Origin of the sequence: Streptomyces himalayensis subsp. himalayensis, assembly GCF_013778455.1 — a bacterium.
GTDB classification, from domain to species: domain Bacteria; phylum Actinomycetota; class Actinomycetes; order Streptomycetales; family Streptomycetaceae; genus Streptomyces; species Streptomyces himalayensis.
In genome coordinates this window covers 461,374-576,716 of record NZ_JACEHE010000001.1, presented here as the reverse complement: position 1 = coordinate 576,716, position 115,343 = coordinate 461,374, and the positions used below count along the sequence as shown (strand labels likewise).

General features: G+C 70.3%; 87 protein-coding genes and 2 riboswitches (2 of these 89 only partly in view). Of the genes, 37 read left to right on the top strand and 50 right to left on the bottom strand.

Translation table 11 applies throughout. The annotated features are described in order from the left end of the window. A protein-coding gene (locus tag H1D24_RS02500) for a purple acid phosphatase family protein (protein WP_181655647.1) crosses the window boundary here: on the top strand, positions 1–828 show its 3' portion. The gene continues 756 nt to the left of window position 1, outside the view; the window shows 828 of its 1,584 coding nt (coding positions 757–1,584); its start codon lies off the left edge, out of view; its stop codon occupies positions 826–828. A 62-nt stretch (positions 829–890) separates the two neighbouring features. Here H1D24_RS02500 and H1D24_RS42030 read toward each other — a convergent pair whose 3' ends face one another. Beyond that, positions 891–1,022, bottom strand: a complete 132-nt coding sequence (locus H1D24_RS42030; protein ID WP_258563752.1) for a hypothetical protein — start codon at positions 1,020–1,022, stop codon at positions 891–893. Positions 1,023–1,566: 544 nt separating this feature from the next. On the opposite strand from H1D24_RS42030, the gene H1D24_RS02495 reads away from it, so the two are divergent. Then, positions 1,567–3,471, top strand: coding sequence for a glycoside hydrolase family 97 catalytic domain-containing protein (locus tag H1D24_RS02495; protein WP_181655646.1), 1,905 nt, complete (start codon positions 1,567–1,569; stop codon positions 3,469–3,471). A 144-nt stretch (positions 3,472–3,615) separates the two neighbouring features. Here the strand turns inward: H1D24_RS02495 and pruA are convergent, their stop codons facing one another. Next, positions 3,616–5,247: an L-glutamate gamma-semialdehyde dehydrogenase gene (pruA, locus tag H1D24_RS02490; RefSeq protein ID WP_181655645.1), complete on the bottom strand. Its 1,632-nt coding sequence runs from the start codon at positions 5,245–5,247 to the stop codon at positions 3,616–3,618. Between the two features lie 45 nt (positions 5,248–5,292). Next, entirely contained in the window at positions 5,293–6,219 is a 927-nt protein-coding gene (locus H1D24_RS02485; protein ID WP_181655644.1) for a proline dehydrogenase family protein, read from the bottom strand. Positions 6,220–6,403: 184 nt separating this feature from the next. Here H1D24_RS02485 and H1D24_RS02480 point away from each other — a divergent pair, with 184 nt between their 5' ends. From H1D24_RS02480 to H1D24_RS02460, 5 genes are all read left to right on the top strand, one after another. After that, a complete protein-coding gene (locus H1D24_RS02480) occupies positions 6,404–7,612 on the top strand; it encodes a helix-turn-helix domain-containing protein (RefSeq protein WP_181655643.1) in 1,209 nt (402 codons plus the stop codon). Between the two features lie 122 nt (positions 7,613–7,734). Continuing rightward, positions 7,735–9,237, top strand: a complete 1,503-nt coding sequence (locus H1D24_RS02475) for an ABC transporter substrate-binding protein (RefSeq protein WP_181655642.1) — start codon at positions 7,735–7,737, stop codon at positions 9,235–9,237. A 131-nt stretch (positions 9,238–9,368) separates the two neighbouring features. Next, entirely contained in the window at positions 9,369–11,177 is a 1,809-nt protein-coding gene (locus H1D24_RS02470; RefSeq protein WP_181655900.1) for an ABC transporter permease subunit, read from the top strand. Next, on the top strand, positions 11,164–12,288 hold the full coding sequence (locus H1D24_RS02465) for an ABC transporter ATP-binding protein (RefSeq protein ID WP_181655920.1): 1,125 nt from the start codon (positions 11,164–11,166) through the stop codon (positions 12,286–12,288). Before H1D24_RS02470 ends, H1D24_RS02465 begins: the two co-directional genes overlap by 14 nt. Then, positions 12,285–12,974, top strand: a complete 690-nt coding sequence (locus H1D24_RS02460; RefSeq protein WP_181655641.1) for an ATP-binding cassette domain-containing protein — start codon at positions 12,285–12,287, stop codon at positions 12,972–12,974. The genes H1D24_RS02465 and H1D24_RS02460 overlap by 4 nt, the downstream gene beginning before the upstream one ends. 18 nt (positions 12,975–12,992) lie before the next feature. Here the strand turns inward: H1D24_RS02460 and H1D24_RS02455 are convergent, their stop codons facing one another. Further along, positions 12,993–13,607, bottom strand: coding sequence for a TetR/AcrR family transcriptional regulator (locus H1D24_RS02455; RefSeq protein ID WP_181655640.1), 615 nt, complete (start codon positions 13,605–13,607; stop codon positions 12,993–12,995). Positions 13,608–13,704: 97 nt separating this feature from the next. Here H1D24_RS02455 and H1D24_RS02450 point away from each other — a divergent pair, with 97 nt between their 5' ends. Further along, the gene (locus H1D24_RS02450; RefSeq protein ID WP_181655639.1) at positions 13,705–15,258 is read left to right on the top strand and encodes an MFS transporter; all 1,554 of its coding nucleotides are present in this window, start codon (positions 13,705–13,707) and stop codon (positions 15,256–15,258) included. 197 nt (positions 15,259–15,455) lie between these two features. Here the strand turns inward: H1D24_RS02450 and serA are convergent, their stop codons facing one another. The 6 genes from serA to H1D24_RS02420 form a co-directional block, all read right to left on the bottom strand. Then, on the bottom strand, positions 15,456–17,057 hold the full coding sequence (gene serA / locus H1D24_RS02445; RefSeq protein WP_181655638.1) for a phosphoglycerate dehydrogenase: 1,602 nt from the start codon (positions 17,055–17,057) through the stop codon (positions 15,456–15,458). Positions 17,058–17,377: 320 nt separating this feature from the next. Beyond that, on the bottom strand, positions 17,378–18,454 hold the full coding sequence (ilvC, locus tag H1D24_RS02440; RefSeq protein WP_508476752.1) for a ketol-acid reductoisomerase: 1,077 nt from the start codon (positions 18,452–18,454) through the stop codon (positions 17,378–17,380). A 49-nt stretch (positions 18,455–18,503) separates the two neighbouring features. Then, positions 18,504–19,028, bottom strand: a complete 525-nt coding sequence (gene ilvN, locus H1D24_RS02435; protein ID WP_181655636.1) for an acetolactate synthase small subunit — start codon at positions 19,026–19,028, stop codon at positions 18,504–18,506. A 26-nt stretch (positions 19,029–19,054) separates the two neighbouring features. Continuing rightward, complete coding sequence (locus H1D24_RS02430) at positions 19,055–20,908, bottom strand: acetolactate synthase large subunit (protein ID WP_181655635.1); 1,854 nt, start codon at positions 20,906–20,908, stop codon at positions 19,055–19,057. Positions 20,909–21,138: 230 nt separating this feature from the next. Further along, positions 21,139–24,048: a putative bifunctional diguanylate cyclase/phosphodiesterase gene (locus H1D24_RS02425; protein WP_181655634.1), complete on the bottom strand. Its 2,910-nt coding sequence runs from the start codon at positions 24,046–24,048 to the stop codon at positions 21,139–21,141. A gap of 373 nt (positions 24,049–24,421) precedes the next feature. After that, entirely contained in the window at positions 24,422–25,396 is a 975-nt protein-coding gene (locus H1D24_RS02420) for a 2-hydroxyacid dehydrogenase (RefSeq protein ID WP_181655633.1), read from the bottom strand. Between the two features lie 83 nt (positions 25,397–25,479). On the opposite strand from H1D24_RS02420, the gene H1D24_RS02415 reads away from it, so the two are divergent. Continuing rightward, a complete protein-coding gene (locus H1D24_RS02415) occupies positions 25,480–26,574 on the top strand; it encodes an aldo/keto reductase (RefSeq protein ID WP_181655632.1) in 1,095 nt (364 codons plus the stop codon). A 172-nt stretch (positions 26,575–26,746) separates the two neighbouring features. Beyond that, positions 26,747–27,913, top strand: coding sequence for a PQQ-dependent sugar dehydrogenase (locus H1D24_RS02410; protein WP_181655631.1), 1,167 nt, complete (start codon positions 26,747–26,749; stop codon positions 27,911–27,913). Positions 27,914–27,985: 72 nt separating this feature from the next. On the opposite strand, the gene H1D24_RS02405 is transcribed toward H1D24_RS02410, so the two are convergent. From H1D24_RS02405 to H1D24_RS02385, 5 genes are all read right to left on the bottom strand, one after another. Then, positions 27,986–28,270: a DUF6191 domain-containing protein gene (locus H1D24_RS02405; protein ID WP_374064086.1), complete on the bottom strand. Its 285-nt coding sequence runs from the start codon at positions 28,268–28,270 to the stop codon at positions 27,986–27,988. A 46-nt stretch (positions 28,271–28,316) separates the two neighbouring features. After that, positions 28,317–31,409, bottom strand: a complete 3,093-nt coding sequence (locus H1D24_RS02400) for a helix-turn-helix transcriptional regulator (protein ID WP_181655898.1) — start codon at positions 31,407–31,409, stop codon at positions 28,317–28,319. Between the two features lie 110 nt (positions 31,410–31,519). Continuing rightward, positions 31,520–31,753: a hypothetical protein gene (locus H1D24_RS02395; protein WP_181655630.1), complete on the bottom strand. Its 234-nt coding sequence runs from the start codon at positions 31,751–31,753 to the stop codon at positions 31,520–31,522. A gap of 270 nt (positions 31,754–32,023) precedes the next feature. Beyond that, a complete protein-coding gene (locus H1D24_RS02390; RefSeq protein ID WP_181655629.1) occupies positions 32,024–32,596 on the bottom strand; it encodes a hypothetical protein in 573 nt (190 codons plus the stop codon). 105 nt (positions 32,597–32,701) lie between these two features. Continuing rightward, positions 32,702–33,325 carry a TetR/AcrR family transcriptional regulator gene (locus tag H1D24_RS02385; RefSeq protein ID WP_181655628.1) on the bottom strand — a complete coding sequence of 208 codons (624 nt, stop codon included), beginning with the start codon at positions 33,323–33,325 and terminating at the stop codon, positions 32,702–32,704. Positions 33,326–33,422: 97 nt separating this feature from the next. Between H1D24_RS02385 and H1D24_RS02380 the strand changes: the two genes are divergently transcribed. The 3 genes from H1D24_RS02380 (at position 33,423) to H1D24_RS02370 (ending at position 37,888) form a co-directional block, all read left to right on the top strand. Then, positions 33,423–34,049: an NADPH-dependent FMN reductase gene (locus H1D24_RS02380; RefSeq protein WP_181655627.1), complete on the top strand. Its 627-nt coding sequence runs from the start codon at positions 33,423–33,425 to the stop codon at positions 34,047–34,049. Then, a complete protein-coding gene (locus H1D24_RS02375) occupies positions 34,046–35,437 on the top strand; it encodes a DHA2 family efflux MFS transporter permease subunit (RefSeq protein ID WP_309484178.1) in 1,392 nt (463 codons plus the stop codon). The genes H1D24_RS02380 and H1D24_RS02375 overlap by 4 nt, the downstream gene beginning before the upstream one ends. Before the next feature lie 231 nt (positions 35,438–35,668). Continuing rightward, entirely contained in the window at positions 35,669–37,888 is a 2,220-nt protein-coding gene (locus tag H1D24_RS02370) for an MMPL family transporter (protein WP_181655626.1), read from the top strand. Between the two features lie 137 nt (positions 37,889–38,025). On the opposite strand, the gene H1D24_RS42025 is transcribed toward H1D24_RS02370, so the two are convergent. The 10 genes from H1D24_RS42025 to H1D24_RS02315 all read right to left on the bottom strand — a co-directional run bounded on the left by H1D24_RS42025 (position 38,026) and on the right by H1D24_RS02315 (position 49,824). Next, positions 38,026–38,682: a hypothetical protein gene (locus tag H1D24_RS42025; RefSeq protein ID WP_258563751.1), complete on the bottom strand. Its 657-nt coding sequence runs from the start codon at positions 38,680–38,682 to the stop codon at positions 38,026–38,028. 135 nt (positions 38,683–38,817) lie between these two features. After that, positions 38,818–40,335 (bottom strand): Asp-tRNA(Asn)/Glu-tRNA(Gln) amidotransferase subunit GatB, encoded by a 1,518-nt coding sequence (gene gatB / locus H1D24_RS02355; protein WP_181655625.1) that lies wholly within the window; start codon positions 40,333–40,335, stop codon positions 38,818–38,820. Between the two features lie 15 nt (positions 40,336–40,350). After that, the gene (locus H1D24_RS02350) at positions 40,351–40,590 is read right to left on the bottom strand and encodes a hypothetical protein (protein ID WP_181655624.1); all 240 of its coding nucleotides are present in this window, start codon (positions 40,588–40,590) and stop codon (positions 40,351–40,353) included. Continuing rightward, on the bottom strand, positions 40,587–42,086 hold the full coding sequence (gene gatA, locus H1D24_RS02345; RefSeq protein WP_181655623.1) for an Asp-tRNA(Asn)/Glu-tRNA(Gln) amidotransferase subunit GatA: 1,500 nt from the start codon (positions 42,084–42,086) through the stop codon (positions 40,587–40,589). Before gatA ends, H1D24_RS02350 begins: the two co-directional genes overlap by 4 nt. 7 nt (positions 42,087–42,093) lie before the next feature. Then, the gene (gene gatC / locus H1D24_RS02340; protein WP_018531282.1) at positions 42,094–42,390 is read right to left on the bottom strand and encodes an Asp-tRNA(Asn)/Glu-tRNA(Gln) amidotransferase subunit GatC; all 297 of its coding nucleotides are present in this window, start codon (positions 42,388–42,390) and stop codon (positions 42,094–42,096) included. A gap of 188 nt (positions 42,391–42,578) precedes the next feature. After that, the gene (locus H1D24_RS02335; protein ID WP_181655622.1) at positions 42,579–44,864 is read right to left on the bottom strand and encodes a putative bifunctional diguanylate cyclase/phosphodiesterase; all 2,286 of its coding nucleotides are present in this window, start codon (positions 44,862–44,864) and stop codon (positions 42,579–42,581) included. Positions 44,865–45,166: 302 nt separating this feature from the next. Continuing rightward, a complete protein-coding gene (gene ligA / locus H1D24_RS02330; RefSeq protein ID WP_181655621.1) occupies positions 45,167–47,359 on the bottom strand; it encodes an NAD-dependent DNA ligase LigA in 2,193 nt (730 codons plus the stop codon). 112 nt (positions 47,360–47,471) lie between these two features. After that, positions 47,472–48,488 carry a methionine synthase gene (locus tag H1D24_RS02325; RefSeq protein ID WP_181655620.1) on the bottom strand — a complete coding sequence of 339 codons (1,017 nt, stop codon included), beginning with the start codon at positions 48,486–48,488 and terminating at the stop codon, positions 47,472–47,474. A 31-nt stretch (positions 48,489–48,519) separates the two neighbouring features. Then, the gene (locus H1D24_RS02320; protein ID WP_181655619.1) at positions 48,520–49,209 is read right to left on the bottom strand and encodes an SDR family oxidoreductase; all 690 of its coding nucleotides are present in this window, start codon (positions 49,207–49,209) and stop codon (positions 48,520–48,522) included. A 75-nt stretch (positions 49,210–49,284) separates the two neighbouring features. Then, positions 49,285–49,824: an LOG family protein gene (locus tag H1D24_RS02315; RefSeq protein WP_181655618.1), complete on the bottom strand. Its 540-nt coding sequence runs from the start codon at positions 49,822–49,824 to the stop codon at positions 49,285–49,287. A 51-nt stretch (positions 49,825–49,875) separates the two neighbouring features. Between H1D24_RS02315 and H1D24_RS02310 the strand changes: the two genes are divergently transcribed. Further along, the gene (locus tag H1D24_RS02310) at positions 49,876–50,202 is read left to right on the top strand and encodes a DUF427 domain-containing protein (protein WP_181655617.1); all 327 of its coding nucleotides are present in this window, start codon (positions 49,876–49,878) and stop codon (positions 50,200–50,202) included. A gap of 259 nt (positions 50,203–50,461) precedes the next feature. After that, the gene (locus tag H1D24_RS02305) at positions 50,462–50,755 is read left to right on the top strand and encodes a hypothetical protein (protein ID WP_181655616.1); all 294 of its coding nucleotides are present in this window, start codon (positions 50,462–50,464) and stop codon (positions 50,753–50,755) included. 136 nt (positions 50,756–50,891) lie between these two features. On the opposite strand, the gene mnmA is transcribed toward H1D24_RS02305, so the two are convergent. Further along, positions 50,892–52,013 carry a tRNA 2-thiouridine(34) synthase MnmA gene (mnmA, locus tag H1D24_RS02300; RefSeq protein ID WP_181655615.1) on the bottom strand — a complete coding sequence of 374 codons (1,122 nt, stop codon included), beginning with the start codon at positions 52,011–52,013 and terminating at the stop codon, positions 50,892–50,894. 60 nt (positions 52,014–52,073) lie between these two features. On the opposite strand from mnmA, the gene H1D24_RS02295 reads away from it, so the two are divergent. Continuing rightward, positions 52,074–52,757: an N-acetylmuramoyl-L-alanine amidase gene (locus H1D24_RS02295; protein WP_181655614.1), complete on the top strand. Its 684-nt coding sequence runs from the start codon at positions 52,074–52,076 to the stop codon at positions 52,755–52,757. 245 nt (positions 52,758–53,002) lie between these two features. On the opposite strand, the gene H1D24_RS02290 is transcribed toward H1D24_RS02295, so the two are convergent. From H1D24_RS02290 to H1D24_RS02280, 3 genes are all read right to left on the bottom strand, one after another. After that, complete coding sequence (locus tag H1D24_RS02290) at positions 53,003–54,166, bottom strand: cysteine desulfurase family protein (RefSeq protein WP_181655613.1); 1,164 nt, start codon at positions 54,164–54,166, stop codon at positions 53,003–53,005. Between the two features lie 138 nt (positions 54,167–54,304). Further along, a complete protein-coding gene (locus H1D24_RS43920; protein WP_374064080.1) occupies positions 54,305–54,643 on the bottom strand; it encodes a DUF4190 domain-containing protein in 339 nt (112 codons plus the stop codon). A 62-nt stretch (positions 54,644–54,705) separates the two neighbouring features. Next, entirely contained in the window at positions 54,706–54,867 is a 162-nt protein-coding gene (locus tag H1D24_RS02280) for a hypothetical protein (RefSeq protein ID WP_181655612.1), read from the bottom strand. 117 nt (positions 54,868–54,984) lie between these two features. On the opposite strand from H1D24_RS02280, the gene H1D24_RS02275 reads away from it, so the two are divergent. Continuing rightward, a complete protein-coding gene (locus H1D24_RS02275) occupies positions 54,985–55,605 on the top strand; it encodes a TetR family transcriptional regulator (protein WP_181655611.1) in 621 nt (206 codons plus the stop codon). A gap of 113 nt (positions 55,606–55,718) precedes the next feature. Beyond that, entirely contained in the window at positions 55,719–56,309 is a 591-nt protein-coding gene (locus H1D24_RS02270) for a TIGR03086 family metal-binding protein (RefSeq protein ID WP_181655610.1), read from the top strand. Between the two features lie 137 nt (positions 56,310–56,446). On the opposite strand, the gene H1D24_RS02265 is transcribed toward H1D24_RS02270, so the two are convergent. From H1D24_RS02265 to H1D24_RS02220, 10 genes are all read right to left on the bottom strand, one after another. Beyond that, positions 56,447–57,313 carry a thioesterase family protein gene (locus H1D24_RS02265; RefSeq protein WP_181655609.1) on the bottom strand — a complete coding sequence of 289 codons (867 nt, stop codon included), beginning with the start codon at positions 57,311–57,313 and terminating at the stop codon, positions 56,447–56,449. 22 nt (positions 57,314–57,335) lie between these two features. Continuing rightward, entirely contained in the window at positions 57,336–58,028 is a 693-nt protein-coding gene (locus H1D24_RS02260; protein ID WP_181655608.1) for a trimeric intracellular cation channel family protein, read from the bottom strand. 161 nt (positions 58,029–58,189) lie between these two features. Then, a complete protein-coding gene (locus tag H1D24_RS02255) occupies positions 58,190–59,557 on the bottom strand; it encodes an ABC transporter ATP-binding protein (protein ID WP_309484177.1) in 1,368 nt (455 codons plus the stop codon). Then, positions 59,554–60,654, bottom strand: a complete 1,101-nt coding sequence (locus tag H1D24_RS02250; protein WP_181655607.1) for an ABC transporter ATP-binding protein — start codon at positions 60,652–60,654, stop codon at positions 59,554–59,556. Before H1D24_RS02250 ends, H1D24_RS02255 begins: the two co-directional genes overlap by 4 nt. Continuing rightward, the gene (locus tag H1D24_RS02245) at positions 60,651–61,658 is read right to left on the bottom strand and encodes an ABC transporter permease (RefSeq protein WP_181655606.1); all 1,008 of its coding nucleotides are present in this window, start codon (positions 61,656–61,658) and stop codon (positions 60,651–60,653) included. The genes H1D24_RS02250 and H1D24_RS02245 overlap by 4 nt, the downstream gene beginning before the upstream one ends. Positions 61,659–61,743: 85 nt before the next feature. Further along, positions 61,744–63,501: an ABC transporter substrate-binding protein gene (locus tag H1D24_RS02240; RefSeq protein WP_181655605.1), complete on the bottom strand. Its 1,758-nt coding sequence runs from the start codon at positions 63,499–63,501 to the stop codon at positions 61,744–61,746. Between the two features lie 73 nt (positions 63,502–63,574). After that, complete coding sequence (locus H1D24_RS02235) at positions 63,575–64,573, bottom strand: ABC transporter permease (RefSeq protein ID WP_181655604.1); 999 nt, start codon at positions 64,571–64,573, stop codon at positions 63,575–63,577. A 455-nt stretch (positions 64,574–65,028) separates the two neighbouring features. Further along, positions 65,029–65,829, bottom strand: a complete 801-nt coding sequence (locus H1D24_RS02230) for an enhanced serine sensitivity protein SseB C-terminal domain-containing protein (protein ID WP_181655603.1) — start codon at positions 65,827–65,829, stop codon at positions 65,029–65,031. A 271-nt stretch (positions 65,830–66,100) separates the two neighbouring features. Beyond that, on the bottom strand, positions 66,101–66,868 hold the full coding sequence (locus H1D24_RS02225; RefSeq protein ID WP_181655602.1) for an enhanced serine sensitivity protein SseB: 768 nt from the start codon (positions 66,866–66,868) through the stop codon (positions 66,101–66,103). A gap of 192 nt (positions 66,869–67,060) precedes the next feature. Beyond that, positions 67,061–67,735 carry an AAA family ATPase gene (locus tag H1D24_RS02220; protein ID WP_181655893.1) on the bottom strand — a complete coding sequence of 225 codons (675 nt, stop codon included), beginning with the start codon at positions 67,733–67,735 and terminating at the stop codon, positions 67,061–67,063. Positions 67,736–67,903: 168 nt separating this feature from the next. Then, positions 67,904–68,018: riboswitch (glycine riboswitch) on the top strand. Further along, a riboswitch (glycine riboswitch) is annotated at positions 68,019–68,150 on the top strand. Positions 68,151–68,189: 39 nt separating this feature from the next. On the opposite strand from H1D24_RS02220, the gene gcvT reads away from it, so the two are divergent. From gcvT to H1D24_RS02200, 4 genes are all read left to right on the top strand, one after another. Next, positions 68,190–69,314 (top strand): glycine cleavage system aminomethyltransferase GcvT, encoded by a 1,125-nt coding sequence (gene gcvT / locus H1D24_RS02215; RefSeq protein ID WP_181655601.1) that lies wholly within the window; start codon positions 68,190–68,192, stop codon positions 69,312–69,314. A gap of 145 nt (positions 69,315–69,459) precedes the next feature. After that, positions 69,460–69,837 carry a glycine cleavage system protein GcvH gene (gene gcvH, locus H1D24_RS02210; RefSeq protein ID WP_181655600.1) on the top strand — a complete coding sequence of 126 codons (378 nt, stop codon included), beginning with the start codon at positions 69,460–69,462 and terminating at the stop codon, positions 69,835–69,837. A gap of 116 nt (positions 69,838–69,953) precedes the next feature. After that, complete coding sequence (gene glyA / locus H1D24_RS02205) at positions 69,954–71,216, top strand: serine hydroxymethyltransferase (RefSeq protein WP_181655599.1); 1,263 nt, start codon at positions 69,954–69,956, stop codon at positions 71,214–71,216. 128 nt (positions 71,217–71,344) lie between these two features. Then, the gene (locus H1D24_RS02200; RefSeq protein WP_181655598.1) at positions 71,345–72,712 is read left to right on the top strand and encodes an L-serine ammonia-lyase; all 1,368 of its coding nucleotides are present in this window, start codon (positions 71,345–71,347) and stop codon (positions 72,710–72,712) included. Between the two features lie 144 nt (positions 72,713–72,856). Here H1D24_RS02200 and H1D24_RS02195 read toward each other — a convergent pair whose 3' ends face one another. Both H1D24_RS02195 and H1D24_RS02190 read right to left on the bottom strand, forming a co-directional pair. Then, positions 72,857–73,075: an EF-hand domain-containing protein gene (locus tag H1D24_RS02195; protein ID WP_181655597.1), complete on the bottom strand. Its 219-nt coding sequence runs from the start codon at positions 73,073–73,075 to the stop codon at positions 72,857–72,859. A gap of 65 nt (positions 73,076–73,140) precedes the next feature. Further along, entirely contained in the window at positions 73,141–74,055 is a 915-nt protein-coding gene (locus H1D24_RS02190) for a helix-turn-helix domain-containing protein (RefSeq protein ID WP_181655596.1), read from the bottom strand. A 292-nt stretch (positions 74,056–74,347) separates the two neighbouring features. Between H1D24_RS02190 and H1D24_RS02185 the strand changes: the two genes are divergently transcribed. After that, the gene (locus tag H1D24_RS02185; RefSeq protein WP_181655595.1) at positions 74,348–74,989 is read left to right on the top strand and encodes a GNAT family N-acetyltransferase; all 642 of its coding nucleotides are present in this window, start codon (positions 74,348–74,350) and stop codon (positions 74,987–74,989) included. A 66-nt stretch (positions 74,990–75,055) separates the two neighbouring features. Here the strand turns inward: H1D24_RS02185 and H1D24_RS02180 are convergent, their stop codons facing one another. From H1D24_RS02180 to H1D24_RS02155, 6 genes are all read right to left on the bottom strand, one after another. Beyond that, entirely contained in the window at positions 75,056–76,282 is a 1,227-nt protein-coding gene (locus H1D24_RS02180; RefSeq protein WP_181655594.1) for a YncE family protein, read from the bottom strand. Continuing rightward, positions 76,282–77,079, bottom strand: a complete 798-nt coding sequence (locus H1D24_RS02175; RefSeq protein WP_181655593.1) for a polysaccharide deacetylase family protein — start codon at positions 77,077–77,079, stop codon at positions 76,282–76,284. The genes H1D24_RS02180 and H1D24_RS02175 overlap by 1 nt, the downstream gene beginning before the upstream one ends. A 432-nt stretch (positions 77,080–77,511) precedes the next feature. After that, positions 77,512–78,114 carry an ATP-binding protein gene (locus H1D24_RS02170; protein ID WP_181655892.1) on the bottom strand — a complete coding sequence of 201 codons (603 nt, stop codon included), beginning with the start codon at positions 78,112–78,114 and terminating at the stop codon, positions 77,512–77,514. A 224-nt stretch (positions 78,115–78,338) separates the two neighbouring features. Then, a complete protein-coding gene (locus tag H1D24_RS02165) occupies positions 78,339–79,106 on the bottom strand; it encodes an enoyl-CoA hydratase/isomerase family protein (RefSeq protein WP_181655592.1) in 768 nt (255 codons plus the stop codon). Positions 79,107–79,225: 119 nt separating this feature from the next. Then, positions 79,226–80,539: an Ig-like domain-containing protein gene (locus tag H1D24_RS02160; protein ID WP_374064077.1), complete on the bottom strand. Its 1,314-nt coding sequence runs from the start codon at positions 80,537–80,539 to the stop codon at positions 79,226–79,228. A gap of 181 nt (positions 80,540–80,720) precedes the next feature. Then, a complete protein-coding gene (locus tag H1D24_RS02155; RefSeq protein ID WP_374064075.1) occupies positions 80,721–81,914 on the bottom strand; it encodes a L,D-transpeptidase in 1,194 nt (397 codons plus the stop codon). A 337-nt stretch (positions 81,915–82,251) separates the two neighbouring features. Here H1D24_RS02155 and glgX point away from each other — a divergent pair, with 337 nt between their 5' ends. The 5 genes from glgX (at position 82,252) to H1D24_RS02130 (ending at position 92,635) form a co-directional block, all read left to right on the top strand. After that, entirely contained in the window at positions 82,252–84,594 is a 2,343-nt protein-coding gene (gene glgX, locus H1D24_RS02150) for a glycogen debranching protein GlgX (RefSeq protein ID WP_181655589.1), read from the top strand. 230 nt (positions 84,595–84,824) lie between these two features. Further along, positions 84,825–86,864: an ABC transporter ATP-binding protein gene (locus H1D24_RS02145; protein ID WP_181655588.1), complete on the top strand. Its 2,040-nt coding sequence runs from the start codon at positions 84,825–84,827 to the stop codon at positions 86,862–86,864. Beyond that, entirely contained in the window at positions 86,861–88,726 is a 1,866-nt protein-coding gene (locus H1D24_RS02140) for an ABC transporter ATP-binding protein (protein ID WP_181655587.1), read from the top strand. The genes H1D24_RS02145 and H1D24_RS02140 overlap by 4 nt, the downstream gene beginning before the upstream one ends. 82 nt (positions 88,727–88,808) lie before the next feature. Then, positions 88,809–90,629: an ABC transporter transmembrane domain-containing protein gene (locus H1D24_RS02135; protein ID WP_181655586.1), complete on the top strand. Its 1,821-nt coding sequence runs from the start codon at positions 88,809–88,811 to the stop codon at positions 90,627–90,629. Positions 90,630–90,655: 26 nt separating this feature from the next. Further along, the gene (locus H1D24_RS02130; RefSeq protein ID WP_181655891.1) at positions 90,656–92,635 is read left to right on the top strand and encodes an ABC transporter transmembrane domain-containing protein; all 1,980 of its coding nucleotides are present in this window, start codon (positions 90,656–90,658) and stop codon (positions 92,633–92,635) included. A 242-nt stretch (positions 92,636–92,877) separates the two neighbouring features. Here the strand turns inward: H1D24_RS02130 and H1D24_RS02125 are convergent, their stop codons facing one another. Both H1D24_RS02125 and H1D24_RS43460 read right to left on the bottom strand, forming a co-directional pair. Beyond that, positions 92,878–93,879 (bottom strand): GNAT family N-acetyltransferase, encoded by a 1,002-nt coding sequence (locus H1D24_RS02125; protein WP_181655585.1) that lies wholly within the window; start codon positions 93,877–93,879, stop codon positions 92,878–92,880. A gap of 190 nt (positions 93,880–94,069) precedes the next feature. Then, positions 94,070–98,623, bottom strand: a complete 4,554-nt coding sequence (locus H1D24_RS43460) for a glycoside hydrolase family 38 N-terminal domain-containing protein (RefSeq protein ID WP_309484174.1) — start codon at positions 98,621–98,623, stop codon at positions 94,070–94,072. A 603-nt stretch (positions 98,624–99,226) separates the two neighbouring features. Here H1D24_RS43460 and H1D24_RS02115 point away from each other — a divergent pair. The 6 genes from H1D24_RS02115 (at position 99,227) to H1D24_RS02090 (ending at position 107,831) form a co-directional block, all read left to right on the top strand. After that, the gene (locus H1D24_RS02115; protein WP_181655584.1) at positions 99,227–100,372 is read left to right on the top strand and encodes an ROK family transcriptional regulator; all 1,146 of its coding nucleotides are present in this window, start codon (positions 99,227–99,229) and stop codon (positions 100,370–100,372) included. A gap of 483 nt (positions 100,373–100,855) precedes the next feature. Continuing rightward, on the top strand, positions 100,856–102,178 hold the full coding sequence (locus H1D24_RS02110) for an extracellular solute-binding protein (protein WP_181655583.1): 1,323 nt from the start codon (positions 100,856–100,858) through the stop codon (positions 102,176–102,178). Positions 102,179–102,300: 122 nt separating this feature from the next. Continuing rightward, a complete protein-coding gene (locus tag H1D24_RS02105; RefSeq protein ID WP_181655582.1) occupies positions 102,301–103,212 on the top strand; it encodes a carbohydrate ABC transporter permease in 912 nt (303 codons plus the stop codon). After that, positions 103,209–104,111: a carbohydrate ABC transporter permease gene (locus H1D24_RS02100; RefSeq protein WP_181655581.1), complete on the top strand. Its 903-nt coding sequence runs from the start codon at positions 103,209–103,211 to the stop codon at positions 104,109–104,111. The genes H1D24_RS02105 and H1D24_RS02100 overlap by 4 nt, the downstream gene beginning before the upstream one ends. Before the next feature lie 2 nt (positions 104,112–104,113). Further along, entirely contained in the window at positions 104,114–105,832 is a 1,719-nt protein-coding gene (locus H1D24_RS02095) for a hypothetical protein (RefSeq protein WP_181655580.1), read from the top strand. Between the two features lie 49 nt (positions 105,833–105,881). Beyond that, complete coding sequence (locus H1D24_RS02090) at positions 105,882–107,831, top strand: hypothetical protein (RefSeq protein WP_181655579.1); 1,950 nt, start codon at positions 105,882–105,884, stop codon at positions 107,829–107,831. 78 nt (positions 107,832–107,909) lie between these two features. On the opposite strand, the gene glgP is transcribed toward H1D24_RS02090, so the two are convergent. Next, positions 107,910–110,543, bottom strand: a complete 2,634-nt coding sequence (gene glgP, locus H1D24_RS02085; RefSeq protein WP_181655578.1) for an alpha-glucan family phosphorylase — start codon at positions 110,541–110,543, stop codon at positions 107,910–107,912. 423 nt (positions 110,544–110,966) lie between these two features. Between glgP and H1D24_RS02080 the strand changes: the two genes are divergently transcribed. The 3 genes from H1D24_RS02080 to treS form a co-directional block, all read left to right on the top strand. Further along, the gene (locus H1D24_RS02080; protein ID WP_181655577.1) at positions 110,967–112,172 is read left to right on the top strand and encodes a S8 family peptidase; all 1,206 of its coding nucleotides are present in this window, start codon (positions 110,967–110,969) and stop codon (positions 112,170–112,172) included. A 423-nt stretch (positions 112,173–112,595) separates the two neighbouring features. Next, entirely contained in the window at positions 112,596–114,590 is a 1,995-nt protein-coding gene (locus H1D24_RS02075; RefSeq protein ID WP_181655576.1) for an alpha-1,4-glucan--maltose-1-phosphate maltosyltransferase, read from the top strand. After that, a protein-coding gene (treS, locus tag H1D24_RS02070; RefSeq protein WP_181655575.1) for a maltose alpha-D-glucosyltransferase crosses the window boundary here: on the top strand, positions 114,587–115,343 show its start. Its footprint extends 947 nt past the window's final position; the window shows 757 of its 1,704 coding nt (coding positions 1–757); the start codon lies at positions 114,587–114,589; its stop codon lies off the right edge, out of view. Before H1D24_RS02075 ends, treS begins: the two co-directional genes overlap by 4 nt.

Below are 115,343 nucleotides of genomic sequence, written 5' to 3'. Positions count from 1 at the left end.
CTCGCGCAGACGGAGTCGGTCGCGAAGTCGGTGCCCTGGATGGTGACCACCGGCAACCACGACATGGAGGCCTGGTACTCCCCCAACGGCTACGGCGGCCAGTCCGCCCGCTGGTCGCTCCCGGAGAACGGCTTCGACCCGAAGAGCGCCCCGGGCGTGTACTCCTTCGTCTACGGCAACGTCGGGGTCGTCGCGCTCGACGCGAACGACGTCTCGTACGAGATCCCCGCCAACAAGGGCTACACGGAGGGCAGGCAGACCGCCTGGCTGGACCGGCGCCTCGGGGAGCTGCGCGCGTCCCCGTCCGTGGACTTCATCGTGGTGTTCTTCCACCACTGCATGTACTCGACGTCCACGCACGCCTCGGACGGCGGGGTACGGGACGCGTGGCTGCCGCTGTTCACGAAGCACCAGGTCGATCTGGTGATCAACGGGCACAACCATGTGTACGAGCGGACCGACGCGATCAGGAACGGCGAGGTCGGGCGGCCCGTGCCGGTCGGTGCGTCGACCGATCCGACGCGCGACGGCATCGTGTACGTCACGGCGGGCGGCGCGGGCAAAGATCTGTACGGCTTCCCGGCTGGCGTCGAGGACAGCTACGAGGGGGCGGTGAAGGACCGCGACTCGGTCCTCACCTTCCACTGGACGAAGTCACGGCTGCCCGACCCGGACACCGTCGAGTGGTCCCGGGTGCGGTACACCGGCTTCTCGTTCCTCGCGGTGGAGGCGGTGGCCGGTGCGGACGCGCGGCTCAAGGTCTCCGCGCTCGCCGAGAGCGGCAAGCGCATCGACTACTTCGAGGTACTGCGCTCTCCCGGGGGCTAGCCCCCGGGCCCCCGTGCAGCACGGGCCAGTGACCAGGAAGGTCACTGATCAGCCGGCAGGGGTCAGTGACCTGTCTCGCCGCCGTTGTCCCTGCGGTCGAGGGCTCGCTGCAGGGCGGCGGCGGCGTTCTTGCGCTCGATTTCGCTCGTACGGGAGACGCGGCGGACTCGGCGGACAGGCGTCGCAGTGGCCATGGTGATCGACTCCTTGAGATCACACAGCTTCGGAGCAGCCCAACGGCTGCGCGGCTCGGAAGCGTGGGGGGATTGCGAAGCGCCGGAAAGGGCGGCGGGCCAAGAGCCGCAGGGGTTGCCTGCTCGGTGCTCGGGCTCGCGACCGCCATTCGCTGGATCGAGCGAGACGTTCGGCTCCTACAAAACTAAGGGAGGACCGCGCGCCTGTCTCCACAATTACTCGGACTTCCTACTATCTGAGACGGACCCCGCCCCTGAGGCATGCTCGTCGGCCACTGACCGGCGGTTTTCGGCCTCCGCACGGTCGCTCGCATGACGGCCGCGCGGCGGCCGTCAGTGGACCCTACGGCGTTCCGGCCCAGCTGCCACGAGGAGCCAACGTCGTCACAGGCACGCAGGCCCGCGTAGCTCCCTCACGAGATCAGCAGTCCGATGAATCAGTCCGACTCAGCGCTGCGCGATTCCTTGACAGCCCCTCAGGGCGCCTCCACTCTCACAGTCATCCGATGAATCCATTTGTGCGTGATGACAGGGAGGGTTACGCATGCCAGCCCAAGCACGCTTCCGCGCCATGATGTTGACGCTTTGCTCCGCGCTGCTCGCCACGGCCGCGACGGCTCTGCCGGCCAGCGCCGAGACCGCGTCATGGGAGGTCTCGGCGCACGACGGCCCAACGGCCGTGGTCGGACTGGACGCGGACGACGGGCGCCCCACCCTCGCGGTGAGACGCGACGGCCGGACCGTGATCGAGCCGTCGCCGGTCGGCCTGGTCACCGAAAACGTCGATCTCTCCGGCGGGTTGAGTCTCACCGGCCGCTCGGACCGCACGATCACCGAACGGTACGAGGCCGCGACGGGCAAGTCCCGCATACGCAACGTCAAGATGGCGGAGTCCCGCTTCAGCTTCCGCGGCACGGGCGGCGCTCGCCTCGACCTCGTCGTCCGCGCCGCCGCCGACGGCGTCGCCTACCGCTACGTCCTGCCGGACACCGGCACCACCGGCGATGTGCTGCGTGAGGCGTCAGCCTTCACGCTGCCCACCGGCTCGGATGCCGTGATCGGCCCCTACCGGCCGGACAACGAGCTGCGGTTCACCCGGTACGGGGCCGCCGCGGCGCCGACCGGCTCGTACATGATGCAGGCCCTGTTCAGGACGGCCGGCGGCTATGCGCTGGTCGCCGAGTCGGATCTCACCGGCAGCTACGCGGGCGCCCGCCTCACCCATGACGCCGGCTCCTCCACGTACCGCGTCGCCCTCTGGAACGACGAGCCCGTCGAGGTGTCGGGCGGCACACTCACCACCCCCTGGCGGGCGATCGTCACCGGCGATCTGGCGACGGTCACCGAGTCGACGTTCACCGACGATCTCGCGCCCGCGTCCCGGATCCGCGACACCTCGTGGGTCAGGCCGGGCCCCGCGCTGTGGACGTGGCTCGCGGGCGGCAAGGAAGCCGGGGTCAGCCTGGAGGCGCAGAGGAAGTACGTGGACTACGCGGCCGAACGCGGCTGGCCGTACGAGGTCGTGGACGCGGGCTGGTACTTCCTGCCCGACCAGTGGGACGTCATCGACCCGGACTGGCAGCGCACCAGCTGGATACCGGAGCTGGTCCGCTATGCCGCCGACCGCGGCGTCGGCATCCACGTCTGGCTGCACTACACCCTGCTCACCGACCCGGTCGAGCGCGAGAAGTGGCTGTCCACGCTGGAGAAGTGGGGAGTCGAGGGCGTCAAGATCGACTTCATGGACTCCGAGTCCCAGGACCGTATGCGCTGGTACGACGAGGTGCTCCAGTCCACCGCGGATCACCATCTGATGGTCAACTTCCATGGCTCGACGATCCCGAAGGGCATCCAGCGCACCTGGCCGCACGTCCTGACGTTCGAGGGCGTCGGCGGCGAGGAGAAGCGCACCAACACGGCCGAGCACCTGGCAGCCCTGCCCTTCACCCGCAACGTCATCGGCTCGATGGACTTCACGCCGGGCGCGTTCCACCGCCCCTACCGGCCGAACGTCGGCTCGGACGCCGGCGAGCTGGGCCTCTCGGTGCTCTACGAGTCCGGCATCCAGAACCTCGCCGGGACCCCGGAGTCGTACGACGCCCGTCCTGAGGCACGGCGCTATCTGGAGCAGATCCCCGCGGCCTGGGAGGAGACGCGGCTGCTCACCGGCGATCCCGGGGTCTCCGCGGTCCTGGCCAGGCGGGCGGCCGACGGCCGCTGGTTCATCGGCGGTACGTTCGCCGGCGCGGCCCACACCGTGGACGTGCCCATGCGCCTGGGCGCGGGCCGCTGGCTGGTGGAGACCGTGACGGACGGCCCGTCCGGCCTCGTCCGCGAACCCCATGTCGTCAGCGGCGGCGACACCCTCTCCGTGCCGGTCGTGACGGACGGCGGATTCGCGGCGATCGCCTGCCGGTGGTACGCGGGTCGTACGGCCTGCGACGACTGACGCGGGCCGGCACCGGAAAACGCCACCGCCCCCGCTGTCGAGCCGGAACTCGAGAGCGGGGGCGGTCGGCTGCCGGAGCGGTCGCCTGTGGTGTCGCACAGGCCCCCAGCCCAGGTCCCCAGTCCAGGTGCTCAGCCCAGGTGCTCAGCCCATGTGCGGGTACGGGTAGTCCGTCGGCGGGACCAGCGTCTCCTTGATGGCGCGGGTCAGCGTCCAGCGCATCAGGTTCTGCGGGGCGCCCGCCTTGTCGTTCGTGCCGGACGCGCGGCCGCCGCCGAAGGGCTGCTGGCCGACGACGGCGCCGGTCGACTTGTCGTTGATGTAGAAGTTCCCCGCGGCGTAGCGGAGCTTGTCCATCGTGTACGCGACGGCGGCGCGGTCCTTCGCGATGACCGAGCCCGTGAGCGCGTAGGCGGACACCGACTCCATCTGGGTCAGCATCTCCTCGTACTTGTCGTCCTCGTACACGTGGACGGCGAGGAACGGGCCGAAGTACTCGGTCGTGAAGACCTCGTTCTCCGGGTCGGTGCACTCCACGACGGTCGGGCGGACGAAGTAGCCGACCGAGTCGTCGTACGTGCCGCCGGCCACGATCGTGCAGGTGTCGTCGGCCTTGGCGCGGTCGATCGCCGCCTTGTTCTTGGCGAAGGCCCGCTCGTCGATGACGGCGCCGATGAAGTGCGACAGATCGGTGACGTCACCCATGGTGAGGCCGTCGACCTCGGCCGCGAACTCCTCCTTGAAACCGGAGTTCCAGATGGAGGCCGGGACGTACGCACGCGAGGTGGCGGAGCACTTCTGGCCCTGGTACTCGAAGGCGCCGCGGGTCAGCGCGGTCTTCAGGACAGCGCGGTCGGCGCTCGGGTGCGCGACCACGAAGTCCTTGCCGCCGGTCTCGCCGACGATGCGCGGGTACGAGCGGTACTTCTCGATGTTGTTGCCGACCGTCTTCCACAGGTACTGGAAGGTCTTGGTCGAGCCCGTGAAGTGGATGCCCGCGAGGTCGCGGTGCTCGAGCGCGACCTTGGAGACCTCGATGCCGTCGCCGGTGACGAGGTTGATGACGCCCTTGGGCAGCCCGGCCTCCTCCAGGAGCTGCATGAGCAGCACGGCGGCGTGGGTCTGGGTCGGGGAGGGCTTCCAGACGACGACATTGCCCATCAGCGCGGGGGCCGTCGGCAGGTTGCCCGCGATCGCCGAGAAGTTGAACGGCGTGATCGCGTAGACGAAGCCCTCCAGCGGCCGGTGGTCCAGGCGGTTCCACACACCCGGCGAGTTGGCCGGGGGCTGCTCGGCGAGCAGGTCACGGGCGTACTTGACGTTGAAGCGCCAGAAGTCGATCAGCTCGCACGGGGTGTCGATCTCGGCCTGCTGGGCGGTCTTCGACTGGCCGAGCATCGTGGAGGCGGCCAGCGTCTCGCGCCACGGGCCGGCCAGCAGGTCGGCGGCGCGCAGGATGATCGCGGCACGGTCGTCGAAGGACATGGCGCGCCAGGCCGGGGCGGCGGCCAGCGCGGCGTCGATCGCGTCCTGCGCGTCCGCTTGCGTGGCGTTGCGGTACGTGCCGAGGACGGCCTTGTGGTTGTGCGGCTGCACGACCTGGAAGGGCTCGCCGCCGCCCATACGCTTCTCGCCGCCGATGGTGCAGGGCAGGTCGATCGGGTTCTCGGCGAGCTCCTTGAGCTTCACCTCGAGCCGGGCGCGCTCGGGCGAACCGGGGGCGTAGCCGTGCACCGGCTCGTTGACGGGAGCGGGGACCTGGGTCACAGCGTCCATGAGTTCCGTTACTCCTTTTTGAGTGGTGGGTGGGATCTGCCCTGATCAGTTCTTGGTGATCATCGAGCGGACGAAGAAGAGCAGGTTGGCCGGCTTCTCCGCGAGGCGCCGCATGAAGTAGCCGTACCAGTCGGTGCCGTAGGCGGTGTAGACGCGCATCCGGTGGCCCTCGGCGGCGAGCCGCAGGTGCTCGTCGCTGCGGATCCCGTACAGCATCTGGAACTCGTACTCGTCCAGCTTGCGCCCTGCGCGGCGCGCGAGCTCCTGTGCGATGGAGATGATGCGCGGGTCGTGGGTCCCGATCATCGGGTAGCCCTCGCCCTCCATCAGGATCTTCAGGACCCGGACGTACGCCTTGTCGATCTCCGCCTTGTCCTGGAACGCGACGGAGGCGGGCTCCTTGTACGCGCCCTTCACCAGGCGGACGCGGCTGCCGGACGCCGCGAGGCGGCGGGCGTCGTCCTCGGTGCGGAACAGGTAGGACTGGATGACGCAGCCCGTGCCCGGGAAGTCCTTCCGCAGCTCCTCGTGGATGGCGAACATCGAGTCGAGGGTGGTGTGGTCCTCGGCGTCCAGAGTGACGGTGGTGCCGATCGCTGCGGCGGCCTCGACGACCGGGCGGACGTTGGCGAGCGCCAGCTCGTGGCCGCCTTCCAGCGCCTGGCCGAACATCGACAGCTTCACCGACATCTCGGCCCTGGTGCCGAGCCCGAGGTCCCTGAGGCGGTCGATCAGCTCCAGGTAAGCGTCGCGGGCGGCGGCGGCCTGCTCGCGCGTCGTGATGTCCTCGCCGACGACGTCGAGGGTGACCTCGAGGCCCTTGGCGGCGGCGTCCTGGACGACCGGGAGTACGTCGTCGACGGTCTCGCCGGCGATGAACCGGTCGACGACCTGTTTGGTGCCCGGGGCCGACGATACGAAGCGGCGCATCTTGTCGCTGCGCGAGGCGGCGAGGATCACGGGACCCAGCACGGGGCACCTCCACGGAAAGTTAAGAAAAGGCCGCATACCGGAAAGAGGGGCAATGAACCCCAACGTTCCAGGTACGGCACGGAGAACCACCGTGAAACCTAAGGATCCCTCCGATCGTCGGCCATCGACAGCTGTCACGCATCCGTGGCCGAGATCTCAGACAGATGTCTGAAACGTTCGCGAAATGCGCGAGAATGCCCGGATGAAGGGCGACTACCAGGAACTGGTCGATGAGATCTCGGCGCTGCTCGGCGCCCCCGCGACGCTCGAGAACCGGGACTTCGCCCTGATCGCCTTCGGCGCCCACGACAGCGACGACGACTCCGCGATGGACCCTGTCCGTACCCGCTCGATCCTCACGCGCCGCTCCACCCCGGCGGTCCGCTCCTGGTTCGAGGGGTTCGGCATCGCGCGGGCCACGGGTCCTGTGCGCATCCCGCCCGCCCCGGAGGCGGGCGTCCACCGCGGCCGCATCTGCCTTCCGGTGCGCCACCGGGGGGTCGTCCTGGGATACGTATGGCTGCTGGACGCCGAACCCGGCCCGGGCGTGGAGCAGTTGTCCGCCGCGATGGAGGTGGCGGCGCGCATCGGCGCGCTGCTCGCCGACGAGGTGCAGGCCGGTGCGGATCTGACCCGGGAGTTCCGTGCGGTGCTGACCGCCGAGCGCGGCTGGCAGCGCGACATGGCCGTGGCGGCACTGCGTACGGCGCTGGGGGAACGGGCCGAAGCCCTCCACGCGGTGGTGTGCGTGGCGCCCTGGCCCTCCGCCGACCCGGCCGAGGCCCCATCGGTCCGCTCGGTACCGGGTGCGACGGCCCTGTGCACGGTGCCGTGGGGAGCCAGGGGCACCTCCCCTGCACCGGGGGCAATGGCGGGCGGCCAGTGCATCGCTCTGCTGATGCGCCTTCGTTCGCCGGACATACTCGCCCCTGCCCTGACGGCCGCGTCCGGATTGCTCGGCAAGATTTCGAACGAAGGGGCAGGTGCCGCGGCCGGTGTTGCCGACGCCCGGCGCGGTCTCGGCGAGCTGGACGCCGCCTGGCGGGAGGCGTCGGCGGCGGCACGGGCGGCCCTGGCCGAGCCCCGGCTCGGGCCGGTCGCCACGTGGGCGTCCATCGGCCCGTACCGGCTGCTGACCGCGCTGCCGTCGGAGGCGGTGCACGATCCCGTCGTAGGTCCCCTGCTGGAGCCGTCCCACCGCGAACTGGCCCGCACCGCCGAGGTGTTCCTGGACTGCGCGGGCCAGGCCGGCCGCACGGCAGCCGAGCTGGGCATCCACCGGCAGACGCTCTACTACCGCCTGTCGCGGGTCGAGCAGCTCACGGGCCTCGACCTGGACGACGGCGAGGACCGGCTGCTGCTGCACATGGCGCTGAAGGCTTCGCGGCTCTAGCGCAAAAGGTGCCGCCCGCTCCCCACTTGAGCCACCCCCGTTAGTGAAAATGATTGTCATCGTGTTACGGTCTGCCCGTCTTGACCGCCCTTTTACCTCCTTACCGGGAAGGGTCCACCCAAGTGCGCCTGCCAGCCCGTCTCCTGCCCGCCGCCGCCCTCATCCCCACGGCCGCGCTGCTCACCGGATGCTTCGCCTCCCCCGGCTCCGGACAGGCGTCGGCGGACGGCGAGGACGGCGGCAAGCGCATACGCGTCGCGATGATGCTTCCGCCGCGCTCCGGCCTCTCCCCGCTCTCGGACGACGCGTTCAAGCTGTCCCGCTGGTCCACCGCGGAGACGCTGGTCACGCTCGACGAGGACGGGGACGCAGAGCCCGCCCTCGCCACCGAATGGAAGCAGTCGGGGAAGACGTGGACCTTCACCATCCGTGACGGCGTCACCTTCCACGACGGCACCAAGCTCACCGCGCAGTCCGTCGTGCGGTCGCTGACCGTGGCCGCCACCGCGTCGCCCAAGCCGCGCATCCTCGACGGCGTCGAGCTGACGGTGAAGGCCGAGGGCGACACTGTCGCCGTCACGACCGGCACCGAGGACCCGCTCGTACCGCAGCGGCTGAGCTCCCCTCAGCTGTCGATCCTGTCGGCGAAGGCGTACAAGGGGAAGACCGTCAACCCGGTCGGCGCCGGCACCGGGGCCTTCGAGCTCACGCAGGTCAACGGCACCGCGTCCGCGACTCTCGACCGGTACGACGGCTACTGGGGCGGCAAGGCCAAGGCGCCCGGCATCGACGTGAAGTTCGTGCCGGACGGCACCGCACGCGCCGCCGCCCTGCGCAGCGGCGAGGCCGACGTGGTCGAGGCCGTACCGGTCTCGCAGGCCGCGCTGATCGACCAGGATCTGATCACCGAGGTGCCGATGCCGCGCACCAACACCCTCTACCTCAACACGGAGAAGGGCGTCTTCGAGGACGCGGGGATGAGGGCGGCCGCGCGCGAGGCGATCGATGCGAAGACGATCGTCAAGGGCGTGTACGAGGGGCGGGCGGACGTCGCCGAGGGGCTGCTCGGACCCGCGCTGCCGTGGGCGGCCGACCTGCGCGACCAGAAGGTGCAGCGGGCCAAGGCGGATGACCCGGAGGGCGCCACGATCACCATCGGCACCTTCACCGACCGCGCCGAGCTGCCCGAGGTCGCCCAGACCCTGCAGCAGCAGCTCCAGAAGGCCGGGTTCAAGGTGAAGCTGGACGTCCGCGAGTACGCGAACATCGAATCCGACGCGCTGGCGGGCGAGTTCGACGCGTTCATCCTGTCGCGGGCGACCGTGCTCGACTCCGGTGACCCGGCCGCGTATTTCTACAGCGACTTCGCCACGGACGGTTCCTTCAACATCTCGCAGCTCGCCGATGCGGTCGTCGACAAGGCGCTGAAGAAGGCAGCGGACACGAAGGCGGGCGACGCACGCCGCCGGGCGATCATGGAGGCGGAGGCCTCGGTGCTGGCCACGGACGCCGCCGTACCGATGCTGCACGAGCGGGTGATCCAGGGTGATGCGGCGGGCGTCGTGGACGTAGCGCACGATCCGCGCGAGCGCGAGCTGATCACCGTCGACACGTACCGCAAGTGAAGGACGCACCGGACACGAGGGCCCGCGCGCGGAGCCGGGCCGGCGCACGTACCGCGTGGTCGGGTGTGCGGGCGCGGCTCGTCGCGTGGACCCGGCTGAGCGCGTGGGCCAGCGCAGGCGCGGGGCCGAAGGTGCGGGCCGGAATCACCCGTGTGGTCTGCCTCGGCCTCGTGATCGCCACGGTGGGGCTGCTGCCCTGGCTGTCCGGCAGGGACCCGGCGCTGACGGTGCTGCGGGCCCGGTCCGCCGAGCAGGAGGCCACGGCGGAGGCGCTGAACTCGATCCGCGCGGACCTCGGGCTGGACGCGGGCCCTCTTCGCCTGCTGGGTAGTTGGGCGGCCGGGTTGCTGCGCGGCGATCTCGGCACGTCATGGGTGTCGGGCACCGACGTGCTGCCGTCCGTGGTCGCCGGGCTGCAGGTCTCACTCGGCCTGATGGGCGCCTCGCTGGCGGTGGCGCTGCTGGTCGGGGCCGTGCTGGTGGCGCCCGTCCTGGTACGCGGCCGGGGCACGGCGGGCGCCTTCGCCGCGATGCTCGCCGCGATGCCCGAATTCCTGCTGGCGACCGTGGCGCTTGTCGTCTGCGGGGTCTGGCTCGGCTGGCTGCCGACGTCCGGCTGGCAGGGGCCTGCGTACATGGTGCTGCCCGCCGTCGCGCTCGGGGTGCCGGCCGGCGGGCTGCTCGGGCGGTTGGTCGCGGACGCGCTGCCCGCCGTGCTCGAGGAGCGCTGGGCGGAGCTGTGGCGCGGCTCGGGCGGGAGCCGCGCCCGGATTGCGGCGGCGGCGCTGCGGCGCGTACTGCCGCCGCTGGTCCCGCAGTTCGGGATGGTCGCCGTCGGTCTGACCGGTGGCGCGGTCGCCGTCGAGACCGTGTTCGCGGTGCCCGGCATCGGCCGTACGGCGCTCGGCGCGGCCAAGTCGCAGGATCTGCCACTCCTCCAGGGCGCGGTGCTGGCGCTGCTCGCGCTGGGCCTGGCGGCGGGGGCGGCGGCCACGCTGCTGCGGCGCCGGCTGCTCGGGCCCGCGCTGCGCGACGCGGGGCTCACGCTGCCCGCGGCACGGCCGGTGCGCGTGCACCCGGTGGTGCCGGTCGTCCTCGCGGCGGTCCTCGTGACGGCTGTCGGCTGGGGGCTGCTGCGCGACCCGTACACGGTGGACACGGCAGCCCGGCTGGCCTCGCCGTCCTGGGCGCATCCGCTGGGCACGGACGGTCTCGGGCGCGATGTGCTGGCGCGGCTGGGGCACGGTGCGGCCTCGACGGTCGGCACGGCGGCCGCCGTCTGCCTGGCCAGCTTTCTGCTGGCGCTGTGCCTCGGGTTTCTGCCGCTGTTCACCGCGGGTGCGTCGGACATCGCCAACGCCCTGCCGCCGGTGATCGTCGGCATCCTGGTCGCCGCGGTGCTCGGTCCCGGCACGGGCGGTGCCTCGCTGGCGGTCGCTCTCATCTCCTGGCCGCCGCTGGCCGCGCACGCGGCGGCGCTTGTCCAGGAGGTACGCGCCTCCGCGTTCCTCACCGCCCAGAAGGCGATCGGCGCGACCCCGGTGTGGATCCTCACCCGGCACGTCCTGCCCTCGGTGGCCGCTCCGGTGGCCCGCCACGCGGTCCTGCGCCTGCCCGGTATCGCGCTGGCCCTCGCCTCGCTCGGCTTCCTGGGACTCGGCGCGCAGCCGCCCGCCCCGGAGTGGGGCCTGCTGCTGGACGAGTCCCGCGCCTATGTGGAGCGCGCCCCGTGGGCGGCCCTGGCCCCGGCGGCCGCGCTGGCCGTGCTCGCGGGACTGGCGGTGTCGCTGGCGGCGTACGGGGGGTATGGGAGCGCCCGCCCGGGCCGGGCCCGCAACCCCCTGTTCCCGCGGTGGGCGGGAGTCCGCGGCTCCGGGGCCCACCGCGGCCTCACCACGCTTTCCCGAACGCGGAAGGAGACCTCCCTTGCACCCCGCTGATCCCCTGCTGTCGGTGCGCGACCTGCGGATCGCCATCGGGCCGGTTGATGCAGTACGTGGACTCTCCTTCGACGTGCGCGACGGCGAAGTCCTCGCGATCGTGGGCGAGTCGGGCGCTGGAAAGTCCCTGACCGCTCGCGCTCTGCTCGGCATGCTGCCGCGCGGGGCGACGGCGGCGGGAAGCGCCCGGCTGCGCGGCGAGACCGAGCTCGTCGGTGCGCGCCGCCAGGTGTACGCCGGGCTGTGGGGGCGTCGGATCGCGCTCGTCCCGCAGGACGCCCTGTCCGCGCTGTCGCCCGTCCACGCGGTCGGCGACCAACTCGCCGCCGCCGTGCGGTCCGTGCGCCGCGTCTCGCGCAAGGAGGCGCGGGCCAGGGCCGTCGCGGCGCTGGAGCAGGTCGGGATCGCGGACGCGGGGCGCAGGGCGCGTGCGTATCCTCACGAGTTCTCCGGGGGTATGCGCCAGCGTGCCGTCATCGCGATGGCCATGATCAACGAACCGGAGCTCGTGGTGGCCGACGAACCCACCACCGCCCTCGACCCCGGCACCCAGCGGCATGTACTCGAACTGCTGGCCCGGCGGCGCGAGGAGACGGGCGCGTCCCTCGTCCTGGTCACCCATGACCTCGCGGCCGTCGAGGAGCACGCCGACCGGATGCTGGTGATGTACGCGGGCAGGGCCGTCGAATCGGGTCCGGTGGACGAGGTGTTCGCCCGGCCCCGGGCCCCGTACACCGCCGGACTGCTCGCCTCCCTCCCCCCGGACCTCTCCCCGGCTCTGCCCTCGGCGGAACCGCTGCCGGGTCGTGCACGAGGCGGCCCGGTCGCCGGCCGCCGTCTCCCGTCGATCGCCGGAGCCCCGCCCACGCTCGCCGAACTGCTGCCCGGCTGCGCCTTCGCGCCGCGCTGCCCCCTGGCCAGGCGGGCCGAACCGGCCGAACCGGCCGAACCGGCCGAACCGGCCGAACCGGCCGAACTCGCCGACGACGACCGCTGTCGTACGGAGCTGCCCGAGCCGCAGCGCCTCGGCGACGGCGAACGCGAGGTGGCCTGCCACCGGTGGAGTGAACTGCCGGACCGCCCCGCCGAGTTGTTCCTGGAGAATGTGTGAGCCCCGCAAGCGCCCTGCTGGACGTGCGCGACCTGGTCGTCCGCTACGGATCGTTCGTCGCCGTCGACCATGTGTCGTTCGACTTGGCCGCCGGTGAAACCCTCGCCCTGGTCGGGCCCTCGGGCTGCGGCAAGTCGTCGACGGCCGCCGCCGTGCTGCAACTGCACCGGCCCGACGGCGGGGAGGTGTGGTTCGACGGCCGGGAGCTCACGGCCCTGGACGAGCGCGCCCTGCGGCCGCTGCGCCCGGCGATGCAGCCGGTGTTCCAGGACCCGTACGGATCCCTCAGCCCCCGGTGCCGTATCCGGGACGCCGTGGCGGAACCCCTGCGGGTCCAGGGCCGGTGGGACCGCATGGCCGGTCCCGCCCGGGTCGCCGAGCTGCTCGATCTGGTCGGGCTCGACCCGGCCTACGGCGACCGGCGGCCGCACGAGCTGTCCGGCGGCCAGTGCCAGCGCGCGGGCATCGCACGCGCGCTCGCGGGCGACCCCAGGCTGCTCGTCCTCGACGAACCGGTCTCGGCACTCGACCCGTCACTCCGCGCCGGCGTCCTGAACCTCCTCGCCGACCTGCAGGAACGCCTCGGCCTCGGCTATCTCTTCATCTGCCACGACATGGCCGTCGTACGGCACTTCTCCGACCGGGTCGTCGAGATGCGGGACGGGCGGATCGTCGACGAGCGCTGACGCCGTGCCCCCTACGCGTCAGCTGTGCTCCGTCCCCCGACCCGCCGGTGCCTTCGACGCCGCCTCGATCACCCGGCGCAGCCCCTCGGTGAGTTGTCCGGCGTCCGTTGCCGACTCCGGATCGAAGAGCCACTGCACCAGGAGGCCACAGAGGATCGTGTGGTACAAGCGGCCCTCCGAGTTCACGGTCTCGTCGTCGAGTTCGTCCTCGGGGCGGCCGCTGAACATCGGGACAAGACCCGACCGCCCGTACTGCAGCGCCTTCTTCACGATCTCGTGCGCCTCCGGCATGCGGTCGGCCTGAAGGATGAACTCGAGGTTGAGCATCCAGATGGCACGGGATTCGGGGAACGTGCGGATGACGTTGCCCCACATCTCCTGGAAGCGTTCCAGCGAGCCCGCGGGAGCCACGCCGTCGCCGGCCAGCGCCTCCTCGCCGAAGGAGTCGCCGACGTCCTCGACCAGCGCGATGAAGGCCTGCGCGAGCAGGGCGTCCTTCGATCCGTAGTGGTAGCCGATCGACCCCAGGTTGGTCCCGGACTCCTTGACGATGTCGCGCGCCGTCGTGCGCGAAAAGCCCTTCTCCAGCAGGCATCGCTTCGCGCCTTCGAGCAGATCCTCGCGGTGTCCCATGCGCCCCACCCTATCGCCGGTACAGACAACCGTCCTATACTCACGTCTTATACGAGCGTCCTAGACAGACGTATAAGACGTGCGTACAGTCCTGCCCATGACGAACCCGACGGGCACCGCCCCGGTCACCAACTCCCGCGCAGGGCGCCGCGAATGGACCGCTCTCACCGTCCTGATGCTTCCGCTGCTGCTGGTCTCCATGGACGTATCCGTCCTCTACTTCGCGGTCCCGGCGATCAGCGCCGACCTCGAGCCCAGCGGCACCCAACAGCTGTGGATCTTCGACATCTACGGCTTCGTCCTCGCCGGCCTGCTGATGACGATGGGCTCGCTCGGCGACCGCATCGGCCGGCGCAGGCTGCTACTGCTGGGCGCCGCGGCCTTCGGCGCGGCCTCACTTGTCGCCGCGTACGCCGACAGCGCCGAGACCCTGATCGCGGCCCGCGCGGTCCTCGGCATCGGCGGCGCGACCCTGATGCCGTCCACGATGGCGCTCGTCCGCACGATGTTCACCGACCCGGCCCAGCGCACGAAGGCCATCGGCATCTGGTCCGCCGTGATGACCGGGGGTGTCGCACTGGGTTCGGTGATGAGCGGCGTCCTCGTCGAGCACTTCTGGTGGGGCTCGGTCTTCCTGGTCAACCTGCCGGCGATGGCGCTCCTGCTGGTGACCGGCCCGATCCTGCTCCCGGAGTCCAGGAACCCCGAGCCCGGCCGCTTCGATCTGCTGAGCGTGCCGCTGTCGATGGCCGCCGTACTGCCGGTGATCTACGGGCTCAAGGAGATCCCGTCCGAGGGCTTCGAGCCGCTTTACGTCCTGTCCCTCGCCGTGGGCCTCGTCTTCACCGCCCTCTTCGTACGCCGCCAGCGCACCTCCGCGTCACCGATGATCTCTCCCGCGCTGTTCGGCGGGCAGGGCTTCGGCTCCGCCGTCGTCCTGAACCTGGTCGCCGCGTTCGGAATGATGGGTTCGGCGTACTTCACCACGCAGTATCTGCAGTCGGTGCTCGGCAAGAGCGCGATGGAGGCCGCGCTGTGGGCGCTGCTCCCCTCGGTCCTGATCGGCTTCGCCGCGCCCGTGGCCGCGCAGTTGGTGCAGCGCGGTGTGCACCGCGCCCATGTCGTCTCGGCGGGCTTCATGACCGCCGCGTGCGGATACGGCCTGCTGGCCCTCGCCGGTACGGACTCGCTGTGGCTGGTGCTCGCCGGGGCGGGCGTCCTCGCCTCCGGGATCGTCACCGTGATGTCCCAGCTGACCGATCTGGCGCTGGGCACCGCACCCGTCGAGAAGGCGGGCGCCGCCTCCTCACTCCTGGAGACCGGGCAGGAGTTCGGCGGCGCGCTCGGGATGGCCCTCCTGGGGTCCATCGGCACCGCGGTCTACCGTCATGGCGTCCCGGACGGCGCGCCCGCCGCGGCGCACGAGACGCTCGGCGGCGCGTTGGCCGTCGCGGTGCAGCTTCCCGGGCGGGCCGACGACGCCCTGGTTTCCGCGGCCCGGGAGGCCTTCACCAGTGGGATGCAGGCGGCGGCGGTTGCGGCGACTGTGCTTTTGCTTGGTGCGGCGGGCTTGGCGGCGGCTGTGCTTCGCCGGGTGCGGGTGCGGGATGGCGGGGCTCCGGCGCCCGAGGAGGAGACGGTGCCGGTGTGAGGCTGGTAGGCGATTGAATCCCCCACCCCGCCCCTTCCCGTACCCATGGGGCTCCGCCCCCTGGACCCCGTTGATCGGCGGCTGCGCCGCCTCGTCCTCAAGCGCCGGACGGGCTGAATTTTCGCGGGGTGGGGGAAGAAAACGGGGCCCCGGCCACCGCAAGGTGACCAGGGCCCCGAAACGCTCCGCGGCGAACCTCAGTCCACGAGGTTCACCGACCGCGACGACGTCGCACCGATCTCCTCGGCAACCTCGCTGAGCACCGACTGCGGCACCGTGTCGTCCACGGTGAGGACCGCCAGGGCCTCACCGCCGACATCGTGGCGGGACACCTGCATGCCCGCGATGTTGATGCCCGCCTCGCCGAGGATGCGGCCGACCGTGCCGACGACGCCCGGCCGGTCGGTGTAGCGCAGGACGACCATGTGCTCGGCGAGCGCCAGGTCCACGTCGTAGTCGCCGATCGCCACGATCTTCTGGAGGTGCTTGGGCCCGGCCAGCGTGCCGGAGACCGAGACCTCCTCGCCGCCCGAGAGGGTGCCGCGCACCGTCACGACGTTGCGGTGGTCGGGCGACTCGCTGCTCGTCGTCAGGCGGACCTCGACGCCGCGCTCCTGCGCGAACAGCGGCGCGTTGACGTACGACACGGTCTCGTCGACGACGTCCTCGAACACGCCCTTGAGCGCGCTGAGCTCGAGCACCTTGACGTCGTGCTGGGTGATCTCGCCGTACACCTCGACGTCCAGACGGGCAGCGACCTCGCCCGCGAGAGCGGTGAAGATGCGGCCGAGCTTCTCGGCCAGCGGCAGACCCGGCTTGACGTCCTCGGCGATCACGCCGCCCTGGACGTTGACCGCGTCCGGCACGAGCTCACCGGCGAGCGCGAGGCGAACCGATTTGGCGACCGCGATGCCCGCCTTCTCCTGCGCCTCGTCCGTCGAAGCGCCGAGGTGCGGGGTGCACACGACCTGGTCGAACTGGAACAGCGGGGAGTCCGTGCAGGGCTCCTTCGCGTAGACGTCGAGGCCGGCGCCGGCGACGCGGCCCTCCTTGAGCGCCGAGTACAGCGCCTCCTCGTCGACGATGCCGCCGCGCGCTGCGTTGACGATGCGGACCGACGGCTTGACCTTGTGCAGCGCCTCGTCACCGATCAGACCGACGGTCTCGGGCGTCTTCGGCAGGTGGACGGTGATGAAGTCCGAGACCTCGAGCAGCTCGTCGAGGGACAGGACCTTCACGCCCATCTGGGCGGCCCGCGCGGGCTGCACGTAGGGGTCGTACGCGACGATCTTCATGCCGAACGCGGACATGCGCTGGGCGACCAGCGCGCCGATGCGGCCCAGGCCGACGACACCGAGGGTCTTCTCGGCCAGCTCGACGCCCGTGTACTTGGAGCGCTTCCACTCGCCGTTCTTGAGGGCGCCGTTCGCCTGCGGGATGTTGCGGGCGGTGGCGACGAGCAGGCCGCAGGCGAGCTCGGCGGCGGTGACGATATTGGAGGTGGGGGCGTTGACGACCATCACGCCGGCCTTGGTGGCGGCGGAGACGTCGACGTTGTCGAGGCCGACGCCGGCTCGTGCGACGACCTTCAGCTTGTTCGCGGCGGCGATGGCCTCGGCATCGACCTTCGTCGCGGAACGGATCAGGATGGCGTCCACCTCGGCGATGGCCGGGAGCAGCTCGGCTCGGTCTGCTCCGTTGCAGTGCCGGATCTCGAAGTCCGGCCCCAGCGCGTCGACGGTGGCGGGCGACAGCTCTTCAGCGATGAGTACGACGGGTTTCGGAGACGCAGTGCTCACGTGAGTCCTCACAAGTCCCAATGCGGACGGCCGTCCCGACGGCCGCAGGCGGTGGAGGGGAGCGGCGCCGGGGAAGTGCGGGTGCGTTCCCGCGTGCCTGCACTTACTCGGAGTCGCTTAGCCGCGTGGAAGACGCACGACGCTGTGGGCCTGACGCGTTTCTGTGCAGTGTAGTGGCGGTTGCCGGGCGCCGTTTTCCACCTCGGCGGAAGGATCACTCATCCGTGGGTGGACGAGTTGGATACAGCCCTGGACGGGCCGCGAAGCGGGCGAAGAAACAGGGCCGCCCCGATGCGGAGCGGCCCTGTGCCGTGCGGGACTCAGTCCTCGTTGTCGACCCAGCTCATCAGCTTGCGCAGCTTCTTGCCGGTGGTCTCCAGGACGTGGTCGGAGTCGGCCTTCTTGTACTCGTTGTACTTCGGCAGACCGGACTCGTACTCCTTCATCCAGTTGTTGGCGAAGGTGCCGTCCTGGATCTCGCCCAGGACCTTCTTCATCTCGGCCTTGGTGGCGTCGGTGATGATGCGCGGGCCGGTGACGTAGTCGCCCCACTCGGCGGTCTCGGAGATGGACCAGCGCATCTTCTCCAGGCCGCCCTCGTACATGAGGTCCACGATCAGCTTGAGCTCGTGGAGGCACTCGAAGTACGCGATCTCCGGCTGGTAGCCGGCCTCGACCAGGGTCTCGAAGCCCGCCTTGACCAGCGCGGACGCGCCACCGCAGAGGACGGCCTGCTCACCGAACAGGTCGGTCTCGGTCTCCTCGGTGAAGGTCGTCTTGATGACGCCGGCGCGGGTGCCGCCGATGCCCTTGGCGTAGGAGAGGGCGAGCGCGAAGGCGTTGCCGGTGGCGTCCTGCTCGACGGCGGCGATGCAGGGAACGCCGCGGCCCTCCTCGTACTGGCGGCGGACCAGGTGGCCCGGGCCCTTCGGGGCGACCATGCAGACGTCGACGCCGGCCGGGGGCTGGATGAAGCCGAAGCGGATGTTGAAGCCGTGGCCGAAGAACAGCGCGTCGCCGTCCTTCAGGTTGTCCTTGATGGACTCCTCGTAGACCTTGGCCTGGATCGGGTCCGGGACCAGGATCATGATGACGTCGGCCTCGGCGGCGGCCTCGGCGGGGGTGACGACGCGCAGGCCCTGCTCCTCGGCCTTCGCCTTGGACTTGGAGCCCTCGTGCAGGCCGACACGGACGTCGACGCCGGAGTCGCGCAGGGACAGCGCGTGGGCGTGGCCCTGGCTTCCGTAGCCGATGACCGCGACCTTGCGGCCCTGGATGATGGACAGGTCGGCGTCGTCGTCGTAGAACAGCTCGGCCACTGGGTTTCTCCTAAGTGTGCTGATGTTGCGTCCCACCGTACGGCGGGAGGGGTGAGGAAAGTTTCGGGGTCTCGGCATACGGGCGGCCGGGGCGCGCCGACCGCCCGTTTCCGGTCGTATCTACGGCTCAGGCCGACCGGTCGAGAGCGCGCAACGATCTGTCGGTGATCGAACGGGAGCCGCGGCCGATGGCGATCGTGCCGGACTGGACGAGCTCCTTGATGCCGAAGGGCTCCAGCATCTTCAGCATCGCCTCCAGCTTGTCACTGGAACCGGTGGCCTCGATGGTGACCGCCTCGGGCGAGACGTCCACGGTCTTGGCGCGGAACAGCTGCACGATCTCGACGATCTGGGAGCGCGTCTCGTTGTCGGCGCGGACCTTCACCAGAACGAGTTCCCGCTGAACGGCCGAACCGGGTTCCAGCTCGACGATCTTCAGGACGTTGACGAGCTTGTTGAGCTGCTTGGTGACCTGTTCGAGCGGCAGGTCCTCGACGTTCACCACGATGGTGATGCGGGAGATGTCGGGGTGCTCGGTGACGCCGACCGCGAGCGAGTCGATGTTGAAACCTCGGCGGGAGAACAGCGCGGCGATCCGGGCGAGGATGCCGGGCTTGTTCTCGACCAGGACGGAGAGCGTGTGCTTGGACATGGGTCTCGTTCCTTTTCCTACGGCTCTCAGTCTTCTTCGTTGTCGCCGAAGTCGGGGCGGACGTTCCGGGCGGCCATGATCTCGTCGTTGGAGGTGCCGGCGGCGACCATCGGCCAGACCATCGCGTCCTCGTGGACGATGAAGTCCACCACGACGGGCCGGTCGTTGATCGAGTTGGCCTCCTCGATGACCTTGTCCAGGTCCTCGACGCGCTCGCAGCGGATCGCGTGGCAGCCCATTGCCTCGGACAGCTTCACGAAGTCCGGGACGCGGGTGCCCTTGGCCTCCGGGTTGGCCACTGCGTCCGGGCCACTGTGCAGCACCGTGTTGGAGTACCGCTGGTTGTAGAACAGGGTCTGCCACTGGCGGACCATGCCGAGCGCGCCGTTGTTGATGATCGCGACCTTGATCGGGATGTTGTTGAGCGCGCAGGTCGTCAGTTCCTGATTGGTCATCTGGAAGCAGCCGTCGCCGTCGATCGCCCAGACCGTGCGGTCCGGCTGTCCCGCCTTGGCGCCCATCGCGGCCGGGACCGCGTAGCCCATGGTTCCGGCGCCGCCGGAGTTGAGCCAGGTCGCCGGCTTGTCGTACTCGATGAAGTGCGCCGCCCACATCTGGTGCTGGCCGACGCCCGCGGCGAAGATCGTGTCCTTCGGCGCCAGCTGCCCGATGCGCTCGATGACCTGCTGCGGGGAGAGCGAGCCGTTTTCCGGCTGGTCGTAGCCGAGGGGGTAGGTCTCGCGCCAGCGGTTGAGGTCCTTCCACCAGGCGCTGTAGTCGCCCTGGTGGCCCTCGCTGTGCTCCTTCTGCACGGCCTGGATCAGGTCGGCGATGACCTCGCGGGCGTCACCGACGATCGGCACGTCGGCGGCGCGGTTCTTGCCGATCTCGGCGGGGTCGATGTCGGCGTGGACGATCTTGGCGTACGGGGCGAAGCTGTCCAGCTTGCCGGTGACACGGTCGTCGAAGCGGGCTCCGAGGGCGACGATCAGGTCGGCCTTCTGCAGCGCGGTGACGGCGGTGACCGCACCGTGCATGCCCGGCATTCCCACGTGCAGCGGGTGGCTGTCGGGGAATGCGCCGAGCGCCATCAGTGTGGTGGTGACGGGCGCTCCCGTGAGTTCTGCGAGGACCTTCAGCTCGGCGGTCGCGCCGGCCTTCATGACGCCGCCGCCGACGTACAGGACGGGCCGCCTGGCCTGGGTGATCAGCTTGGCGGCCTCGCGGATCTGCTTGGCGTGCGGCTTGGTGACGGGCCGGTATCCGGGCAGGTCCATGGTCGGCGGCCAGGTGAAGGTGGTCTTCGCCTGGAGGACGTCCTTGGGGATGTCGACCAGGACCGGTCCCGGGCGACCGGTGGCGGCGATGTGGAACGCCTGCGCGATCGCCTGGGGGATGTCCTCCGCCTTGGTGACCAGGAAGCTGTGCTTGGTGATCGGCATGGTGATGCCGACGATGTCCGCCTCCTGGAAGGCGTCCGTACCGATCGCCTTGGACACGACCTGCCCGGTGATCGCGACCAGGGGCACGGAGTCCATGTGCGCGTCCGCGATCGGGGTGACCAGGTTGGTGGCGCCCGGCCCGGATGTCGCCATGCACACCCCGACCTTGCCGGTGGCCTGCGCGTAACCGGTGGCCGCGTGGCCGGCGCCCTGCTCGTGGCGGACCAGCACGTGGCGCACCCGCGTGGAGTCCATCAGGGGGTCGTACGCCGGCAGGATGGTGCCCCCGGGAATGCCGAATACCGTGTCGGCCCCGACCTCCTCGAGAGAACGGATGAGGGACTGCGCACCCGTCACGTGCTCGACAGGGGCGGACTGCTGCCCAGAGGAACGGGGCCGCGGCTGCGGATGGTGGGCCCCGGAGGCCTGCTCGGTCATCGGCATTCTCTTCTCGATGCTGAGGGTTTTTGCGAGGGTTGTGCAGGATGTGGCGGGTGTTGGTGCAACAAAAAACCCCTCGTGCCGGGAGGCAAGCGAGGGGAGCGCGTCGGGTGCGGGCGCTGGGTGACCGTGATCGTCCGGTGGTCCCAGCTTCAGCCGACGCGCTTTCCAAGTACGAGAATTCGGGTGCGCATGGCACTGACCCTCTCCCCGGGGCGCTGCGCCTGTCAAGTAGGTGGGACAGGAGTCTCATCATGTGAACGTGGTGGTGGTGCTCCCCCCGCGAATACGGGTTCGACCGGCCCGTGCGGTACGGGGAAGCGGCCTGCGGTCAGGGCGCGTCGCAGCCGGTACTCGTCCAGGGGGCCGGAGAAGGCCTTGCCCTGACCGTGCGTACAGCCCATCGCGCGTAGAGCGACGACCTGCTCGGGCAGGTCCACACCGTCCGCGACGGAGTGCAGCCCCAGGTCGGCTGCAATGCGGAGCAGCCCGCTGGTGATCTTGTGCAGCCGCGCGGACTCGACGACGCCCTCGACCAGGCCCCGGTCCAGCTTGAGTACGTCGACGGGGAGCCGGCGCAGTGCGGTGATCGCCGCGTAGCCGCTGCCGAAGGGGTCCAGGGCGATACGGACACCGAGCCGGCGCAGCACCGTCAGCCGGCGCTCGACCTCGTCCAGCGAGACCCGGGGGTCGCTGTCGGCGAGCTCGACGACCAGGGCGCCGGAGGCCAGCCCGTGCCGGGTGAGCAGCGCCTCGACGGAGCTCAGCGGCATGGTGCGGTCCAGCAGGCGGCGCGCGCTCATCCGGATGGTCACAGGCACGGCGAGTCCGGCGCTGCCGCGGTCGGCGGCCTGCTTGACGGCCTCCTCCAGCGTCCAGCGGCCGAGCTCCGCGGTGCGCTCACTGTCCTCGGCGCCGCGCAGGAACTCGTCGGGCGTGAAGAGGATGCCCTGGGCGGAGCGCCAGCGGGGCCCTGCGGTGACCGCGCTGATCCGGCCGGTGGCGAGGGAGACCACGGGCTGGTGGAGCAGCACGAACTCCCCGTCGTGCAGCGCGCTGCGCAGCCTGCCCGCGAGCTCCGTCCTGCGGACGACGTCGGTCTGCATCTGAGGCGCGTACAGCTCGACACGGTCCTTGCCCGCGGCCTTGGCGCGGTACATCGCAAGATCGGCGTTGCGCAGGAGCTCGCCCGCCGAGAGTCCCGGTTCGGCGAAGGCGACACCGATGGAGGCGGCGACCCGGACGTCACCGCCGTCGACGGCGTAGGGCTGGGAAAGGATCATTCTCAGCCGGTCGGCGAGCTCCAGTATGTGCTGTTCGCGTGCCGCGCGGTCGCGGGTGCCGTCGCCCACGATGAGGGCCGCGAACTCGTCACCGCCGAGGCGGGCGGCCGTGTCCCCTTTCCGTACGGCCTCCTGGAGCCGGCGCGCTGCCTGGACGAGGAGCTCGTCGCCGGCCTGGTGGCCGAGGCGGTCGTTGACGGCCTTGAAGCCGTCGAGGTCGATGAAGAGCACCGCGGTGCCGCGGTCGGAGCTGCGGCGGCCGCCGAGCGCGTGGCTGACGCGCTTGGTGAACAGGGCTCGGTTGGGCAGGTCGGTGAGCGGGTCGTGCTCGGCGTTGTGCTGCAACTGCGCCTGCAGGCGGACCCGTTCGGTCACGTCCCGGCTGTTCAGGATGAGGCCGCCGTGGTGGCGGTTGACCGTCGACTCCACGTTGAGCCAGTCGCCGGTGCCCGACTTGAAGCGGCACTCGATACGGGTCGTGGGCTCCTCGATCTGGCTGGCGGCGAGGAAACGGCGTACCTCGTGGACGACGCGGCCGAGGTCCTCGGGGTGGATGAGCGCGGCGAGCTCGGAGCCGACCAGCTCGTGGGCCTCACGGCCGTAGACACCCGCGGCGGCCGGGCTGACGTACCTCAGGACGCCGTTCGGTGCGGCGATCATGATGACGTCGCTGGAACCCTGCACCAGGGAGCGGAAGTGGTTCTCCTTCTGGGCCAGTTCATGGGTCAGCCTGAGGTTGTCGAGGAGCATGATGCCCTGGCGCACCACCAGCGCGAGGACGACCGTGCAGGCGGTGAAGAGCATGACGCGGTCGACGCTGCGGCCGTTGAGGACGTTGTAGAGGATGCCCAGCGTGCAGACGGTAGCGGCAAGATAGGGCGTGAGGGCGGCCAGCGAGCTCATGAGCGGTCGCGTGGCCGGATACCAGCCCTGTCCGTCGCCGTAGGGGTGTCCGTGGGCGTGGCCGTGCTCCACGCGTGCGTGGTCTTCCTCCTCCGGCTGCCCGGGCCGGCGTCCGGCCCAGGGGGCGTAGGCGAGGAGCAGGGATCCCGCGAACCAGCCGGCGTCCAGTATCTGACCGGAGCGGTAACTGTCGTGCAGCAGCGGCGAGGTGAACAGCGCATCGCACATCACCGTCAGGGCAAGTGCTCCTATGGCGGTGTTCACCGCGGCTCGGTTGGCCGAGGTGCGCCTGAAGTGCAGGGCGAGCACCATGCTGACCAGGGCGATGTCCAGCAGGGGGTAGGCGAGGGTGAACGCGGCCTGTGCCACGCCCCGCCCTTCGGACTGCGCGGTCTGCGCCAGCGCGAGGCTCCACGACAGCGTCAGCAGCGAGCCGCCGATGAGCCAGGCGTCCAGCACGAGGCAGAACCAGCCGGACCTGGTCACCGGGCGCTTGGCGAGCACCAGCAGCCCGACGATGGCCGGCGGCGCGAAGCACAGGAAGAACAGATCGGCATAACTCGGCGTCGGCATCGGGCTGTTGAGGACGACCTCGTACCAGCCCCAGACGCCGTTGCCGAGGGCCGACATCGCGGACGAGAGCGCGAACAACAGCCACGCCGGGCGGAAACGGCTGTGGCGGCTGCGAGCGAAGCGGAAGCACGAGACCGCGGCGGCGGCAGCGGCGGCGCTCAGGCCGAAGTCGCCCATGATCATCGCGAGGAGGTCCGAACCCCAGCCGAACGCGGATCCTGCGGTGTAGGCGGCGCACACCAGCACCAGCACGAGCTGCGGCTTGCGCATCCTCATCCGGCTGCCGGCGTCCGCCGGGAGCGGCAGGCGACCCTCGGCCGGGAGCAGCGCCCTGAGCGCTCCGCCCAGCACGGCGACGGGGGTCGGGCGCGAGCTCACCGGGTTGCTCCGGTCGCCGCCGCTGTCCTCCGCCCCCGCCCGCCCGGGTCCGGGTGGTGCCTGTGACCGCGCTGTCCGCGATCAGTGCGATCGGCGTGACCGCGGCTGCGTCTGTGGGTGTGTGTGGGGCAGGCGTGTGCCCGTCGCCCCCGCCGCGTCGGATCGTTGGTCCATAGGCCGTGCATCGCCCGTCGCCCCCCTCGCTGTCCGATCTCTCGCCCCCGCGCCGAACTCCGCCCGGCGCTACCCCTGTCGGGGACGATACACCAGTCTCGTCACTGAGCGACATAGCTCCTCTACGCTGCGTGACGGACCAGGTGGTGTCTGAACACACTATGAAGCCGACGCACTGCGGAGGGTGTCCAAAGCGGAACTATTGGCCGGTCGTGAGCACCACGTTGTCCAACGGCTCGCCCGCCGCGAAACGGTTCAGCTGTGCGACGAGAAGGCGTTTTGCGCGCGGCAGGAACGCAGACGTCGGACCACCCACATGGGGACTGATCAGCACACCGGGCGCCTTCCACAGCGGATGGCCGGGCGGCAGCGGCTCGGGGTCGGTCACATCGAGGGCCGCGCTGATCCGGCCGCTCTCCACCTCCGCGAGCAGGGCTTTGGTGTCGACGACGGCCCCGCGCGCGACGTTCACGAGCAGCGCCCCATTCTTCATGCTCGCCAGGAATCCGGCGTTCACCAGGCCCCTCGTCTCCGGCGTGAGCGGAGTCGTCAGGATCACCACGTCGGCGTGGGGCAGGAGTTGCGGCAGATCGGAGATGGGATGCACGGGACCGCGCTCCGAATCGCGGGCGGAGCGCGCGACGCGCGCCACCCGCGCACACTCAAACGGCACGAGCCGGTCCTCCACGGCGCTGCCGATGGCCCCGTATCCCATGATGAGGACCGACTTGTCGGCGAGCGCCGGACGGAAGCCGCTCTGCCAGGTCCCCGTCTGCTGCGCCCTGACGAAGTCCGGGATGCCGCGGAGCGAGGCCAGCGTGAGCGCCAGCGCCAGCTCGGCCGTACTGGCCTCGTGGACCCCGCGCGCATTGCACAGCCGCACCCCTGCAGGAAGCCGCGACGCGACACCGAGAACGTCGTCGACGCCGGCGGTCATCGTCTGGACGACCTGGACCGCCGGCATGGCCAGCATCGGCTCCGTCTTCACCGATGCAGGCCGCATGTACGGCACGGCGTAGAAGACACAGTCCCGCGGGTCCGCCGGGTAGTCGCGGCTGCCTGCTCCAGCATTGTCCCCGCGGCCCGGTCCTCCATCCCAGAAGCGGTAGTTGAAGGTCTCGGGCAGGCCTTCGATCTCGTCGGGAGGGATGGGGAGCCACACATCTGCAGTCATGGTCAGGAGGCTATGCGAAGACCCGGCAGGCGCAGAGGTTAGTTTGGGGAGCCTCTCGGAGAGGCAGTGGGAGGAATCGGCAGGTGGAGCGCAGGACGATCGGCGCGGCAGCGCTCGAAGTGGGCGCGATCGGACTCGGGTGCATGCCGATGAGCTGGGCGTACAGCGCCTCCCGGCAGCGCGGCGACGAGTCGCTGCGCACGGTGCACGCCGCCCTGGACCGGGGCTCGACGCTGCTGGACACCGCGGACATGTACGGCCCGTTCACCAACGAGCTGCTGGTCGGCCGGGTGCTCAAGGAGCGGCGCGGGGACGCGTTCGTGTCGACCAAGTGCGGGCTGCTGGTGGGCGAGCAGCACATCGTGGCCAACGGCCGCCCGGGCTACGTGAAGCGGGCCTGCGACGCCTCGCTGCGCCGGCTGCAGACGGACACCATCGACCTGTACCAGCTGCACCGCGCCGATCCCGAGGTGCCCGTCGAGGAGACCTGGGGCGCGATGGCCGAGCTCGTCACGGCCGGGAAGGTACGGGCGCTGGGGGTGTGCGCGGTAGGGGCCCGCGCGTCACGGCGCATGGGGTCCGGGCTGCATGACGGAACGATCCGGCTGCTGGAGCGCGTGCAGCAGGTCTTCCCGGTGAGCGCGGTGGAGGCCGAGCTGTCGGTGTGGTCCCCCGAGGCGCTGGACGCGCTGCTGCCGTGGTGCGAGGCGCGGGGCCTGGGTTTCCTGGCGGCGATGCCCCTGGGGAACGGCTTCCTCACGGGCACGCTGACGCCCGGCGAGGGCTTCGAACCGGACGACGTACGGGCCCGCCACCCCCGCTTCACGGCGGAGATGATGGCGGCGAATCAGCCGATCGTGGCGGGGCTGCGACGAATAGCGGAGCGGCATGGGGGTGGGGGCGGAGACGGGTCGGGGCACGCGGACGGGCGCGGGGGCGGACACGGTGAGGGACTCGGGGGCGGACACGGTGCGGGACTCGGGGGCGGGCGCCGGGTGACCACGGCTCAGGTGGCGCTGGCCTGGGTGCTTGCGCAGGGCCGGCATGTGGTGCCGGTGCCTGGCGCCAAGCACGAGCGGTGGGCCGTCGAGAACGCGGGTGCCGCCGGACTGCAGTTGACGCGGCAGGACCTCGGGGAGATCGCCGCGTTGTCGGCGGCGCGGGGGTCGTGGGACTGACCGTGTCCTCGGGGCGGCCGCGGGGCCGGATTCCGCTGGGCCAGGCCGGAAACTTGGTGCCTTCGGGAACTTCGGACACCTCAGCGGTGTAGACAGGGAAAGCCGCCGTGTCGATGTCGTGTCGTGTCGTGTCGTGTCGTGTCGTGTCGTGTCGTGTCGAAGGGATCCGATCATGGAACGTCGAGCCGTGACCGCCGTACTGGCCGCTGCCGCGCTCCTGCTGGCGGGTGGGTGCTCCTCCGGCGACGGGGATGGGTCGGACGACGGCAGGAGCTCGTCCCCGAGTACGTCGAAAGCGGTGTCCTCGCCCTCGGGCGCGGCGGACGAGGAGGTCCCGCCCGCCAAGGGGTCCGCGAAGGTCGTCCGCACGGTCACCGAGGATCTGAAGTCCCCGTGGGGCCTCGCCCCGCTGCCCGACGGCGACCTGCTGGTGTCGTCACGCGACGAGGGGACGATCACCCGCGTCGACGCGGACAGCGGCAAGAAGACGGAGGTCGGCTCGGTACCCGGCGTGGCCCCGGCCGGCGAGGGCGGCCTGATGGGTCTCGCCCTCTCCCCCGAGTACGCCTCGGACCACATGGTCTACGCGTACTTCACGACCGAGTCGGACAACCGTATCGCCCGCATGCTGTACGACGGGAAGAAACCGGCCGGCGAGCAGCTGGGCGCGCCCGACACGGTCTTCAAGGGCATCCCGAAGGGCTTCATCCACAACGGCGGCCGGATCGCGTTCGGCCCGGACAAGATGCTGTACGCCGGCACCGGCGAGACGGGGGACACCGGCCTGGCGCAGGACAAGGAGTCGCTGGGCGGCAAGATCCTCCGCCTCACGCCGGACGGCGAACCCGCGCCGGGCAATCCGTTCGGTGACGACTCACCCGTGTACTCGTACGGGCACCGCAATGTGCAGGGGTTCGCCTGGGATAAGGACAAACGCCTGTGGGCGTCCGAGTTCGGGCAGAACACCTGGGACGAGCTCAACCTGATCAAGCCCGGTGACAACTACGGCTGGCCCGAGGTGGAGGGCAAGGGCGGCGGGTCCCGCTTCCACGACCCGGTGGCCCAATGGACCACGACCGAGGCATCACCCAGCGGCATCGCGTACGCCGAGGGGTCGATCTGGATGGCCGGGCTGCAGGGCAAGCGGCTGTGGCGGATCCCCCTCGACGGCGCGGAGGTGTCGGCCGACCCGCAGGCGTTCCTCGAGGAAACGTACGGGCGGCTGCGCACGGTGGTGCCCGCCGGCGGAGACAAGCTGTGGCTCGTGACGAGTGAGACGGACACCCGGGGGACGCCGGAGGCCGGGGACGACCGGATCCTCGAGGTGGAGGTGAAGTAGGCGCCGGACGGTGCAGGACGGTAGGCGCCGGACGGTGCAGGACGGTAGGCGCCGGACGGTGCAGGACGTGCGTCAGTCCTGGTCGGACTCGGCGGATCCGCCCTCGACCGGTTCCTGGGCCGCCGGTGCAGGCGGTCGTACGACGACCTTGCCCGAAGCAAGGTCGATCGGGCCGCGCCCTGGATCGCCGTCCTCGGCGTCCTGACGGGTCAGTTCCAGCCGGTTCTGCTCATCCTGGGTGTGCTTGCGTCCCGGTGCGAAGAGCTCCTCAAAGGCGTTGAACATCTGCACCTCCCCGGACCGGGACTCCGGTCCTCGATACTCGTCGTCGATCAGCGACTGGCCGATGACCGCCACGGACTCCTCGTCTGCCGGCCGTCATCCGGCGGTCGTCTGCCGGCCGTCATCCGACGGCGAGCCGGTCCCCGGGCTCCTCGGGAAACAGCCGCAGCCGATGCGCCATCGCCGCAGCCTCGCCCCGGCCCGAGACGCCCAGCTTGGCCAGGATGTTGGAAACATGGACGCTGGCCGTCTTCGGGGAGATGAACAGCTCCTCGGCTATCTGGCGGTTCGTTCGGCCCAGGGCGACCAGGCGTAGGACGTCCCTCTCCCGGCTGGTCAGGCCCAGGGAATCGGCCGGGTCGGCAGGGGCGGGTGCCTCGGCACGGGTCAGTGTCAGGCGGGCGCGCTGGGCGAGCAGCGCCACCGACTCGGCGAGCGGGCGGGCGCCGAGGTGGTCGGCGACGGCCAGGGAGTTCCGTAGCAGTTCGGCGGCTTCGGCGCGGCCGTCCTCGCCCTCTCCGCGGACCAGGATGGCCTCGGCCAGCCGGTACCGGACGCGGGCGAGGTCGTAGGGGCGCTCCAGCGGACGGAACGCCTCGACGACCTCCGCCCAGACCTCGATGACGTCGCGACCCTCGGCGCGCCGCAACTCCGCGCGGACCCACTGTTCGTACGCGGACCACACCGGGACACCCGTGGTGAGCGACTTGGCGGTGGAGCGGATGCGGTCCAGGACCTCGGCGCGGCCGGCCTCGGCGACCGGGAGACCGCGGGCGTCGGCCTCGGTCGTGGCGGCCGCCAGCAGCAGCGGCCAGCCGTAGCGCTGGGTGCCGAGCGGGAAGCCCGCGGCGAGGACCCCGTCGAGCTCGGCGCGGGCGTCGAATATGCGGCCCTCGCCCGCGGCGACGCCGATCGCGATGCGGGAGAGCGGCAGGGACTGCTGCGGCATGGTGTCGTGCGTGCCGTAGTGGTCATGGGCGGCGGCCAGGTGGCGGGCCGCCTCGGCGATCTGACCACGGGCCAGGGCGAGATAGGCGAACCGTGTGGCACCCATGGCCCGGGACTTGGCACTCTGACCGGTGCGCTGCGCGCGTGTCGCGGCGTCGGCCGCCTCGTCCCACCGGCCGAGCGCGTACAGGGACTCCGAGAGGTTGCTCCACACCCACGCCTCGGAGTCCAGCACGCCGAGCCTGCGGCAGAGCTCGACACCCTCCTTCAGGATGTCGACGGCCTCCCGTGAGCGGCCGACTCCTTCCAGATGGGACGGCAGGTTCACATGGCAGCGGCCGATGAGGGCGGGGGCGCCGAGCTCGATGACCCGTTCCTTGACCGCGTACATCTCGGCGAGCCCGGCCTCCACATCGCCTGCGTCGACCATGAGGCCACCCCGGGTGAGCCGCGCGGTCATCTCGATGTCGCGGGCTCCGACCATGCGGGCGTACTCCACGGCGCGCTCCGCGGCCGTCAGGGCGTCCGGGCCCGGCTCGTGCAGCATGGACCAGCCCGCGACGTTGGCCAGGACATCGGCGTGCACCTCGGACGGCGGCAGCCCGCGCACCAGTTCCTGGGCGGTGGCGAGCTCCTTCCAGCCGTCGCCGCGGCCCTGGTTGCGCACCAGACTGGACCGCTGCACCCAGAACCAGGCGGCACGGAGAGGGTCGCTCTCCTCCTCGAGCAGCCGCAGCGCCCGCTTGGTGATCTTCAGGGCGCGCTCGCGCTCCCCGCACAGCCTGCCCGCGACGGCGGCCTCGGCCATCAGGTCCAGGTAGCGCAGCGGTGTGGTGGCCGGGTCGCAGCCGCAGGGAGGGTAGACCTCGGTGTAGTCGACGGGACGCAGCTCCGCGCGAACGTCCTCGGGGGCCGCGTCCCACAGCTCCATCGCCCGCTCCAGGAGCCGCAGCTGCTCGGAGTAGGCATGCCGGCGGCGGGCCTCGACGGAGGCGCGCAGCACGGCAGGCAGGGCCTTCGCCGCGTCGTGCGCGTGGTACCAGTAGCTGGCAAGACGGGTGGCGCGCTGATCGGCCGGGACGAGCGACGGGTCGGCCTCCAGGGCCTCGGCATAGCGCCGGTTGAGGCGGGAGCGCTCACCGGGCAGCAGATCGTCGCTGACGGCCTCGCGGACGAGGGAGTGCCGGAAGCGGTAGCCGTCGCCGTCGGGCGTGGCCAGCAGGAGGTTGGCGCCGACCGCGGCCCGCAGTGCCTCGATGAGGTCGTCCTCGGTGAGCCCCGCCACGGCCGCGAGCAGCGGATACTCGACGGTGGATCCGCCCTCGGCCGCGACACGTGCGACCCGCTGGGCGTGCTCGGGCAGCGCCTCGACGCGGACCAGCAGCAGATCGCGGAGGGAGTCGGTGAGTCCCGGGCTGCAGCCCTCGTGCGCGGCCACGGCGAGCTCCTCGACGAAGAAGGCGTTGCCGTCGGACCGTTCGAAGATGTCGTCGACCTGGGACGGCTCGGGCTCCTGGGCGAGGATTCCGGCGATCTGGCGGCCCACCTCGTCGCGGCTGAAGCGGGCCAGCTCGATGCGCCGGACACTGCGGAGCCGGTCGAGCTCGGCGAGCAGAGGACGCAGCGGGTGGCGGCGGTGGATGTCGTCCGCGCGGTAGGTGGCGATGACGACGAGGCGGCCGCTGCGCAGCGTACGGAAGAGGTAGGCGAGGAGGTGGCGGGTCGAGGCGTCGGCCCAGTGCAGGTCCTCCAGGACGACGACGATCGGGCGGTCCGCGGCGAGCCGCTCGAGCAGGCGCGCGGTGAGCTCGAAGAGGCGGGCCATGCCCTCCTCGTCGTGCCGGCCGTGGAGTCGGCGGGGTGCCTCACCCAGCTCGGGGAGAAGCCGCGCCAGTTCCTCCTCCTGTCCGCTGGCCGCGGCGGCCAGCTCGTCGGGCAGCTGTGTGCGCAGCGCGCGCAGCGCTGTGGAGAACGGCGCGAAGGGCAGGCCGTCGGCGCCTATTTCGACACAGCCGCCGACCGCCACGACGGCGCCCTCGATGCGGGCCCTGGCGGCGAACTCCTCGATGAGCCGGGTCTTGCCGACCCCGGCCTCACCGCCGACCAGCAACGCCTGAGGCTCGCCGGGCAGCTCGCCCGCGGCGCGCGGCGACGGGAAGGCGCTCCGGCCGGCGGCACGGGCGAGCGCATCGTTCAGTACGCCCAGTTCGTCGGTGCGGCCGACGAACACCGGGCTGACGGACCTGGTCTCCACATCGCCGAGCATCGCACAGGGGTCTGACACCGCGGCACTCGATATTCGCGAAGCGGGGCTCTGGGCCACCGCGTTGCCGGGAGCGGCGATCACCCCGGCGGCTTCCCCGCGCTCGGCGCCGTTCACGCCGTGGGGGCGTACTGCGACCGGCGTGGCTCCTGGCTCCCGCCGTGGGTGCCTCCCTGGGACCCCTGCGTATTCTGCGTACTCACCTGCCCTTCGCCTTCGTCGCGTGCAGAGCGGCGGGCGGCGCGGGCGGCCTTGCGGGCCTCACGCACCTCCCGCAGCAGCCGGCTGCGCTCGGCCTCGCGGATCAGCTCAGCGTGGCGTTCCTGGTGCATCTCGTACTCGAACATCCCGTACCCCTTGTGACGAGTCGGTTTCTCGGCGTCGCTCTCTGCGATGCCTCAACCTTCGTCGCCCAGGGGCCCCCGCCACATCGGGAGAGTGCCGCATCTTGCATGCCGAGGGGCCTTAGGCCCGTCGTGAGGGCTGCTTACGCAGCCGGACGACGGCCCCAAGGCCCTCAGGAAGTGCGGCCGATCAGACCGATCAGACCGATCAAGCCGATCAGACCGATCAGACCCCCGATCAGACCGATCAACCGATGAAAGGGCTCGGACCGATCAGGTGGACGGCATGGCGAGGATGAGGTCCGAGTACTTGGCGGCGGCCAGTAGCAGGCCGATGAAGCCGAGCGACACACCCGCCCATGCGACGGACTTGATCCAGGGCACCTGGACCCGGTCGGGGTTGCCGAACGCGGGCCGCACCAGCACCACGACGCCGACGATCAGGGCGGCGAGCGCGAAGAGGCCGGCGACCAGCGCGTTGACGTTCCAGGAGTCGGCGTAGATCTGCTTGATCTGCGTGGCGACGCTCGAACCCGACGCCACTTCCAGCTGGCCGTACAGGGAGTCGCGCGCCTGACCCACGGTGCCCACCCAGCTACCGGTGAGCGAGACCAGGCCGAGCGCGGCGGATACGACGGCGGCAGCGCCCTGGCCGACGCCGGTGGACGCCTTGGCGGCCGTCTCTTCGGCGGCCGGTCCGGCCTCCGAGTCCGCGCCCGTTTCCACGTCGGCGTCGGCGGCCTCCGGGGTGCTCTCCTCCGCTTCGGTCCCCGCGGTCTGCTCGTCGACCGTGTCGACCTCGTCCCCGGCCTTGTTTCCGGCTGCCTCAGCTGTCTTGGTACCCATGCTCCGCACCGTACGGACGGAGTCTGAGAACTCTCTTAATGATCGTTTAGCCCCGGCCCCGCCGTACGAAGTTCGAATGCGGGGGCTGTGGGTCCGCGAAGCGGCTCAGCGCGGCAGATAACCGCGCAGAAACGCCCTGACCCCCGCGGCGATCAGCGCGTCCCGCTCGTCGTCGGAGATCGGGAGCGCCCCGTGATACGTCCGGTCGGTGATCTCACCGGCGACCAACTGAAGGAAGTGGCCCGCCGCCTGCTCGGGATCCGGTGCGTCGAGGAGTCCCTCCTCCGCCAGCTCCCGGAAGCGCTCCGCCACCGCGACCAGGGCGCGCTGCGGCCCCGAGCTGCGCCACGCGTGCAGGAACTCCTGGGGGATGTGTCCGACTTCGGCACGCAGCTGGCGTACGACCGCGAAGTGGTCGGGGTACCGCTTCGCGGGCTCGGTCCAGGCCTGGGCGAAGACGACGAGGTCGGCCTCCAGGTCCGTGACCTTGTGGAGCCGGCGGTCGATGGCGTCCAGATGGGCCTGGACGACCTGCGCGGAGCCCTCCTCGACCACCACCCGGAAGAGTTCGGCCTTGCCGCCCGGGAAGTGGTTGTAGATCGTGCGGGTGGAGACGCCCGCCTCCTTGGCGATGGAGTCGATGCTGCTGCGGGTGTAGCCGTCACGCCCGAAGACCCGGCGCGCCCCCAGCACGATCGCCTGCCGCTTCTCCGCGAGCCCCTGTCCCACGTGTTCTGCCCCTTCCTGTCGGCCGCAACGGTATCCACTGCGCACGGTTTACAATGAGCGTTGTAATCAGTGCCATACACGTTGTACTTTACTTGGCATGACGAATCCCTCGAACTCCTCGCCCGGGTCGGCCACTTCGAGCTCCACGCACACCCCGCTCCGCGTCGCCGTCCTCACGGGCTCCACCCGCGAGGGCCGCTTCGGGCCCGTCGTCACCGACTGGTTCCTGCGGTTCGCCGAGCAGCGCGGCGATCTGGCGCTCGACGCGATCGATCTGGCCGAGCACCCGCTGCCGGACGTCACGGGCATCGAGCCCCCGGCCGACCCCGTCCTCGACGCGCTCACACCGCGGCTGGCCGCCGCCGACGCCTTCGTCGTCATCACGCCCGAGTACAACCACAGCTTCCCGGCGCCCCTGAAGAACGCCATCGACCTGCACTTCACCCAGTGGCAGGCCAAGCCGGTCGGCTTCGTGTCGTACGGAGGCCTCGGCGGTGGACTGCGGGCGGTCGAGCAACTGCGGCTGGTCTTCGCCGAATTGCACGCGGTCACCGTGCGGGACACGGTGAGCTTCCACATGGCGTGGGAGAACTTCGCGGAGGACGGAAGCCTGCTGCGGCCGGACATCCCCGAGGGCGCCGCCAAGGGGATGCTGGACCAGATCGGCTGGTGGGGGCGCACCCTGCGGGCCGGACGCGCCAACGCGCCCTACTCCGCGCGGTGAGCGCGACGCTGCCGACGAAGTCCGGCCCGCCCGCGTCCCCCGCCCTGTCCCGGCACGTCCTGGCCGTGGTGGGGGTCGTGGTCCTCGGCTCGTTCATGACAGTGCTCGACATGACCATCGTCAACGTCGCTCTGGGCCACTTGTCCCGCTCCTTCGACGCTCCCCTCTCCGTCATCCAGTGGCCGGTGACCGGATACTCGCTCGCGCTGGCGACCGTCATCCCCGTATCCGCATGGGCGGTCGGACGGTTCGGCGCCAAGCGGGTGTTCCTCACCGCGGTCGCGCTGTTCACCCTCGGCTCGGGCCTCACCGGGCTGGCCTGGAACGCCGGTTCACTGATCACCTTCCGGGTGCTGCAGGGACTCGGCGGCGGCATGATCATGCCGGTCGCGATGGCCGTCGTCCTGCGCGCCGCCCCACCGGAGCGCAAGGGCACGATGATGGGCATCCTCGGCATACCCGTGCTCATCGGCCCGATGACCGGCCCGGTCCTCGGGGGTGTACTCACGGACTCGCTCTCGTGGCGCTGGATCTTCTTCGTCAACGTGCCCGTGGGCGCGCTCACGCTGCTGCTCGGCGCCCGCGTCCTGCGCGGTCCCGCGGACGAGGGCCGGACCCGGAGGCCGTTGGACGTGCCGGGGCTGCTGATGCTGTCGCCCGGTCTCGCGGCCCTGCTGTACGGGCTGACGATGGGCGGCGAGCACGGCGGCTTCGGCGCCGCGGAGGTGATCGTCCCGGTCGTCGCGGGTGCGGTACTCGTGGCCGCCTTCTCCGCCCGGGCGCTGCGGACCAGGCATCCGTTGCTCGATCCCCGGCTCCTTGCCAGGCCCTCGTTCGGCCGGGCGGTGGCCGCCATGGTGCCGTTCTCGGCCGCGTACTTCGGCTCGATGGTCCTCGTACCGCTGTACTGGCAGCAGGAGCGCGGGCTCTCCGCCACCGAGGCCGGGCTTCTGATGGCGCCCCAGTTCCTGTTCAGCGGCACGGTGATGCAGATCTCCAGCCGGATCTCGGACCGGGTCGCGCCGCGCACGATCGTGGTGCCGGGCGTGCTGGTCGCCGTCGGGGGGTTCGCCGCCTTCGCCCTCCAGGCCGGGCCCGACACGCCGTACTGGCGCCTCGTCGCCTCACTCGCCCTCATGGGCACGGGCGTCGGCATGACGAACATGCCGGTCATGGCGTCGGCGACGCGCGGTCTCGCGGACGGCGAAGTCGCGGCGGGAAGCACGGCGCTGAACATCATCCTTCAGGTCGCGGCCGCTGTCGGCACGGCGCTGACGGCTCTGCTGCTGACGGCGACGGACGGCTTCCGTACGACGCTGGTATGCGGGGCGGGGCTGATGGCGCTGTCGCTGGCGGGGGCGGTGCGGCTGTCAGGACGTAGGCCCTGAGCTGCACAAAAACCCAGGGGAAGTTCGGTTTCCGTCGTCCGATCCACTGCTCCACGGCAAGGCTTCGGGTCGGCGGAACCGGCGGGGGACGTCTGCGTCACCACTACGCGCGCGTGCCGGCGTACTGCCTTCTCAGTAGCCGGGATTGTCGGCAGGCGCACGACGACGCGACAGGCCCGGCACGGACAGCCTGGGGAGGTCCCCGACACCAGATGTGGAGGCCTCCCTGCCGTGGCTACTTTCCTGTATCGACTGGGCCGTCTTGCCTTCCGATGGCGCTGGTACGTCGCCCTGTGGTGGGTGGCGATCCTGGTTGCCGTCGGCTTCAGCCCCGCCAAGGCTCCCACCGCCCCCGACGACGGTTTCTCGATGCCGGGCATCGAGTCCCAGAAGGCCTTCGACCTGCTGGAGCAGCGCTTCCCCGGATCCTCGGCCGACGGAGCGGTCGCCAGGATCGTCTTCATCGCCCCGGACGGCCAGAAAGTCACCGCGGCCGACAACAAGGCGGCCATCGACAAGACCGTGGACGAGGCGGCCGAGGGCTCACAGGTCGCCGGCGCGGTGAACCCCTTCCAGGCCAAGGCGGTGAGCAAGGACGCCTCCACCGCGTACTCGACCGTCACCTTCAAGGACAGGGCGGACGACCTCACCGACGCCAGTAAGACGACGCTCGAGGATGCCGTGCACCAGGCCCAGGAGGCGGGGCTGACGGTGGAGGTCGGCGGGGACGCGCTGGCGACCCAGCCGTCGGCGGGCGGAGCGGCCGAAGCGATCGGCATCGCCATCGCCGCCGTCGTCCTGCTGATCACCTTCGGCTCACTGGCCGCAGCAGGGCTGCCCCTGCTCACCGCCGTCCTCGGCGTCGGCGTCAGCATGGCCTCGATCCTCGCCCTGGGCAGCACCTTCGGGCTCTCGGAGACGACCGGCACCCTGGCCACCATGCTCGGCCTGGCCTGCGGCATCGACTACGCCCTCTTCGTCGTCTCCCGCTACCGCGAGGAACGCGCCAGGGGCCACGCACCCAGGGATGCGGCAGGCCTGGCCGCCGGCACCGCCGGGTCCGCCGTCGTCTTCGCCGGACTCACCGTCGTCATCGCCCTGGCGGGGCTGTCGGTGGTCGGCATCCCGATGCTCACCAAGATGGGCCTGGCCGCCGCCGGCGCCGTCGTCGTCGCCGTCCTCATCTCGCTCACCCTGGTCCCGGCCATCCTCGGCTTCTGGTCCAACGCCGTACTGTCACGCTCCGCCCGCAAGCGCGGCAAGATCGCGCAAACCGACGCACACAACGGCGGCAGCCGCTGGGCCCGGCTCGTGGTGCGGCATCCGATTCCGGTGCTCCTGCTCGGTGTCGTGGGCCTGGGCGCGATCGCCACACCGGTGATGGACCTTCAGCTCGGCATGCCCGGCGATGAGGCCAAGCCCACCTCCAGCACCGAACGCCGGGCCTACGACGCGCTCGCCGAGGGCTTCGGCCCTGGCTTCAACGGGCCCCTCACCATCGTCGTCGACGCCCGCGATGCCGAGAACCCGAAGACCGCCGTGTCCACGATCTCCAAGGAGATCGCCGCCACCGACGGCGTCGTCTCCGTCTCCCCGGCCCGCTTCAACCCCGACGGTGACACCGCGGTGTTCTCCGCCACCCCCTCGACGAGCCCCACCGACGAGAAGACCAAGGACCTCGTCCAGACCATCCGCGGCGAACGCCCCGGCGTCGAGTCCGAGTCGGGGGCGAGTTTCGAGGTCACCGGCACCACCGCGCTGAACATCGATGTCGCCCAGAAGGTCCAGGACGCCCTCATCCCCTACCTCGCCGTCGTCGTGGGCCTGGCCATCGTGCTCCTGCTGCTCGTCTTCCGGTCCCTGCTGGTGCCGCTGAAGGCAGCGCTCGGCTTCCTGCTGTCGGTCCTCGCCGCCCTCGGTTCCGTCATCGCGGTCTTCCAGCAGGGCCACGGAGCGGAACTCCTCGGTGTCGAGCAGACCGGCCCCATCATGAGCCTCATGCCGATCTTCCTGGTGGGCATCGTCTTCGGCCTCGCCATGGACTACGAGGTGTTCCTCGTCTCGCGGATGCGCGAGGCGTACGTCCACGGGGACCGGCCCGGCCAGGCCATCGTCACCGGGTTCCGCTACAGCGCGCGCGTCGTGGTCGCCGCCGCGCTGATCATGATGGCCGTCTTCTCCGGCTTCGTCGGCGCCCAGGAGTCCATGATCAAAATGATCGGCTTCGGACTGGCCATCGCTGTCCTCTTCGACGCCTTCATCGTCCGCATGGCCATCGTGCCAGCCGTCCTTGCCCTACTCGGCGACAAGGCCTGGTACCTGCCCCGCCGGCTCGACCGGCTCCTGCCCCACGTCGATGTAGAGGGCGAAACACTCGACCGGGACGTTCCCGCCCCCTCGGCCCTCGCCCCCGTCGGCCGGCCGGAACCGGAGCCCGTGCCCGTCCGCTGAGCCGCAGCGGGCCTTTCGACGGCGGGCGGCCGCCTCCCACCCCCAGGCGGCCGCCCGCACACCGGGGTTCGCCGAAGCGGTAGCGACCCCGCCGCGCCTGCCCCGTGGGGACTCGGCTGCGGCCGGGAGGTCCATGCTCAGTCGAGCTGATCGCCGATCGCCATCACCAGCACCCCGGCGATCAGCCCGACGAGCGCCCGCTTCGTGCGGCCGCGCGCACCGAGTACGGCGACCGTCGCGCAGATGACCGCGCCGATCGCGTACGCGAGGGCCGCGCTCGCCGGGGCTCCGCTGCTGAACCGTATGGCGGAGGCGCCCGTTCCGGCCAGCGTCAGTACCGCGCCGGAGGCGGTCGCTGCCCGGCGGGCGCGCCGGGCCTCCCGGGCGCGCTGTTCGGCGACGGTCTCCAGAGTCCCGTCTTCCGATTCCTCCTCGGACCCGACTCCGGCGTCGTCGCCGGTCCGGTCCGCTGGTTCGTCACCGGTCCGGTCTGGCTCGTCGCCGGTCCGGTCCGCTGGTTCGTCGCCGGTCCGGACGTCGGAGGGCGCCTTGATCAGGTCTTCGGCGTCGTCTGCCGCGCGGGCTAGGGCCTGTGTCGGAAGTGGCGTCGTCCGCCCGAAGGGCGGGCCGGGCGGCGTCTGGTGCGTGCTCTCGGCGTGCCGGGTGGAAGCCCTCGTACTGGACGTACTTGGGCTTTCGCCCGGTGCGGCGAGAGTGCGTGCCAGGCGTCGCCCGGCAGACGCCACTTCCGACACAGGCCCTAGTTGGGTGGTGCTCCCGTCAAGTTCCGCCATGGCCCGGCAGCGTACCCGGTGCGCGGAACCTGTGAATCCGGGGTCGGGGTCAAGACGGTGTCCATAGCGCGTACAGACGGCGAAGGGGCGGGGCACCGACCGGTGCACCGCCCCTTCATTCACGTACGAGAAGGCTCAGCCCTCGACGCCGAGCTTCTCCAGGATCAGCTCCTTGACGCGCGCCGCGTCGGCCTGGCCGCGCGTGGCCTTCATGACCGCGCCCACCAGGGCGCCGGCCGCGGCCACCTTGCCGCCGCGGATCTTGTCCGCGATGGCCGGGTTGCCGGCGATGGCCTCGTCGACGGCCGTACCGAGCGCGGAGTCGTCCGAGACGATCTTCAGGCCGCGCTTCTCGACGACCTCGTCGGGGCCGCCCTCACCGGCGAGCACGCCCTCGATGACCTGGCGGGCCAGCTTGTCGTTGAGGGAGCCCTCCTTGACCAGGGCGGCCACGCGGGCGAGCTGCTCGGGAGTGATCGGCAGCGCGGAAAGCTCCACGCCGTCCTCGTTGGCGCGGCGGGCCAGCTCGCCCATCCACCACTTGCGCGCGGAGGCGGCGTCGGCACCGGCCTCGATCGTGGCGACGATCGAGTCGATGGCACCGGCGTTGAGCATCGACTGCATGTCGTGAGCGGAGACACCCCACTCCTCACGCAGCCGGTTGCGGCGGACCAGCGGCAGCTCGGGCAGCGTGGCGCGCAGCTCCTCCACCCACTCGCGGGAGGGGGCGACCGGCACCAGGTCCGGCTCCGGGAAGTAGCGGTAGTCCTCCGCCTCCTCCTTCACGCGGCCCGAGGTCGTCGAGCCCGTGTCCTCGTGGAAGTGGCGGGTTTCCTGCACGATCGTGCCGCCGTTGCCGAGTACGGCCGCGTGCCGCTGGATCTCGAAGCGGACGGCACGCTCCACGGAGCGCAGCGAGTTGACGTTCTTCGTCTCGCTGCGGGTGCCGAACTTGTCGGCGCCCTTGGGCATCAGCGACAGGTTGACGTCGCAGCGCATCTGGCCCATCTCCATACGGGCCTCGGACACGCCCAGCGCCTTGATGAGCTCGCGCAGTTCGGCGACGTACGCCTTCGCGACCTCGGGAGCGCGCTCGCCCGCACCGACGATCGGCTTGGTGACGATCTCGATGAGCGGGATGCCCGCGCGGTTGTAGTCGAGGAGGGAGTGCACAGCGCCGTGGATACGACCCGTCGCGCCGCCGACATGGGTCGACTTGCCGGTGTCCTCCTCCATGTGGGCGCGCTCGATCTCCACGCGGAAGACCTCGCCGTCCTCGAGCTGGACGTCCAGATAGCCGTTGAAGGCGATCGGCTCGTCGTACTGCGAGGTCTGGAAGTTCTTCGGCATGTCCGGATAGAAGTAGTTCTTCCGGGCGAAGCGGCACCACTCGGCGATCTCGCAGTTCAGCGCGAGGCCGATCTTGATCGCGGACTCGACGCCGGTCGCGTTGACGACCGGGAGCGAGCCGGGCATGCCGAGGCAGACCGGGCAGGTCTGCGTGTTCGGGTCGGCGCCGAGCGACGTCGAACAGCCGCAGAACATCTTCGTCTTGGTGCCGAGTTCGACATGGACCTCGAGGCCCATGACCGGGTCGTACGACGCGAGTGCGTCCTCGTACGAGACCAGGTCGGTCGTGGTCGTGGCAGTCACGGTGAAACTTCCCTCTCAGCCCAGCAGGACGTCGTCGTCGCCCAGGCGCTTCAGCTCCCGGTAGAGGATCGCCAGGCCGGTGACGATGGCGGCGGCGGACACGGCCGCGTCGATGAGCCGCAGCGTGTCGTTCTCGAGGCGGGCCTTCTTGGCCTGCTTCGCGACACTGAGCGCGCCGAACGCGGTGGTGGCGATGGACAGGTACGTGCCGGACTTGGACTTCTTGAAGCCCTTGGCCTTGGACAGTGCAGTCACAGCGACGGTGCCTCCTCGAGCAGCGGGTGTCCCCAGCGTTCCACGAAGGCCGCCTCGACCGCCGCACCGACCTTGTACAGGCGGTCGTCCTTCATCGCGGGGGCGATGATCTGCAGGCCGACGGGCAGGCCGTCCTCCGGCGCGAGACCGCAGGGCAGCGACATGGCGGCGTTGCCGGCGAGGTTGACGGGGATCGTGCAGAGGTCCGCCAGGTACATCGCCAGCGGGTCGTCGGCGCGCTCCCCGATCGCGAAGGCGGTGGTCGGTGTCGTGGGCGACACGATCACGTCGACCTGCTCGAAAGCCTTCTCGAAGTCGCGGCTGATCAGCGTCCGCACCTTCTGGGCGGAGCCGTAGTACGCGTCGTAGTAACCGGAGCTGAGCGCGTACGTGCCGAGCATGATGCGGCGCTTCACCTCGTCGCCGAAGCCGGCCTCGCGGGTGAGCGAGGTGACGTCCTCGGCGGAGCGCGTGCCGTCGTCACCGGTACGCAGGCCGTAGCGCAGGCCGTCGAACCGGGCGAGGTTCGACGAACACTCGGACGGCGCGATCAGGTAGTACGCCGACAGCGCCAGGTCGAAGGACGGGCAGTCCAGCTCGACGATCTCGGCGCCCAGCTCCTTGAGCAGCGACACGGACTCGTTGAAGCGCTCGACGACCCCGGCCTGGTAGCCCTCGCCGGCGAACTGCTTCACGACGCCGACGCGCATGCCCTCGACGGAGCCGTTGCGCGCGGCCTCGACGACCGGCGGGACCGGGGCGTCGATCGACGTCGAGTCGAGCGGGTCGTGCCCGGCGATCACCTCGTGCAGGAGGGCCGCGTCCAGGACCGTACGGGCGCAGGGGCCGCCCTGGTCGAGGGACGACGAGAACGCCACCATGCCGTAGCGGGACACGCCGCCGTAGGTCGGCTTGACGCCGACCGTGCCGGTGACGGCCGCGGGCTGGCGGATCGAGCCACCGGTGTCCGTGCCGATGGCGAGCGGCGCCTGGTAGGAGGCGAGCGCGGCGGCCGAACCGCCGCCCGAGCCGCCGGGGATCTTGGTGACGTCCCACGGGTTGCCCGTCGGCCCGTACGCGCTGTTCTCGGTCGAGGACCCCATGGCGAACTCGTCCATGTTGGTCTTGCCGATGATCACGACGTCCGCGGCCTTGAGCTTCTCGGTGACCGTGGCGTCGTACGGCGGGATCCAGCCCTCAAGGATCTTCGAGCCGACCGTGGTCGGGATGCCCACGGTGGTGAAGATGTCCTTCAACGCCAGCGGCACGCCGGCGAGCGGGCCGAGCTCCTCGCCGCGCTCCCGCTTCTCGTCGACGGCACGGGCCTGCGCGAGCGCCCCTTCGCGGTCGACGTGCAGGAAGGCGTGCACCTTCTCGTCGACGGCGTCGATCCGGGCGAGGTGGGCCTCGGTGACCTGGACGGCCGTGAGCTCGCCAGAGGCGATCTTCGCGGCCGTCTCGGCCGCGGTCAGCTTGATGATGGTGCTGTCCGTCATGGTGGTCCTAGTCCTCCCCCAGGATCTGTGGCACCTTGAAACGCTGCTGCTCCTGGGCAGGGGCACCGGAGAGCGCCTGCTCCGGGGTGAGCGAGGGACGGACCTCGTCCGCGCGCATGACGTTCGTCAGCGGCAGCGGGTGGGAGGTCGGCGGTACGTCTTGGTCGGCGACCTCGGAGACGCGGGCGACCGCGCCGATGATGTCGTCGAGCTGGCCTGCGAAGTGGTCGAGCTCTTCGGGCTTCAGCTCCAGACGCGCCAGCCGTGCGAGGTGGGCGACCTCCTCGCGCGTGATGCCAGGCATGCAGCGATCCTCTGGGGTGAGTGTGTGTGGTTTGGGCCAATCCTATGGGGCGGGGGCGGGTGACCGTGAAACGGTTTCCTGGCGGGGGCTGGCCTCTGGCCCTCTGCGGGGTTCTGGACGCCTGTGGGTCCGACCCGGCCCGCCGCCCCTCAGGCCCCTCACGGGGCGCGTGGCCCGGCGCGTGAGCGCTACGTGGGGACCGGGCCCGAAGGGTCCGAGGAACCCGCGGGTAGTGCCGCCGCAGGGCGCTGCCACCCCCGCGTACCCCGGGCGCGCAACCACGCCGTCGTCTCGTCGGCGGGCATGGCGGCCGCGACAAGCCACCCCTGCACGGCATCACACCCGAGATCCCGCAACCGCTCCCACGTCTCGTCGTCCTCGACCCCCTCAGCGACGACGAGCAGCCCGAGCGAGTGCGCGAGGTCGACGGTGCAGCGGACGATCTCTGCGTCCTGGGCGTCCACGGCGAGCCGGGCAACGAACGACCGGTCGATCTTGAGCTCACTCACCGGCAGCCGCCGCAGATGCACCAGCGACGAGTAACCGGTGCCGAAGTCGTCCAGCGACATCTTCACGCCGTGCCCGGTAAGACCCGCCAGCGTGTCGGCCGCCCGCTGCGGGTCCTCGAGGAGGACATGCTCGGTGATCTCCAGCTGCAGCGCCCCCGCGGGGACGCCGTGCCGCGCCAGCCGCGCGGCGACCGCGCCCGCGAAGCCGGGCGTGTGGACGTCGCGCGGCGACACATTGACGGCGACGGGCACGCGCAGCCCCTGGGCACGCCAGCGCGCCACCTGGGCGAGCGCCGTCTCCAGCACGTACTCCGTGAGGTGCGGCATCAGCCCGGACGACTCGGCGATCGCGATGAACTCGTCCGGCGGCACCTTGCCGCGCTCGGGATGCACCCACCGTACGAGCGCCTCGAGTCCGGCGACCTGGCCGTCGAAGCGGACCTTCGGCTGGTAGTGCAGCTCGACCTCGGAGGCGTCCAGCGCCCGCCGCAGGTCACCGAGCAGGCCGAGGCGGTCCGGGGTGTTGCAGTCGCGCTTGGACTCGTACACCTCGACGCCCGTACGGTCCCGCTTCGCCTGGTACATCGCGACGTCCGCCCGCCGCAACAGCCCCTCCGCGTCCAGCGCGTGGTCGGGGAACACGGCGAGGCCGGCGCTGGCCTCCAGGACGAGGGTGAGCCCGTCGAGGTCGAGCGGGGAGCCGAGGGCGGCGACGAGCGCCCGGGCGATCCGCGTGGCCGAGGTCGTGGAGTCGGCGACCGGCAGCAGTACGGCGAACTCGTCGCCGCCGAGTCGCGCGGCCTCGGCACCGCGGGGCAGGGCCGTCTGCAGCCGGTCGGCGATCTGCAGGAGCAGCCGGTCGCCTGCGAGATGACCGAGCGTGTCGTTCACCGATCGGAACCGGTCGAGGTCGATCAGCAGGAGAGCGGACCGCGCTCCGATGCGCTCCGCGTCGTCCAGCGCCGCCCAGGTGCGCTCAAGGAGCCACTGCCGGTTGGGCAGGCCGGTGAGCGGGTCGCGCAGCTGCTCCTCAGCCCGTGCGCGGGCGATCCACAGCGTGGAGTCGAGGGCGATGAGCGGGACCGCGAACAGCGGCAGAAGTACGGGCACGGCCATCGCGACGACGCAGATCAGCGGCGCGATGCCGAGCAGCGCGCCGGCGAGGATGCCGTGCCGGACCAGGGCGGTACGGGTGGCGGTCGGCAGTCCGCCGGTGAGCGGCGCGTGCACGTACCAGAGGAGGACGCGGGTGACGGAGAGATAGGCGGCCGCCACCAGGGCCACTTCCGGCACGGTGTAGAGGTCCCAGGTCTCAGGCGACCAAGGGCTCTCGGCCGTCGGCACCGTGCCGAACACCGCCATGACGAGGGCGCCCGCGCCGATGCCGATGATGTCGACGGCGCCGTGCAGCGCTCCCTGCCACCAGCGGTTTCTGCGCGCGATGCTGACGAGGACGACTACGGCGAGACTGATCATTCCGGCAGGGAGCCAGCCGTAGAGCAGCAGGACCGCAAGGGTCAGGGCCGCCCCGGAGCCCGCGCCGTTCCACCAGCGGCCCCGCCCGAACGCCACGAGATGCCCGACGACGAGGCCGGTGAGAACGGCAAGGGACCAGCCCGCGCTGCCGGTCGGGAAGAGGCCGCGACTGCCGGTGAATGCCCGGTAGAAGCCGGCGGCAAGCGCAAGTGAGGCCACCGCGACGACCGCGCCGGGCAGCAGTGCCCGTACACGGAGCCGGTCCTCGGTGCCTGCAGAGCCGCCCGGCCCGGGGACGTGACCGACCGTGACATGCCCGGGGCTGCGGCCGCTCTCCATGGGCTTTCCGCTGGGGCCGCTGGTGTCGGGGCCTCGCGGGGGCCGACGAACGGACCAACGGACGCCCGTTCGACCGGCACCCGGACCACGCCGTACGCGAAGGCGCGCACGCAGCCGTGAGTCCGGGGCGGCGCTATCGGTCGGTTCCATTCCCGTCCCTCTCACAGGCGGCGGTGCCCACGCCACACGGCTCGATGCCTGAGGCCTCCCTGGGCAACTCCAGCGGTAGCTGGGGAGGAAGCCGGGAGGCTGCCGACGGAACCGCGTCCGAAACCCTTCCCCGCGCTCGTGTGAAGAGCGGGGATGCCCCAACCGCAGCTGGGCACGGCAGGTGCACATCTCAACAGTAGGCCGCAGAAGGCTTCCACGGGCACCGGTCGACGACGGTTGCCCGAATGCGACCAGGCCACCCGTATGCATCTGATATGGGCTGAACGGGTGGCCTTGAGCCGCTACCCCTCGATGGGAAGCGCGACTTCCGCAGCCGCGTCCGGCCCTTGTTCCAGCAGGACCGCGAAGCCTTCCTCGTTCAGAACCGGAACCTTCACTTGCATTGCCTTGTCGTATTTGGAACCGGGGTTGTCACCCACAATGACGAATGAGGTTTTCTTCGAAACCGAACCGGTCACCTTTGCACCACGACTCTGCAGGGCCTCCTTCGCGCCATCCCGTGTGTGGTTCTGCAGAGTTCCCGTCACGACGACCGTGATGCCTTCCAGCGGACGCGGGCCCTGCTCCTCGCCGGCGCCCTCCTCCTCCATCCGGACCCCTGCTGCCCGCCACTTGCGCAGGATCTCGCGATGCCACTCCTCTTCGAACCACTGTTTGAGCGAAGCCGCGATGGTCGGCCCCACGCCCTCGACGGCGGCCAACTCCTCCTGCGATGCCTGTTCGATCCGGTCGATGGACCGGAACTCACGGGCCAGGGCCTCGGCGGCGACCGGTCCCACATGCCGGATGGACAGGCCCGTGATGATGCGGGCGAGCGGACGCTCTTTGGCGGCCGCGATGTTGTCCAGCATGGCCAGCGTGTTCCTCTTGGGCTCGCCCTTCTGGTTGGCGAAGAAGGTGACGATCTTCTCCTCGCCGGTCTTGGGATCGCGCTTGGGCAGGCCCGTGTCCTGGTCCAGGACATACGACTTGATGGGCAGCAGCTCCTCCACCTTCAGGTCGAAGAGGTCGCCCTCGTCCTTCAGGGGCGGTTCGGACGGTTCCAGCGGCCTGGTGAGCGCGGCCGCGGCGACATAGCCGAAATTCTCGATGTCCAGGCACTTGCGGCCGGCCAGATAGAACAGTCGTTCGCGCAACTGCGCAGGGCAGGACCGCCCGTTGGGGCAGCGCAGGTCGACGTCGCCCTCCTTCATGGGCCGCAGCTCCGAACCGCACTCCGGACACTCGGCGGGCATCTGGAACTCGCGCTCCGTACCGTCGCGCAGGTCGACGACCGGGCCGAGGATCTCCGGGATGACGTCACCGGCCTTGCGCAGCACCACCGTGTCGCCGATGAGTACGCCCTTGGCCTTGACCACGTCCTGGTTGTGCAGCGTCGCGAACTCGACCTCGGATCCGGCGACCACGACCGGCTCCACCACGGCGTACGGCGTCACGCGGCCGGTGCGGCCGACACCCACCCGGATGTCGACCAGTTTGGTGTTGACCTCCTCCGGTGGGTATTTCCAGGCGATCGCCCATCGCGGGGCGCGCGAGGTGGAGCCGAGCCGCCCCTGCAGCGGGATCTCGTCGAGCTTGACGACGACGCCGTCGATCTCGTGCTCCACGGAGTGGCGGTTGTCCCCGTAGTACCCGATGAACTCCCGGACCCCGTCGAGTCCTTCGACCACCTTGTTGTGCTTCGCCGTGGGCAGGCCCCACTCGCGCAGCAGGTCGTAGGCCTGGGACAGGCGGTCGATGCTGAAGCCCTCACGGGCGCCGATGCCGTGCACGACCATGTGCAGCGGGCGGGTGGCCGTGATCCGCGGGTCCTTCTGGCGCAGCGAACCCGCAGCGGCGTTGCGCGGGTTGGCGAAGGGCTTCTCACCGGCCTCCACCAGGCGGGCGTTGAGCTCCTCGAACTTCTCCATGGGGAAGTAGACCTCGCCCCGGATCTCCACGAGCGCCGGGATCAGGTCACCCTTGAGCCGGTCCGGAATCTCCGCGATCGTCCGCACGTTGGGGGTGATGTCCTCGCCCGTGCGGCCGTCACCGCGGGTCGCCGCGCGCGTGAGCCGCCCGTGCTCATACGTGAGGTTGACGGCGAGGCCGTCGACCTTGAGCTCGCAGAGGAAGTGGTAGGCCGAGGTGCCGACCTCCTTGGCGACCCGGTCGGCCCAGGCGGCGAGCTCCTCGTCGTCGAAGGCGTTGTCGAGGGAGAGCATGCGCTCGCGGTGCTGGACCGCCGTGAAATCCGTTGCGTACGCCCCCGCGACCTTCTGGGTCGGCGAGTCGGGGGTGCGCAGCTCGGGGTACTCGTCCTCGATCGCCTCCAGCGAGCGCAGCAGCTTGTCGAACTCCGCGTCGCTGATGACCGGCCGGTCCTTCACGTAGTACCGGAAGCGGTGCTCCTCGATCTGCTCAGCGAGCTGCGCGTGCTTCTCGCGCGCCTCCGCGGGCGCCGATGCGGGCTGTGCTTGCTGTTCGCCGGCCACCGTCTTGTCCTCCCGATTTCTTGTCCGGCCCGTCACTTGCTCGTGCCGCCACGTGCTCGTGCTGTCCTGGGTGCTGTCACTCGCTCGTGCCGTCACATGCTCGTACGCGCCGTCACTCAGGGTTGTCCGCGAGGGATCTCGCCGCCCGGACGCAGTGGCTCAGCGCCTTGCGTGCGTACTCCGGAGTCGCCCCCGCGAGTCCGCACGCCGGAGTGATCGCGACCGCCTCCCCCAGCAGCCCCGGATTCAGCCCCAGCCTGCGCCACAGCGTCCTGACACCCATGACGCTACCGGCAGGGTCTGACAATGGGCCGTCCGTGCCCGGCACGACGCCGGCGAGGAGCCTGGTGCCACCCTCCACGGCTTCCCCGATCGCGTCGTCGTCACGCTCGGTGAGCAGCGAGAAGTCGAGGGAGATCCCGGCCACGCCGGCCCGGCGGAGCAGCGCGAACGGCACGTCGGGCGCGCACGAGTGCACGACGACCGGACCGTCGCCGTGCACGCCGATGATGTCCCGCAGCGTGCTCTCCACGTGCTGCCGGTCGACGGCCCGGTGCGTGCGGTAGCCGCTGGCGGTCTTCACCTGGCCGCGCAGGACGGCGATGAGCGAGGGCTCGTCGAGCTGGAGCACGAGCTCGGCGCCGGGCACCCTGCGCCGGACGTCGGCGAGGTGCGCCCGCAGTCCCTCCGCCAGCGACTCGGCGAGGTCACGGCAGGCTCCCAGGTCGGACAGCGCCGCCTCGCCGTTCTTCAGCTCCAGCGCGGCCGCGAGCGTCCACGGCCCGACGGCTTGCACCTTCAGCGGCCCTTCGTAGCCCTGCGTGAACTCCTCGAGCGCGTCGAGGTCCTCCCGCAGCCAGGACCTGGCGCGCCGGGTGTCCCGCCCGGGCCGGTCCCCGATCCGCCAGCCGCTGGGCTCCACGCGCGCGTACAACTCGACGAGCATCCCCGCGGTCCGCCCGATCATGTCCGCGCCGGGTCCGCGGGCGGGCAGCTCCGGCAGATACGGCATGCCCTCACCGCCGCCGAAGATCCCGACGACGGTCTTGGCCGCCTCGCGGGTGTCGCTGCCCGGCATGGATCCGATGCCGGTCGCTGGACCGAGGCTGAACTTGCTGTTTTCGCTCACCGGGGAAGCGTACGAAATAGCCCCGGGCCGGTCAGCGGCCCGGCCGCACCGTCAGGTCGTTGACCTCGGCGTCGCGCGGGAGGTCGATGGCCATCAGGATCGTCGTGGCGACGGACTCCGGGCTGATCCAGTGGGCCGGGTCGTACTCCTTTCCCTCCTGCTGGTGGACCTTGGCCTGCATGGGGCTGGCCGTGCGGCCCGGGTAGACGGAGGTGACGCGGACGCCGTTCGCGTGCTCCTCGTGGCGCAGCGAGTCGGCCAGGGCCTTCAGGCCGTGCTTGGATGCGGCGTACGCGGACCAGTCGGCGTGGGCGTTCAGGCCCGCGCCCGAGTTCACGAACACCACGTGTCCCTGGGCGACCCGGAGTTGCGGCAGGAAGTGCCGGGTCAGTTCGGCGGGGGCGATCAGGTTGACGTTCAGCTGGCTGCGCCATGTCTTCGGGGTGAGCTCGCCGACGGGGCCGAGGTCGACGACGCCCGCGATGTGCAGCAGCGAGTCGATCCGGTCGGGCAGGGTCTGGTGCGAGAACGCCCACGACAGCCTGTCCGGGTCTGCGAGGTCGCCCACGAGGGTCCGCGCGCCGGGGTAGTCGGCGGCCAGCTCCTTGGCGCGGCCGGCGTCCCGCGCGAGCAGCACCAGGTCGTCCCCGCGCGCGTGGAGGCGCCGGGCGACGGCCGCGCCGATGCCGGAGCCGGCCCCGGTGATCACATGTGTAGCCATGTCTCACATGCTCGCATCACTGCATGCCCGGCGATTCACGGCGTGTCACCGAGTGCCGCGGCGATTCACCGCGTGTCACTGGGTGCCGAGCGACTCTTCGAGGTAGGCCAGCGCCCCCACCGGCTCCTCCGCGAAGAACACCAGCTCGTTGAGGGGCAGCGGCAGGAAGCCCTCGTCCTCCATCCGCTGGAACTGCTCCTTGAGCCCGTCGTAGAAACCCGCCGCGTTGAGCAGTACCACGGGCTTGGTGTGCAGGCCGTGCTTCTTGAGCTCCAGGATCTCGGTGGCCTCGTCCAGCGTCCCGGTCCCACCGACCATGATCACGATCGCGTCGGCCCTCTCCAGAAGCAGCGCTTTCCTCTCGGAGAGATCCTTCGCGATCACCATCTCGTCGGCACCCGCCCGCGTCTTGGACGACAGGAAGTCGACGGAGATGCCGACGAGCCGCCCGCCCGCCTCCTGCACACCGTCCGCGACGACCTTCATGAGCCCCACGTCGGAACCGCCCCACACCAGGGTGTGCCCTCCCTTTCCCAGCAGTTCGGCGAACTCCCGCGCGGGGCACGTGTAGCGGTCGTCGAGGTCGGCTGCGGAAAGGAAGACACAGATATTCATGCGCCTACCGTACGGGGGAAGAACTCCGGCCCGTCACGCGCTGTGCCTTACATGGCCGAAGGACACACCATCACTGTCGAGCAGGGCACGGAGCACGTGCGCGTGGTGCACGAGGGGAAGGTACTCGCGGAGAGCCGGCGCCCCGTCGTGCTGCGCGAAACCGGCTGTCCGGTGCGCTACTACCTGCCTCCGGAGGACGTCCGCACGCACCTGCTGACGCCCTCGGAGACCCACACGTACTGCCCGTTCAAGGGCACTGCGTCCTACTGGTCGGTGCCGGGCGCACCGGACCTGGTGTGGGCGTACCCGGACCCGAAGCCGGACGTGGCCGAGATCAAGGACCACCTCTGTTTCTACGAGGCCGAGGTGGTGGGGTAGAACCCTGTAGAACCGGGGTGACGCCACGGAGATCTTGGAGGGGACGGGCATGACGGGTATGGAACAGAGGCACGGCGGTGGTCAGGCCGCTCCGGGAGGCTTCGGCCCGCCGCCCCCGCCGTTCGAGCCCGCGGCCCCGGCTTCAGCGTCCCAGCCCGCGGCTCCGCCCGCTCCGTACCAGTCCGCAGTACCCGCCTCTCCTCCCCCAGCGGCACCGGTCCCGCCGACACCGGTCCCGCCGCCCTACCCGTCGGCGCCCGTGGCACCGCCGGACGGCCCCGAGTTCCTGGCCGCCGACGCCGACAACGGCGTGGCCGTCGGCCCCGAGGGCGTGCACTTCTCACAGGGCGTCTACGCGGCCGACTTCCCGTGGCCGCATCTGCAGACGGTCCAGTTCCAGTCCTACGGCGCCTACTTGTGCGTGGCGGCGGTACTCCTCGACGGCCGGATGTTCGAGTGCCGGGTGAAGGCGCGCCGTATGTCCGCGCTGCAGACGTGGTGCACCGAACTGGGCGGCGTACTGCACCACTATCTGTCCGCCAGGCAGCGCTGACACGTATGTGTCCACCAGGCAGCGCTGACACGGCCTCCGAAGGACACGCGGAAGGACACGCGCCCCTCGGACACGCGCCCCCGAGGACCGGCCTCCGGGTCGGGGGCGTCAGGCGACGGCCGTCAGGCGACGGCCGTCAGGCGACGGCCGTCGCGCGCGTGGTCGTAGCGATCGTCGCAGAGCCCACCACGCGCGTGCCGTCGTACAGCACGATCGCCTGGCCGGGGGCGACGCCGCGTACCGGCTCGTCGAAGGTGACCTGGAGCTCGTCGCCCACGACCTCGGCGGTCACGGGCGTCTCGCCGCCGTGGGCGCGCAGCTGCGCGGTGTACGTGCCAGGGCCCGCCGGGGCGACGCCGCACCAGCGGGGCTTGATCGCGGTGAGGCGCGAGACGTCGAGGGAGGCTGCCGGGCCGACCGTCACCGTGTTGTTCACCGGCGAGATGTCCAGCACGTAGCGCGGCTTGCCGTCGGGCGCCGGGGTGCCGATGCGCAGGCCCTTGCGCTGGCCGATCGTGAAGCCGTACGCCCCCTCGTGCGTGCCCAGCCTGGCGCCGGACTCGTCGACGATGTCGCCCTCGGCCTTACCCAGCCGCTGCGCGAGGAAGCCCTGGGTGTCGCCGTCCGCGATGAAGCAGATGTCGTGGCTGTCGGGCTTGCGTGCGACGGCGAGCCCGCGGCGCTCGGCCTCCGAGCGGATCTCGTCCTTGGTGGTGACCGTGTCGCCGAGCGGGAACAACGCGTGCGCAAGCTGCTTCTCGTCCAGGACTCCGAGGACGTACGACTGGTCCTTCGCCATGTCGGAGGCGCGGTGCAGCTCGCGGGTGCCGTCCTCGTTCAGGATCACCTTGGCGTAGTGACCGGTGCAGACCGCGTCGAAGCCCAGCGCGAGCGCCTTGTCGAGCAGCGCCGCGAACTTGATCTTCTCGTTGCAGCGCAGGCACGGGTTCGGGGTGCGTCCGGCCTCGTACTCGGCGACGAAGTCCTCGACGACGTCCTCACGGAACCGCTCGGCGAGGTCCCAGACGTAGAAGGGGATGCCGATGACGTCGGCGGCGCGGCGGGCGTCGCGTGAGTCCTCGATGGTGCAACAGCCCCGCGCGCCCGTGCGGAACGACTGCGGGTTCGCCGACAGGGCGAGATGCACTCCGGTCACGTCGTGCCCGGCCTCGGCGGCTCGGGCGGCGGCGACGGCGGAGTCCACGCCGCCGGACATGGCGGCGAGGACGCGGAGGGGGCGCTGCGGGTTCTCAGTCATAACGCTTCCAGGGTACGGGGCGGCGGGAACCGGAGGCCGCGTGTATCCGTTGACGATCACATGGGGGATCAGAAGAGCCCGGGAAGCCACCGGGCGGCGAAGGACACGGACCGGCACCTCGGGCGGCGCGCGCTGCTCATCGGCGGTGCGGCGGCCGCCGTGAGTGCGGCCGGGCTCGCGCGCGACGAGCTGGGGCGCGTGTGGTGGCGTATCCCGGGCGTGGCGAAGGACCGCAGGGAGGGCGAGGTCGACTTCCGGGGCGCGCAGTGGGTGGCGGCATCCTCGGCGAACCGGCGGCGGGCGGACCGTCCCGACGACTACGAGATCGACCGCGTGATCATCCATGTCGCACAGGGCAGTTACGCGACGGCGCTGAAGGTCTTCCGGGACCCGGGCCACGGGGCCGCCTCGCACTACGTGGTGCGCAAGGACGGACACATAGCCCAGATGATCCGCGAGCTGGACGTGGCGTTCCACGCGGGCAACCGGGCGTACAACGAGCGGAGCGTCGGCATCGAGCACGAGGGCTTCGTCGACCAGGAGTCGTCGTTCACGGATGCGATGTACCGCGCGTCGGCGCGGCTGACGGCCGGGATATGCGCGCGGTACGAGATACCGGTCGACCGGGAGCACATCATCGGGCACGTCGAGGTACCGGGCACGGACCACACGGACCCGGGGCCGCACTGGGACTGGGACCGTTACATACCCCTGGTGCGGGAGGCGCGTACGGCGAGCGCGTGAGCACTTCGGAGGGCCGGGCTTTCGGGGAGGGGCGCCTAGGGCCTGTGTCGGAAGTGGCGTCGTCCGCCCGAAGGGCGGGCCGGGCGGCGTCTGGTGCGTGCTCTCGGCGTGCCGGGTGGAAGCCCTCGTACTGGACGTACTTGGGCTTTCGCCCGGTGCGGCGAGTGGGGGTACCTCCCACGCCCTTGAGGCAGTGGGGGAGCGTGCCAGGCGTCGCCCGGCAGACGCCACTTCCGACACAGGCCCTAGGTCAGCCCTGCCGTGCGGGCCCGTTCCACCGCCGGGCCGATCGCCTGGGCCACCGCGTCGACGTCCGCCTTGGTCGACGTATGGCCGAGGGAGAAGCGGAGGGTGCCGCGGGCCAGGTCGGGGTCGGTGCCCGTGGCGAGCAGGACGTGGCTCGGCTGGGCCACGCCCGCTGTGCAGGCGGATCCCGTGGAGCACTCGATGCCCTGCGCGTCGAGCAGGAGAAGCAGCGAGTCGCCCTCGCATCCGGGGAACGTGAAGTGTGCGTTGGCGGGGAGCCGGTCGACGGGGTCGCCGCCGAGGATCGCGTCCGGAACGGCCTTGCGCACCGCGTCGATCAGTTCGTCGCGCAGTCCGCCGATCTCGCGGGCGAACCACTCGCGCTGCTCGGCGGCGAGCCGTCCGGCGACAGCGAACGCGGCGACGGCGGGCACGTCCAGGGTGCCCGAGCGCACGTGGCGCTCCTGACCACCGCCGTGCAGCACGGGCACGGGGCTGTACTCCCGGCCGAGCAGCAGCGCGCCGATGCCGTACGGACCGCCGATCTTGTGCCCGGACACGGTCATCGCGGCGAGCCCGGAGGCGCCGAAGTCGACGGGCACCTGCCCGAAGGCCTGGACGGCGTCGGCGTGCACCGGCACACCGAACTCGGCGGCGACGGCGGTGAGTTGACCGACCGGCATGACGGTGCCGATCTCGTTGTTGGCCCACATGACGCTCACGAGCGCCACGTCGTCGGGGTTGCGCTCGATCGCCTCGCGCAGCACCTCCGGGTGCACCCGGCCGTACGTGTCCACGGGCAGGTACTCCACCGTCGCGCCCTCGTGCTCACCGAGCCAGTGCACGGCGTCGAGGACGGCGTGGTGCTCGACGGGGCTGGCGAGGACGCGGGTTCGGGCGGGGTCGGCGCCGCGCCGGGCCCAGAACAGGCCCTTCACGGCGAGGTTGTCCGCCTCGGTGCCGCCCGACGTGAAGACGACCTCGCTGGGGCGTGCGCCCAGTGCCTCGGCGAGGGTTTCGCGGGCCTCCTCGACGGTGCGCCGGGCTCGGCGGCCGGCGGCGTGCAGTGAAGAGGCGTTGCCGGTGACGGTGAGCTGGGCTGTCATCGCCTCGATCGCCTCCGGAAGCATCGGAGTGGTCGCGGCGTGGTCGAGGTAGGCCATGGTGGTTTGATTCTACGAGGCCCGGGCGCGGGCCAGTCCGGCGCCGTGGGGGCACCCCCCTTCCGGGGTGCGGCTCCACTTATGGCGCCGGGGCTTCCGCTTCGCGCCGGGCGCCGGAACGGCCACCCACAGCGGCCATCAGAAGGACCAGGACACCGTGTTGTCCGCCGAGACGAAGGCTGCCAGGACGATCAGGTCGGCCAGGCCGAGGCCCAGGCCCAGCAGGGCGCGGCCACGGCGCGTGGTGCCGCGGCGGAGCGCCACCGCTGCCAGGGCGATCGCGACCGGCCCGAGGAAGAGGTTGAGGACGAGCAGGCCGATCAGCCCGAGGATGAACGAGGCGACGGCCATGCCGTCGGCGTCCCCCACCCCGGAGCGGCGCCGCTCCGGGCCCCGCCGCCCGGACCGGCCCGCCGACGATGCGGAAGGTGCTGAAGATGCCAAAGGCGCCAAAGAGGAGGTGGCGGTGAATTGCATGATTCCACTCCTGGAGGGAGCTGCGGACAGTTCCTGAGGGATCAGCGGTCAGTGGACAGTGGTCAGTGGTCGTGTCGCCGCCGGGCGTGCCGCTCGCGTACGGCGAAGACGGCCAGCCATACGCCGATCACCGCGGCGGCGGCCAGCGTGACGGGCAGAGGAGCGTGGGCCACGGTGCCCAGCGCGACGCCCAGCAGAAGCAGAGCTGCGACGAGGAACAGCATGGAATGCCTCTCGTGGAAGTTTCGGTGAACGCTTGTTGACACAACTGTTCACTGACTAGTGAGTCTAACGCCCCTTCTGGCTTCCCAATTCCAGAGAACAGTTGTTAACTGCATGGCATGAGTCACATCCCGGTCGGCATCCGGCAGACCCAGAAGCGGAAGACCCGACAGGCCCTGCTGGACGCGGCGCTGGAGCTGCTGGAGGGGCAGAGCCTGAGCAGCCTGGGCCTGCGCGAGGTCACCCGGGCCGTCGGTATCGCGCCGACCGCCTTCTACCGGCACTTCCGCAGCACCGCGGACCTGGGAGTGGCACTGGTCGAGGAGGCGCTCGGCAGCCTGCACGAGATGATCGGCACCACGCTCGCTGCGACCGGCGACAGCGACGAACGCATCGCCCGTACCGTCGACTTGATCGCCGTACATGTGGGGACGCACGCTGCGCATGTCCGATTCATCGCGCGCGAGAGACATGGCGGCGTACAGCCGGTCCGCGCCGCCATCGGGGAGCAACTGGACCGTTTCGCCGAGGAAGTGGCGGTCGAACTCGCCGCACACCCGGAGTCGAAGGGCTGGAGCGAGGACGACATGGTGATGCTGGCGCGCCTGTACGTCGACCACATGGTGATGACCGCGTCCGCGTTCCTCGATGCCGAACCGGGCAACGAGGAGCGCGTGGCCAGCCTCGCGCGCCGCCAGATGCGCCTGGTGAGCCTGGGCCGCCGCCACTGGCTGGACTGATCGGCACCCCATCGAAGGGCTCCGGAAAGCTGACGCCAAATGCCGGGAAATACGGGCACGGTGCGGTAGCCATTGAGCGACGCCACCAAGCAACACGGAGGAAGAGCCCCGACATGGACTCCACGCCCGACCCGCGCCCCCTGTTCCAGCGCGCCACCGAGCAGCTCGCTGCGCTGATCAGGACGGTCCGCCCCGAGCAGCTGGCGGCGCCGACGCGCTGTTCCGACTACGACGTACGCACTCTGCTCTCGCACATCGTCGGTGTCACCCGCCGTATCGGCGTCGTCGGCGAGGGCGGCGATCTACTGGCCGTTCCGGGCCTCGCAGAAGATGTGCCCGACGACGGCTGGGGCGTCGCGTACGAGGAGGCGCGGGCCCGTGGGATCGCCGCGTGGGCGGACAGCGCGCGACTGGACGCACAGGTGGAGATGCCATGGGGCCCGACCCCCGGACGGACGGCGCTCTCCGGCTTCGTCATGGAGTTGGTGACGCACGCCTGGGACCTGTGCGAGGGGCTGGGGAGGCCGCTCGGACTGGACCAGGAGCTGGCCGAGTTCGCACGCGCGTTTGCCCGGCAGGCACTGCCGGCCGACCGTCGCGGGGAGGGTGTTCCCTTCGAGGCGGTGCTCCCCGCCCCGGAGGGAGCGGACGCCTACGGGCAGCTGGCCGCGTGGCTCGGGCGGCGGCCGCTTGCCGACCGGTAGCTTCCGGCCACGTTGTACGTCAGGGCGCTCTGAATCGCGGCCGCGCCGACTCATTCGTCCCTGCGGAACCCCCGCGGAACCCCTGCGGAACGGGTGGGCACAGCGGTTAAGCCAGCGCGCCGCGCCGGCAGGGACGACTAGCTGAGCCTCGCCCGCGCCAGCTGCCGCGACTGCGCGACCAACCGGTCCGCGCTGTCCCAGACCTCGGCGTCCTCCTCGAGGAAGCCGCCCGCCAGGTTGCGCGTCCTGAGCGCGACCCGCAGCGGTCCGGGCGCCGGGCGGCACCGTACGTGCACGGTGAGCTCGATCGTCGGCACCCAGCCCTGGAGGCCCATGTCGAACGCGGTGGGCGGCAGGGCGTCCACGGCGAGCAGCAGCGAGAGCGGGTCGGCGTCCCGCCCGTCGGCGAGCCCGAACCACGCCCGCATCTCCCCCTTGCCGGACGGCTGGCCCAGCGCCCAGCCGAGCGTCGACGGGTCGAGCTTGAGCAGCAGCCGGTCGGCGATCGGGAAACTGCCCATCGGCGACGCCCCCTCCGGTGCGTCCTCCGCCCCGAAGCACTGCTCGATGGGCGGCATCCGCGGCGGCTCGGCCGTGGTGCGCACGTCGTCGGGGAGCCCGTCCAGGTCGCCGTACGAGGCGAGCACCCGGATGCGCTCGACCTCGTTACCCTCCTCGTCGTACTGCAGGAGCGACGCCTGCCCGGTCGAGAGGGTGCGGCCGGTGCGTGCGGCCTCCGTGCGGATGACGGCGGGGCCCGGACGGGAAGCGGTCAGATAGTGCGCCGAGATCGTGAACGGGTCGGTGTGCGGCAGGGCGTCCGCGAGCGCACGGCCCAGGACGGCGAGCAGATAGCCGCCGTTGACGGCGCCCGCGATCGTCCAGCCCTCGGAGAGGTCGGCCTCGTACACGCCCGGCTCGCGCGGCCTGACCGCGGTGTCCCGGTCGAACTCACTGTCCCCGATGGTGGCCTGGGTGGTCTGCGCTGCCTGTGCTCCTGCCATGGCGGCACCGTACAACAGAAAATTACTGAGCGGTAGCTTTGAATTCCGCGACCACTTCGTCAGGCTCCACGGCCGTGGACCTCCGGTTCCAGGCACGTGGTGCTCGCCAGTGGTACCGCATCGCGAGGAGCCGCAGGACGAACGCGGTCACCACGGCGATCCCGCTCGTGACGGCGGACAGTGCGTCGAACCGGATACACAGCGCGACCATCGTCGCGCCGACCATCGCGGGCACCGCGTACAGATCCCGGTCCCAGCGCACCAGCGACGGCACCTCGTTGGCGATGATGTCGCGCAGCACACCGCCGCCCACGGCCGTCGCGACGCCGAGGGCGGCCGAGGCGGTCAGCCCGAGCCCGTACTCGTAGGCCTTGGTGGTGCCGGTGACGCAGAAGAGCCCGAGGCCTGCGGCGTCGAAGACGTTCACCCCGGTCTGGATCCGCTCCACCTCGGGATGCAGGAAGAAGACGAGCGCCGCCGCGACCAGCGGCATGAGGAAGTACCCGAGATCGGTGAAGGCGGCCGGCGGGACCGCCCCGATGATCAGGTCGCGCAGCACCCCTCCGCCCAGCGCGGTGACCTCCGCGAGTACGGCGATACCGAAGACGTCGAAGTTCTTGCGTACGGCGAGGAGGGCGCCGGAGATGGCGAAGACGAAGATCCCGGCGAGGTCGAGCGAATGCTGGACAGAAGGGGTGAACAGTTCCTGGAGCACCAGACATTCTTACCTGTGCGCCGGGTATGCCGCGTCCTCGCAGGTCAGAGGCCGTCTCGGCGCAGGTACAGGTCCATCCCGGCGCAGGTACAGGTCCGTCCCGCCGGACGGGAGGGCGTCGCGTCGCCCGCTCCCGCCCGGCCACGGACCGCGAGCCCGGCCTACTCCTTGGCCGGCTTCTCCGCGGACGGCTCCGACTCCGACGGTTCCGGCTCGGACGGCTCCGACTCCGACGGTTCCGGCCCGGAGGGCTCTTCCTCGGCCGACCGCTCGGCCGACTGCTCGGCCGACGGCCCGGGAGACGCCTCCCCCGCAGACACCGTCTCCGTCCCCGTCTCCGTCCCCGTCCCCGCCGAAGCCGTGGCAGCATCGTCCGCCGACGGCTTGGCCGTCCTCTCCGCCGCCTCCGCCTCCGGATCCGGCTCCGACGCCGGCCCCGGAACCGATACCGCTCCCGGCTCCGCTCCGCCGACCGTCACGACCTCGATCGCGTCTGCGGCCGCCGACAGCAGAACCGTGTCCTGCGGTGCCTGATCCTCGGCGTTCTCGGGGTGGTGGCAGGCGACCCGCTGGCCCGGCTTCAGCTCGAGCAGCGGCGGCTCCTGCGTCTTGCAGATCTCCGTCGCCTTCCAGCAGCGGGTGTGGAACCGGCAGCCGCTCGGCGGCGAGATCGGCGACGGCACATCGCCCTTGAGCAGGATCCGCTCGCTCTTGGCCGCCCGGCGCCTGGGATCCGGGATCGGCACCGCCGACATCAGGGCCTTGGTGTACGGGTGCATGGGGGCCTTGTACAGCGAGTCCCGGTCGGCCAGCTCGACGATCTTGCCGAGGTACATCACCGCGATGCGGTCCGACACATGCCGGACGACCGACAGGTCGTGGGCGATGATCACATAGGTGAGGCCCAGTTCGGCCTGCAGATCGTCGAGCAGGTTCACCACCTGCGCCTGGATCGACACGTCCAGCGCGGAGACCGGCTCGTCCGCCACGACGAGCTTCGGCTTCAGGGCCAGCGCCCGCGCGATGCCGATGCGCTGCCGCTGACCGCCGGAGAACTCGTGGGGATAGCGGTTGTAGTGCTCGGGGCTCAGTCCCACGAGCTCCAGGAGGCGCTGCACCTCCTTCTTCACACCGCCCTCCGGCTCCACTCCCTGCAGACGGAACGGAGCCGAGACGATCGTGCCGATCGTGTGGCGGGGATTCAGCGAGCCGTACGGATCCTGGAAGATCATCTGCACGTCTCGGCGCAGCGGTCGCAGACCGCCGGTGCCGAGGTGCGTGATGTCCTTGCCGTCGAACTCGACCTTGCCGCCCGTCGGCTCGATCAGCCGGGTGATGAGCCGACCCATGGTCGACTTGCCACAGCCGGACTCGCCGACGACGCCGAGGGTCTCCCCCGTGCGTACGTCGAAGTCGATGCCGTCCACGGCCTTGACCGCCCCGACCTGCCGCTGCAACAGGCCCTTCTTGATGGGGAAGTGCTTGACCAGTCCCTCGACCTTGAGCAGCGGCTTCTCTGTCTCACTCACAGCTTCGGCGCAATCTCTTCGTTCCAGATCCGCGTGCGGTCCTCCTGCGACATGTGGCAGGCGGTGTAGTGCCTGCTGCCGATCTCACGCAGCTCGGGCCGCTCGGTGCGGGTTATCCCGCCCTTGGGCACGTCCGCGTAGGGGCAGCGCGGGTTGAAGGCACAGCCGGAGGGGACGTTGATGAGGCTCGGCGGCTGCCCACTGATCGGGATGAGCCGGTCCGTCTGCTCCCGGTCGATGCGCGGCATCGAGCCAAGGAGCCCCCAGGTGTAGGGGTGTCCGGGCTGGTAGAAGATGTCGTCCACCGGGCCGCGCTCCACGCAGCGTCCGCCGTACATCACCAGGATGTCGTCGGCGATCTCGGCGACCACGCCCAGGTCGTGGGTGATGATGATGACCGCGGAGCCGAACTCCTTCTGCAGATCCCTGATCAGATCCAGGATCTGCGCCTGCACGGTCACGTCGAGAGCGGTGGTCGGCTCGTCCGCGATCAGCAGTTCCGGGTTGTTGACCAGCGCCATCGCGATCATCGCGCGCTGCCGCATGCCACCGGAGAACTCGTGCGGGTAGGCATCGGCACGCTTGCCCGGCTCGGGGATGCCGACGCGGTCGAGCAGCTCGATCGCCCGCCTCCGGGCGGTCTTCTTGTCGACGTCGTGGTGGACCCGGTACGCCTCCACGATCTGGCTGCCCACCGTGTAGTACGGGTGCATCGCGGACAGCGGGTCCTGGAAGATCATCGCCATCTGACGGCCCCGGAGCCGGCGTACTTCGTCGGGGCTCGCGGAGACGAGTTCCTTGCCGTCGAGCCAGATCTCGCCGGACATCTGGACGTTCTTGCCACGGTTGCCGAGCCGGTGCAGGCCCATGACGGCCAGCGAGGTCACGGACTTGCCGGAGCCGGACTCGCCCACGATGCCGAGGGTCTTGCCCTTCTCCAGCTGGAAGGAGAGTCCGTCGACGGACTTGACCAGGCCGTCGTCGGTCGGGAAGTGCACCTTGAGGTCGCGTACTTCGAGGAACGCGGACGGGGCGGGGCCCGCTCCGGCGGCCACGGGCTCGCCCACGGCGGCCCCGGTCTTGGTCAGATCGGTCACGAGAGCCTCACCCGCGGGTCGACGGCGGCGTACAGAAGGTCCACCAGCAGATTGCACAGCACAACGAAGAAGGCCGCGAGCAGCGTCACTCCGAGGATGGGCGGCAGGTCGTTGTCGGTGATGGCCTGGACGGCGTACTGGCCGATGCCGGGCAGCGAGAACACCGACTCGGTGATCACCGCGCCGCCGAGCAGCAGACCGATGTCCATGCCGAAGACGGTGACGATGGGCGTGAGCGCGGCCCGCAGCCCGTGCTTGAGGACCACCTTGCGCTCCCGCAGGCCCTTGGCCCGCGCGGTGCGGATGAAGTCCTCGCTCATCGTCTCCAGCATGCCGGAGCGGGTGAGCCTGGCGTAGATCGCGGAATACAGCAGGGCCAGCGAACACCACGGGAGAATGAGGGTGTTGGCCCACTGCGAGGGATTCTCGGTCAGGGGCACATAGGTCCGGCCGAAGATGTCCAGCTGGTAGCTGAAGACCAGCAGGGCGAGCTGGCCGGTGAAGAACATGGGGAGCGAGACGCCGGCCAGGGCGACGCCCATCGCGGACCTGTCGAAGAACGAACCGGGCCTGAGCGCGGAGATCACACCCGCGGCGACTCCGGACACCAGCCAGATCACCGCGGCACCGGCGGCGAGCGAGGCCGTCACCGGCAGCCGGTCCACCAGCTGCGGCCAGACCTCGACGTGGTTCTTGAAGGAGTAGCCGAAGCAGGGCACCTCGCACTTGGCCGTGGTGGGGCCGATGTTGTAGGTGGCGCCCGAGACGATCCCCTTGATGAAGTCCCAGTACTGCTCGTAGACCGGCTTGTCGAGCCCGAGGTTTGCCTTGACGGCCGCGATGTCCGCGGGCGTGGGGTTCTTGCCGATGTACTGCTGGGCCAGCTGATCGGGCGTCTGTCCGGCCAGCCTCGGCAACAGGAAGAAGATGCCGAAGGTGACCGCGGTGACAACCAGCAGCAGGATCACTGCCGCGATTGTCCGGCGGAGGATGTACGAGATCACGGGGACCGGCGCTGGTGCCCGCGGGCCGCGAAGCCCGCGGGCACCAATGCCTTCACCTGCCTTCCAGGGCTACTTCTTCGCGCTGCTACTTCGTGGAACCGAGGTTGAGAGCGTCGTACTGACCGCTCCATGCGGCCGACGACACCACGTTGGTGGCGTTCGGCGAGCGGTACAGCAGGACCTTGAAGTAGGTCAGCGGGACGATGACGGCCTCATCCATGGTCTTCTTGTCGACCTCGGCGTAGGCGGCGTTGCGCGCAGCCTCGTCCGGGTTCTGGATGGCCTCGTCCAGCAGCTTGTTGACCTCGTCGTTGTCGAACTGCGAGAGGTTGGTGTTGCCGGACTCGCTGATGGCCTTGCCGTTGAGGATCTGGTTCAGGAAGCCGTAGCCGGTCGGCCAGTCGGCACCCCACTGCATCATGATGATGCCGATGTTCTGCTTCTCGGTGAACTTGGGGACACCGGCGTAGTCGGTGAAGTACTTGCCGGACGGGTACTGCTTCATCTCGGCGTTGATGCCGACCTTCTTCAGCGAGTCGATGATCGCCGTGGCCGCGTCGACCTCCTGCTGACGGTCGCTGCGCGCGGAGATGTAGGTCTTGAAGCCCTTCTCCTGACCGCAGGCCTTCAGGTGCTCCTGGGCCTTGGCCGCGTCACCCTTGTTGCCGTCGGTGGCGTAGGAGTCGAACTTCTCGTAGCCGATCACGTCCGGCGGCAGCACGGTCGAGGCGATGTCACCGCGGACCGGGCCGCCCTGGGCGGTCTGCACGGCCACCTTGTCGATGGCGTACTGAACGGCCTTGCGGCACTCGACGTTGTCGAACGGCTTGACCTTGGTGTTGATCGCCGCGTAGACGAGACGGCCACCGTAGGTGTTGTCGGTGTTGGCCTTCTCGTCCTTGCTGTTGAGCAGCTGGGCCTGGGTCTGGGTGTCCACACCGCGGCCCGCGAGGTCGACGGTGGTGGTGCCGGCCATCAGGTCCTTGTCGATCGTGGCCTGGCTGACCTTCAGGTTGACCACGATCTTGTCCGGGTACTGCTTGCGCAGCGGGTCGGTCTTGGCGCTCCACTCGGGGTTGCGCACGAGGGTGACCGACTTGCCCTCCTCGTAGCTCTGGAACTTGTACGAGCCGGAGGAGACGATCTTCTTGGTGTAGTCGACGCCTGTGTCCTTCGCCTTGGGCACCGGCGCGGTCTGCGGCGCGGTGACCAGGTAGTCGAAGTCCGTGAACGCCTGCTTGAGCTTGAAGACGACCGTGTACTTGTCCGGCGTCTCGATGGACGCCAGCCCCTTGTCGCTCTTGTCCTTGTAGGGGCCCTTGTACTTGTCGCCGCCGTCGAGGAACTGGGCGAAGTAGTTGGGGCCCAGGGAGAGGACGTCGCGGGCGAAGTTGGACCGCTCCACCGCGTACTTGACGTCGGCCGAGGTGACCTCGGTGCCGTCCTCGTACTTCACGCCCTGGCGGATCTTGTACGTCCAGGTCTTGCCGCCGTCCGAGGACTCACCCTTGGACTCGGCCAGGTCCGGAACGATCTCGTTGCCCTTCTCGCCCGGCGCGGGCTTGAAGGTCAGCAGAGGACGCGCGTAGAGGCGGCTGAAGTTGTACATGTACGCGTAGTACGTGTTGCCCGGGTCGAACGAGTCCGGGACGTCGGACATCGCGTAGGTGACGGTGCCACCCTTCTTGTCGGAGGCGTTGACGACCCCCGTGGTTGCGGCGTTCGCGGCGGCCTTGGTGCCGTTGCCGTCGGTGTCGTTGCCGTCTTCGGCCTTGCTGCAACCCGCGAGCAGCAGACTCGCACTGCTGATGGCCGCGAGTGCGGCCATTGCTGACCTTCGCATGATGGTCGGATTCCCCTTCGTAGTAGGAAACTTGGGTGGGACGCCACGCGGCTCGGAGCCGCCGTCGCAGACGTCAGCGGCTGCGGGGATCGAGGGCGTCCCGGAGGCCGTCACCGAGCAGGTTGAACGCGAGCACGGTGATGAAGATGGCGAGACCAGGGACGATCATGTACTGCGGGTCGACCTCGAAGAAGTCGACGGCCTGGTTGAGCATTCCTCCCCATGAGGCCTGCGGAGGCTGGATACCGACGCCCAGGAAGCTGAGCGAGGCTTCGAAGAGGATGTTTGTCGGGATGAGCAGCGTCGAGTAGACGATGATCGGCGCCACGAGGTTGGGCAGCAGCTCCTTGAAGAGGATGTACGGCCCTCGGGCTCCCATCCCCCGGGAGGCGTCGACGAACTCGCGTTCGCGCAGCGCGAGGGTCTGACCGCGGACGATGCGGCCCATGTACGGCCAGTTGAAGAAGCCGATGACGAAGATCAGCACCAGGATGTGCAGCGGCAGGCCTTCGAGGCCGAAGGCTCCGCCCTGGAGGGTCGCGGAGATGGCGATGGCGAAGAGCAGCAGCGGGAACGCCAGGAAGCTGTCCATGAGCCGGCTGATGACGCTGTCCACGCGGCCGCCGTAGTAGCCGGCGATCAGACCGAGCACGGTCCCGATGGCGTTGGACAGCAGTGTCGCGCCGAAGGCGACTACCAGCGAGACCCAGGAGCCCTCCAGGATGCGGGCCAGGATGTCCCGTCCGAACTTCGGCTCGACACCGAGCGGGTGGTCCCAGCTCATACCGCCGAAGTCCCCCTTGGGCAGCGTGGTGTTGGGGTCGATCAGGTCCTGGTTGAAGGCGTTCGGGTCGAGTCCGAGTAGCGACTGGAGCGGGCGTGACAGGGCGGCCACCAGGATCAGCAGCACGACCACGATGCCGCCGGCGACCGCCATCTTGTCCCGCTTGAAGCGAGTCCAGGCGATCTGCCCGAGGGACCGGCCCTCGATCTGTTTGGCCTCGATGCCTTCCAGCACGGCCTCGGGCCGGGCTTCGGCCTGCGATCCGGTGGTCTCGATCGGTGCCGTCACAGTGCGCTGCCCTTTCTCGCCGGCGGTGACCGGCCTTCACACGCCGCTGTCTACGGCTTGTTTCACGTGCTTCCTGGCGCAGCGACCCGGATGGCGTGCCTGGCTGCGCAGTTGTTGCTTCAACTCGAATTCACTCAAGGGTCGATGACCCATGTCTGACAGGGGAGTCTTCAGCGTGCCCACGATCAAGTGCCAGATCTGCTGGAGAAAGTATGCGCAACCGTGATGCTGTCCTGGAGATTCCGTTATCCGGACGCACGAGAACGCCCCTCGAACGCGGGTCAGTTGGGCCGAAAGGGTTCACGCGCGTAGATCTGCGCCACTTTCACCACCAGACGCCGTCAGAGCGGACATATCGGGTAGATGGTGGGGGGTCAGGCGTCCACAGGTCGGAACAGGCGGGCGGGGCCTCGCGGTTCGAGGGCAACCCGGAGATGGAGCCTGGACGGAACGGTTCAGTAGGTGACGCCCGGCGGCGGATAGCCGTATCCCGTGGCCGGCGCCGCGGGGGCGTGGGGCGCCTGGGCCTCGCGGTCGTAGAACGGCCGGGAGTTGGCGCGGAGCCACATCGCGACCGGGTCGTGGTCGTCGGACATCGCGACGGTCGAGACCGGCAGACCGTCCGGGACGGCCCCGATCGACTGCTGCATCATCGCCCGCACCGAGTCGACCGCCGGCGGGCTGGTGTCGTATACATCAAGGCCGATCGCCAAATAGGGCGCACCCAGAGCCGGTTGCACCCAGGCGCGGCGCAACGACCGCACCGCGGGTGTGCGGTGGGCGTTCTGGGTGAGCAGGGCGTAGAACTGCGGGATCGCGATGGCCGGTTCGGTGAGCCGGAGAGGGCCGGCGGGCTGCCGGTCGAGCCCGGTGGCGAGGCGCCGCAGGTCGAGCCAGGGGATGCCGACGCCGCCGCCCGGCGCATGCGGGTTCAGCCAGAGCCCGAAGTGGTCGGGGTAGAGCGCGCGAGCCGCGTCGAGGCCGCTCACGACCTCGGTGGCGCGGCTCCAGCCGCTGGCCGAGAGCTCCTGGGCGGAGGTGACGCAGGGCGCGTAGTTGAACCCCTCGACCTCCATGTTCCCGTACTGGGCGTCCGGGGATCCGGCCTGACCGTGCCAGAGCAGCATCCAGACCTGGCCGGTCGCCGGATCGGCGAGCGCACGCAGCAGCGCCTCGTACGCGTCGTAACGCCCGGGCGTCACCTGCCGCAGCATGTGCTCGACCTGCCCGACAGCAGTCGTGCCCGACGCACTCACCCTTGACCGCCCCTTCATGACGCTCTCTTACGGACCCGATGGGATCGCCGGATCGGCGCACAGACGCACATACGCCGACTGACACGGCCCGACCGGGTCATTCTGCATCTTCCGGGGCCGGCCCTCGGGCCCTGGCCGGAAACCCGCCCCCGCCCCGACATGAAACCAGGTTAGGCCGCGGTTCTGACAGCGGCTTGACGCACCGGATGCCGACCCGCACCGCTCATGTCCGACGGAACAGGGTGCCGGAAACAGCGGAACCCGGGGCCCCTCAGTGTTCGCGGCGGTAGAACGGCCGTACCTTTTCGCGCATCCAGTCGGCCACCGGGTCCTGGGCCACGTCCATGAGGACGAGGTTCACCGCCCAGGCGACGGGTACGCGGCCGAGGGCGCGGCCCAGCGCGTCCATCGGGACGTTACGGGCGCTTCCCTCCCACTCGGAGAGTTCCACGCCGACGAAGAGCACGGGGTCGCCGCCCTCGACGCTGGCGAGGCAGCGGCGAGCGGTGAGCACGATGCCGGTCTCCGCGAACTCAACGGACGCCGCGGACAGGAAGTCCACCGGATCGTTCTGCCAGTCGGGTTCGAAGAGGCGTACGCGGCCGCCGCTCGCGGGGCCGTCGAGGGGCGTGCGTCCCGCCCGGCACAGCTCGGCGACGGCAGGGGGCGGCAGCGGTATGTCGACCGTGCCGTCCGGGTTGACGGCCATGCCGAGACCGGGGGGCAGTCCGCGCGCGAAGTCGACGGCGGGTGCCACGGTGTAACTCATGTGGTCGCCCACGACCTGGCGGAACTGCTGCTCGGAGCTGAAGACGGGAACGTATGCCTGTCCGTCGATCTCCAGGGTGGGCAGATCCAGGGTGCGGCTGTCGGGGCCGCCGCCGCCCGGCAGGGGGATCCATATGGGGCTGCGGCCGAGCACCTCCACTATGCGGGCGCCCGCCGTGGGGACGCCGAGGGAGGCGGCGAGCACCTCTTCCAGCTCGTTGCCGGGCCACCCGCCGTGCGGATGGGGGTGCGCCTGCGCCGGGATGTCCATGTGCCTTCCACCTGCTCGGAACCTCTGGTTGCTGCGGTTCGCACCCTAACGCTGGGCGCTGGGCGGTCCCCCCACGTGCAGGGCACAGGCCCTACGCGACGCCCCGTACGTCGTGGGCTGTGCCCACCGGTTCCGCCTACCGGTTCCGCCCCAGGCGGAACGCGTGCCCACAACGGTGCCACAGGCTGTCGCTCAGCGGTCGAAATCGACCGCTCGCAGCAGATCCGCCGCCGACCGGTCCAGCAGTACCGCCGAGGAGCAGCCCGGGGGCAGCTCGCCCCGTTCCACCGAGCGGATCAGGCGTGTCACCGCCCTGCGGTGGCGCCCGAACGCGTACCGGGAGACCCCGCGGCCGCGCTCCCGCTGCCCGGCCAGTGCCGTGTCGGGCGTGACGTCGAGCACCAGCAGATGCAGGGTGCCGCCGCGGCGCCGGGCCTCGCGGCTCAGCCAGCGGCGCACCCAGGCCTGGGTTCCGCAGTCGTGCACGACGACGCTGGCACCGGAGCGCAGCGCACGGCGCAGCCCGGCGTAGTGCGCGAGGCGGACGAAGGGGCGGTAGAACGCGTACGGGAGACGGCGGGACACCCTGCCGTCCCAGCGGTCGCGGGTGTCCTGCGAGTCGATGCGCGCTCCGGCCACGGCCCGCCGCATCAGCGTCGACTTCCCGCTGCCCGGCAGTCCCGAGACGACGACGACGTCGCCCTCGGCGAACGAGAGGCGGCGCGGACCGCGGCCCGCCCGGTCGCGGAGGTCGCGTACGACGGCCTCGGGGAGACGGCCACGGTTCTTCGCGACCGTGGCGGCGGGCTGCTCCGGCAGCGCCACCCCGGTCGTGGTCGCGTATGCGCTCGTCCTGTGCACCGTGATCGTCCTCCCCGTCAGGTCACGTCACTCTGCCCTGACGAGTGTAAAGAGACAGTAATGCGAGACAAGCTCATTACCGGCTCGTTGCTCCCGGAACAATCCTGTTGCTCCCTTGGGACAGTGCCACGCGAGGCGTGCAATGATGGGCGCGCCAACTGCATACCGGCCGCTTGAATCCGCGCGGGAGAGCCCTCAGCCGTCCAGGTCCTGACAGGTCCTGACCTGGGGCGCCGAAGGAGCAAGTCCCTCCCTTGAATCTCTCAGGCCCCGATACCGCGCGGGCGAGGCACATCTGAAAAGCGGGCCGTCACAGCCGGGCAGTCGAGCACTGCCGTGGCGGACGGCTCCACCCACGGTGCAAGCCACGTGCCCCGGGCGCGTGGCGAACCTCTCAGGTTCCGATGACAGATGGGGAGGATCGACTCGACCTCGCCGTCATGCCCTGGGAGCACCCTCTATGAGCAATGCCCTCCGTAAGACCGCGCTCGATGCGCTGCACCGCACGCTCGGCGCGACCATGACCGACTTCGCGGGCTGGGACATGCCGCTGCGGTACGGCAGCGAGCGCGACGAGCACAACGCCGTACGCACCAGGGCCGGCCTCTTCGACCTCTCCCACATGGGCGAGATCACCGTCACAGGGCCGGACGCCGCGAACCTGCTGGACTACGCGCTGGTCGGCAACATCGGCGGCGTGGCGGTCGGCCGCGCCCGCTACACCATGATCTGCCGGGAGGACGGCGGCATCCTCGACGACCTGATCGTGTACCGGCTCGCCGAGCAGGAGTACATGATCGTCGCGAACGCCTCCAACGCGCAGGTGGTGCTGGACGCCGTCACCGAGCGGGCGGCCGGTTTCGACGCGGTCCTACGCGACGACCGTGACGCGTACGCGCTGATCGCCGTCCAGGGCCCCGAGTCCCCCGGCATCCTGAAGTCGCTGACCGACGCCGACCTGGACGGGCTGAAGTACTACGCCGGTCTGCCCGGCACCGTCGCCGGTGTCCCCGCGCTGATCGCCCGTACCGGCTACACGGGCGAGGACGGCTTCGAGCTGTTCGTGGCGCCCGAGCACGCGGAGAAGCTGTGGCAGGCGCTCACCGAGGCGGGCACCCCGGCCGGTCTCGTCCCGTGCGGTCTTTCGTGCCGCGACACGCTGCGCCTGGAGGCGGGCATGCCGCTGTACGGGCACGAGCTGTCCACGTCGCTGACCCCGTTCGACGCCGGTCTGGGACGAGTGGTCAAGTTTGACAAGACCGCCAACAACGGTGACTTCGTGGGGCGTGCCGCCCTGCTCGAAGCCGCCGAGCGGGCCGAGAAGAACCCGCCGCGCAAGCTCGTCGGGCTGATCGCCGAGGGCCGCCGGGTGCCGCGCGCCGGGTACGCGGTCGTCGCCGAGGGCAAGGTGATCGGCGAGGTCACCTCGGGCGCCCCGTCCCCCACGCTCGGCAAGCCGATCGCGATCGCATATGTCGACGCGGCCCACGCCGAGCCCGGCACCCCCGGTGTCGCCGTCGACATCCGCGGCAGCCACGAGCCGTACGAGGTCGTGGCGCTGCCGTTCTACAAGCGCCAGAAGTGACACAGTGCCCGACGGTCCGCGTCGGGCCGTCCGGTATCGCACCGGCCCGCACCGCACCGGCCGGGACCGCTTCGGCCGGGACCGCTTCGGATAGCAAAGACCACCCGTTCACCACCACTCCCCCGCGTACAGGAGAATTCAGGTCATGAGCAACCCCCAGCAGCTGCGCTACAGCAAAGAGCACGAGTGGGTGTCGGCAGCCGAGGACGGCGTCGCGACGGTCGGCATCACCGAGTACGCGGCGAACGCGCTCGGTGACGTCGTCTACGCCCAGCTCCCGGAGGTCGGCGACACGGTGAGCGCGGGCGAGACCTGCGGCGAGCTGGAGTCGACCAAGTCGGTCAGCGATCTGTACGCGCCCGTCTCCGGTGAGGTCACCGAGGTCAACGAGGACGTCGTCAACGACCCGTCGCTGGTGAACTCGGCCCCCTTCGAGGGCGGCTGGCTGTTCAAGGTACGCGTCTCGGAGGAGCCGGCCGACCTGCTCTCCGCCGACGAGTACGCCGACTTCTCCGGTAACTGAACCCGGCGCCAGGCCGTACCACGCCCACCGGCCGTACCGGGCCTGACCGGCCGCACCGGCCTGGTGGCCGTAACGGCCGACGAACCGAATTGACCGCCGCACCGAACGGGATCTCGATGTCGCTTCTGAACTCCTCCCTCCACGAGCTCGACCCGGACGTCGCCGCCGCCGTCGACGCCGAGCTCCACCGCCAGCAGTCCACGCTCGAGATGATCGCCTCGGAGAACTTCGCTCCGGTGGCGGTCATGGAGGCGCAGGGCTCGGTGCTGACCAACAAGTACGCCGAGGGCTACCCCGGCCGGCGCTACTACGGCGGCTGCGAGCACGTGGACGTCGTCGAGCAGATCGCCATCGACCGGATCAAGGCGCTGTTCGGCGCCGAGGCCGCGAACGTGCAGCCGCACTCGGGTGCGCAGGCGAACGCCGCGGCGATGTTCGCGCTGCTGCAGCCGGGCGACACGATCATGGGTCTGAACCTGGCGCACGGCGGACACCTGACCCATGGCATGAAGATCAACTTCTCCGGCAAGCTGTACAACGTGGTCGCGTACCACGTGGACGACACCGGTGTCGTGGACATGGCCGAGGTCGAGCGCCTCGCCAAGGAGTCGAAGCCGAAGCTGATCGTGGCGGGCTGGTCGGCGTACCCGCGTCAGCTGGACTTCGCCGCGTTCCGCCGGATCGCGGACGAGGTCGGCGCGTATCTGATGGTCGACATGGCGCACTTCGCCGGTCTCGTCGCGGCCGGGCTGCACCCCAACCCGGTCCCGCACGCCCATGTCGTGACCACGACCACCCACAAGACGCTGGGTGGCCCGCGCGGCGGTGTGATCCTTTCCACGCAGGAGCTCGCCAAGAAGATCAACTCGGCAGTCTTCCCCGGTCAGCAGGGCGGCCCGCTGGAGCACGTCATCGCGGCGAAGGCGGTCTCCTTCAAGGTGGCGGCGAGCGACGAGTTCAAGGAGCGCCAGCAGCGCACCCTCGAGGGCTCGAAGATCATCGCTGAGCGCCTGGTGCAGCCCGACGTCACCGAGGCCGGTGTCTCCGTCCTTTCCGGCGGCACGGATGTGCACCTGGTCCTGGTCGATCTGCGCAACAGCGAGCTCGACGGCCAGCAGGCCGAGGACCGCCTCCACGAGGTGGGCATCACGGTCAACCGGAACGCCGTTCCGAACGACCCGCGCCCGCCGATGGTGACGTCCGGCCTGCGGATCGGCACCCCGGCGCTGGCCACCCGCGGTTTCCAGGCCGATGACTTCCGCGAGGTCGCGGACGTCATCGCGGAGGCGCTGAAGCCGTCCTACGACGCCGAAGCCCTCAAGGCCCGGGTCGCCGCCCTCACCGCGAAGTACCCGCTCTACCCCGCCCTCGGCAAGTAGCCACCCGGCACACAGCCACAGGCCCCATGGGGCACCGCGCACACTGAACAGACCGGGTCCGGCAACGGACCGCACCAGCGCGGTGCCCCGCCCCATGTTTCACAGCAGTACCCCCAAGGAGTTTCCCAGTGGCCATCTCGGTCTTCGACCTCTTCTCGATCGGTATCGGCCCGTCGAGCTCCCACACCGTCGGGCCGATGCGGGCGGCCCGGATGTTCGCCCGCAGGCTGCGGAACGAGGACCTGCTCACGCAGACGGCCTCGATACGCGCCGAGCTGTACGGCTCCCTGGGCGCGACCGGCCACGGCCACGGCACCCCGAAGGCCGTCCTCCTCGGCCTGGAGGGTGAGTCCCCGCGCACCGTCGACGTGGAGACCGCCGACGAGCGGGTCGAGAAGATCAGGTCGGCCGGGCGGATCAGTCTGCTCGGCGAGCACGAGATCGCCTTCGACTTCGACGAGAACCTGGTCCTGCACCGCCGCAAGACGCTCCCGTACCACGCGAACGGCATGACCCTGTGGGCGTACGACGCCGAGGGCGAGTGCCTGCTGGAGAAGACGTACTACTCGGTAGGCGGCGGCTTCGTCGTCGACGAGGACGCGGTGGGGGCGGACCGCATCAAGCTAGACGACACGGTCCTGAAGTACCCCTTCCGCACGGGCGACGAGCTGCTGCGCCTCACCCGCGAAACGGGCCTGTCGATCTCCGCCCTGATGCTGGAGAACGAGAAGTCCTGGCGCACCGAGGAAGAGATCCGCGAGGGCCTGCTGGAGATCTGGCGGGTCATGCAGTCGTGCGTGGCGCGCGGCATGTCCCGCGAAGGCATCCTGCCCGGGGGCCTCAAGGTCCGCCGTCGCGCCGCCACCTCCGCGCGCCAGCTGCGCGCCGAGGGCGACCCGCTGGCCCACGCGATGGAGTGGATCACTCTGTACGCGATGGCCGTGAACGAGGAGAACGCCGCGGGCGGCCGGGTGGTCACCGCCCCGACGAACGGCGCCGCGGGCATCATCCCGGCGGTCCTGCACTACTACATGAACTTCGTGCCCGGCGCCGACGAGGACGGCATCGTCCGCTTCCTGCTCGCCGCCGGCGCGGTCGGCATGCTCTTCAAGGAGAACGCCTCCATCTCCGGCGCCGAGGTCGGCTGCCAGGGCGAGGTCGGCTCGGCCTGCTCGATGGCCGCCGGCGCGCTGGCCGAGGTCCTGGGCGGCTCCCCCGAACAGGTCGAGAACGCCGCCGAGATCGGCATGGAGCACAACCTCGGCCTCACCTGCGACCCGGTCGGCGGCCTCGTCCAGATCCCCTGCATCGAACGCAACGGCATGGCGGCGGTGAAGGCCGTCACCGCCGCGAAGATGGCGATGCGCGGCGACGGCTCCCACAAGGTGTCCCTCGACAAGGTCATCAAGACCATGAAGGACACGGGCGCCGACATGTCCGTCAAGTACAAGGAGACGGCGCGGGGCGGCCTGGCCGTGAACATCATCGAGTGCTGAGCGCCTGCTTCAGCGACCCGCACGACAAGAGAAGAGATCGGCGTCCACATGCCGGCGGCCTTTCTCCGTACCGCGCGCACCGCGTGAACAGAGGCCGGGCACACCCCTTGAGAGGGTGTGACCGGCCCGCCCGTGTCTGCCGTCTCAGGCGCTCTTGTTCAGGTGTGCCCAGAACTCGTCGAACGACAGCAGCTTGTCGCTGTTGGTGTCCTGGGCGGCTATGACGGCCTCCGCCACAGGCTCGGTGACGTGAAAGTCCCCCAGCTGCGCCATGACGCTCTTGTACTCGGCCGCAGTGATGAAGCCGTCGCCGTCCACGTCGAACCGCTCGAACGCCTTGCGTGCTTCCTCGATGTCCGCCACCGGATCCGCCCCTTCTTGGTGCCTACTGACGTCGGTCAGATTAACGGCATGGCCAAGTGCGCCGGTCAACGGCCCAGTTCTGCGCGGAGTGCGGCGAGCACCCAGGCGAACTCCTCGGTGTGCGCGGGCAGGGGCTCGCGGCCGTTCACGATGGCCGTCAGTTCGCGGTAGCGGGCGACCTTTAGCTGCGCGTTCGACTCGAGGCGTTCCAGTACGGCGGCAGGGTCTCCGTCGCCGAGCAGCTCCTGCAGCACCCGGGCCGCCTCCGGCGACTCGGGAGCGACGCCACGCGCGCGTGCGTCGCCCGCCAGCTCCACGAGCCGCTTGAAGAACCACAGGGAAGCGCCACTCGGAACGTCGGGACCGCGGTCCGCCGCGTTGAACTCGATCATCTGCCGCATCTGCCCCCGGAATTCGGGATCCTGCACCAGCTCGGCGAGCTCCACCCAGGCGTCCACCTGCTCGGGCGTGGGGTCGTCCGGCATGTCGGCGACGGTGTTGCGCATGCGTTCGCGGAGCGCCGGGTCGGCGGTGTCGAGGCCGGCGAACGTCTCCTCGACGAAGTCGTCGATGATGCGTCCCCGTTCGGCGGCCGAGAGCCGCGCCAGCTTGTTCATGAGTGTCATCTCCTCTGCGGTGGACCTGCGTTGTGCGACGGTCGACAGCACTGCCCTGGTCACCCGCAGCGCGCGGATCTGCGCGTCGAGCGCCGCCACATGGGTGGCCGCGACCTCCGCGACGGTGCGCTCGCCCGCCACCACCCTGCGTACGTCGTCCAGGCCGAGGTCCAGCTCGCGCAGGGTGCGGATCAGTTCGAGGCGGGCGAGGGACTCGGCGTCGTAGAGCCGGTAGCCGCCGTCCGAGCGGGTCACGGGTGGCAGGACTCCCTCGTCCGACCAGTAGCGGATGGTGCGCACCGACAGTCCGGTGCGACGGGAGAGCTGCCCGATGGTGAGCAGTCCGGTGCCGTCGTCGATCATGTGAAGGAGTCTGGGCCTTCCAGTGGGTGGAGACTCAAGCGGGCGCTAGGTCCTGTCGTCAAACTCCCGTCGTCCGCCCGAAGGGCGGGCCCCGCGGCGCCTGGTGCGTGCAGCTGCAAGGCGGAGGAGGGAGGCGACGCGGTGGGGGCACCTCCCACGCCCTTAAGGCAGTGGGGGAGCGTGCCAGGCGCCGCGGGGCTGGGGGCACCTCCCAGCGGTAGCTGGGGGAGGGAGTTTGACGACAGGGCCTAGGGCCGGGGACGAGGACGAGGTCACAGGGAGGGGCACGGGGATGAAGGACGCTCTGCGCGACATTCTGGACGCCGCGGCGCACGGGGAGTTTCCGCCGCCCGACGGCGCCACCACCGTCGTACCGCAGGAGAACCACCGCGACGCCGGAGTCATCGCCTTCACCGCGCACTCCGTGGTGTTCACGGACGAGGATCCGGAGTGGGTGCACGCCACACTGCGCGCACTCGACTGTGACGCCCTCGCCGCCACCATGAACCCGCGGTTCCTCGCGGCCTTCATGAACCGCACGGGGCGTACGACGGACACCATCGACCTGCTGACCGTCGCCCCCGCTCTGCCCGGCGTACCGGCAGTGGCGCTCCGGGAGATCGACGACCCGGACCACCCGCGGGTGGCGCGTGCCCGAAGGCGCCGCGGCGACGTGCGGGTGTGGGCGGCGGACGGGGGCGTGCTCGTGCTGGGCCGCGGTGTCGCGGGGCGCTGGGAGGCGGCGATCGAGGTGGACGAGGCGGTACGGCACCGGGGGCTCGGCCGGGAGCTCGCCACGGCGGCGCGGCATCTCGTGCCCGCGGACGCCGTGGTCTGGGCCCAGCAGGCGGCCGGGAACGCCCGCAGCGTGCGGGCCTTCCAGGCCGCGGGATACCGGCCCGTCGGGGCCGAGGCACTGTTTGTCGCCCTCTGAGACCGGGCGTTGCCCACCACGCCCATCGAGTTCGTCGTGCCCTCTGAGGTCGGCGCGGGCACACGGTCAGCGGAAGACGCCCGTGTGCCCCAGTGAGTACCGGCCCGGCTGCGGGTAGACGGCCAGGCCGTGCGGGCCGCCGCCGACGCGGATGCGGGCGATCTGCTGGCCGGTGCGTGTGTCGATGGCGTACACCTCGGAGTCGTACCGCCCGGACAGCCACAGCACATCGCCGTCCGCCGAGACGCCGCCCATGTCGGGGCTGCCGCCGTCGGGCAGCGTCCACTTCTTGGTGAGCTGGTTCCGGGTGAAGTCGAAGACGGAGATGGTGCCTTCGCCGCGGTTGGAGATGTACATCTCCTTCGAGTCGCGGCTGACGTACAGGCCGTGGGTGCCCTTGCCGGTGGGCATCAGCTTCGGCTCGGTGAACTTGTCGCCGTCGAGCACCCACATGCCGTCGGCCATCATGTCGGCGATGTAGAAGGTCTTGCCGTCCGGCGAGAGCTTCACGTCCTGCGGCATGGCCCCCGAGAAGGGCAGCTTCTGCTGGCCGATGACCTTCATCCGCGCGGTGTCGACCTTGAGCAGCTCGCCGGAGAACTCGCAGGAGACGACGAAGTACCGGCCGTCGAGCGAGAAGTCGGCGTGGTTGACGCCGTAGCAGCTGACCGGCACGGTCTTGACGGGCTTCATCGTGTGCGGGTCGCGGAAGACGAGCTCGCGGTCCAGCGAGGCCATGACCACGGCGTACTTCCCGTCGGGCGTGAAGTAGAGGTTGTACGGGTCGTGCACCTCGACGGGGTCGCCCGCCTTGCCGGTCTTCGGGTTGATGGGCGTGAGCGTGTGGCCGCGGTTGTTGTTGACCCACAGCGTCTTCAGGTCCCAGGAGGGCACGACGTGCTGGGGCTGGATGCCGACCGGGATCGTCTCGATCACCTGGTACGTCGCGGGGTCGATGACCGACACCGTGTTGGACTCGGTGTTGGGGACGTAGACGCGGGACGGGAAGTCCTTGACGACCGGCGAGAGTTTCCCGGGACGGTCGGCCGCATACACGTCCTCGGGGTCGAGTACGGGCGGCATGCCCGCCAGCCCCTGGATCGCCTTCGGTCTGGCGGGCACCTGGACGGGCGACTTGACGGTCGGACTGGCGGATGGAGTGGCTGCACCCTGTGTGCCGAGGTCCTGGTCCGCTTGGTCGAACGGCGGGGCGCCGCAGCCCGCGAGTGCGGCCAGCAGGGCGCCGGCGAGCAGTACACCGGCGCGCTTGGTGAGGGTCAGGTGCAGGGGCATCAGGTCAACAGCTCCGTGGTGGTCACCGCGCGCAGTCCGCGGCGGTCGAGAAGGTCGAGGAGGGCGGGCAGCGCGGCAACCGTGTCCGCGTACCCGAAGTGCAGGCTCACCACCGACCCGGGCCGCACCTGTCCGCCGACTGTGCGGACGACGGCCTCAGGACCCGGCGAGGTGAAGTCGAGTGAGTCGACGTCGTACGACAGGACGTGCGGGTAGCCCGCGTTGCGGGCGAGGCGTTCGACGAGCGGGGAGGCCTCCTTTGCCTGGGACGGCCGGAAGAAGCTGCCGATGGAGCCGGTGAGCCGGTGCAGCCGGTCCGCGCAGCCGTTGATCTCCGCGGCCGCCTCGGACTCGGACATGGCGTTGATGGCGCGGTGGTTGAGGGTGTGGTTGCCGATCTCGTGGCCGCCGTCGAGGACCCGGAGGGCGAGTTCCGGATGCTCGTCGAGCCATGTGCCGACGGCGAGGACGGTCATCCGGGCGCCCGCCCGCTCGGCCGCCTCGAGCAGCGCCACGGCGGTGGCGGGGTCGCCTTGGCCGTGGAAGGTGAGCGCCACCTCCGGGCGTCCGCGGGGACTGTGACTGATCTGGGCGGGGAGGCCGGGGAAGCGGCGAGGGCCGGGGACGTCGGCGGACGGCTCGGCAGGGGCCGGACGCGCTGAGGGCTCCCCCGGACGGGGTCCTGCGGAGCGTGCCGGGCCGCTCGTGGAACACCCGGCGGTCAGCGTGCCCGCGACGGCGAGCCCGGCGCCCGTACGCAGGGCTGAGCGGCGGTCGGCAGTGGTCACTCGCCCCATCTAAGGGGGACTTGCCGGGCTGAATAACGATTGACCCGATTCCAGGTGTCTGCGGGTCGCGGCTCACACCATTCGCCAACCGAAAAGCTCTTGCAGAATGGCTGATTCCGGTCGTGTTCAGCCGCTATTTACCAGGTGGGTGGCCAAGATCACCAAGGATTCATTCAGCATTTCTCCAGCATTGAGCACATATGCCCGAGTGGGGACCTTGGATCGATGACTGTTGTCTGACATAGTCGGGGACACGACCTCTCCATTGACCCGGGCCAAGGTCGTCAACCGCTGCCGTGGAGCCCACCCCACCGCATCCACGGCATTCCACAGAAGCCCCCAGCCGCCGCACAACGACGAACGGGGGCTTCTGTGCGTCAGCGGGTACGGGCAGGCCGTGTACGGGAAGGCCGTGCCGTGCGCCGGGTCAGGTCGTGTGCGTCAGGCGCGCATCTCGAACCACGTCGTCTTGCCGCGCGGCAGCAGATCCACACCCCAGCGGTCGGAGAGCTTGTCGACGAGGAAGAGCCCGCGGCCGCTGATGTCGAGCTCATGAACGGGCATCAGACACGGCAGCCCGCGCGAGGGGTCGCGGACCTCGATCCGGATCCAGCCGCGGCGGCGCTGCATGCGCAGCCCGAAGATGCGGGCACCCGTGTGGCGCACGGCGTTGCCGACGAGTTCAGAGACGAGAAGCACGACATCCTCGGTCAGCCTCGGGGTGAGTCCCCAGTGGCGGAGGACCACGACCTGGGCGAGCCGGCGCGCGCTGGCCGCGGACTCGGGGCGCGACGGCAGCGAAACCTCCGCCTCTGCCGGATTGCCGTACAAGTCCAGCGCCCTGAGCGCCTGTTCGTCCTCCACCGCCGGAGACCAGCGCGCCGCGGTCGCACCGGCCAGCCGTCGCGGCTGCTCGAAACCCTCCAGCCCCGCTGCCATGCCCCCATCATGGCCGCCCGGAGCGCTCCGCGGAGGGGTTCCGCAGGAATACGTGTACTGGAACCCTTTACTCCGGGCGGCCGGATGGGCATATGCCCATGGCAGTGAAGGTGCCGCCGAACACCGCCTGGCCTGCGGTGACTTCACGCCGACCAGTGATCGCGCGACGCCCCCGGGAAGGACTCCTCAAACCTTGTTCAAAGCTCGCAGAATCCGCTCCATCGAGCGACGGGCCGAGGCCGACGCCCTGACGCCGGCCCGCCCGACCCCGTGACCGCCGACTCAACTCCCAGTGTCCACAAACGAGTTCGACAGAGCGAGATCACAGATCACAGGAACTTCGCCTTGCCCGGCCCTTCCTCCACGAAGCTCCGCATGCCGCGCTCGCGGTCCTCGGTGGCGAACAGGCCCGAGAACCAGTTGCGTTCGATCGCGAGGCCCGTGTCGATATCCGTCTCCAGGCCCGCGTCGATGGACTCCTTGGCGGCGCGGAGCGCGATGGCCGGTCCCTGGACGAGCCTGGACGCCCAGGCGTGGGCCTGCTCGTAGACCTCGGCGGCCGGTACGACACGGTCGACCAGGCCAAGCGAGAGGGCCTCCTCCGCCGTCACCATACGGCCGGTGAAGATGAGGTCCTTGGCCTTGGAGGGGCCGATCAACCGGGACAACCGCTGGGTGCCGCCCGCGCCCGGGATCAGGCCGAGGAGGATCTCCGGCTGGCCGAGCTTGGCGTTGTCCGCGGCGATCCGGTAGTCCGCGCACAGCGCCAGCTCGCAGCCGCCGCCCAGCGCATAGCCGGTGACGGCGGCGACAACGGGCTTGGGGATACGGGCCACGGCGGTGAAGGAGTCCTGCAGGGCCCGGGAGCGTACGACCATCGCCGTATGGTCCATGGCCTGCATCTCCTTGATGTCCGCGCCCGCCGCGAACACCTTTTCGCCGCCGTAGAGAATCACGGCGCGTACGTCCTCGCGGCGTGTGGCCTCCTCGGCCAGCTCGCGGAGCCGGTCCTGGACGGCGATGTCCAGCGCGTTCATCGGGGGGCGGTCGAGGCGGATGGTGCCGACGCCTTCGGCGACTTCGAGATGCACAGTCATGCAAGGCACCGTAGCGGGGGGTCTGGGGGGTCGTCCCCCCAGGTGGGCACAGCACGGGCACTAAGGACAACGGGCCCGGTGCGATCAGTCACACACCGAGCCCGTCCGCCGTAGGAGTCCTACGACTTCCACTTCTCCCACGACATGTTCCAGCCGCTGAGCCCGTTGGCCGGGTCGACGATCCGGTCGTTGGAGTTCTTGACGACCACGACGTCACCGATCAGCGAGTGGTTGAAGAACCACGCGGCCGGCACGCCGCTGTCGTAGCCGCCGCGCACGTCGCGCAGGCCGATGCAGCCGTGGCTGGCGTTGTAGTTTCCGAAGGCCCCGCCGCCCCAGTAGTTGCCGTGGATGAAGGTGCCGGAGTCGGTCAGGCGCATGGCGTGCGGGACGTCCTTGATGTCGTACTCGCCGGCGTAGCCGACCGTCTCGCCGTTCATGCGGGTCACCGTGTACTTCTCACTGATGACCATCTGGCCGTTCCAGGTGTCGTAGCCCGGCTTGCCCGTGGTGACGGGGATGGTCTTGATGACCTTGCCGTCCTGCATGACCTTCATCTTCTTGGTCTTGACGTCGACGACGGAGACCTGGTCGCGGCCGATGGTGAAGGACACTGTCTTGGCCTGCTTGCCGTAGACGCCGGGCCGTCCCTCGACGCCGTCGAGGTTGAGCTGCACGGTGACCTTGGTGCCCTCCTTCCAGTACTTCTCCGGGCGGAAGTCCAGGCGGTCGTTGCCGAACCAGTGGCCCTCGACGGGCACGGAGGGCTCGGCCTTGATCTGTATCGCCCTCTCGACGTCCTCGGGGTTGGTCATCCCGCGCGTGAAGCGGATCGAGAAGGGCATGCCGACGCCGACCTTCGAGCCGTCCTCGGGCGTGAAGTAGCCGATGAAGGTGTTCTTCGGTACGAGGGTGGTGAAGGTGGCGTCCTTGGCCGACTGCCGGCCCTCGGAGTCCTCCGCCACCGCGTGGACCTTGTACTTGGTCGCGGAGGCGAGGTGGTGCGAGGGCGTCCACTCGGCGCCGTCGTCCGTGATCTCTCCCTCGACCGGACTGCCCTTGGAGTCCTCGACCTTGACCTCGGTGAGCTTGCCCTTGTCCGCGGTGACCTTGAGGGCGCCGGTCGTCTTGACATCGTCCGCGCCGTCCTTGGGGGATATCTTCACGACGGCCTGTGACGGTGCGGTCGCCTCCGCCGCCTTGTCCGAGCCCTTGCCCTTCTTGTCACCACTGCCTGAGCTCGAGCCGCCGCCCCCGCCGCACGCCGTGACGAGTATCAGCAACGCGCCCAGCACCAGGGCGAGAAGACCCGTGCCACCCGGCCGGTCCGTACGAGCCCGTCGCCCGGTGGCACTCCCCCGCCTCGGACCGCCGCTTCGCCCCTGGCGCAGCCCCGCACCAACCGGCGCCCCCGATATCGGTCGCCCGTTCAAGATGTGTTTCTCCCCTCGCATGGCCTGGTCAGGCCCGCCCCCCGCGCGTCCCGCGCACTGCGCAAATTAACCACACGGCTGACTTCGATGACTCCTTGCGATTGTCACCGTTCAGTTCCAACTTCAATCGTGTGGAGCCCTGGTGGCGGTGTCGACGGGCCGGCCGGCCTCGGAGGGGGAGTCAGTCCGCGGAGCCCGCCTTCCACTCGTCCCAGTCCATGTTCCAGCCGTTGAGGCCGTTGTCCGGAGCGACTTCCTTGTCGGCGGAGTTGACCACTTCGACGACGTCCCCGATGAGGCTCCGGTCGAAGAACCAGGCGGCCGGTGTGTCCTGGTTGCCGCCCTTCACATCGCGCAGCCCGATACATCCGTGGCTGACGTTCGCGACGCCGAAGGCGTTGTGGATCCAGTAGTTGCCGTGCAGGAAGGTGCCGGATGTGGTGAGCCGCATGGCGTGCGGCACGTCCGGGACGTCGTACTCACCGCCGAAACCGACCGTGCGGCTGTTCATCCGGGTCGTCTCGAGCATCTCGCTGACCACCATCTTCCCGTTGTACGTGGTGGTCTTGGGCGCACCCGCGGTAATCGGCATGGTGGCGATGAGCTCGCCGTCGCGGCGCACCTGCATGGTGTGCGCGGCGACGTCCACCCGGCTGACCTGGCTGCGGCCGATGGTGAACGAGAAGGTCTTGTCCTGCAGTCCGTAGACGCCCGGCGCGGCCTGCACGTCACGCAGCCGCAGATCGACGGTGACCTTGGTGCCCGGCCTCCAGTATCTCTCCGGACGGAAGTCCAGGCGGGTGTTGCCGAACCAGTGCGGGGCGATCTCGACGGCCGGTTCGGAGTGGATGCGCACGGCTCGTTCGACGGCCGCGCGGTTCTCGATCTCGCGGTTGAACTCCAGCGAGACGATCATGCCGGCGCCCACGGTGGAACGGTTCTCCGGGGTGACGTAACCGATGAACCGCTCATCGGGGACGACCGTCGTGAACGTGGTGTGCCGGGCGGAGCGGCGGCCCCTGCTGTCCAGTGCCACCGCATCCACCGTGTACTTGGCGGCCAGTTCCAGCTTCTTGACGTTCGGCCGCCAGGTCATGCCGTCCTGGGAGATGCGGCCCGGCACCGGGAAGTCCTGGGCGTCCTGGGACCTGACCACCTTCACGGACTCGAGCCGTCCGTCGGGCACCGACACCCGGATGGGTGCGTCGACGCTCACGCCCTTGCTGCCGTCGGCCGGCGAGATGCGGATCACGTCCTCGAGGGACAGTGGCTTGCCGGCGACCCCGTCCGGGGTGCAACCGGCCGCTCCTGCCAGCAGGCAGGCCCATGTCAGTACGGCAGCCAGGGCGGCGCCTGCGCGTCCAGCGCGCGTCACTTTCTGAATCACGCCCATCCCAACGACGGGCACCCTCCTCGGGAAACCGAGCGTTCCCCCTCCTGGGGAAACCCACCGTTCCCCCTCCTGGGGAAACGTGAGTGCGAGCCATGCTCTGGGCAGAACACTGGGAGGACGATCGCGTGGGGAGCCGCGCCCCTGAGAGCCGCAGGGGCGCTCCGGTGGCGAGAAGTCGGGCGCGCAGAGGCCGAAGGGCTGAGCACGGTCGGCTTCTCGACACCGCTGGAGCGACCCGGAGGCGAGCGAACCAGAAAGAGGGGCGACGCCGCAGGCCTTCTGTCGCGCCTCGTCTCACCGAGCCGCGGGAGGCTGACAGGTGTCGAGCGCAGCCGAGCAGGAGGCAGTCCAGGAGGGCCGGCGCACGGGCAACGGGACGCCCGAGCGCCCAGCCGCCGTGCTGTGGGGGTCCCCCCGCTCTGGGGGTACCTCCCAGGCCCTTCAAGGCACTGGGGGAGAGGTCGAGAGTGGCGGCGGCCGACGCAGCAAACCGGCACTGCCGGCCGTTCCGGCGTGGCCCGGAGCGCCGACCCCGCTCGGAGCACGCTTCCGGGTCGGCCCCGACGGGGTGGCGGGCACGAACTTCGCGCTCTGGGCGGGCGGTGCCGAGGCGGTCGAGCTGTGTCTCTTCGACGACGAGGGCCGCGAGACGCGCTGCCCACTGACCGAACTGACGCACGAGATCTGGCACGGCTTCGTGCCGGGTGTGATGCCGGGACAGCGGTACGGCTTCCGAGTGCACGGCCGCTGGGACCCGTGGACCGGCGCCCGCTGGAACCCGGCGAAGCTGCTCCTCGACCCGTACGCGCGCGCGGTGGACGGCGACTTCGGACTGCCACCGGAGGTGTACGGGCATGTGCGCGACTGGCCGGACCAGCGGATGGCGGACACGGTGCGCGACGAACGGGACTCGGCGCCGTACGTCCCGAAGGGCGTGGTCGTCCATGACGACGACCCCGACGACGAGTGGGTCGACGACCGCCGCCCGAAGACGCCCTGGGCGGACTCGGTCATCTACGAGCTGCACGTACGCGGTTTCACCAAGCTGCACCCGGACATACCCGAGGAACTTCGCGGCACCTACGCGGGCCTCGCGCACCCTGCGGCGATCGACCATCTCGTACGCCTCGGGGTGACGGCGGTCGAACTCCTGCCCGTGCACCAGTTCGCGCACGAGGACCATCTGCTGCGCAAGGGCCTGCGCAACTACTGGGGCTACAACTCCATCGGGTACTTCGCGCCGCACGCGGCGTACGCGGCGAGCGGCACCACCGGGCAGCAGGTCGGCGAGTTCCGACGGATGGTGCGGGCGCTGCACGCGGCCGGCATCGAGGTCATCCTCGACGTCGTCTACAACCACACGGCGGAGGCGGGCGAGCTGGGTCCGACGCTGTCCCTGAAGGGCATCGACAACCGCGGCTACTACCGCCTCCAGTCGGACGCACGGAGGTACGCCGACTACACGGGCTGCGGCAACACCCTGCATGTGGTCCAGCCGCAGGTGCTGAGGCTCATCACGGACTCGCTGCGCTACTGGGTGACCGAGATGGGCGTCGACGGCTTCCGCTTCGACCTCGCGGCGGCGCTGGCACGCGCCATGCACGATGTCGACATGCTGTCGCCGTTCCTCGCGGTGATCGCTCAGGACCCGGTGCTGCGGCGCGTGAAACTCATCGCGGAACCATGGGACGTAGGCTCTGGCGGCTACCAGGTGGGCTCCTTCCCGCCCCTGTGGACCGAGTGGAACGACCGCTACCGGGGTGCGGTGCGCGACTTCTGGCGGGGCGCACTGCCGGACGTACGCGACCTGGGCTACCGACTGTCGGGATCGAGCGACCTGTACGCGTGGGGCGGCCGCCGCCCTTACGCCTCCGTCAACTTCGTCACCGCCCACGACGGCTTCACGCTCCGTGACCTCGTGTCGTACGAACGCAAGCACAACGAGGCCAACGGCGAGGGCAACCGGGACGGTTCGGACGACAACCGGTCCTGGAACTGCGGCGCGGAGGGCGAGACGGACGACGAGCGCGTCAACGCCCTGCGCCGCCGCCAACTGCGCAACCTGCTGACCACGCTGCTGCTGTCCACAGGCGTGCCCATGCTGGTCGCGGGCGACGAACTGGGCCGTACGCAGCGCGGCAACAACAACGCGTACTGCCAGGACAACGAGATCAGCTGGGTCGACTGGTCGCACCTGGACGACCCGGGCTGGCGGGGCCTCTTCGAGCTGACGTCCCGTCTGATCGCACTGCGGCACGCGCATCCGGTTCTGCGGCGGCGCGCCTTCTTCTCCGGCCGCCCTCATTCGGCGGACGGCCTGCGCGACCTCGCGTGGTTCACGGCGCGCGGCACGGAGATGACGGAGCGGGACTGGTACGCGCCCGCTGCGACGCTGGGGATGTACCTGTCCGGCCGCGACATCCCGGGACGGGACGAGCGGGGTGCGCCGGTCGTCGACGACAGCTTCCTCGCGGTGCTGCACGCCGGGGACCGGCCGGTGAGTTTCATGCTGCCGGGGGCTCCGTGGGCGGAGCGGTACGAGGTTGTGGTCGACACGTCGCGGGAGGAACAGGCTGAGGGGCCTGGGGCGGTGCATCCCGCGGGGGTGGAGGTGACGGTGCCGGCTCGGGCGGTTCTGTTGTTGCGGGTTGTGCCCGCGTGAAATTCAGCCTCTCTGGGGGCACCTCCCAGCGGTAGCTTGGGGAGCTTGAGGAGCGCGGGTCTGGAGGCGGGGTCTGGGGGCGGAGCCCCCAGTTCCGGGAAGGGGCGGGACTGGGGAAGAGGCCCCGCAGGGCCCCACCCGCCTACATCCGGTCGTAGGACCACAGGACCACGCCAGCCCAGCCGAAACTCGGTGGGCACTGTCAGTGCCGAACCGTAGGCTCGCAAACGATGTCCACTTCACCTGCACCCACCACAGATCCCGCGGCCCCGGCGGCCCACAAGGCCCCGTCCCCGTCCGCCGTTCGGACACTGCTGCGCCTGTGGCCGTACGTACGCCCCGTACGAGCACGATGGTTCAGCGCGGCGGTGGTCGCGGTCGTGGCGTCGTGTCTGTCGCTCCTCTTCCCCGTCGTGCTGAAGTGGATCGTGGACGGCCCGGTCGCCGACCGCGACCCCGGTGGGGTGTGGCTGGGAGCGGGCCTGCTGCTGGGACTGGGCGTGGCCGAGGCCGTGCTGTTCGGGTTGCGGCGATGGCTGGTGGCGCGGCCGCTCGCCGGCGTCGAGGCGGCGATGCGCGCCGATCTGTACCGGCATCTGCAGCGGCTCCCGGTGGCCTTCCACGACCGCTGGGCGTCGGGCCAGTTGCTGTCCCGCGGCACGACCGACCTCATGGTCGTACGGATGTTCCTGGCCTTTCCATTGACCTTCCTGCTGGTCAACGGGGTGACGATTCTCGCCGGATTCGGGCTCCTCATCGCGCAGGACTGGACGCTCGGGCTCGTACTGCTCGCGCCGGCCGTACCGCTCATGGTGCTCTGCTACCGCTTCGAGGCGAAGTACGCCACCGCCGCACGCACGGCGCAGGACCAGGTGGGCGATCTGACCACCGTCGTCGAGGAGTCGGTTCTCGGGATCCGGATCATCAAGGGGTTCGGGAGGCACCGCAGTCAGGCCAGAGCCTTCCGCGAGCTCTCGGGGACGCTGCGGGGCACCGAACTCACCAAGGCGCGGCTCCTCGCCGGGATCCTGTGCCTCATCACGGTTCTGCCGGAGACGGCTCTCGGCGCCGCGCTCGTCCTCGGCACCGTGCAGGTCGCCGACGGTGACCTGTCGGCCGGCACGCTGGTGGCGTTCCTGTCCACCGCCCTCGCGCTCCGCTGGCCCATCGAGTCGATCGGTTTTCTGCTCGCCATGAGCCAGGAGGCGGCGACCGCCACGCGGCGGTATTTCGAGGTCATGGACGCGGTGGAGGAGCGGCCCGGTGCGGTCGGCGGTTCGGCTGTCGGTGTGAATGGCCCTGCGGCCGACGGCGGCGACAGGGATCACGACGGCGATGGCCAAGGCGATGGCGTCGGCAACGGCAACGGCAACGGCAACGGCAACGGTGGAATGCGGTTCGACGGGGTCGAGTTCCGGTACCCGGACGCCCCGGACGACTCCGTCCCCGTGCTCGAGCGGATCGATCTGCACGTCCGCCCCGGCGAGACCATGGCCCTCGTCGGCGCCACGGGCAGCGGCAAGACGACCCTGACGGCTCTTGTGCCGCGCCTGCACGAGCTCACCGGTGGGCGCATCACCCTGGACGGGCGGGACATCACCGCCATGGAGCGGGAGGAGCTGCGGACGCTGGTGTCCGTGGCCTTCGAGGAGCCGACGCTGTTCTCGGCGTCGGTGGCCGAGAACGTCTTCATGGGCGCGGACGGGCACGCCGAGCCCGAGCGGCTCGACCGGGCGCTCGGCATCGCCCAGGCCGGATTCGTCCGGCGGCTCCCGGACGGTGCCTCCACCCAGGTGGGCGAACAGGGCCTCAGCCTCTCCGGCGGTCAGCGGCAGCGGCTCGCACTGGCCCGCGCCGTCGTGGGCGAGCCCCGTTTCCTCGTACTCGACGATCCGCTGTCCGCCCTGGATGTGCACACGGAGGCGCTGGTGGAGGCGGCGCTGCGGGAGGTACTGGCCGAGAGCACCGCTCTCGTTGTGGCGCACCGCCCGTCGACCGTGCTGCTCGCCGACCGCGTGGCGCTGCTTTCGGGCGGACGAATCGCCGCGGTGGGTACGCATCAGGAGCTGCTGCGAACGAACGCCGAGTACCGGCACCTCATGTCCGGCGAAGACGGCCACGGCCAGGACGGGCACCCCCAGGACAGACACGGTCAGGACCGGCACCCCCAGGACAGGCACGGTCAGGACGGGCACGGCCAGCCCGGTCACCAACAGCGAGAACAGGGCGAACAGGGCGAACAGGGCGAACAAGGGGGCGACGCACCATGACCACCACCGCCGCAACTCAGAAACCGCCGACCACCCCGGATCCCGTCGACGAGCCCGGACTCCCCGCCAAGGGAGACCCGTTCGACAAGGACGACCTGCCCACGCCCAAGGGCGCGACCGGCGCCCTGCTGCGTTCGCTGCTCGCACCCCGGCGCCGCACCGTCTGGGCGGTCGCCCTGTGTCTGCTCCTCCAGCAGGCCGCGGTGCAGGCGGGCCCGCTGCTCGTCGCGTACGCCATCGACACCGCGGTGCCCGCGTTCCGGGCGCATCACTACGGGCCTCTGATCGCCGTCGCCGTCGGCTATCTGCTGGCGGCGGCCTGCTCCGGCGCCCTCCTGTACGCATTCGTACGGCTGTCCGCCCGCGTCAACCAGGACGTTCTCCTCGATCTGCGCGGCCGTATCTTCCGCCATGCGCAGGCCCTCAGCGTGGACTTCCACGACCGCTACACCTCCGGCCGCCTCATCTCCCGTGCGACCACGGACGTGGAGTCCCTGCGCGAGCTGCTCGCCGAGGGGCTGCAGGAGCTGATCAACGTCATCCTCGCCTCGGTCTACATCACCGCGATGCTGCTCTGGCTCGACCTCGGCATCGGCAGCGTGGCCGCGCTGTCCTTCGTGCCGCTGTACGTGCTGATCCAGCTGTACCGGCGGCGTGCGGCCCGCGTGTACGGGGAGCGGTCGTCGGCGATCGCCGCCGTGATCGTGAAGTTCGCGGAGACCATGAACGGCATCCGCCCGGTCCGCGCCTTCCGCCGCGAGCGGGCGAACGACAAGGACTTCGCGGTCCTCAACCACCGTCACCAGCGCGCCAACGGCGACGCGCTGCTGGAGATGGCGCGCTATGTCGTCGGCTCACGGCTCGTGGCGAACACAGCCGTGGCCGGGATGGTGCTGTGGGGCGCCTACCGCGTCGCGGCCGGGTCCCTGGAGCTGGGCGTGCTGGCCGCGGCCGTCCTGTTCATCCGGCGGCTCTACGACCCGATCGACCGGCTGGCGATGTTCCTCAACTCGTACGAGTCGGCGGCCGCCTCGCTCCGCAAGATCGCGGGCCTGCTGCACCAGGAGCCGTCCGTGCCGGAGCCGGAGTCGCCGCGCCCGCTGCCGGCCCTGGCAGGTGACCGGCCGGGCCGCGAGGTCGTCTTCGAGGGCGTCTCGTTCGGTTACCGCACGGGAGGCGAGGTTCTGCCCCGCTTCGATCTGAGCCTCCCGGCCGGGCAGACGGTCGCCGTCGTCGGCTCCACGGGCGCCGGCAAGTCGACGCTCGCCAAGCTGCTGGCCCGCTTCTACGACCCCTCGGCGGGCCGGGTCCTCCTCGACGGTGTCGACCTGCGCGACCTGTCGGTGCCCGAACTGCGGCGCGGTGTGGTGATGGTGACCCAGGAGGCGTTCCTGTTCTCCGGCACGGTGGCGGAGAACATCGCCATCGGCCGCCCCGACGCCACCCGCGAAGAGATCGAACAGGCCGCCAAGGCCATCGGCGCGCACGACTTCATCAGCGCCCTGCCCGACGGCTACGACACCGACGTACGCAAGAGGGGCGGCCGTATCTCGGCCGGTCAGCGCCAGTTGGTGGCCTTCGCCCGCGCCCTCCTCGCCGACCCCGCCGTGCTGATCCTGGACGAGGCGACCAGCTCCCTGGACATCCCCGGAGAACGCGCCGTGCAGCGCGCGATGCACACGGTGCTGAACGGCCGCACGGCGGTCGTGATCGCACACCGCCTGTCGACGGTGGAGATCGCCGACCGGGTGCTGGTCATGGAGCACGGCCGCATCGTGGAGGACGGCCCGCCCTCCGAACTCATCGCGGGGACAGGCCGGTTCGCGGATCTGCACCGGGCATGGCGCAACAGCCTCGTGTAGAGGCGGGGCTTGCACGGGCGGTGCGCACAGGCAGGGGGCGTGTGTTCGGCGGGGCTGACGGGTGGAAGAAGGGCAGGGGCGGATGATCGACGCGTACGAGGATCCCGGGACACCTGACTGTCGCAGCGGCGGCCGGTATCTGTGGTGGCTGGTCACCAGCCAGCGAGGCCGGGCCGCCGCGGGCGCCCTGCTGGGCAGCGTCTGGATGGTGCTCATGGCACTGACGCCGTACCTGCTGTCACGCGCGATCGACGACGGTCTGGAGCCGGGAGACCAGACCGCGCTGGCCGGCTGGGCCGCCGCCCTGCTGGGTCTCGGGGCGTTCAACGCCTGGGTGAGCATCATGCGGCACCGCACGATGACCAGACTCCGCATGGACGCCAACTTCCGCACGGTGAAGGTCGTCGTCGGGCAGGCGGTGCGGCTGGGTGCCGCGCTGCCGCGCCAGGTCAGGGCCGGGGAGGTGGTGACGATCGGCGTCAGCGACGTCCAGACGATCAGCCAGTCCCTGACCATCGTCGGCCCGGGCCTCGGCTCGGCCGTCGCGTACGTCGTCGTGGCCGTGATCCTGCTGTCGATCTCGCTGCCGCTCGCCGCAGTGGTACTGCTCGGGGTGCCGCTCACCGCCGCACTGGTCAGCCCGCTCATGGCGCGGCTGCAGGGCGCGGAGTCGAGGTACCGCGAGCGGCAGGGCAGGCTGACCGCGCGTATCGGCGACCTGGCGCAGGGCCTGCGGGTGCTCAACGGCCTGGGCGGAAAAGGGCTGTACGCCGGCAACTTCCGGCGCGACTCGCGGGAGCTGCAGGCGGAGGGGTACCGGGTCGGGGCGGTGACCAGCTGGATCCAGGCGCTCGGCATCGGCCTGCCGATGCTCTTCCTCGCCGTCGTGACCTGGCTGGCGGCGCGGCTTGCCGCGCAGGGCGCCATCACCGTGGGCGAGTTGGTGTCGGTCTATGGCTATGTCGCGGTCCTCGTGATGCCGGTGGCGTTCTTCATCGAGTGCGGCTACCAGGTCAGCCGGGCTCTGGTCGCCGCGCGGCGCGTCGTACGGTTTCTGGCGCTGGAACCCTCGGAACTCCTCGAGCCCGCGGAGCGCCTCGAGTCCGCGGAACGCCTCCAGCCCGTGGAACGCCTCCAGCCCGCGGAACGCCTCCAGCCCACGACCGGGTCCGCCGGGAGCGGTGCCCTGGACGCCCCCACGTGCCCGTCCGTGCTGCGCGATCCGGAGTCCGGCGTCGAGGTGGCACCGGGCAGGCTGACCGCGCTGGTCGGCGCGCGACCCGCGGAGTCCGCGGCCGTCGTCGACCGGCTCGGCCGGTACACGCAATCCGCGGCGACCTGGGGCGGGGTGCGCCTCGACGAGATCGCCCTGCCGCAGGTGCGCGAGCGGATCCTGGTCGCGGACAACGAGGCCGACCTGTTCGCGGGCACACTGCGCGTCCTGGTCTGCGGCCGATGGGGACCGGACGGCAAGGACGACGCGGCGATCGCCCGCGCCGTGCACGCTGCTGTGGCGGACGACATCGTCCTGGGCCTCTCGGACGGGCTCGACTCGGCCGTCGACGCAGGCGGCCGCAACCTCTCCGGAGGCCAGCGGCAGCGCGTACGCCTGGTCCGGGCACTGCTGGCCGATCCCGAGGTGCTGCTGGCGATCGAGCCCACCTCGGCGCTCGACGCGCACACCGAGGCCGCCGTCGCGGCCCGGCTGCGGGCCGTACGCTCCGGCCGCACGACCGTCGTCACGAGCACGTCGCCGCTGGTGCTGGACCGGGCGGACGCCGTGTACTACCTGGTCGACGGCAAGGTCGCCGCCGTCGGCTGCCACCGTGAACTCCTCAGCGAGGAGCCGGGATACCGCGCGCTCGTGGCCCGCGACACGGACGCAGAGGAGGCCGTTCGGTGACGGCGCGGAAAGGGACGGACGGGAAGATGTCGGCCCGGAAGACGACGGTCGGCAAGACGACGGCGCGCAAGACGACGGCGCGCAAGACGTCGGCCCACAAGACGACAGCGCGGAACAGGGCACGGGAGTCGGCACACGAATCGGCGACCGCGTCGGCACGGAAGTCGGCTCAGCTGCCCATCGCCGAACCCGCCGACGTACGCCGGGCAGCGGGCCGGCTGATCCGGGCGGACGGACGCGCCTTCGCCGCCGCGCTCGCCCTGAACGCCCTGGCCGCGGGCGCCGGCCTCGTCGGCCCCTGGCTGCTCGGACGCATCATCGACGAGGTCCGGGCAGGGGGCGACGTGAGCGTCGTGGACCGGCTGGCGCTCGCCATCCTGGTCTGCACGGTGGCGCAGCTGCTGCTGGCGCGCTCCGCCCGGTACGTGGGGCACCGGTTCGGCGAGCGGACCCTGGCACGCGTGCGTGAGGAGTTCGTCGACCGGGCACTCGCGCTGCCCGCCTCGACCGTGGAGCGCGCCGGTACGGGCGACCTGACGGCTCGTGGCACCGCCGATGTCGCCGCGGTGGGCACGACCCTGCGCGACGCGGGTCCCGAGCTGCTCATCTCCACGGCCCAGGCGCTGTTCATCCTCGGCGCCGTCTTCGCCGTCGACCCGCTGCTCGGCTGCTGCGGGATGCTCGGCCTGCTCGGTATCTGGTTCGCCATGCGCTGGTATCTGCGCCGGGCGCGCACCGCCTATCTCGCCGAGGGCACGGCCAATTCGGACGTCGCCGAGATCCTCGCCGCCACCGCATCCGGAGCCCGCACTGTTGAGGCGTTCGGGCTGCAGCGGCGGCGTGTCACCGCGAGCCGGGACGCGCTCGAGACGTCCCGGCGCAGACGGCTGCACACGCTGTTCCTGCGCACCGTGCTCTGGCCGATCGTGGAGGTCTCGTACACGGTCCCCGTGGTCGCCGTGCTGTTGATGGGCGGAGTGCTGCTCGAGCGGGGTGCGTTGAGCCTGGGTGCCGTCGTCGCCGCAGCGCTGTATCTGCGGCAGTTGGGCGAGCCGCTCGACACGATCCTGATGCGGGTCGAGCAGTTGCAGAGCAGCAGTGCGTCCTTCGCCCGCGTCGAAGGGCTGGCCCGGGCCCCGAGGCCGGCCCGGGCTCCGAGTCCGGCCCAGGCTCCAAGTCCGGCCCAGGCTCCAAGTCCGGCCCGGCGTCCGGAGGTGTCATCAGCCGGTTCCTCCACCCCGGCGACCCCGGCGACCCCCGTGGACGACCGGATCGACGTGACCGGTGTGCGCTACGCCTACCCCGGCGGAGGCGAGGTCCTGCGCGGGGTCGACCTGACCGTACGGCCCGGCGAGCGGCTGGCCGTCGTGGGGCCGTCCGGCGCGGGCAAGACCACCCTGAGCAGGCTGCTCGCGGGCATCGACGCGCCGCGCACCGGCACGGTGACGGTAGGGCGGGTGCCGATCGCCGACCTGGACCCCGAGCAGCTGCGACGGCAGGTCGTCCTCGTCACCCAGGAGCACCACGTGTTCCTCGGCACGGTCCGCGACAACCTGCTGATCGCCGAGCCCTCGGCCACCGACGAAGATCTGTGCGCAGCACTCGCCGCCGTCGGAGCCGACTGGGCGGATGAGCTGCCGCACGGCCTGGACACCGAGCTGGGGCCCGACGGGCATCGCACCGACGGCTCCCAGGCCCAGCAACTGGCCCTGGCGCGTGTCGTGCTGGCCGATCCGCACACACTCATCCTCGACGAGGCCACAGCGCTCCTCGACCCGACGACCGCACGCCACACGGAGCGTGCGCTGGCCGCCGTCCTCGAGGGCCGGACCGTCATCGCGATCGCGCACCGCCTGCACACGGCACACGACGCCGACCGGGTGGCCGTGATGGAGGAGGGCCGCCTGACCGAACTCGGCACGCACGACGGCCTCGTGGCGGCCGGTGGGGCGTACGCGGCACTGTGGCGCACCTGGCACGGTGAGTCGGCGGCTGTCGGCGACTGAATGAGCCGCGGCATCCAGCGCAGAAGGAATCAGTGTTCTGGCCGCCGAGCAGCAGCCCGCTGCACCGCCTGACGGGCGACGGCTCCACGCCCGTCCCCAGCTCGGACCACCGGATGGTGTGGCAGGACGTGTTTCTGGGCTGAGCCTGGTTCCGCGGCTGAGCAGTGAGTCGCAAGAGTCACCGCTCCCGGTCACCGGCAGGCCCCGAGCCGAACCGAGGTCTGCCGTGGGCGATCCTGGGATCAGTTGGCGATGAGCACGCCCAGCATCGCCGCCCAGCAGAGCGCCACCAGTACCGGCAGGAGCATCATGATGAGCCCTGTCGGAGACCTCCTGAGCCAGTCGTTGCCGTCCTCGGCCACCTCCCGGCCCACGATCCGCTGCCCGCCGTGCCACGCCATGTACTCCTCGAGCTCCATGGCGGCCCGCTTGCGGGCGTCGAGATAGCGGCGGCCGAAACGCAGCATCTGCGAGAAGGCGATGGAGGAGGCGAGCCCGATGATCGTGATGATCACGGCAAGACTGTGCGCCATGGACTCCACGGACCCGGACGCCGGCTTGTCCTGACTGACGGAGAACCCGAGCGCGGCGGCCAGACCGGCCGTGATGTAGAAGAAGTTGTTCAGCTTGTGCCAGTTGGTCGTGTCCTCGTGCTTGTAGAGGTCGATGGCGACCGTGTACTGCGCCTGGAGCATTGACTCCCGCGGCTTGCGCCACACCCACACCATCCGCTGCTTGCCGTCGGGCGGCGTCAGCCGTGTCAGCTCCTCGAAGCCGAGCTTGCGATGGAAGAGCGTCGATGCCGCGTTGTACGGCTCGGTGACGACCGCGGCGATCACCGGGGTGCCCTGCCACTGCTCGAGAACGTGGTGGTAGAGCCGGGAGGCGACTCCCGTGCGCGCCGAGGAGCGCGAAACGCAGATCTGTTTGATGACGAGGAAGGCGCCCAGCGTGGTCTTGATCCGGTGGTTGAGCCACTCGTCCGGTTCGATGCGCTGGTCGCTGTAGGCCAGCACGAAGCCGAGCACCTCGGTGCCCTTGACCGCGACCCAGAAGTGTTCGGCGGTGGTGAGCCTGGCGCGGTAGTGCTCGAGCGTGTAGTCGGAGACGAGGAAGCCCTCGTTCCCCGCACGCTCCGGGTTCCTGGCGTCCAGCCGCCAGGAGTCCGCCAACGCCAGGATGTCCGGTAAGTGCGCCTCGTCGGCTCGCACGATCTCGATCGCCTCGACCTGGTCCGTGAGCATGCGCCCCCCGTGGGTGATCTCGTGCCGCACTCGGGTTCCCCAACTTACCGTCTTTGCCAGTGCGTTGAAGCGCAGCTCCGGCACCTCCCGGGGCAGTGGCCGTTGATGCCCGTGATGGCCGCATGGCCCTACTCGACGACATCGTCATCGTCTGTGCGCTCGTACCGGAGCCCAAACGCGTGAAGAACGCTCATGAGCCGCCCACGACGACCGGCACGGCCGCGGAGTACTGGACGCTGCCGAAGGCGGAGACCTTGGCCAGGGCCCACCAGTCGCCGCTGCCGCCGGTCCGGCGGCGGTGGGTGACGGCGAAGTGGAGTTCCGTCGTGGCTGCCGGCGACACGGTGAACCCCTGGATTCGGGGCGTGATCGCGACCGCGTCGCCGGGTGTGCCCCACGTGCCGTACGGGCTGATGATGCGGGCTTCGCCGCGCACTTCGCTCAGCGCGTGGCCGGTCAGGCGCAGGACGAGGCGGTCCGGGGCCGGGTGCGAGAGGTCGATGTCGAACGGAGAGGCATGCGTGGTGCCGCCGACGGTGACGGGCAGCGCGTCCTCCAGGACCTGGCCGATGCCGTCGGGGATCCGGGCCGTCAGGAAGTACGTGCCCGGGGCCGCGTCCTTCTCCGGACGCACGGTGACGTCGAACTCCGCGAACTCGCCGGGCGCAAGGTCATACCGGAGCGGCGCGTGCGCTGCCACGGTGAGGCCTGCCGGGATGCACAGGGAAACGGTGCCACTGGCCGGGAGGGCGGAGGCGGCGACGGTGGTGCGTATGGTTTCCTCGCGTTTTGTGCTTCCCACGGGCTCGCCGGACTCCCCCGCCTCGCCGAACCGTTCCTCGCGCTCCAGGCGGAGGCTGACCGGGAGATAACCGATGGGTGCCGGGCCCGTGTTGTGCAGCCAGTAGCGGGTGAAGACCGGCTGGACGGGTTCGCGGGCCGGGCCACCGCCATCGGTGTCCTGGGTGGGCCGGTCGCGCCCCGCCAGGCCCGGGCGGGCCGCGATCGTCGCGACGTCTGCCGCCGCCAGGCCGATGCTGAGCGAGCCGTCGTCGTCGGCGGTCAGCGGTCGTACCGTGCGCTGTTCCAGGAGATCCGTGGCCTCGCCGGCGGTGAGTCCGCCATGGAGGCGAACCCGCGCCGTCACCGGCCGCCCCTCCGACTCGTACAGGCGCAGGACCAGGCCGTCGGTGGCGGGATCGGTGTCGCCGGGGAGCCCGGAGGCCATGGGATTGCCGCGCGGTTTGAGCGCCGAGAGCACGGCGTTGGCCGGTTCGACGGTCAGGAGCGAGGTGCGGGACGGGAGTTCGCCGTCGGAGGGGGCGGTGGGCACGGCGAGGAGGGGGTGGTTCGCCTCGCGTCCGGCGCGTACGAAGCCTGCCTGGCGCCAGTCGCCGGAGCCGCCGACGAGGCTGTACCGGAACTCGTGCGTCCAGTGCTGGAGGGCGAAGCTGCTGCCGTCGGGGGCGGTGCGGCGGGGGCCGTCCAGCCAGACGCCGCTGGGCCAGTCGGTGCAGGAACGCATGAGGGAGAGGTAGAGGGTTCCGTCGGCGGTGGCGACGGAACCGGGGGTGCCGTGGTTGATCAGGGCGACGGAGTAGTCGTCGGCCGGCTCGGCGGTGGTGGGCAGGTCGTCGGGTACGGGAACGTCGACGACCGCGTCCGAGAGGTCGGCGGCGAGCGTGTCGGCGTCCCGCACGATAAGGACCGGCAGGTCGCGCGGGCCGCGTAGGTCGGCGCCGGGGACCCAGGCTTCGCGGCGGGTACGGACGGCGGGTACGAAGACGCGGCCGTGGGCGGCGAGGGCCGCCCGGTAGGCGGCTTCGTCCGCTCCGGTCGCGGCCAGGACGCGTTCGGCGAAGGCGTTGTCAGTACCGGATGCGACTCTGATGTCGGGGAGGTTGGAGTCCGCGTCGAGCGAGCCGTGGCGCGGGCCGTCCGGGCGCGTGCAGGTGGCGGTCACGCCCTGGGCGACGAGTGCGGCGAGGAGGGGGCGTACATCATGGTCTTCGGGGGCGATCACTTCGGCTACGCCTATGGCGTGCGACAGCGTTCTGGCGTGGGCCGGATGGGCGGGCGGATCGGCTGGTGGGTGCGCGGACGCGTCAGCCGCTTGGTTCCCGGTTGGGTGCGCGGCTGGGTTCGCGGCCGGATGCAGGGCGATGCGTGCGGTCGTGGAGAGCCCGGCCCAGGTGTGGGCGGGGTTGTCGAGGGTCCACAGGTGCTCGGCGGTGTCGGACTCCGGGAAGCCGAAAGGCCGCCCGATCGCGGCGAATCCCACCTCGGAGACCGGCAGCGTCCCGGGCAGGTCGAGATCGAAGCGGACCCGCAGCAGCCGGTCCTCTCCGATGGAGCCGTCCACGCGGGTGCGCAAGTCGATGCGGGAGCTGCCCTGGAGGAGGGTGGCCGTCTGGGTGATCCGCAAGGTGTCCAGGTGTACTTCGGTGGTGATCCGCGCGCCGATGGCGGAGCGCTCGACGCGTACGGAGGTGGCGGACCGGGTGCCGGTGCCCGTGCCGGGCCCCTTGGGAAGCAGATGCCAGGGGCCCTCACCCCAGACGGGGTGGGTTGTGTACTCGTCCTGCAGGGTCAGTTCGGCGCCGAGACCGCCCGGGCGGAGCAGTTCGCGGCCGGTGCGCAGATCGGTGATGCGGCTCAGCGCACCGCCGCGGGCCGGGTCGGCCTCGACCCGGAAGCTCTCGTTCTCGATGCTCGTGGCCTCGGGTACGAGGGTCCAGCCGGCGGTGGCCCGTTCGGGTTCCGTGGCCCGTTCGGGTTCCGTGGACACCTCGGGCTCGACGAAGTGGTAGACGCGGTGGCCGAGCGAGGGCACGCCCTGGGCGAGGAAGGCGAGAGTGGAGCCGTCCGTGACCGAGGGCACGGGCAGCCCGGCCTCGTCACGGACTTCGGCGGCGCCTGCCGCATCGTCCACGGTGACCAGGCCGTCCCGTTCCCAGGAAAGAGTGTTCGTGACCAGCAGGGGTCGCCCGGGCGCGAGAGTGCCGCGCGTGTCGGTGCGGGCGGCGATCTGCCCCAGCGCGTCCGTCCGCACCTTGTCGCCGAGTTCGTAGGCCTCACGCCAGTTGTCGGCCAGATCGAGATAGACCTGGTCGGACTCGGTGCCCGTGACGGCGTCGTGGTGCGCGCCGTAGGCGAGGAGGCGCCAGGCCTTGTCGAGCGCCTCGCTGGGGAAGCGCTCGCCGAAGAGGCTTGCGAGGGTGGCGAGCCGTTCGCCGTCCAGTACGGCTGTCTCGGCGGCCCGTTGCGCCTGCTTGGTGTCGATGTACGAGACGTCCTTGCCGGTAAAAACCGGGTTCATGTCCCGGGTCTGCGGCGTGATCACCGACGTTGTACGGGAAGCAGCCCGGGAGGCCGTACGCGATGGGACTGGGGAAGCCGTACCCGAAGGGCCCAGGGTCAGGAAAGGCGCCGCCCTCGCCTCACTGCGCACGGCCGCGAAGAAGTCCCGCGGCAGACCCATAGTGAAGCGCGGCCAGACATAGCGCTTGGCCCACTCCCGGTGGATCTCGGTGCACCAGCGGGACGGCACGTTGTGGTCGTGGCCCACGGGCAGCATCACATTGCGGGTGGCGGCGACCTTCTTCAACTGGGCGTACTGCTCGTACGCGGCCACCATCGCGGCCTCGAGCGACTCGGTCCGGTGGATGGCCCAACCGGCCGTGTAGTGCGCGCCCATGTAGTGGGTGAGGACACCGCGGCCGCTGGGCGCGATCCACTCGAACTCGCTGGGGAACTGCATGCGGGCGATGTCCCCGGTGTGCCCGATCGGCCCGGAGTTGTGGAAGGGACCGCGTGCCCAGGCGCTGGAATCGAGTCCGGCGTCGGCCATGATCCCGGGGTGCGCCGGGTCGTGGCCGAACACGTCGAGCAGCCAGCCGGAGCGCGGATCACCGCCGAGTACGTCGCGCTGGTAGCCGATGCCGTAGACGGTGTTGCGGATCGTCGACTCGGGGTGGGTGAGGTTGGTGTTGGGCTCGTTGTAGCTGCCCCCGACCAGTTCGATCCGGTCGTCGCGCAGGAAGCGGCGCAGGTCGGCGCGGTCGCGTGGGAAGGCATCCCAGTGCGGCTTGAGATAGTCGATCTCCGCGAGCACGAAGCGGTAGTCGTCGTCGTGCCGCGCCGAGTCCAGATGGGCTCGTACGAGGTCGAAGGCGCTGCGCACATGGGGCGGGCGGAGGCGGTCCACCCAAGGCAGATCGGGGAGTTCGTGGCGTACTTCGGTGAAGCCCGCCTGGGTGTTCCACCAGACCGGGTCGTAGTGGAAGTGGGAGACCATCCACATGGTCCAGCCGGGGGCCTCGACGGTGACGGTTCCCTCGGCGGTGCGGCGGCAACTGCCGTCCACGGCTTCCGCGATCGCGGTCACCCGGTGCTCGGACCCGATGGCGGCGGGGGCGCCCAGGACGACACCGACCTCGACGACGGTCTCCCGGCCCGCGACGGGGAGCCGGACCATTGCGGGTTCCGGGGTACTCACCAGCGGCCCCTCGACGCGGACCCGCACGGAACCGCCCCCGAAGGCCGCGCCCTCGCCGCCGTCGCCGTTGTCGCCGTCGCCGTTGTCGCGGCGCACGGTGACCCGTACGACCTGGCGGGGGGAGTGTTCCGTACCGACGAAGAGATCGGTGGACCGGACCGCGCAGATCCGCATGTCGGCGTATGCCTTTCGGGTCAGGGTCAGCGACAGGTTCAGAAAATGGCTGCGAAGAGGGTGGGAAAGCACGGGCGACGCCGGAACGAGGGCCCGTGGAAGGGGAACGGGGCGAGGGCGCGCGGGACGGCCGTACGGCCCGTCCACCGGGCGGCGTACGCGACGGCCGCACCAGGGCGGACGCAAGCGCCTCAGCAAGGGTGGCTTCGCTGAACGCCTGGTACGACACCTGTGGTCAGCGCAGAACGCCTGCACGGCATCGGCCGGTCAGGGCGACACCACGGTCGTACGACGAGGTCGTCCGCTGCGACGCCGCGCTCGGCGAACCACCGGCCCGCGAAACTAACGGCCCGCGCATAGCCTCGTGCGCCACACAGCAGTGGAGCGGGTGCCGGTGCTGCGCACGGCGGGCGAGCCGTGACGTGAGCATCAGCTTGCTGGTGGGGTGGGTAATCGGTTGGGAGATCCCGGGACGGATCTCGGAGCGAATGCGATGACGGGCGTGACATCATCGCCTGGATTCGTTAGGAAATTAACTAATGAAGTAGGCTCCGTCAAGGGGACCGGCGTATCCCGCTCCCCGTTGAGCGTTTTCGCTGATCAACCCAGGATTCATTCGACCCCGCAGGTACCCGAGGCACCTTCCCGGCCGGGCACAGAACACAGGGGGAACCCATGACCAACGGTCATCGCGCCGCCACCGATCCGCGGCTGAGCGACAGCGCCGCAAGCGTCTTCGCCGTCCTGGCCGACGCGGGCCGCGCCACCCGGCCGCAGCTCGCGGAGCGCGCGGGGCTCTCCAAACCCACCGTCTCCACCGCCATGGCCGAGCTGGAGGCCGCCGGTCTCGCCACCCGCTTCGGCACCGCCAACGGTGGCACCGGCCGCTCGGCCGCGATCTACGGCCTCGGCCCGGCCGCCGGCGCCGTGCTCGCCATCGACCTGGCCCCCACGCGCACCCAGGTGCGGGGCTGCGCTCTGGACGGCTCCCTGCTCGCCGAGGGCGCGGACTCCCGGCCGAATGCCGCCGGTGCCGTACGTGGGGTCCTCGAAGCGCTGCCCCCAGGCGCCCCGTTGCGCGCCGTCGTCGTCGCGGTCGGCGACGTCACCGCGAAGGGCCGCGGCGGCACCGGTATGCGCCCCGCGACCGCCAAGGCCGGCCCCGCGTTCGATGCCATGGCCGTCGCACTGCCGCCTGGTGCTCCCGTCCATCTCGAGAACAACGTCAACTGCGCCGCGCTCGCCGAGCTGCACGAGGGCGCCGCCCGCGGCCGCCACACCTTCGGCTATCTGCAGATCGGCCTGGGCATCGGCCTCGGCATCGTCATCGGCGGCCAGGTGCTGCGCGGCGCGAACGGCGCGGCCGGAGAGGTGGCCCGGCTGCCGTACCCCTGGGACGAGGGCCGCGAACCGCGCCACGAAGGCCTGGAGGAGTACATCGGCGTGCGCTCCCTGCTGCGCCGGGCCGCCCAGGCCTGGCAGGACGGCGACGGGCCGTGCCCCCGTACCCCCGAGCGGCTCTTCGCCCTCGCGGAGGAGGGCCACGCCACAGCCTGCGCCGCGGTCGGCCGCCATGCCGCCGACGTGGGCCGGCTCGCCGCCGCCGTGGCCGCCGTGCTCGATCCGGGACTGATCGTGCTGGGCGGCGGCACGGGCGCGAATCCGCAGCTCCTGCGCGGTGTGCGGGCGGAGCTGGACCGGCTCAGCTGGCCCACCGAAGTGGTGTCCAGCATGCTCGGCAGCAACGGCACGGTGGTGGGCGCCACCCGCCTTGCCGTGGCCCGCGGAGTCCGGGCGGTGACCGACGGCGCCCCGGCCTGACCTCGGCCCGGCCCGGTCCGCGACCCATGGCACCCCGCCCTGAACTCAGCCCCACCGCGCCCGCCCCCCGCGCACCATGCCCCACGGCCACGGCGCTGCACGCCCCCAGCCCGCGCCTCGGCCGGCGCCGTAGCCCGTACCTCCCCGACGCCCTGGCCCTTTGTGGAAGCCGCGAGTCCGAACCGTGACCCTCGGCACTATGACAGGACATTGACGCCGCCCCGCCCCATCTGCCAGGGTCCCGGGCAAGCGCTTACCACAACCGGCGGGACTCCGGTTCGGGTGAGCTGTCCCGTACGAGGGCGTGCTCGTACCACCGCTGCGAGGCAGCGAGTGAACTGGGACCTTCAACCCACTCAAGCGGTGCGGCCGGGCGAGGCCGCGGCCCGCGGAAGCGCTCAATCGCAGTGACAGGAAACGGGGACCTGCGACTACCAGCGGCCGGCGCCGTGCTCGGTCCGCTACGACGAAAAGGGATCGAAGATGATCAGTGTGGTTGTGCGGCGCTCCCGCCGACTCGGCCGCGGCGGCATACGCCGCATGGTTCCCCTCGCTGCCGTGGCCACGGCAGGTGCCCTGCTGCTCTCCGCCTGCGGGTCGGGGTCCGACTCGGGCGGGACCTCCAAGTCGCTGACGTTCTGGATCTCCACGGTTCCGGGGCAGGACGCGGGCTGGAAGAAGATGGTGGCGCAGTACAAGAAGGAAGCCGGCGTCTCCGTCAAGCTCGTCAACATCCCCTACGACGGCTACACGACGAAGCTGCACAACGCCGCGCAGGCGAACTCGCTGCCCGACGTGGCGGCCGTGCCGGCGCTGGACCCGATCTGGTCGAACAAACTGATCGACCTCAGCTCCATCGCCAACAGCAAGAGCAACAAGATCAACGGGAACTTCGTCGCCAAGGACTCGTCCGGGAAGGTGCTGTCCATCCCCTCGGACATCACCGCGTCCGGCCTGTTCATCAACAAGTCGCTGTTCGAGAAGGCCGGCGTCTCCTTCCCGACGTCGCCCGAGAAGACCTGGACCTGGAAGGAATTCATCAAGGCGGCGGACGAGGTCCGGGAGAAGACCGACGCCAAGTACTCCCTGACGTTCGACCAGTCGCCGTCCCGGCTCCGCGCCATGGTGTACGAGCTCGGCGGGAAGTACGTCCACGCGGACGACTCCGGCAAGTTCTCGGCGGACGCCGCGACCAAGAAGGCCGTGAACTACTTCGTCGGGCTGAACGACGACAAGACCATGCCGAAGTCGGTGTGGACCAGCGGCGCCGACCCGTCGGCCATGTTCCAGAGCGGCGACGTGGTCGCCTACTGGTCCGGCGTGTGGCAGGTTGCCGCCTTCGCGGACAGCATCAAGAAGTTCGAGTGGGCGAGCGTCCCGACTCCCGCCGAGCCGGTGCAGGCCAGCGACGTCAACAGCGGCGGCATGGTGGTCGGGTTCAACAACAACGGCGACGCGGCCACCGCTGCGAACAAGTTCATCTCCTGGCTGTACGAGCCGGACCACTACCGCGAGCTGTGTGAGGCGTCCGGGTTCCTGCCCGTCGAGAGCGGTCTGAACCCGGAGTACCCCTTCGAGTCCGAGGCGGCGCAGGCGGCGTTCAAGCTCTACAACGAGTCGATCCCGCTCTACGACCCGATCTCCGGCTACTTCAACACCGCGCAGACGAACTGGGTGCTGAAGGGCAAGAGCCTCACCGAGGACCCGACCAAGACGGAGCTCGGCAAGGCGATCAACGGCCAGCAGTCGGCCGACAAGGCCCTGCAGAACATCGTGGACGGCTACAACCAGCAGGTCGGCGGCTGAGCGTAGGCCAGAGGCCGAGCGGCGGGGTCGAGACACCGCCGCCCGGCCCTGGGCGCCCACGTGATGCCGGGCTCATGGCGTGAGCCCACCGCAATCCAATCCACCAGCACGGAGTCAGGAAGATGACAAAACGCGCCTCGGACGTGTCCGCGAGCCCGCCCAGGAGACGCAGTAAGTACACTCTTGCGCCGCTCGTCCTCATCGCGGCCAATGTCGTGCTCTTCGCGCTGTTCTTCGTCTGGCCGGCGGTGATCGGGCTCGTCTACTCCTTCACGAACTACACGGGCGTAGGGGCGTTCCAGTTCGTCGGACTGGACAACTACCAGAACCTGGTCGGGGACTCCGCCTTCTACGACGCGCTGACCCGGACGCTGCTGTACACCGTGCTCTTCGTTCCGCTGAACTTCGTGTTCTCGCTGCTCATCGCCAACGTGCTGGTGAGCAAGCACGCCAAGGGCGTGTCGGTCGCCCGCGTCTTCTTCTTCATCCCGTGGCTGCTGTCGCCCATCGTCGTGGGTGTCCTGTGGCGGTGGCTGTTCGGTGAGAATTTCGGACTGGTCAACTACCTCATCGAGAAGCTCGGCGGAAGTGCCGTTCCGTGGCAGTCGAACGCGGACCTGTCGCTGATGGTGGTGGTGGTGGCGGCATCCTGGGCCTGGACGGGCTTCTCGATGCTGCTGTTCATCGCTGCGATCAAGAACGTACCGACGTCGTACTACGAGGCGGCCGCGCTCGACGGCGCCGGTCCGTGGCGCCAGTTCATCAGCATCACACTGCCGAGCATCGCGCCCACTTCCTTCATCGTCATCCTGCTCAACACGATCCACGCGATGAAGGAATATCCGCTGTTCGCCTCCCTCAACAACGGCGGACCCGGAACGTCGAACAACCTGCTTGTCCAGTACATCTACCAGACCGGCTTCAAATCGGGCCAGATCGGCTACGCGAGCGCCGCGTCGTTCGTGCTCATGCTCATCCTGATGGCCGTCGCGATCATCCAGCTGATCGTCAACCGGCGGGTGGAGAACCGATGACAACCACAGACATGCCGCGCCCGGTCGACGCCGAGCCCGGACGGGCTGTTCCCAAGAAGCGGCCCCGCAGCGCGGCCAGCGGTGGGCTTCGGCGCGCGGTGCCCGCGACGACACTCCTGTGGGTCCTGGCGGCCCTCTACGCGGTGCCGGTGCTGTGGTTCGTCCTCAGCTCCTTCAAACCGGCGGGAGACCTGTTCTCCCTTCCGCTGACGCTGTTTCCGCACGACCCCACGCTGTCGGGTTATGCGGAAGCGTGGCGTAGTGCCAACTTCTCCCAGTACTTCATCAACACAACCATCGTGTGTGTGATCGCGACGATCCTCACGGTGGGAGTCAGCTGCTGCACGGGGTACGCGCTGGCCAAGTACGACAACAAGTGGCTCAAGGTCTTCTTCGTCGGCATTCTGGCCACCACGATGCTGCCGTCCGAGGTCATGCTCGCCCCGCAGTTCCTGGTGGTCCGCGACCTCGGCCTCTACAACTCGCTCGCCGGCATCATCCTCCCGGCCGTGCTCACCGCGACCGGGTGCTTCATGTTCCGCCAGTTCTTCCTGACGGTTCCCGACGAGCTCATCGAGGCCGCCCGCATCGACGGCGCGCGTGAGCTGTCGATCTTCCTGAGGATCATGGTGCCGCTCTCCCGGCCCATCATGCTGACGCTCGCCATCCTGTCGTTCCAGTGGCGGTGGAACGACTACATCTGGCCGCTGCTGATGCTCAACGACCCCGAAAAGTTCACCGTGCAGATCGGCATCCAGAGCCTCGTCGGGGCGCAGAACATCAACTGGTCGGTGCTGCTCGGGGGATCGGTCATCTCCATGATTCCGCTGATCGTCGTCTTCCTGGTGTTCCAGCGTTACGTCATGAACGCCGACATCAACGCTGGACTGAAGGACTGACCTTGCCCACCCCGCTGGACCACGAGTTCGTCCGCGCGGCGGCCCGCGCCGCCGACCGGCTGGCCGCCCCGCTGGCGGCCGACCCAGACGAGGAACCCGCCGGTGTGCCGCACCGTGGTCTCGCGCGCCGGGTGAAGACCCTGGTCGCGGCATACCGTTCCCCGGACTCGGCACTGCACGGCAGCAGGCAGGCCGTCACCGCCGCGATGACCCACCTCCACGCCCTGCGGTCCGCGCAGACACCCACCGGCCTCTTCGCCGGCGGCGACAACGTGCAGTCACCGCCGGACTCCGCGTTCACCGTCAACGACGTGTGCGACGCGCACGTCCTCGCCGCCGGCGCGGGGCCCGAACTGCGCGAGGTCACGGCCGCGCTCGCCGAGATCGCCGGCGCCGCCTCCGGCAGTCTCCTGACCGGTGGGGTGCATACCCCCAACCACCGCTGGGAGCTGTGCGCGGCGCTGGCCCGGCTGCACCGGTCGTTCCCGGACGACCGGCTGCTCGACCGCGTCGAGGAGTGGCTCGCCGAGGGCGTCGACATCGACGCGGAGGGCCTGTACTCGGAACGGAGCGCCAACTACGCGGCCCACGTGTCCAACCCGTCGCTGCTGCTGCTGGCCGGCGTGCTCGGCCGCGCCGACCTGCTGGACGCCGTCGAACGCAATCTCGCCACGACCCTGGACCTCATCAGGCCGGACGGCACGGTGGAGACCGTCCACTCGCGACGGCAGGACCAGAACCACCCGTTCCCGCTGGCGCCCTATCTGCCGCACTACCGGCTGCTCGCGATCCGCACCGGCCGGGGCGACTTCAGCCGGGCGGCGCAACTGGCGGCCACCGGCGGCATCGACGACCCCGACCTGCTCGCCGAGACCCTCCTCACCCCGGACCTGTGCCGCGTCCTGCCGACACCGGCCGCGGAGACACTTCCGCGCGACCGGTACATCACCACCGCGCGCCTCGCCGCACGCGCCTCGGCCACCGCGCACACGGTGGTGTACGGCGGCTCCGACGTGCCCGAGCACCGGCGCATCCGCTCGGGCCTCGCCTGCAATCCCACCTTCCTGCGCCTGTTCGCCGGAGACGCCGTCCTCGACGCGGTCCGTCTCTCGCGGGGGTTCTTCGACCTGGGCCCGTTCCGCGCCGCCGACATGCAACAGCCCGCCGACAACCGGTACCGGCTCACCGAAACCCTCACGGCCGCCTACTACCAGCCGCTGCCGCCGGACCGGCGACGGGACGACGGCGCCTACCGGATGGCGGACGAGGGACGCTTCTCGGCCGCGATGGCCTTCCCGGACCGGCCTCGGGACGAGGTCTCACACACGACCCGCGTCGAGGTCGACCTGAGGGACGACGGTGCCGACCTGCGGATCGACCTCAGCGGACCACGGGTGCCCTGGGCCCTCGAACTGACCTTCCGGCCGGGTGGCGTGCCAGAGGGCGCCGTACCGATCGGCGATGGACGCTGGTGCCTGACGACCGGGCCGATGACCTACCGGGTCGGCGACGACGAGATCCGGGTCGAGGCCGGCGTCGAGGCAGGCGAACCGCTTGCCGGGCCGGACCGGAGCGACGTACTGCGCTACGACCCGGGTCAGGACTACACCGTGGTGGGCGGCACCGATGCCACGACCGGGAACCGCGTCTACCTTGGTGGACAAGGCCCGCACACACTGACCGTCGCACTGCGCGCCCGCCGGCCCGCACCTGTCGTGTGACCCCGACGACCCACGCCATGGCCATCTCAGGCATGAAGGGCTGATCCCCGTGCTGCTTCCGCACCAGCGCACCTCCCTGCACGACCAGCCCGACAGCCCCGAGGCGTACGACGCCGTGCTGGCACGCGTCGCCGCCGAGGCGCTGGACCGGATGGGCCCCGACGGCAACCTGGAACGCCCCGGCTGCACGGACGACATCGGCGACACCTCGCTCGGCATCTCCTCGCTGCTGGCGCTGGCGTGGCGGCGTACGGGAGACGAGCGGCTCCCCGAAGCCATCTCCCGCAGCGTGGACTTCCACCTGCGGGAACGGGTGTTCCGCACGGACAACCCCGGCTACCCGAACCTGCGCGTACGCAACTCCGGCGAGCCGTACGCCCGTTATGTCCTCGGCGACGGCAAGCATCCGATCGGCGACTGGCCGAGCACCGTGTGGGCGCTGCTCCAGACGGTGAACCTGCTGGACGTCGGCCAAGGTCTGCTGTCCGACTTGCAGTTGACGGCGCTCACCGAACTGGCCTGCGGCTACTGGCGCTGGCTCACCGAGGTCACGTTCTTCAACCCGCAGGACGCCACCAACCAGGCCATCGGCTGCGTTGTCGGCGGTCTCATGCTCGCCCGGCACCTCCCCCGCAAGGAGGCGGAGGCAGTGCGGGAGACGGCCATGCGCCTGTACACGGAGGAGATCCGCTCCCGCAGACTGCCCGACCGGGGCGCGCTGCTGCCCGCCGAGCACGGCGGCGCATATGACAACAACTACGGCCCGATCTCGCTGTCCTTCCTGGCCCAGGCCCATCTGGTCAGCGGCGAACCCGTGTTCGTCGAGGACGGCGACGACATCGCCCGCTACATCGACGCACGGCTGTCGTCCTGCGGCTACGACGTCGGCGGGCCGCGCTACAGCGAGCAGCACTCCGGTTTCGAAGCGGTCCTCGGTCTACGGCTCTTCAGCCGCCGTATCCGCGCCGACCTCGGCCGCTACCGCGGTGACACCCGGTGGGGCTACCACGCCGCGGGTCCGGAGGGCGCCGTGGACGGCCACTTCGCCTTCATGCTGGTCTGGCAGATCCAGGACACGACGCGCTGGTACCGGGCGCCGCGTACCGCTCCCGTCCGCCATCAGCTGCGCAGCGCCCGCGTCTCCGTCTCCTTCGACACCAAGCTGACGCCGTCACTGATCGAGACCGCCGGGACGCTGCTGCTGCCCGCGGCCGCCGACCGCCAGCACGGCATCGGACCGGCGGTACGGCTCCCCGGCGGACGCACCTTCCTGCTGACCCGCCCGATGGGCCAGGTACGCACACGCGACACATCGGCCCCCGGCCTCATGGCGAAGCTGGTCACCAAACCGGTGGTCAGCGCAGAGCAGGTCCTCGTCCACACGCAGTCGTTGTACGTGACCGACGGGACGTCCCTGTGGCTGACGGTCGCCCTGGACCTGGACCGGTCGGAGGGCGAGCCGTTTCTGCTGGCCGGTCTTCCGTACGCGACGGAGACCGACGGACGGCTGGCGAAACTGCTGGAGGTGGCGGGCCTCGACCTGTCCGAGCGCGCGCGGCGCCTCGCCATCGACGGCACCCTCCACGCGGGCGGCCTGGCGGTCACGGGCGCCGCCCGGATCGCCGTCACCACGCCCGACTGGCCTGGCACGGACGGCTCCGCCTACTTCAACTCCCCCGACACCATCGGCCTCACCCAGGAACAGGCGGCCTTCCGTCTGGCCGCCGACCCGCGCGGTTACGGCAACCCGGACGACGGCTGGCGCAACATCGTCGCGACCACCGCCCTCGAGGCGGAGCCCGCGCCGGGCGCCCCGGACGGGCTGACCGTCTTCGCCGTCCGCTACGGGCCCGCCCACGCCGATGAGCCGTTCACACCGGTCTTCGAGCGCACCGACGGGGGCCTGCTCGTCACCACCGAGGCGTTCACTGCGGTGATCGGCCCGCCCGAGGGGGATGCCACGGGCGAGCCGGTGCTGGAGCTGCGACAGCCAGGCTGAGGGCCTGAACAGCGGAACTGCACCGGTCGGGCCGACCACCCGACCGGTGCAGTCCACATCAACGGCGCTCCGAAGCCGTCACCGCATCAGAACCCCCGCCTCCTCCCCTGTCGCCTCCGAAGGCACCGCCACCAGCCCGAGCTCGGCGGGCGAGCCCAGCAGGCGATGGGAGGGAAGGATCCGCACGGTGTACCCGTAGGGCCCGGTACGGTCCAGCGAGAGCGGGCCCTCGTACACCCAGCGGCCCTCCAGGTCCGGGCCGCCCGCCGGCTTCAGCGGAACGACGGATCCGTCCGCGATGCGGTCCTCGGAGTCGACGCGGCCCGCCACGACCTGCACCTCGACGTCGTCCGGCTGCAGGTCGCCGAGGCGGACCCGGACCCGCACGCCCAGCGTCGAGCCGAGCTCCGCGGTCGAGGAGGCGGCCGAGACCTCGACATGGTCCACGGCCACGTGCCCCCAGGCACCGCGCACCCGGGACTTCCAGACCGCGAGCTCCCGTGCGGACTCCGGGTCCATCGAACGGTGGGCGCGCGCGGCCGGTGCGTACAGCCGCTCCACGTACTCCCGGACCATGCGCCCGGCCAGGACCTTCGGCCCGAGGTGGGTGAGCGTCTGGCGGACCATGTCGATCCAGCGGTCCGGCAGATCCTCCGGGCCGCGCTCGTAGAACCGGGGCGTGACCCGCTGCTCCAGCAGGTCGTAGAGCGCGCCCGCCTCGAGGTCGTCGCGCCGGTCGGGGTCCAGTCCCGAGCCGTCCGCGGTGGGGATGGCCCAGCCGAAGTCGGGCTTGAACCACTCGTCCCACCAGCCGTCGAGGACGGACAGGTTCAGACCGCCGTTCAGGGCGGCCTTCATACCGGAGGTGCCGCAGGCCTCCAGCGGGCGCAGCGGGTTGTTGAGCCAGACGTCGCAGCCGGGATAGAGCTTCGTCGCCATCGCCATCCCGTAGTCGGGCAGGAAGACGATGCGATGGCGCACGCGCGGATCGTCGGTGAAGCGCACGAGCTCCTGGATGAGCCGCTTGCCGCCGTCGTCCGCCGGGTGCGCCTTGCCCGCGATCACGATCTGGATCGGGCGCTCCGGGTGCAGCAGGAGCTCCCTGAGCCGGTCGCGGTCGCGCAGCATGAGCGTCAGGCGCTTGTACGAGGGAACGCGGCGCGCGAAGCCGATGGTGAGCACGTCCGGGTCGAGGACGCTGTCGATCCAGCCCAGCTCGGCCGCGCCGGCGCCGCGCTGCCGCCAGGAGGTGTACAGCCGCTTGCGCACCTCGGTGACCAGCTGGTCGCGCAGGACGCGCCGCAGGTCCCAGATGTCCTGGTCGGGGATGTCGGCGATGGTGTCCCAGCGCTCCGCGCCGCCCACCGACAGCGCCTCCTCGGCGCGCCGGCCGCCGGTCTGCCGGGCGCCGAGCCGGAAGACTTCGGGTGCGACCCAGGTCGGGGCGTGGACGCCGTTGGTGACGGAGGTGATGGGGACCTCTTCGGGGTCGAAGCCCGGCCAGAGCCCGGCGAACATCTCGCGGCTGACGCGCCCGTGCAGCAGCGACACGCCGTTCGCGCGCTGGCCGAGGCGCAGCCCCATGACCGCCATGTTGAAGAGGTTCGGCTCGCCGCCGGGGTAGGTCTCCATGCCGAGCCGCAGGATCCGCTCGACGTCGATGCCGGGCAGCTCGGCGTGGGGTCCGAAGTGGCGGGCGACGAGCTCGCGGTCGAACCGGTCGATGCCCGCGGGCACGGGTGTGTGCGTGGTGAAGACGGTGCCGGCGCGCACGGCCTCGAGGGCGGAGTCGAAGTCCAGGCCGGGGCCGTTCAGCCCCTGCCCTGCGAGCTCGTGGATGCGTTCGAGGCCGAGGAATCCGGCGTGCCCCTCGTTGGTGTGGAACACCTCGGGTTCCGGGTGCCCGGTCAGCCGGCAGTACGTCCGGACGGCCCGCACACCTCCTATGCCGAGGAGCATCTCCTGCAGCAGCCGGTGCTCGCTGCCGCCGCCGTACAGCCGGTCGGTCACGTCGCGCTCGCCGAGGTCGTTCTCCTCGACGTCGGAGTCGAGCATCAGCAGCGGTACGCGGCCGACCTGGGCCAGCCAGATGTGCGCGCGCAGCGACTTCCCACCGGGCAGGGCGATCTCGACCTGACTCGGTGTGCCGTCCTCCTCTCGCAGCAGTCTGACCGGCAGCTCGTTCGGGTCGAGGACGGGGTAGTGCTCCTGCTGCCAGCCGTCACGCGACAGGGTCTGCCGGAAGTATCCATGCCGGTAGAGGAGCCCGACCCCGATCAGCGGTACGCCGAGGTCGCTGGCCGCTTTCAGATGGTCGCCCGCGAGGATGCCGAGCCCTCCCGAGTACTGCGGCAGCGCGGCGGTGACGCCGAACTCGGGTGAGAAATAGGCGATGGCTGCGGGCAGTTCGGCGGACTGCTGCTGGTACCAGCGGTCGCCGGTCACATAGTCCTGCAGATCGGCGGCGACGGCGCCGAGCCGCTGCAGGAACTGCTGGTCCCGGGCGAGCTCGCTCAGGCGGTCGGACGGCACGCTGCCCAGCAGCCGCACCGGGTCGCCCAGCGAGTCGGCCCACCTCCCCGGGTCGACGGACTCGAAAAGATCACGCGTCTCCGCATGCCACGACCAGCGCAGATTCCGCGCGAGATCGCTGAGCGGACGGAGGGGTTCGGGGAGTACGGGACGTACGGTAAATCGACGGATGGCCTTCACGTGGCTCCTCTTTGGCGCCGGAAGGGCGCCGCTCTTGCGGAGGTGGTTGATCACCGTCGGGGTGCCTCAGTGATTACGGTACGGGGCCCTCAAGGGATGTCACGTGACTTCGACAGTAGCGGCGCGGCAGCTCCGTAACCACGGCGCACAATGTGCCCGCCGGTGCACAGGCTGTGTCCGGCGCCCTCCCTCACGCACGTCAGCCGCGCGGCCCGCACACGTGTCCGGAAATCGCCGCAACCTCCGCACCCTTCACGAGCCCCCCACGGACGATATGGCCGATTCCGCCCCCTCGGGTGGTCTTGTAGCGCTTCACACCACACGAGAGGCTGCCAAGTGGCGTCGGCGGGGGGGATCGACAGATCAGCACCAGCGGCTGAACTCTGCCCGACGCATGTCGAGTTGAGGAGGGGAACTCACGACATGGCACTGACGCGTACACAGCGTCTGCGCTGGGCAGGGGCTCTCACCGCGGTCACCACGGCCGCGGTGCTCTCGGCCGTAACCCTGCCGGCACAGGCCGCCCCCGCGGAGGGGCGCGTTCTGGGGGCCGGGGCACCCGGTTCCGTCAGCGGCAGCTACATCGTGACGCTCAAGGGGGGAACGAAGGCTCCGTCGGACGCCGGCAAGGCCATCCCATCGAAGTACGGGGCGAAAATCAGCCACACCTACAGCACGGCACTGAACGGGTACGCGGTGCGGGCGGACGCCGCGGAGGCCCGGCGCCTGGCGGCCGACCCGAAGGTCACCGCGGTCGTCCAGGACGCGAGGGTGACCGTGGACCACAACCAGAAGAACCCGCCGTCCTGGGGCCTCGACCGCATCGACCAGGACGACCTGCCGCTCGACAAGTCGTACACCTGGCCGGAGTCCGCGGGTCAGGGGGTGACGGTGTACGTCATCGACACCGGCATCCGCACCACGCACAAGGACTTCGGCGGCCGCGCGACCAGCGGCTGGGACTTCGTCGAGGACGACGCCGTCGCCCAGGACGGCAACGGCCACGGCACCCATGTGGCGGGCACCGTCGCGGGTACGACGTACGGCGTGGCGAAGAAGGCGAACGTCGTCGCCGTGCGCGTGCTCGACGACGCGGGCGGCGGCACGTTGGCGCAGGTCATCGCCGGGATCGACTGGGTGACCAAGAACGCCAGGAAGCCGGCGGTGGCCAACATGAGCCTGGGCGGTCCTGCCAGCCCCCAGCTGGACGCGGCGGTGCGCAACTCCATCGCGTCCGGCGTGACGTACACGGTCGCCGCAGGGAACGAAGGGCTCCCGGCGTTCCTCGACTCGCCCGCGCGGGTCCAGGAGGCCATCACGGTCGGCGCGACCGACAAGAAGGACGCCCGGGCGAGCTTCTCGAACTGGGGAGCGCGGCTGGACCTGTTCGCTCCCGGTGTGGACATCACATCGGCGTCGTACGCTGACGACACGGGCAGGGCGACCTTCTCCGGTACCTCCATGGCGGCGCCGCATGCCGCGGGCGCTGCCGCGCTCTATCTGGCCGACCACGCCTGGGCATCTCCGGCCGAGGTGAGCAAGGCTCTCGTCGACCGGGCCGTTTCGGGCAGGGTCACCGGCGCACTGCCCGGCTCGCCCAACAAGCTTCTCCAGGTCAACAACCCGTAGCAGCTGGGGGTACCTCTCAGGCCCTCCAGGCACTGGGGGAGGAAAAGCCCTCGAGAAAGGCGCGTTCATGGCACCGGCCCCGTCTCCGCGGCGGGGCCGGTGTTGTGTGCGCACCTACGCGCCAGTAGTTAACACTCCACCGGATTGCCCACCCGAGGACGAGGGAAAGGCTCATCCGGTACGCACAGAAACCTCTCGGACACCTCGCCGTCCGTCCCCCGTGTTAGACCTGCTTCACACCCTCGTATCGGCCCACCCCCCTCCTGACACCAGAACAGCGGTGGCGCCATCGGCGCCCCTCCGAATGAGTGAACGCGGACAGGAGCGGACATGCCCGCAACGCGCCAGTCGTCGACACCACAGATACAAAGGGCAAAGGGCATATCGCCCAAAACCCTCCATACAGACCCCCCAGGTGATCCCATGATCGGCCGCATCCCCGTCCTGGATGTCCGCCCCCTCGTCGACTGCGGTCGCAGGCCCGCGAAGGCGGTGACGGGCGAGGAGTTCCAGATCACCGCGACCGTCTTCCGCGAGGGCCATGACGCGGTGGCCGCCAATGTCGTGCTGCGCGATCCGGAGGGCCGGAGCGCACCGTGGACTCCGATGCGCGAGCTGGCCCCGGGCACCGACCGCTGGGGCGCGACGGTCAGGCCGGACAGCGAGGGCCGCTGGACGTATGCGGTGGAGGCCTGGAGCGATCCGATCAGCACCTGGCGCCACCACGCACGGATCAAGATCCCGGCGGGCCAGGACACGGAGCTGGTGCTCGAGGAGGGCGCCCAGCTGTACGAGCGGGCGGCCAAGGGAGTGCCCAAGGCCGATGGCGGCCGTGAGGCCGTGCTGGCCGCAGTGGACGCGCTGCGCGACACCGGACGCCCGGCCGCATCCCGGCTGGCCGCGGCACTGACACCCGACCTGGACGCGGTGCTCGCCCAGTACCCCCTGCGCGAGCTGGTGACGTCTTCGCAGCCCCTACCCCTGCAGGTGGAGCGGCAGAGGGCGCTGTTCGGCTCCTGGTACGAGTTCTTCCCGCGCTCTGAGGGCGCGGTCGTCGAGGAAGGGAAGCCGCCGGTCAGCGGCACCTTCAGGACCGCGGCAGAGCGGCTGCCGGCGATCGCGGCGATGGGCTTCGACGTGGTGTACCTGCCGCCCATCCACCCGATCGGCACAACGTTCCGCAAGGGACCCAACAACACCCTCTCGGCGGGTCGGCACGACGTCGGCGTGCCCTGGGCGATCGGCTCCCCCGACGGCGGGCACGACGCTATCCACCCGGACCTCGGCACCATCGAGGACTTCGACGCCTTCGTGCGTACGGCCAAGGAACTGCGGCTCGAGATCGCTCTCGACTTCGCGCTGCAGTGCTCCCCCGACCACCCGTGGGTCCAGAAGCACCCCGAGTGGTTCCACCACCGTTCAGACGGCACCATCGCGTACGCCGAGAACCCGCCGAAGAAGTACCAGGACATCTACCCGATCGCCTTCGACAGGGACATGAAGGGGCTGGTCGCGGAGACCCTGCGGGTGCTGCGGCACTGGATGGACCACGGGGTGCGGATCTTCCGCGTGGACAATCCGCACACCAAGCCGGTGGTGTTCTGGGAGGAGGTCATCGCGGAGATCAACCGGACCGACCCGGATGTGATCTTCCTGGCCGAGGCGTTCACCCGGCCCGCGATGATGCACACGCTCGCGGCGATCGGCTTCCAGCAGTCGTACACGTACTTCACTTGGCGCAACAGCAAGGAGGAGCTCACCGAGTACCTCACCGAGCTGTCAGGGGACGCCGCCTCTTATATGCGGCCCAACTTCTTCGTGAACACACCCGACATCCTGCACGCGTACCTCCAGAGGGGCGGCCGGCCCGCCTTCGAGGTGCGAGCCGTGCTGGCCGCGACGCTCTCGCCGACCTGGGGCGTCTACAGCGGCTACGAGCTGTGCGAGAACATCCCGGTGCGCGAGGGCAGCGAGGAGTATCTGAACTCCGAGAAGTACGAGCTTCGCCCGCGCGCCTGGAAGACCGCGGAGCGCACGGGGAACAGCATCGCGCCCCTGATCACCACGCTCAACCGGATCCGTCGCCTCAATCCGGCGCTCCAGCAGCTGCGTGACCTGCACTTTCACCACGCGGACCAGGACGCGGTCATCGCGTACTCAAAGCGCAGTGGTTCGAACACGATTCTGGTGGTCGCCAACCTGGACCCGCACCACACCCAGGAGGCGACGGTCTCGTTGGACATGCCGCTCCTAGGGCTGGACTGGCACGACACCGTTCCGGTACGCGACGAGCTCACCGGAACGACCTACCACTGGGGCAGGGCGAACTACGTGCGCCTGGAGCCGGGTCGAGCGCCCGCGCACGTCTTCACCGTCCTGCGACCGTCCTCACCGATCGGAGGGTCACCCACAACATGATCGTCAACGAACCCGTCGCGGACACCTTCGAGGACACACCCGCCCAGGAGCGGGACCCGGATTGGTTCAAGCGAGCCGTCTTCTACGAGGTGCTGGTCCGCTCGTTCCAGGACAGCAACGGCGACGGCGTCGGAGATCTGAAGGGCATCACCGCCAAGCTCGACTATCTGCAGTGGCTCGGCGTGGACTGCCTGTGGCTGCCGCCCTTCTTCAAGTCGCCGCTGCGTGACGGCGGCTACGACGTCTCCGACTACACCGCCGTCCTTCCCGAGTTCGGCGACCTCGCCGACTTCGTGGAGTTCGTGGACGCCGCACACCAGCGCGGCATGCGGGTGATCATCGACTTCGTCATGAACCACACCAGCGACCAGCACCCGTGGTTCCAGGAGTCCCGCGCCCACCCCGACGGCCCCTACGGCGACTACTACGTCTGGGCCGACGACGACAAGCAGTACCAGGACGCGCGGATCATCTTCGTCGACACCGAGGTGTCCAACTGGACCTTCGACCCGGTCCGCAAGCAGTACTTCTTCCACCGCTTCTTCGCCCACCAGCCGGACCTGAACTACGAGAACCCGGCCGTCCAGGAGGAGATCCTCGCCGCGCTGCGCTTCTGGCTCGACCTGGGCATCGACGGCTTCCGGCTCGACGCGGTGCCGTATCTGTACGCGGAAGAGGGCACCAACTGCGAGAACCTGCCGGCGACGCACGAGTTCCTCAAGCGGGTCCGCAAGGAGATCGACGCCCACTACC

What these genes read in the sequence shown, in the direction of transcription:
- H1D24_RS02380 (WP_181655627.1), top strand. Translation starts at nt 33,423, where the DNA reads ATGACGAATCCCTCGAACTCCTCGCCCGGGTCGGCCACTTCGAGCTCC.
- H1D24_RS02315 (WP_181655618.1), bottom strand. Translation starts at nt 49,824, where the DNA reads ATGAATATCTGTGTCTTCCTTTCCGCAGCCGACCTCGACGACCGCTAC.
- H1D24_RS02225 (WP_181655602.1), bottom strand. Translation starts at nt 66,868, where the DNA reads ATGGACATCCCGGCGCAGGCGCACCCCCATCCGCACGGCGGGTGGCCC.
- H1D24_RS02295 (WP_181655614.1), top strand. Translation starts at nt 52,074, where the DNA reads ATGGGGGATCAGAAGAGCCCGGGAAGCCACCGGGCGGCGAAGGACACG.
- H1D24_RS02110 (WP_181655583.1), top strand. Translation starts at nt 100,856, where the DNA reads ATGATCAGTGTGGTTGTGCGGCGCTCCCGCCGACTCGGCCGCGGCGGC.
- ilvC (WP_508476752.1), bottom strand. Translation starts at nt 18,454, where the DNA reads ATGCCGAGACCCCGAAACTTTCCTCACCCCTCCCGCCGTACGGTGGGA.
- H1D24_RS02105 (WP_181655582.1), top strand. Translation starts at nt 102,301, where the DNA reads ATGACAAAACGCGCCTCGGACGTGTCCGCGAGCCCGCCCAGGAGACGC.
- mnmA (WP_181655615.1), bottom strand. Translation starts at nt 52,013, where the DNA reads ATGACTGAGAACCCGCAGCGCCCCCTCCGCGTCCTCGCCGCCATGTCC.
- H1D24_RS02130 (WP_181655891.1), top strand. Translation starts at nt 90,656, where the DNA reads ATGTCGGCCCGGAAGACGACGGTCGGCAAGACGACGGCGCGCAAGACG.
- H1D24_RS02145 (WP_181655588.1), top strand. Translation starts at nt 84,825, where the DNA reads ATGTCCACTTCACCTGCACCCACCACAGATCCCGCGGCCCCGGCGGCC.
- H1D24_RS02390 (WP_181655629.1), bottom strand. Translation starts at nt 32,596, where the DNA reads ATGGGTACCAAGACAGCTGAGGCAGCCGGAAACAAGGCCGGGGACGAG.
- H1D24_RS02420 (WP_181655633.1), bottom strand. Translation starts at nt 25,396, where the DNA reads ATGACTGCAGATGTGTGGCTCCCCATCCCTCCCGACGAGATCGAAGGC.
- H1D24_RS02320 (WP_181655619.1), bottom strand. Translation starts at nt 49,209, where the DNA reads ATGGCTACACATGTGATCACCGGGGCCGGCTCCGGCATCGGCGCGGCC.
- H1D24_RS02165 (WP_181655592.1), bottom strand. Translation starts at nt 79,106, where the DNA reads ATGACTGTGCATCTCGAAGTCGCCGAAGGCGTCGGCACCATCCGCCTC.
- pruA (WP_181655645.1), bottom strand. Translation starts at nt 5,247, where the DNA reads ATGGACGCTGTGACCCAGGTCCCCGCTCCCGTCAACGAGCCGGTGCAC.
- H1D24_RS02190 (WP_181655596.1), bottom strand. Translation starts at nt 74,055, where the DNA reads ATGATCGACGACGGCACCGGACTGCTCACCATCGGGCAGCTCTCCCGT.
- H1D24_RS02455 (WP_181655640.1), bottom strand. Translation starts at nt 13,607, where the DNA reads ATGGGACACCGCGAGGATCTGCTCGAAGGCGCGAAGCGATGCCTGCTG.
- H1D24_RS02185 (WP_181655595.1), top strand. Translation starts at nt 74,348, where the DNA reads ATGAAGGACGCTCTGCGCGACATTCTGGACGCCGCGGCGCACGGGGAG.
- H1D24_RS02495 (WP_181655646.1), top strand. Translation starts at nt 1,567, where the DNA reads ATGCCAGCCCAAGCACGCTTCCGCGCCATGATGTTGACGCTTTGCTCC.
- H1D24_RS02115 (WP_181655584.1), top strand. Translation starts at nt 99,227, where the DNA reads ATGACCAACGGTCATCGCGCCGCCACCGATCCGCGGCTGAGCGACAGC.
- gatC (WP_018531282.1), bottom strand. Translation starts at nt 42,390, where the DNA reads ATGCCTGGCATCACGCGCGAGGAGGTCGCCCACCTCGCACGGCTGGCG.
- H1D24_RS02310 (WP_181655617.1), top strand. Translation starts at nt 49,876, where the DNA reads ATGGCCGAAGGACACACCATCACTGTCGAGCAGGGCACGGAGCACGTG.
- H1D24_RS02430 (WP_181655635.1), bottom strand. Translation starts at nt 20,908, where the DNA reads ATGACCGAGCAGGCCTCCGGGGCCCACCATCCGCAGCCGCGGCCCCGT.
- glyA (WP_181655599.1), top strand. Translation starts at nt 69,954, where the DNA reads ATGTCGCTTCTGAACTCCTCCCTCCACGAGCTCGACCCGGACGTCGCC.
- H1D24_RS42025 (WP_258563751.1), bottom strand. Translation starts at nt 38,682, where the DNA reads ATGGCGGAACTTGACGGGAGCACCACCCAACTAGGGCCTGTGTCGGAA.
- gcvT (WP_181655601.1), top strand. Translation starts at nt 68,190, where the DNA reads ATGAGCAATGCCCTCCGTAAGACCGCGCTCGATGCGCTGCACCGCACG.
- H1D24_RS02400 (WP_181655898.1), bottom strand. Translation starts at nt 31,409, where the DNA reads ATGCTCGGCGATGTGGAGACCAGGTCCGTCAGCCCGGTGTTCGTCGGC.
- H1D24_RS43920 (WP_374064080.1), bottom strand. Translation starts at nt 54,643, where the DNA reads ATGCAATTCACCGCCACCTCCTCTTTGGCGCCTTTGGCATCTTCAGCA.
- H1D24_RS02100 (WP_181655581.1), top strand. Translation starts at nt 103,209, where the DNA reads ATGACAACCACAGACATGCCGCGCCCGGTCGACGCCGAGCCCGGACGG.
- H1D24_RS02180 (WP_181655594.1), bottom strand. Translation starts at nt 76,282, where the DNA reads ATGCCCCTGCACCTGACCCTCACCAAGCGCGCCGGTGTACTGCTCGCC.
- H1D24_RS02335 (WP_181655622.1), bottom strand. Translation starts at nt 44,864, where the DNA reads ATGGAACCGACCGATAGCGCCGCCCCGGACTCACGGCTGCGTGCGCGC.
- H1D24_RS02395 (WP_181655630.1), bottom strand. Translation starts at nt 31,753, where the DNA reads ATGTTCGAGTACGAGATGCACCAGGAACGCCACGCTGAGCTGATCCGC.
- H1D24_RS02265 (WP_181655609.1), bottom strand. Translation starts at nt 57,313, where the DNA reads ATGGCAGGAGCACAGGCAGCGCAGACCACCCAGGCCACCATCGGGGAC.
- H1D24_RS02125 (WP_181655585.1), bottom strand. Translation starts at nt 93,879, where the DNA reads ATGCTCACGGACCAGGTCGAGGCGATCGAGATCGTGCGAGCCGACGAG.
- gcvH (WP_181655600.1), top strand. Translation starts at nt 69,460, where the DNA reads ATGAGCAACCCCCAGCAGCTGCGCTACAGCAAAGAGCACGAGTGGGTG.
- H1D24_RS02140 (WP_181655587.1), top strand. Translation starts at nt 86,861, where the DNA reads ATGACCACCACCGCCGCAACTCAGAAACCGCCGACCACCCCGGATCCC.
- gatA (WP_181655623.1), bottom strand. Translation starts at nt 42,086, where the DNA reads ATGACGGACAGCACCATCATCAAGCTGACCGCGGCCGAGACGGCCGCG.
- H1D24_RS02240 (WP_181655605.1), bottom strand. Translation starts at nt 63,501, where the DNA reads ATGCGAAGGTCAGCAATGGCCGCACTCGCGGCCATCAGCAGTGCGAGT.
- H1D24_RS42030 (WP_258563752.1), bottom strand. Translation starts at nt 1,022, where the DNA reads ATGGCCACTGCGACGCCTGTCCGCCGAGTCCGCCGCGTCTCCCGTACG.
- H1D24_RS02075 (WP_181655576.1), top strand. Translation starts at nt 112,596, where the DNA reads ATGATCGGCCGCATCCCCGTCCTGGATGTCCGCCCCCTCGTCGACTGC.
- H1D24_RS02410 (WP_181655631.1), top strand. Translation starts at nt 26,747, where the DNA reads ATGGAACGTCGAGCCGTGACCGCCGTACTGGCCGCTGCCGCGCTCCTG.
- H1D24_RS02135 (WP_181655586.1), top strand. Translation starts at nt 88,809, where the DNA reads ATGATCGACGCGTACGAGGATCCCGGGACACCTGACTGTCGCAGCGGC.
- H1D24_RS02270 (WP_181655610.1), top strand. Translation starts at nt 55,719, where the DNA reads ATGGACTCCACGCCCGACCCGCGCCCCCTGTTCCAGCGCGCCACCGAG.
- H1D24_RS02480 (WP_181655643.1), top strand. Translation starts at nt 6,404, where the DNA reads ATGCGCGAGAATGCCCGGATGAAGGGCGACTACCAGGAACTGGTCGAT.
- H1D24_RS02080 (WP_181655577.1), top strand. Translation starts at nt 110,967, where the DNA reads ATGGCACTGACGCGTACACAGCGTCTGCGCTGGGCAGGGGCTCTCACC.
- H1D24_RS02290 (WP_181655613.1), bottom strand. Translation starts at nt 54,166, where the DNA reads ATGGCCTACCTCGACCACGCCGCGACCACTCCGATGCTTCCGGAGGCG.
- ilvN (WP_181655636.1), bottom strand. Translation starts at nt 19,028, where the DNA reads ATGTCCAAGCACACGCTCTCCGTCCTGGTCGAGAACAAGCCCGGCATC.
- H1D24_RS02450 (WP_181655639.1), top strand. Translation starts at nt 13,705, where the DNA reads ATGACGAACCCGACGGGCACCGCCCCGGTCACCAACTCCCGCGCAGGG.
- H1D24_RS02275 (WP_181655611.1), top strand. Translation starts at nt 54,985, where the DNA reads ATGAGTCACATCCCGGTCGGCATCCGGCAGACCCAGAAGCGGAAGACC.
- H1D24_RS02280 (WP_181655612.1), bottom strand. Translation starts at nt 54,867, where the DNA reads ATGCTGTTCCTCGTCGCAGCTCTGCTTCTGCTGGGCGTCGCGCTGGGC.
- H1D24_RS02175 (WP_181655593.1), bottom strand. Translation starts at nt 77,079, where the DNA reads ATGGGGCGAGTGACCACTGCCGACCGCCGCTCAGCCCTGCGTACGGGC.